This window comes from Halalkalicoccus tibetensis, from assembly GCF_037996645.1.
GTDB lineage: Archaea > Halobacteriota > Halobacteria > Halobacteriales > Halalkalicoccaceae > Halalkalicoccus > Halalkalicoccus tibetensis.
Genome location: NZ_JBBMXV010000005.1, coordinates 1 through 98126 on the forward strand (window position 1 = coordinate 1; position 98126 = coordinate 98126).

The window sequence follows — 98126 nt, forward strand, 5'->3', positions numbered from 1 at the left end:
ATGTCAGCACATACTGTGTTTCCACAGTTTATTAAGAATCCTTCTTTTAACGGAGGTATGTCCGCAATCGAGCTTACAGCGAGTCAGAAGAGTATCCTCACTGCACTTGTCGACCTCCACCGTGATCGAGAGAATGCAGTGAAAGGTGATGAGATAGCCGGAGAAGTCGACCGCAATCCAGGAACGATCCGCAATCAGATGCAGAGTCTGAAAGCCCTGCAGTTGGTCGAAGGAGTCCCCGGCCCAAAAGGCGGATACAAGCCGACAGTAACGGCGTTTGAAGTACTGGATGTGGATCAATTGGACGAACCAGCAGCGGTTTCGCTGACTCACAACGGGGAGGCCGTCGAAGATGCCAATATCCGCGAAATCGATCTTTCGAGCGTTCAGCATCCTGAGCAGTGTCGTGCGGAAATTCACATTCAAGGATCAGTTCAGGACTACCAGGACGGTGATTCAGTTACGGTTGGCCCAACGCCACTCTCAAAGCTTGTGGTCAAAGGGACGCTCGACGGCATCGATACGACCAATAGGATTCTCGTGGTGCAGGTCGATCGACTCGAAGCGCCTGTTGGTGAACCGGATCACTAACAGTAGATATCGTCTCGCCCTCAGGAGATCCATAGCTCCGTAGTGTAGTCGGAACGCGACGATTCTCTCCGGGGCAGGGTGATCCCAGCCCCGACAGGCAGCAGGATTGCAATGGGCCACATCAGATCCCGTGCCCGTGTGAGCCATCGACGCTCTCTGCGAAAAAGCTACGGACTTGTTCGGCTAAACGAGAGATTGTCATCTTGACGAAGCAGAATCGGCTAAGCTGCGAATGTTGGTGAGAGGCGGGGGCTGGTATGGAATCCAGCCCACCACGGATACGGGGTACGGAGCCGCAATGTCTGAACGGCCAGTACCCGTGTCGTATACTGACACCTAGTGATTAAAAGCTACGGATGTATTCGATGATTGATAGAGGGTCGCTTCTCTACTGCACTGTTCAGTCACCGGATAGCTATCCATCGTATTAGATGCCATCTCCGTACGGACGGATAGCTGATGCATTACCCTCTATGCGAGACGCTATCTCGTAATCATAGCGTGTGTTTCCATCGAAAGCCTATCCGAAGTGGATAGGCGAAATGCCAGCACTAACCAGTAGCGATCGGTGGGGATGGATCGCCAGACAGTGCTGTCGTTCCATACGACTTAATTCCTCTGCAGGATCGGGCCTCCTAGCTCGTAATAGGAGTTGGAATTCGGTATCATCACTCCTCACAGAGGGTAAACGTCTGTTGTGCGATCATCCGAGACATCCTTGGTAACAGTGCGTCCCCCACCAACCCTCATCAAAACGCGATACGACATCGCAGGTGTATTAGAACCGGTCATGAGACAGAGCGCTCAAGAGACCTGCTCTATAAGCAACGAGCAGTGAGCCAAGGTTTGTAATCACAACAACAGAAGCATGTCACTCCTCAGCCTGAATTGAGTTCATCGTGCCGCACGCGAGCAGCCCATCGAGCAAGTAGTGGCTGATCAAGACAGCGTATGAGTTCGTGACGGGGATCACAACCAACGATGCCAACGTCACTGAGGACCGGGAGATGCCACTGATAGAGGTCCGCTGCGATATCCTGGTAAAGTTCTCGGGTGAGGAGCTGTCGGAGCACGGCAGCTTCAAGAGTTGCGACATCCTCGATTAACGTCTCGAACTCGATGGGATTCTCTGAGGAGTCAAGCAACGAATACAGCGCAAAACGGCGTCGCTTGTTGGCTAATAGTTCGAATACTGTATCGAATGAGGGAGATGGGTGTTGGCTGCTCGATCCATATGTCATTAGCAGGTCTACTATAATTCACAGATATAACTCTGCTGCATTATAGTGAGACGTGGGTATGAATCAGTATTGTTACTCCTTGAAGAGGTCGACCATCTGTTCTATGAACATCTGATAGATTTCTTCGGCCTGTATGGGATCTAAGGCAGCCCATTTATAAGAGTGATGATAGGTAGATGAAGTGCTATCCTCGGAAGGATATCAAGGCCACAGACCGCGAGCACTATGTGCTTTCGCAATCCGCGAAAGCGCTACGATATATGCGGCATCTCGCCACGAAATATCTTGGTTCTCGAATTCCGAGCGGACTGCTTCCCATGCAGCCACCATTTCCGTCTCGAGCTCATCATTGACTCGCTGGAGCGACCATGATCGTCGGTTGATGTCTTGTAACCATTCGAAATAACTGACAGTTACTCCACCAGCATTCGCCAAGATATCGGGAATTACCGGAATCTCGCGCTCGCTGAGGATCGTATCTGCAGCAGATGTAATTGGACCATTTGCCCCCTCGATGATAATATCGGCTTGGATCGAGTTCGCATTGGTCTCTGTGATGACGTTTCCTAATGCTGCCGGAATAAGAACATCAACGTCGAGCTCGAGGAGCTCGTCGTTCGAGATCACGTCAGTAGCGTATTGTGTAACTGCTTCTGGCTCTTCGTCGTGTGATGGGACAGTTCGTGTGTCAATTCCTGCAGCATCGTACATTGCCCCGTTCACGTCGCTGATCGCGACAACGGTTGCACCCCAATCATCAAGCAGCCGTGCAGCGTTCGCTCCGACGCTTCCATACCCTTGTAATGCGACTGTCGTCTCCGAAAGCGGCCGTTCATAGTGCTCACAGGCTGCTCGTGTGATAATAGCAACGCTTCGTCCGGGAGCCTCCTCACGGCCTTCACTCCCGCCAATGACTGGCGGTTTCCCCGTTACGACACCAGGGGTTGTCTCTCCTTCCTGCATCGAGTACGCATCCATGAGCCACGCCATCGTTTGCGGATCTGTCCCCATATCAGGTGCCGGGATATCCTGGGTCGGACCGATTACATCCCGCATCTCCTGTGCAAATCGACGTGTCAGTCGCTCTTTCTCGGCTGTACTCAGGTCTTTGGGGTTGACTGCGATCCCACCCTTCGCACCACCAAACGGCAGCCCCATCACGGCACATTTCCACGTCATCCACATCCCGAGACCGACACATTCGTCCCGTGTTACCTCGGGATGATATCGAAGACCTCCTTTGTACGGTCCTTTGACGCTGTCGTGTTGAGCACGATAGCCCGTAAACACCTCGACAGAGCCATCATCTCGTTTGATTGGGACCGTGACTTCATGAACTTGTTTTGGATATTTGAGCCGCTCGACGATGCTTGAATCAATATTGAGATGATTCGACGCGTGGTGGAGCTGCCGGCGTGCCGTCTCAAGGGCCGATTCTGGTTTTTCTGACTCTGGCGCTTCGCGTTCTGAATCCGTCCGTTCGTTGCTTGTTGAAGTCATAGCTATTCGAGGGGTATTAGCCGGTTTCGCATCTGACCGCCACAGTTGGGGCAAGATGTTGCTTTCTCTTTAACACAGATTGTGCCACAGTTGAAGCACTCATATGGACGTTTCCCATCAGGTTCTGAGTAGCTGTCTTTCATGGTTTGGTGTAGCGCACCGATTCAAGCACGGTGCTCTATAAATCAATAATAATTATAGATAGTAGTGCTCTTTGGTTGAATATAGAGCTACTGTCGAATAGAGAGCCTCATTATTCAACTCTCCACTCTCAAAGCAGCTGCAGTAACTCCCGCACTATCAAACAGGGTAGTAAACAGTTTATATTGAACAATCCGCGCATGCTGATAGAACGCTGCCGGTGAGATCCCGAGTGTAGCCGCGACCTCTTCACCGGTACTTTCACGGGGCGATTCGAAAAAGCCACTGTAGTACGCTGTCTGAATCACTTCAAGCTGGCGATCGGTGAGCTGCTCGAGGATCTGTGATCTGAGATCAGTTTGGGAAGGATGATCGACCGTTTGCTTTGATCGGAGCTTGACGTCGGCAAACGTTTCGCGTAGGAAATGATCGATCTGCCGCAGATGGCCACTGTCAGGGATATCCATCACAAGCGTCGCCATGTTTGGCTCTACTGTTGCGCTTTGGAGAATAGCTCCATGATTGGCTAATTCAAGCGCAAGAAATGGTTGGGTGAGTTGCAGTCGTAAGACCCCGCCAGTAGCATCGGTGTTGATTCGCTGGGTTGTCTCGATGGCAACGGATTCAGCAGCTACCTGTTCAACTGTATCTATCGATCCGTTTTCAATAGTGAGGAATACATAACATCCATCGTCTATTTGCTGAACACCTCCTCGATAGGAGATCGTACAGTCCGCTTTTCGAGCGAGCCAGGAGAGAATAAACACTGGATCGTTGATTGAAAACTCAGCTTGAGTCACAGATGTAGTGAGTAGCGCGTTTTTCTGTTCGATAGTGCTGATCGCAGAGGCGATTGTCTTCCCGAGTTCGACAAGTACGTCACGGGATAACTCATCGAAAGCGTCCCGTTGCCCCGCATACACGGCCAAAACACCATACGATAGGCCATCATATTCAAGTGGAATACTCAAGATGGAGAGATAATCCCGCGAGAGAGCGCTTTTTCGCCAGTCCTCTTCCCGGAGTCCATCCGCAACGTTAGTAATCATCGTCATTTCGCGTGTTGCAGCAGTTCGTCCTGTCGGGTCTCCCTGTGAGGCTTCGACTGAAAATGCAAGGCTATCTAGATACCCTTGTTCGGTCCCAGCCCATGCGCGAGGTTGTACTGTTTCTGTCGGTGAATCTATCGTGCCGATCCAAGCGAAATCAAACCGGTCATCAGCAGTGAGTAGTTCACAAACGGTATGCTCAATTCCTTCCCGTGTTTCTGCTTGGACGAGAGCTTGATCGATCTCCCGGATCGTCTCATTGATACGGTTGAGTGTTGTGAGTTGATCGTTTTGTTGTTGTAGCTCCCGCTCCTGTTTCCGAAGGCGACTTTCGCGTGTAACACGATCAAGTGCAGCCTCGGCGGTTGCAGCGAGTAGATCAACAAGCTCCCGTGTTATCTCGTCGAATGCACCGACAGTCGCTGAACCGACGAAGAACACGCCATGACTTCCAAGTGGAATGTAGGCAGCACTCCGAATATCCGTCGCCTGGTTCTTCAAGCGCGTTCCGGTATGGACGTCGCTGAAGAAGAGTGGTTCATCCTGAACGAAGCTATAGCTTATCAACCCATCACCGTTTGCGTGGATTGTCGGTAGTGGGCCATTCAAACGCTCCATTGCGGTCGAATACGCAGACGGGATGAGTTCATTGTGATTGTCATCGAAGAGATAGACACCACTCGCATCGAGATTCAGAACGCCGGGTGTATCGTCAACGGTGTGTTGTGCGATTTCTTGGTGTGTTCCGGCATAGAGGAAATCACGTGCTGTCTCTTGGAGGGTTGCTAATGCCTCTTCGCGCTGCTTTCGCTTCGTAACATCTCGACAGCTATACAGCAGGGTGCCGTCTTGAATCGAGACTTCCCGAACGTTAACGAGCAGGGTGTGTTCGTAACCAGCCTTATCCGTCGCCGTACATTCAATGTTTTTCAGTACACCCTCGCTTGCGAGTTCCTTGCGATCGAAGAGGTTCTCTCCAAGAAGATCGTCAATTGACCCTAGGTCTCGGATCTCATCGGAGGTATATCCGAAAATAAAGTGAACGTTTGGACATACATAGGTGTACTCTCCCTCCTCATCTGTAATAAGAATTGTATCGGTCATATTATTAAGTGTTACACGATGCAATTCCTCGGATCGGCGAAGATCTCGCTCGAGGGTAACTCGATCCGTAATATCGACGCCTTCGACGACGATCGAGACGATCTCTTCGCGTTCATTCCGAACTGGGCGAGCAGAGAGATCGAGTATCCGTGACTTTCCGTGGTCGGGAGAACATGTGATCACTGCGTCTCCCAGCTGACCGTTGACTGCTGTAGTGATAATCTGGTGGATATCTGCTTGGAGTCCATCCGACTGTGCCCACCAGGGTAGAGTCCAGAATGATTCTCCGATGAGTGTCTTGACGGGTTCATCGAACATCTCCTGGGCAGTCTGATTGATTCGCACTATCGAGCCAGTTGAATCGAGTATCCAGGTGGCTGTTTGCGTGTCGTGGAAAATCGCATCGAACTGTCGTGCCCGGTCCTGTTGTGTCTTCGTTCGTCGCGTAGAGCGGAGATTCTGTTCAATACGCGTGAATAGATCCGCCACATCGACTTCGTCCGGTAATTTAATGTAATCGGTTGCACCAGCACCGATCGCCTCACTTGCAATTTCTTCGCTTCCTGAATCAGTACAGAGAATGATAGGAAGGCTCGACGTGTCCTCTCGAAGTGAACGAAGGAGATGAATGCCTGTTGATTCCTCGAGTTCATATGCGCTGATAACACAATCAATCGGCGCAGTATGAACGATCTCAAGAGCGTCTGAGATCGTTTTCGTAGTTCGAATGGTTGTCGACGTGTGGCGATCAAACAACTCTGTGATCCGCTGAAGCCAATCAGATGAACCAGCTAGGAGAACATGAGATGAGTTTATCAGTCTGGTTGATGATGACATCCGTTGATCCTAGCTGCTAGGATCGATTTAAGCTATCGGCTCGTTGGCGATCGAGGGATGTCTCTACTGTACCCAGCAACCTCCAGATTGTCGTGTTCTCTCGCTACTGACTAAGTATGTGAATGGTTTCTGTAATTCAGCAGGATTCAACAGATTCAATATGAAAACGCCCTGCTGTGACCGAATGTTCTCAGTATAACTGACTTGGCTGTTACTCCGCATCCAGATACGGGTCAAGTATAGTATTCTCATCTACGATATCCGTCGTGTGTTGCTATCCTTGGCGAACACGGAGACTGTTTCCGATCGCCAGCAGTTCGGATCCTTCGTGAGCGACCACAGCAGCAGCGATTCCAAGTATTCCTATTAGTGCACCGGGAATAAGCACCGCCAATACCAGCACCGAAAAGACGATGTTCTGACGGCTGATTCCCTGTGCTCGCTTGCCGAGTGCGATCGCCTCTTGTACCTTCGTCAGATCGTCGACCATTAACGCGACGTCGACCGCCTCAATCGCTGCATCCGTCCCTACAGTACCCTCCGTCGTCTACGCCGGAGAGGTGTCACCGCCTAACAATTAGATAGCCTGCTAAGAGAAGTCCAGTCGTTGGAAAGACGGCAAGAACGACGAAAAGCAGCTGAATCCCTCCATATGTAAGCGCAACACCTGCAATCGAGGCACCACCAGCACCAATACCAAAGACACCAAGGTACGTATATCCGAACGAGAGTCCGTGGATATCTGCGGCTGTGTATTTGCCGATTAGTGCCTGATGGATCGGTGCTTCCATGAACACGAAAAATCCGAGCGCAGCACAAATAATGATCGTCGCGATAAGTCCTGCTCCAACAAAGAATGGAAACGACAAAGACACGAGTATTAATGCAGTGAACGCTCCGATTATTGCCCACTCTGGAGAACGGTAATCACTCAATTTACCTCCGACATACTGACCTCCGCCCCCGAGTAACAGGAGCCCTGCGTAGACGTACTGGCTTGATTCAATTGTTTCTCCAGCAATTTCGACTGATCCGAATACAGGGAGGTCAGCGAGAATTTCGGGAAGGAACGTGAATACACCACGATAATATGTTCCAGCTAGCATTGCAATCACGAACACGACAACGAACCCACCAACGAACAGTCTCTTTGTTTGTGCAAGAAACTTTGCTGCTCCTTGCAGTTGGTCTGCGATCACGTTACCCTCCTCAAGCTGAGTACCTCCTCTTTCGTCAAACTCCAAACGATACGCCACAAATACTCCTATGAGTGCTGGGAAGATGAGGAGGATTGCGACAAGTCGCCACTCGAGAACAGTGAGTAACAGTACTGTCACAAGTGGTCCGATTGCGGTTCCGATATTTCCGGCAACACCATGGTAGGCAAGGGCCGTTCCTTGTTGCTTGGTGCCTCGAGTGATTAGTGAGAGTCCAGCTGGATGATAGAGACTAGCTGCTGCCCCCCAAATAACAAGAGCGATACCAAGAAGCCAGACCGTCGGTGCCAGACTGATGAGAACGAACCCACCTGCCATACCGACCATCGAAAGAACGACAAGTCGTTTCGAACCATATCTGTCAGCCAGCGCTCCACTCGGAAGAGCTCCAACGCCGATCAATCCGTACCCTATTGCGACAACTGTCCCTAGGACTGCTGCTGAGACATCGAAAATATCGAGCCAGATCACGACGAACAGTGGAATCACCATCTCATAGATATGAAACATCCCATGACCGATCATTGTAAAATATGTGATAGTCTTATCGTTCTTGTCCATAGACGTCATGAGCCAAACGATAGGTAAAACAACTGGTCCCTCCCATGGGAGGTAGCGGTATCGTCAGCGAATTACGACCTGTGTCACTATGTAGACTCAGAACGAATCGATCCCGGTCAGGAGTTTGGCCTCGGCTTTTCGGAGATGTTCTAAGAGCGTCGTTTTCGAAATACCGAGTTCGGCAGCAAGTTCACGAGCAGTTGTTTCGCGTGGATATTCGTAGTAGCCCCATGAACGAGCGAGGAGAAACGCTTCCCGTTGTCTTACTGTGAGATGACCACCGCCCTTGATGGTTGTTTGATCGTTGTTTGATGGTGGTGTGTTATAAGCACTTGATGCAGCAGCAAGCTTGAGGAGAGTAATATCTGCGCTATATTCGTCTTCTATCTCCGCAAGTTGTTGCTGCAAAGTTCGACGGTCCGTCCGAACAATCAGTGACCGCTGTTCGCGTCCCTGTTCGTGTCTGGTTGGCCCATAGTGGATAAACCCACGTGAGGTGAACGCTTGTTTGATGCTTAGACTTGATTCAAATTCGACTAAAACGGGCTGTGTTGTTGATCCCTGTAGTGATTCTGGGTTGATCGGCGGTCGGGACAGAACGGTAACCGATTCGGTTAATGCTGATTTTCGAACGCTCCCTATGAGGGCGTTGAGTGCCTCCTGTGTGTCCGTAGAATGTGTACAGACCACTGCTATTGTGTTTCGATGGTATCGTTGTATGGGCGTAGAGTCCAGCGTCCACTTCACGTGTTGTTTCGAGGGTCCAGCAAGATGGATGCCAGATATCGACTGTGACATGAAGCAATTCGCTCTTAGTCGTACTCATGGCTGTGGGTTACTGTGACACTGCATATGTGTTCCGTCGATTCAGTGGCAGATACTGGAGGATGAGAAGAGTAGGATAGTTTCAGATTGGGCTCTTCCTGACTGTCGAGAATACTCTCATATGTCGGTAGTATTGACAGAGACTGATACACTAATTGTAAATCATAACTATTGCCCATGGTGGAAATGGTTATAGTTTGACCGGTGGCATTAATTACCACGCCATTCATCATCGGCGTTCATCACTCAGTCGACGAACTTTTCCCGCCATCCGTCTACGCGACCACTTCAGCCGTCTCCTGAGGAAGGCAACTCAGCGTACGAGCGCGGTCTCGAAAGAACAGACGGTTCGGGAATTCAGTTCGATCACCGGCTACGGTGCTCAAGCACAGCTCGTCGAAGAGATGTTGTATGTCGGCAAACCAGGACTATTCGAACGATTCGATCTCGATAGTAAGGAGATCACAGCGGTTGATGAACTGCGAGCGGAGGGCAAGACTGTCGGACTCGTTGGGACCGAAGGCGGATCACGGGTGTGATTGCTCTTCGGGATGAGCCACGACTAGAAGCAGCGGACGAGATCGAGCGGGCTGACGCTGCCCTGGCTGCGCTCGCGGCCCAACACTTCAGTACAGGCACAGCAACTGTGGTCTACATCTATACAACCGATACTGCCACTGGTGAAGGAGCTGAAACCGTTCTGGCCAGTGAGGGATATGGTGATTCGGTCACGTGCGTGAACGGCTTCCGGTTTATTAAGGATTTGCTTGCAGACGGTCTGTAACCGGACCAGTCCACTGACAGCCGTTGTCGGGAGTGGGACCTCTCAAGTAGGTCCGTGGCTAGAGCCGTCACCAGCCGTTCACGGGACGTACCTACTAGTACGCGTACCGTATGAGTAACCGCTTGCGTGGGTGGTAGGTTGGATCATATTAAATAATCAACCAATCCACTGCTGGGGAACACTAGGACCACGAACCTGAGCCACTGTTGGAGCATTCCGCTGTAGAGAAGGACAGGATCGAGAGCAATGTCGAGACGGAAAAGTGACCATCCACCGACCCCTTCGGAAAACCGATTCCATCAAATGGGGTGGTCCAGTCCCATTCATGTAGTAGATCCTCCTCAGGAACTATCAGCGATTAGCAGACATGGAAGGCAACCGACTACACTCTGATTGGGCCGAGGTGATGAGTAGTCGAACCTACTGAAAACCGATATGCTATAGTGTCGATACTATGACTGGATTTTATCGACGATCTCCTTCGCTTGTTCTTTCGCTTTCTCCTCACCAACGTTCTTTTTGATGAGTACGCTTTGCACTTCCCAATCATCATTATCTTCTGTCTGGCCAGTGCGCACCTCTGCCCCCTCTGAAACGGATTCAGCGGGTTCATTCGCCCAATCCGGTGTACGGATCGTCTCATAGTTGTCGGGGTCACGAAACCGCACGTGAATATATTCATCCTCGGTTTCGACGGATTGAATCTCAGTCATCAACTTGGAGCACGGCACGCAGACGCTAAATAGTGAGGGTGATTCGGTATCTTGATGAACGAACTGAGGAGATGTATATCCCTGTTTCTGGATTATTCTGCTTCGAAAACTCGTCCCTATAGTTACTGAGCAGAACCGTTACAGGGTTGTGACAGCTGAAGTAGCCCTATTTCTTGAATTCCCACACGCAACATGATAGAACGCAGATGGACTCGCTAGTACGGTATTGAGTACTGACTAACTGCTTCGACCATTTCCCATACCAAAAATACGTAGGGATGAGAGATGGATAGCCGTCGAACTATCGTTCATCCGGAGCGTAGCCAGGTGATTGGGCCTCGATTACTTTGGCAGCCTCCTCGAGCTGTTCAGCGTTCGTTGCGATCACATCATCGAGCGAAACGATGCCTTCGAGCTGCCCTTCATCATCGACAACTGGGAGTCGCCGAACCTTTGTCTCACCAAACTGAACTGCGAGATCGTAGGCCTCTGTGTCGGCTGACACCGTCTCGGGGTCCTCACTCATTAGCTCCTCAGCGGTCAAGCTCGTTGGATCGTCTTCTTGACCCACGGCGAGTCCGAGAGTACGATCAGTAACGATCCCGACCGGTTTGGAGTCCTCGGTGACGACAACCGCACCAACCCGCTCATCATTCATCGTTTGAGCGATCTCTGTCGCTCCAGTATTCGGTTCAACTGTTACGACGTCCTCTCTTGCAAGATCTTGAGCAGGCATTACACTCTTCGGTACAATGCCTCTGTCAGTAAGTAGCTTGGTTGCAGACGCTACCATTTTACGAGCCGACTGCTCTTTATCGATCTCATCCGCTTCAACTGCTATGTGGCGGCTGATATAGACATAGACCTCAAGCCGCTACCAGGAAATATATCGATCAGTACAATTTCACAATGCCGAAAGCCGATTCACTCTTCCGTTTCGTCACTGCCGGTGATTAACGTCGACTCAACGAGTTCGCTCATTCCCCGTCGGAGCCGTTCAGAGAGCGCTTGATGTGATAACCCGAGTTGCTCAGCAAGTTCTGTCTGTGTTACCGATCGTGGGACAGTGAAATAGCCGGCTTCAAATGCTGCGACGATCGTCTCACGTTGCGTTTCAATCAGACCGTGCTGGATATGGCCGTCGTCTGTGGCTTCATATATCGCTCCAACCGTCAGCGAAAAGCCCGCTTCTTGGAGATAATCATGAGCCTCAGAGAGTGCTTCTCGATCTGGAAACAGAACGCGAAGGCTCCAGCTATCAACCGAACCAGTTGCGTGAGTAATTGTTCCCTCATGGTCGGTCAGAAGTGGAACGATTCGATCGATCGTCCCTGCCCACGTCATTTGGTACGAGCGTTCGTCATCCATCTCCGAGAGCCTGGTTAGGTCCTCGACGGTTGGATCGTCGTCGAGGGTGGCTTCGAGTGCTGCAAAGTCGTCGGCGCGCGCCCATACGTACGGAGTGATTCGGTCTGGATCATTCGCAACGACTCGTTCGATTTCGATGATTGCCTCCGGGCATTCTATCAGCGTTTCTTCAAGCGCGAATTCGTCGGTTGGAATCTCGAATTCGAAGATCGTCGCCATGCATATGTATTGTCATTTTCCGGGATAAGTGTGTACTGAGTTATGGTCTTGTCTCTGAAGTCTACTCTGGGCAATAATAGAAGCGTATTCTGTTGGCGTATAATGTGGGCCAGAAAGGGTATTCGGAGTCTTCCAACTACCTCATATAACGTGTTCAGCGAGTTCCGGATCTCTATAGGATCACTGATGGCTTTATCCGTAGACAACCGTTGTCGAGAAGAGAACGTTCTACCAGGGTCCCTGGTTAGAGCCGTCACCAGTCGTTCACGGGACGTATCCATCACTAATTGTACCGTACAGCCATTTGCGTCACTATCAATCATCGCTCATGCAAAAAGTAGTCTCAATGGTTTCCGAGGGTCACTCGGAGGATTTTCGTATCGCGAGCGTACTGCTCACGGAGGATGGCTTAGAGTGCATAGAAATCCTTATCAATTGAATAATTAATTAACAATAGGAAATACTCATGAACGGACTAGATGGGAATACGGCTGTCGTAACGGGAGCCGCATCAGGAATTGGACGCGAATCGGCACGTCGCTTCGCTGAGGAAGGAGCAAACGTCGTCGTCGCGGACATCGATGTAACGGCTGATCGTGAGACAGTCGATCTGATTGAGGATGCCGGCGGCAACGCGACGTTTGCCGAGGTCGATGTTTCCGATTCCAAGTCGGTCGAGCGAATGGTTGACGTTGCGGTCGACACCTATGGAAGCCTCGATTTCGCGCACAACAACGCGGGGATCCTCACAGGCTTTTCGGGGGTCACCGACATCACAGACGAACAGTGGGAACGGATCATTGCTATCAACCTGAAAGGCATCTGGACCTGCATGAAGGCCGAGCTCCCCGTCATGGAGAGACAGGGCGGTGGCGCGATCGTCAACACGGCCTCCGAGGCTGGCTTAGTGGGGATGGGCGGACTCTCCAGCTATTCAGCCAGCAAACACGGCGTTGTCGGCCTGACGAAATCAGCTGCCCTCGAGTACGCCAGTCGTGACATCCGAATCAACGCGATCGCTCCAGGTCCCACGAAGACGAACATCCAGTCGGGGCTGTTGAGTGGAACGGGCGAGTCGTCGATACCGCTGTTGAATCGGATCGGGATGGCAGTCGACCTAGTCCGAATGGCGATCCGGACGATCCGGGCCGACTATGATACGTCGGCGATGCGGGACGTGCCAATGGACCGCATCGCTGAGCCTGAAGAGATGGCCGGTGCGGTTGCATTCCTCTGTTCGTCCGATGCATCGTATATCACAGGCCATACACTGCCCGTTGACGGCGGTCAGGCGGTTGATTGAATATAGACTACACGAGGCTTCTCAAGGAGTCAGTTCTCGGTGTGCATCTCCGCGAGATCCACACCGACCGCCCTGATCGCTTCGCGAGTCTGGTCGATGTCGCGAAACGTCATGAACCCGTGAACCATGTCGTCGTAGTTCCTGTATCGAGTGGAAACACCGTCGCGGACGAGCTGTTCGGCATACGCTTTCCCACCGTCACGCAGCGGGTCGAATCCCGCTGTGACGATCGTGGCGGGCGCGACGTTGGAGAGGTCGCAGGCGTTTGCCGGGTCCGCATACGGGTTCCGCCGGTGAATATCGTTCACGTAGTAACAGCGGTTGAACCGCTCCATATCGTCCTCGCTGAGGACGATCCCTGTATTCTTCTGGACGGATTCCTGATCTTCTTCGATGCCGACAGCGGGATAGAGAAGGACCTGGGAGGAGATCTCGGGACCACCGCGCTCGGCGGCCATAAGCGCCCTAGCCACGGTATGTGATATCGATAAAAGGTATGCTGTGTGTTGGTGCCGCCAGTTGATGGCAGGCTGATGCACGTATTAGGCGCGAACGACATTGGTCGCTCAACCAACGAAACGTTCTCGCCCAGCGAATCGAATCCCCTATGCGTCCCGTCGGCGGATCGGGGGATAGAGTGTCTATTCTGGACCAGTCTGATGACGATCCGGGCCCGGGTGATACGATGCAGGAGCGAGCAAGCGACGCTCGTCTCAAGAGATGGATCCTCCTTGATGCGAATCGCTGGAGCATCGTCGGCATCCTGACAATCAGCTTCTTCGCCATGCTCGTCGCGTTCATCGCCGCCAGTCCGGCTCCGGTCACGATCCTTCAAACCGAGTCATCGGTGAACTTCGTGTTCTCGTCGCTTGTTACCGGTGTCATCACCGCCGTCACGCTGATCCTAGGGATCAATCAGCTCGTGATTGCTCAGGAACTTGGTCCGCTTGGGAAGCAGCGCAATCGGATGCAGGGTGCAATGGACTTTCGCCAGAACGTTGAGGATGTCGCAGGACTGACCGTGAGCCCTACCGAACCAGCCACGTTCTTCCGGGCGCTCGTCGAAGCAAGCCAGAAGCAGGCAGACACGGTTCGGAATGCGATGGGCGACGATACTACAGGGGACGTCCGTGAAGAGATCGAGAAGTATATCGACGATATCACCGACAACGCATCGGACGTTAGCGATCAACTGAAGGGAACGGAGTTCGGGACGTTTCAGGTTCTCAATGCGGCGTTGGACTACGACTATTCGCGGAAGATACACACCGGACGTCGCCTACAGAATGAATACCGATCCTCCCTTTCTGAGGAAGTGTTGAACGAGTTCGACGATCTTCTGGATATCCTACGGTTTCTGGGCCCAGCTCGGGAACACTTCAAGACGTTCTACTTTCAATGGGAGCTAATTAACCTCTCGCATGCAATCCTCTATACGGCGGTCCCGGCGCTCATCACTGCTTTCACGATGATTCTGTTCTTCGATCCGAGGTTCGTTTCTGGGACGGTACTTGGCATGAATACCACCCTGCTGGTGGTGTGTGCTACGGTAACAATCGGGACCATCCCGTTCATCGTACTGTTAGCGTATATCCTCCGCATCGCTACTGTAGCGAAGCGGACACTAGCAGTGGGACCGTTCACACTTCGGGAATCGGGTGAATCGGAGGACATTCACTGGGAGGAGTAAATTCGAATTTGTCCAATAGGCGAGGACTCACGGCTATACGCTTTCACCTGCGTTCTACCGCCGCTTTACTCGTCAATTTGACGTCGACAATCCGCGTAGCTCCATCGTTTCGTTTGATGAGCCATTGGAATTGGTGCTCGCCACTTGTACGTGCTTTATTAATCTGACTGAGACCTCCTCTTGGCTGTATGCAGGATGGTCTGCGCTGAAATCCGAGATATGCATATTGGTGAGCTCGTTACTCGAATAGCCATAAAGATGCTCTGCAGCTTGGTTTGCGTCGAGAATCGCTCCTGTTTCTGCATCATGAACGAGAATTCCATCTTCGACAGAATGGAAGATTTCCTCGTAGGTCAGGGACTCTGATTTGTTGTGGTCAGATCTCGTCATACGTTATTACAATTTTAATCCTACATATAGATTTATCAACACCAAAAATCTACTCAGTCGGAATATCGATATTACATCGACAATATCTGGTCTCAGTGGATAGCAGATCGGCTGGATCTATGCTATAATTGCTCTCTTATTAGAGAAAAAGCACAGGTCGCTAACGAAACCCAGAACCCTGAGTAATACAACGTTGCACAAGGTATTGTCTGACTGATCATACCGTGGTGTGATCTGCTCGCAAAGATAGAACCGGCGAACTCGTTTCTCCTCCCTACACTATTATTCACAGACAAACGATATTGACTACATTATAATCGATTCACGAGAAAGGGCAGGAGTGAAACAACTCCTTAGTAGAAGCGTTGCCGGAAATGTTGTTCAGAAACTATATAATGGTCATGGAATGATAAATTATACATTATATATAGTGTTCGAATTTATGAGCTGCAGATGCACCTGCTATCATGATAGTTACACTGGCTACAGTGGATAGGATGATTTCTGGGCCTAGTTCAGATGTAATATTCACCGCGGCGACGATGAGTATAAACAGAGCAAAAGCAATAGCGATATACGCGGTAATTTTACGCCACTGAATCCATACAAATATAACTGTAACTGCTGCACTTGATAGAACGACTAACGCATCTCCATCATCGTATACCCAAACAGTGAGGTCTAACGGCTGTACCCATGGAAAAAACCCTCCTAGTATCACACCAAGGGCTGCCACAAGCATTACCTGACGTTCTGTCCGAGCCGTTTTCTCTACCATTTCTCTATCTATCCGGCTTCCATGGCTTGAACCCACATTATATCGTGTGTCTCTCAGATGCGGACATAATGCTGTCTATCTGACGTCACATATTATTACTATTCATTCAACCTATAAAATGGCAAACTCCAGCTCATACCAGTAGCTATATCGACTTTAGTCACGACGTGTTCGTATCGGTATCGTCGTTCGACTGGACGCTTGGATGTGGTTCGGTCGGTGCACATGCTTTCCAGTCGGCGTTCTCTTCTGCTCCGAGTTGCTCGTTAAACAATCGAGTTGCACGCGCCGAATGCTGCAACCGATCTGTGTCGCTCGTTAGTGCCCAGTAGGCAGACTTGTGTTCGACCAACTCTTGGGATTTAAGCCCGGGTCAGCGCTGTTCTTACTGTGTCCGGTTCGAGATCGAGCTGTCTGGCGATCTCTGTGATCTCTATAATGGTATCGTTCCGGGACCTCGGTCTATCGAGCTACGAGGAAAAGTCTATAGAACACTGCTCAAGGTGAGAATGGCTTCCGCCGAGGAACTTTCCGAGGAAAGCGGTGTTCCGATGGGTCGAATTTACGATGTGTTGAACGGACTCGAATCACTCGATCTTGCTCACTGTAATCCGGAAAGCCATCCACGAGTCTATTCGCCAGTCGATTCCGAGACGACGATCGATCGCCTGTTACGTAACCGGAAACGAGACCTTGAAGTCGAACATACTCGTTACGAGAACGTCGCAGCGGAGCTTCGTTCACAGCTCGGAGGTCAGCCACCGATTGATGGACGGTTCTGGGTGACCAGAACACGTGATGCTGAAACCGAGTTCGTCCACGCTCAGATTGAGCGATTTTCTGATGCCACTGATGAGGTATTGATAGTTGCGGACTCGGTATTATTACATCAATTTCCAAACGTTACAGATGCCGTCCAGAACTGGTTGGAACCATTACAAGAAGACTCGATTCACGTTCGAATTCTCTTATCCGATGGGAATAGAATCTCCGTGCCCAAGCTCAGAGAACAGTGACCGATTCGAGTCATAGCGAAGAAGTTCAGTCCTAATCCCCTCCTGTTCCGGTGGGTTCCACAGATGCGGTTGTTCAGCTGGGAGTTTCTCTCGATAATCCTCTTCTAAAAACGTCGTGACAGTTCGGGATGCTATCTGACGAAGGTGGCTGAAATCGGTATAGCGGGCTCTATTCGCCTTCATCGTAGCGAGAACCAGGTCATTCGTATCGAACCGTGTTGCATCGAGTATCTGTGCGGATATTCATCGTCATCATTGACAGGACGAGAATCTTCGGGCTCAAATCCAAGGTACTTGGCTGTCGGGTAGAGCACCTTTTCATGGAGAACGTAGAGGAGGACAACGGAGCCCATGATAATCCCGATGTTGATCGGACCCGTAAGAAGGCCAAGCACAACGATCAGCGTCGTGGCGCAGGCCGCCGGGTGGTTGGTCTCACCCTTATGCCCGTTCCGGACGGAGAACGGCATGATCCGTCGGAACCGTGGACGTTTCGCCCGCAGCCTCGCTGTTCGTTTTGAATACTTACAGCTTCTAAAGAATCTGGAATTGAACGTATGGAATATTGCAGGGCTTGGAATAATTCAATTCATAACCACTAAGAATCGCGAACGGTAAGGAGTCGTCGATGGGAGACAACGACGACCCGCGAAACGAGTACGGGATCACTGGAAACCCCAGGCGTGGGCTGGCGATGGCGACGCTCTCCTTTTTCGCCGGCCTCACCACGATCGCCTTCTACGGCGTCGCGGGGCCGACGTTCCAGGAGGCGCTCGGCATCTCGGGCGCGCTGTTGGGGCTGTTGCTCTCCTCGCCCCACATCAGCAAGGTGTTCCTCAGGGTGCCGTTCGGCGCCTGGGTCGACGACATCGGTGCCCGAACGCCGATACTCATCCTGCTCGCGATGACGATCGTCGGGGTCGCGGGGTTGGTCGGGACCCTCGTCCTCTTCTATCCCGACGACTTCGGGTCGCATCTCTACGTCCCGCTGCTCGTCTTCGGGATCCTGGCCGGGGCCGGCAGCGCGACGTTCTCGGTCGGGATCGCCCAGACCTCCTACTGGTTTCCGGAGGACAGACAGGGGTTCGCGATGGGCGCGTTCGCCGGCGCGGGCAACATCGGCCCCGGGGTGTTCAACTCCCTCATTCCCGTCCTGATCGGGATCGGGGGGCTGGCGTTCGCGTACGGGAGTTGGCTCGCCTTCATGGTCGTCGTAACCGTTCTCTACTTCGCCTACGGCGCGAACCCTTACTACTTCCAGCTCCTCGATAGGGGGCTGGACGCCGAGAAGGCGAAGGGGGTCGCGGAGGAGATGGGCCAGGAGGTCTTCCCGGCGGGCGGCACGTGGGACTCGCTGCGGGAGTCCTCGCTGAACCACTGGACCTGGGTGCTCGTCTTCCTCTATACCGTCTCCTACGGGGGTGGGTTCACCGCGCTGACGACCTGGTATCCGACCTACTGGAACCTGTTTCACGACATGAGCCTGACGATGGCCGGCCTGTTCGCGGGCGTGTTCGTCGTCTACGGCTCGCTGATCAGGATCCCGGGGGGCAGCCTCAGCGATCGCTTCGGCGGCGAGGACGTCGCCACGGTCAGCTTCGCCGTGATGGTCCTCGGCGCGGGGATCGCCACGTTCGCCACGGGGGTCGTCGCCTCGTTCGTCGGCATGATGGTGCTCGGTACGGGGATGGGGGTCGCGAACGCGGCAGTCTTCGAACTCGTCCCGAAGTACGTCCCGGACGCCGTCGGCGGAGCCTCGGGCTGGATCGGGGGGATCGGCGGCGCGGGGACGCTCCTCGTGTTACCCCTCCTGGGCGTGTTCGTCGACGTCTTCGGCGAGATAGGCTACGCGCGCGGGTTCTCCGTCATCGCCGGGCTGAGCGCAGTCTGCGTCGCGACCTCGGTCGCGCTGAAGTTCGTCGGCCCGGACGAGTCGGCGGCTGCCGACGAGTCAGCGATGCACTGAGGCCGACCCGCGACGGGGCTGTTTCCGATCCGTTCCGGATCGACGAAAAGAGACGGATTAGCGGGCGATCGTCACCGTCAGCGGCGAGTTCCGGACGACCGTTTCTGCGACGCTCCCGACGACGATCCGCGAAAGCCCCGAGCGGCCGTGGCTCCCCATGATGATGTGGTCGATGTCGTTTTCGTTCGCGTATTCGACGATGGCCTCGCCCGGCTCGCCGACCTCGAGGGCAGTTTGGAGGGTCGCACCGTGGTCGGTGGCGTGGTCCTCGGCCCGTTCGAGCAGCTCCTCGGCCTCCTCGCGCTGGGCGTCGGTCAGGCTCTCGGCCGCGCTGTCTTGAACGCCACCGTAGGCCAGCTCCGCCGAGTCGAGGACGTTGAGGGCCGTGATCTCGGCGTTAGGGTTCTCCTCGAGTGCTCGTTCGAGTGCCGTCTCCGATGCGTCCGATCCGTCGAACGGCACGAGGATCCGTTGGTCCATGTCCCAACCCTGTCGCTCGAACGTCAAGAGTCTGGGGGCGGCAGCGGGGCGATCTATCGGACGATCGTCACGGGCACCGGTGAGTTGTGAACGACGACCTCCGCGATATGGCCGACGAACACGCGGGACATCTTCGATCGGTCGTGACTACCCATAATGATATGGTCGATGTCGTTGTTCGCCGCGTACTCGACGATCACGTCGCCGGCATCGCCTTCCTCGACGACGGTCTCGACCGTCCGATCATGTTCTTCGGCGTGTCGCTCCGCCTCGGCGATCATTCGCTGGGAGACCTGTTCGCGCGCCTGCTGGACGCTTCCGGTGAGACCGCCCTCGATCGCGTACGTCGACTGCCTAGAATCGATGACGTGGATCACTGTGACCGCGGCGTCCGGATGCTCATCGAAGGCACGTTCGAGAGCGAGCCGTCCCAGCTCCGAGTTGTCGAAGGGGACGAGGATTCGTTGATCCATACGCAGGCATTGTGTTTCGAGGTCACAATAGGCTTGGGTCGCTCGATGAGCGACCATCGGGCCGGTATTGGACAGGGTTTTACCGGCGGTTGATTGAGCACAGGTATGGTACGACGGCGGGTTGGAACGAGTCTGTACGCAGGATTTCTGTTCACCGTGCTGGGGCTCGTCGCCTGGGCAAGCGGCCAGCCGTTCGTCTTCCCGAGTCTCGGACCCTCGGCGTTCATCCTCGCATTCGATCGACGAGGCGAACGCACGCGGACCTACCGCATTGTTGGAAGCCACCTCATCGGTGGCGTAGTTGGACTGGCCAGTTATAGCATCCTCGCCGCCGGCATATCGATCACGACGACGACCGGTGCGTTTTCACCGGATGGTCTTCGACTCGCCGCAAGCGGCATCCTCTCAATCGTTGTGACGAGCTGGGCAATGATTGCGACCGACACGAACCACGCGCCGGCGTGCGCGACGACACTAATCGTTTCGCTAGGACTGCTCTCGACGCCATTGCAAGTTGCGATCATTGTCGTAAGCGTTGTTGTGCTTATCGAGGTTCACTCCGTCGTACTGTATGTATTCGAGCAATTGGTTGGCGACACCCACCCGGTATTCCGAAATAAATCATAAAACAATGATTTGCCTTAGAGTGAGTGAATACATGGTCGTATTAATCCGTAAACGAACCGGGCTGGGAGTGGTGTATCCTGTTCAGGAAGGAGTGTAATGCCACCAGAGAGTGAGTCACTGGTGAGTAACGCGGTCTCGTTCGCTTCGAGAGCTAATTCCGAAAACTAGTTCTCTAAAAAGATTACAAAAACCACATACACAATTATCGACATCACGGAGTCAGTCACGCCTCGTCGGTATCATCTGGGACGAACGTAAATTCAAGCGTCCGAAAGTCGTCGGGGTCGAACGTGAAGACGTGGCCGATATCGTATTCTCGAGCAAGAGAGCCCCCAAGGTGGTCAAAGAACGCGATCTCTTGATCACTGTACTGAGCGAACTGGTCGTATGCCGCGTCAAACGTCTGTTCGGTGACCGGGAGAATATTGATCGTCTCGGACGACCGTATCTCGTTGATCGTTGAAACGGCCCGTCGGTGGCTCTTACGGTAGAGAATTACGGTTGCGAGTTCGGCAAGAACATACCGACTTGTGAAAATTGGCCCGTACCGTTCGCCAGCTTGAATGGCTTTGAATACGGCTGCTGCCCGGTCGTGGTTGGTGTCATCCTCAACATAGGCCGCGTAGAATCCGCCTGTATCGATCAACAACGGGACTGGCGTCTCCCGATTCATACAGCTCCGGACGTCCCGTCACCATAGAGAACCTCGTCGATCTTTTCAGAGGTGTCGTCCGGCTCTCCCGCTTGGAAGGTATCGCGGTCGAATATGGGGTCGTCTGGATTCACGTCATGGGGCTTGCCGGTCGGTTCATCGTTATCTGAAATCCACCAAACAACGGCACGGCCGCCGACTTTTGACTTTTTAAGTGCACCCTCATCAGCGAGCTGTTGCAGTCGGCGGTATGCTTGCGATCTGTCTACATCAAACTGTTCTGCAACCGACTGTGCTGTTTGAAAGGGCCGCCCAGCCTGTGAGAAGTGGGCAAGGATGTCCTCGTCTGTTGTTCTGGTAGTGTACTCGCCCTGGTCATTTCGGCTCATACTTGCACTACGTAGTGTATCGCTATAAACGTATGCACTTCAAAGTGTACCGATAGGGTTAGCGCAGCACACCACGGAGAGTGTGGAAGAGACAGACTCGCTCTTCGGAGCGACTTGGAATAGAAATGCGGCGTATCGCCCGCTAGAACAGGCGAGCGGGGTTGTCGCGGGCGAGAGAACCCATGGATACCAACAACACGAAAGAAGATATCGACAAGCGAACGATCCGCGGGCCGTCGAGCGCCATCCTTGAGAACGCCCGCGCGGTCGACGTATACCGCCCCGGACCGCTACCGGCACATCCGCCGTCGCGCGGCTCAGAAATCCACGGAGAGGAGCAAGCAGATACGACCCACCCTCGGCACCGTGGTAAACGAGTCGTTTATCCCTATAGTAGAAGCTCGTCTTTCTGCATCGTCAGCGGCGAAACAGCGTTAGGTACGTATGCAAACTGACCGAGTGTTTCACATCAAATCGTCCCCGGCAAACAGGTTGCCGAAAGAGTCACAGATTTGGCCATGGATGAGATAGACTATGCAGGCTACATTCACTTGTCACGATTGTGATTGCTCGTTTACCGTCGGTGTTGATAACGAATGGGACACATACGAGTTCGTCCGGTGTCCCGCCTGCGGGAGCGCCAAAACGACACTTGCTGCAACGGTTGCTGAAGATTGAATCGAGACGAATCAACGGATTGGGAGAAATAGAGACTGTACTACGGTGTATCTCTTAACCAAGCGCCAGAAGGAATTCCCCGATGGCCGACATTTCTGGAATCGATACACTCGTTCTATCTGGGAATGACATGGATACTCCAGGTGGTCCCGTTCACTTTCGGTGTATGACAGGATAGAGGGAGTGAATCATTCCGAAGAGGCTGGGTCGATTTCTGTCGTAGTCTCGAAGAACAGCGTTACCTGCTCGTTCGGGTTGAGGTCATCGATCAGGAGGCCGAATTCATCCTTGCCGGCAAACAAGCGGATGCTGGGTTCGAGGGCTTTTGAGGCCGCCCGCTCACAGACGAGTTCGAGCGATCCTGTTGCATCGGCGTGTAAGGTGAGGTGATCAATCCGTGCCATTGAGACCCATATGCTCGCCGGTTAGATAATCCATTGTTTTGGTATGTCATTGCCACTTTGCTCCCAATACGTATCAGATAGAAAGTGTTCACAGTCAACATATCTCATGATGTATGTTCTCATATGACAAAAGAAGTAACGCTCAGTGATTGTGCATCCGTTTTCGATGAGCTCGCGGCAAGAGATCGTGTTACGCAAGGTTCCATAGTGAAGATTCCCAGTTGAGACAACCAATCTAATCACACCGTAGTGTGATATGCGTCCGAAGCCAGAACCAGCAAAATCGTTTCTACTCTCTCTACTACTACATCAGAAAGAGGATGTTCGGAGTTGTCACTAGGAGAGGAGCGCTTGCCCGGAGTGGATGTCGGAGGCTCGGTTTGTATTTGGTGGAGTCCTCGCTGCTGTGGCCGGAGTAACTGTCGGAGCGACTGACGCTGGGACAACCGTAACGCTTGCTGGCGGAACCCAGATGGCGGCCGCCGCCGCGCTCGTTCGTCATGCAGGCACAGCTGCTCCGCTCTCGCTTGCAACCACCTCTTTTATCGCTGCCGACGAAACCGCGAACAGTCGCGAGCTGGCGGACGACTTCGAGGTAGAACTAACGGTCACCGATCCCGGGTTCGATACTGTAAGTCACCCAGCAATGGATGCCTACGTAGCTGGTGAAGCCAAGGAGGGAGTGGGTATGGGTGGAGCGTTGGCGTTGGCTGACGCTGCCGACATTCCGATGGCAGCTGTCCACGAGAAAATTAGCACTGTCTACGACAGGCTCGTAGATAAGGAGGTTACTGCACCGTCATGAACGGTGTCGTCATCGGAGGAACCCATTCGGGTGTTGGAAAGACCGCGGCCACGCTCGCTATTATTCGGGCTCTCCAAGAACAGAGACATACGGTTCAGCCTGCTAAGGTTGGCCCTGATTTTATCGACCCCAGTCACCACGAGCACGTGGCCGGTCGGCCGTCACGAACTCTTGATCGTTGGCTCCAGGGCGAAGATGGGCTTCGGCGAAATTACTATCGAGGCCATGGTGATATCTGTATGGTGGAAGGAGTAATAGGAGTGTACGATGGCGACGGATCTAGTACCGCCATGGTCACCAAATCACTCGATCTCCCTATGGAGAATTCAATTCGACCAATCCAGCCGTACCGATTGCCTCGCAACGAAGTTATACTGCTACACCATAATATACTGACATGAATAAAGAGGCGGTCAAGCGGATGCGTGAACTCCGCAGAGAGAAGTCCGATCTCTATAAAAAGATGGGGGAGATCGGATCCGGAAGCGATACCGACGAATAGGTCCGCCCACGTTTTTTAGTCAGTTCTCTGTAGAAGTCAACTCGGTGAGTGTTTCGCGTGCACTCTGGTAGTTCAGCGAACCTCTGCCAGATCCATAGCGCGTATTTACCAAATACAGGCCATCCTTACAAATCGATTGTCATGCGATCAGGAGCTGGCATTTCACGAAGATCTGGATTCACGAGTACATAGAGGGCCAGCGAGAATGCTGCGACTCCAAGGGCAGTCATCGCCACTTGTGGGCTGAGCCAACCAGCAACGATACCACCAGCTAGCGACCCGATCGGAACCATAGATGCCGAGGCAGAACCGTGAACGCTACTTACCCGGCCAACCATCTCTGCTGGAGGTGCAGATTGGACGACGGCGGCTACTTGGACAGCAAGAGCTCCAATAGGGATGTACGCCAGTACGAAAAGCAAGGCCGTCAACGGGAGCCAATTAGCGAGGAGGCCACTGCTCCAGAGTATCCCTGCAAGGGTGTACCCAACGACCATGCTCCGTCCCAATCGGCGATCAGCGACGATATTTGTAGCTATCGCTCCAACAAAGCCCCCAGCTGCGATCGATGCCATGAGGATCCCATAAGCCCCGGCTGCACCGATCAGGTTCAGTGCCTCAGGAACGGTAAGAGAATCAGCGTACGGGGGCGTCGCTGCCAGTATCATACCGACGGAAAAGTTGGCGATTACTGCGCCGGCTAATAGCGGCACAAGGAATGTTCCACGAATAACTGCCACTCCTTCACGCATACGTGCGACGTAGGAGTTGGTATCCTCTGATTCTATGCAGTCACCGTCGCCGTCCGTGACAAGGGCGGTAGAATCGTTCGCGACTCGGCTATCGTCGCCAGCCAATGGACGTGTTGAAGCATCCGCTAATTTGTCGGCACCCGTCAACTCGTCCGCCGGTCGTTTGTCGTCTGTCACCGTATTCGTGGGCGGAATCGAGACGGTCGCAAACACGACTGCAGCGATCCCGAACGTGACGGCGTCGAGTGCGAATAATGCGACCGCGCCGAACAAACCGATAAGCACGCCTCCGATTCCGTTTGCTACCATATCGAACCCTTGATAGGCAACCGAGAACGCCGAATTGGCTGCGACCAGCTCCTCGTCGTCAAGAATACGTGGAAGTGCGGTGGTCTGGGCGGGGTACACCAGCTGATTGAGTGCAGAAAGAATTGACATTACAACGAGCACCAGCTCGACGGTGAGAAAGCCGAAGATATGAGCGATCGGGATCAGAGAGACAACGGCGGCTTGAATAAGCTGCGTGCCGACGAGAATTCGCCGAATTGACCACTGATCGACCAGCGGGCCTGCGAGGAACTGAAACGCCTGCGGAACCATTGTCATGAATCCGGCGACTCCCGTGTAGAGGGGGTCGCTGGTCAGGCTGTAGACGAGCCACATCGCGCCAACTGATCCCGTCCTCGCCAGCGAGGTACAGCTCGAAGGGCCCGAGGGGAGTACTGAGGAGGAAGGAAAGGAGGGTGTCGACGGCGGCGAGGACGAGGTCCGCTTCGCGCTCACGTCGGAGGCGGGGCTCAACGACGGCTTCGCGTTTCCCTTTACGAATCTGGCGATCCTGATGGCGCTCGTTGGGGCTGCTCCCGGCAACTGGGTTGGCGAGTGGCTGTTGATCGACGTGCTATTCCGAGTCGGCGTCTCGATTGTCGGTGCGATCGGCCTCGGCTGGCTGCTCGCCAGACTTGTCTTCGCACTGCCGATCGAGGCACCCATGGCGAAATCAATGCTTGGGCTTGAGTCACTGGCGGCCATGTTCATCGTCTATGGTGCCATTGAGTTCGTCGGTGGCTATGGATTCATTGGGGTGTTCATCGCCGCGGTAACGCTCCGGGACTACGAACGTCGCCACGAGTTCTACGAGCCGCTCCACGACATCGCGGAACAAAGCGAACAGCTGCTGATGGCGGCGATTATGATCCTCTTCGGGGGACTAATCGCGAGTGGCCTGTTTGCGCCCCTTACGTGGCAGGCCATCGTCGTCGCCATCGCGATCGTGTTCGTCATCAGGCCGGTCGCCGGACTAGTCGCGCTGCTCGGATTCGAGCGCAAGTGGACCGACCGATTGGCGATCTCCTTCTTCGGTGTTCGAGGGATCGGCACGTTCTACTACCTTGCACATGGACTGAACTCAGCGCCCTTCGATGAGCCGTATCTCATTTGGGCAATCGCCGGCTTAGCCATCCTTGTCTCAGTCGTGGTTCACGGGTTGAGCGCAACCCCGATCGTCGAACATCAATTAGGTAACGAGAGTCCTAGTTAGGACCCTTCACTGTTTTAATATTTGACTGATATGCGAATCATCACTGTGCCAGCTCGACGAAATCCGATTAGTGCTGAGGCCGGAGTAAGACTCCTAGAAGGGCCGCAGATTGGTCAAATCATGAGCTTTGATAGATAATTAGATCTACCAAACAGGTCACTCAACAGGGCCGCGAATCACTCTAAATCGACTATCAGGCGGGTATGCCGTATGCGGAGGACGTTTCAAAAACCCGGGACTTGTGTACCATATCTTATCAAGAAGACCTCAACGTTCCACAAAACAATGTCTGACTGATCACACCGTGGTGTGATATGCTTCCGAAGACAGAACCAGAGAAATCGTTTCTACCCCCTCTACTACTACTAAATCAGGGTAGGGCTGCTCGGAGTTGTCACTAGGAGAGGAGGGCTTGCCCGGGGTGGTTGTTGGAAGCTATGCGCCTTCCTCTTGGCCCGTTGTTAGGACATTACGCTCTCTTTGGGGCTTGCTCGTTCAGCCGATCACAACGGTCGTGATATCGGTCGGCCGCTTCCTCCTCAACCACCACGAGCTTCTTGCCCCGACGTTTCGTCTGGTCAACGTCGTCTTTCCCCAGTTTCTCAAGGAAATCCATAACGCGGGCCACAGTTTGCGTGTGAGGCTTCGTTCCCTCGGCAGCGGTGATGACCTTCGCAATCGTCTGGCTATCGAGCACGAGCCCAGCAGGTGCCTTCTCGGCGTAGTCCTGCACGTCCCGAGCGATGAAGCGCGCTCGCTTCTGGTTCGTTGTGAGCTCGCGATCGGCGACATACTCGGGGAGTGTACAGATCCGTTCTAACGGTGTCTCCGTGGTCGCGGTCTGGGAGCCGCTCTCCTCGGCATTGGTGTTGGTGGTCTCTGTGGGCGTCTCCTAGAGCGTTGTCTCCAGCTCTTCGACCTGGTCTTCGACGTCGGTGATCCGCCCGCGCACGTCGGCGAACTCCAGTGACCTCAGTGTCGGGGAAGTTCTCGAACGCGTAGTCGAGAGCAGTCGCCGCCAACGTGGAGTCGTCGATCGGCACGAGGATCCGGTCGGTCATGTAGATGCTGCACTCGGGACGAAGGTAAAGCTCCTCGTCGAATGCCGCCGGTTCGTAGTGGGTGCGTTCGAGGTGGACCGGTCGCCACTACCACGCCTTGATCGCGGGCTACTACCTCCGGCTGGCGAAGTCAACCCCGAGAGCTGCGGCCCGATCGTCGTCGAGGAGCTGCTGCTGGCCGCGCTCGTCCAGGCGATTTACGACACCATCGTCACGTACGTCGGGGTTGTGGGTCCAACGCTCGTCGTCTTTGTCGTCTGGTACGGCCTCTTCCTGTCTTCTTCTACCGAAGGATCACTTGGTACCGCGACCTGTACGAACGAGCGGTCGAAACACGGACCGCGCACGTCGAGGATTGAACTCGAAAACTCGAGAACGCAATCTCCCGCATCGGACCCGAGCTGGTCGAAGTTCGCGAGTCCTCGAACCGATCCGGATTACCCTGAACCGCTTTACGCCGAGCCGGTATGGATCACGTATGAATCGTCTCTTGGTCGTTGGACTCGTGTGTACGACGGTCGGATTACTCGGATACGCGGTTGGTATCGGCGTCGCATATCCGGGCCGGTCACTTTCGGTATCTCTTTCCATGATCGGCGTGACACTTCTCGCTATCGGGGTGCATGCTAGATGATGGACGCCGTTGTCAGAGGACCCGACGGGGCAGTCCAGACAACGGCCATCGAGAGCGCCGCGGATTTGGCGATGGTCCGTGACTCAGACGGCGTGACTTGGATCGATGCGACCGGAGGCGACGAGAGCGCCCTCGCACTCGTTTCTGAGGCGTTCGACCTCCACGACCTCTCGGCCGACGATGTCCGTGCAGGCGGACGAGCCAAGGTCGAGGAGTTCGACGAATACACGCTGTTACGGGTGAACAGCGTCAAGCGACGGACAGATTCGTGGACGGTAACCGATCCGATCCGCGACGTCTCCGTCGGCCTCTTTGTCGGTTCCGATTGGTTGGTATCGTATTCGATGGAACCCCTCGCGGCTATCGATGACGTCCGCGACGCTCTCGTTCGAGGTCGTGGTCGGATACGTGAACGTGGACCGGACTTCCTCGCGTATCTCGTCGTGACCACGCTCGTCGAGGAGTACTTCCGCGTCCTCGACGATCTCGAGGCTCGACTTGAAGGGATCGAGGACGCGGTGATCGACGGTCCGTCCTCGGTGACGCTCGAAGAGATCAACGACGTTCGTCGTGACCTGCTGGCGTTTCGGCGATTGGTGTGGCCGACCCGCGAGGCGATCGCGACGCTCGCGCTGGGTGACGTGACTAATATTGACGAACTTACACGGCGGTACTACCGCGACGCCTACGAGGAACTCGTCGAGCTAGTTGAACTCACAGAAACGTATCGCGATCTCGCATCCGGCTCCCGCGATATCTACCTGAACACGGTAGCGATGTCAACTAACGAGGTAATGAAGAAGCTGACCGTTGTGGCGACCATCGTCCTCCCATTGACGTTCGTTGCAGGGGTCTACGGCATGAACTTCGAGGGGAGCCCCTACAACATGCCCGAACTGGCGTGGACGTTCGGCTATCCGGCGACGATGCTCGGCATGCTCGCCGTGGCAGTGATCCTGCTCGTGTACTTCCGGCGCGAGGGGTGGCTCTAACGGAACAGGGACGACGCGTTCGATTGACACGGGTGCGGTGCAATCGAAGAGTCGCTCGCCAACTACCGCGAGGACTTTCTCGCACGGGTTCAGTAGGACGAAGGCAGCGGTAATAGTTACGCTGGCTCTAGGAGGACGAGTACGGCGATACCGAGCGGCGTGAGCACCATGGGGGGCGAGTGTGATCAGCGTAGTCTCTAGCCACGCCTGGAACTTCCCGTACTTGATACCCGACACTCTCCAGTCGAGCAGCGTCGTGATGTGAATCTGCACGCCATCGTAGCCCGAGGGGCCAGCAGCAAGCATGTGTAGCAGCTCGTATGTGACGTTTTCTATGACACTCTCGATACGTCTCGACTGAGTCCGCGTCCGTCTCGTCGTCTAGACCGGCCATGTAGGGAGTGAGGGAGTTCCATTCTCCCAGTTAATCGAATCTATTGCCGACGAGAGTTGCTGCAGTCGATCATCGAGGACGGCGAGTGGATGCGCATCGAGAAACGTCGCACCATGCCGATCAACGGGCGTGTCATTATGATTGAGCTGGATGTGGCAGGACCCAAGGTCCGGATGGTCGGCGTCCTGATGAAAGCCGAGCATCAGGCTCCGATCTGGTTCGACCCAGTTGATACGGTAGTACTCGTAGTCGACACCGGCCGGGTACCAGAAGCGAATTTCCAGTCGTGCGTTCTCCACGTCGTAGGGGTTACTCAGGAACGTTGTTGGATCGACATCCGCGATGACGTACCGAGGTCGTTGCCGAGACGGGCGATAATGCACGCCTTCACAACTAGCCTGATCCGTCAATCGGTCGTGAACGTCTCGGAGGAGAGTCCGCTGTGTATATCGGTCGCGACCAGCGAGAAAAATCATCGTGCGAATCAGAAATTAGCTCGTGGCACGGTCTGCCACAGCAGTCATCTGTTCGCGAGCTGATTCAACATCCGAGTAGAGTTCTAGTGCGTGCTTGATGAGTCGACGATCTTCCTCGTTTTCGCGCCAGAACGCGATGACGTCCCGGCGTTCACGAAGCTCATCACTTGTGAGAGTACCGTCAGCAAGCGACTGTTCGAGATCCTCCCATGTTTCGACGTCGTAGGTCGCCTGCCACCCCTCGATCTCCTTGGTGATCGCGGCCAATTCGCTCCGAAGCTCCTCACGCGAACTTTCCTCGATGAGCGTGCGAATTTCCTCGAAGAGCAATTGCGTGTAGTCCGGCTGGTAGAGCGTGGTCTCGCCGGCCTCGACGCGACGCAGCTGGCCCTGCTCAAGAAGGGCCTGGAGTTCCTCGTTCGTTGTACTCCAAGCGGCGTCGGCCTGCTCGCTGATCCAGTTGACCGAACGGGGTTCGCGAAGCGTCTCGGCGACCGACCGAATGCGTTCGCGCGCGCTCATCGACTCAGTCCACGACTGGACCCCATCTTGCGAGAACTCGGACATACTGGGCACCTCATCAACACTGTTCGCGCTTTGCTCGTATATATGTTTGTACCCTCTCGTATAATCACGAAGGAACTGTGACCGTGGACAACAGGACTCCAAGATGGAGATGTTATCGCGCTGTTCAGCGGCGATATGAGAGAGTCAGTAGATTCCCAGCTCACTGGAGAGGAGACCTTGTGCAACTATATTTTATTGAGAAGGGCGCGACGTTGCACAAGGAGCCGATCTAACCAAAAAGAGACAGTAGAGTTAAACTACGTGACTGGATAGCACGGTTGTCGACGGAGTGCCTGCCGTCGACAGAGATTGCTATCGGCCCTCGCCCCAACGGGCCGATTTCCACGCGTACTCCCACTCGATTACTGCCCACGTTCGACTACCAACCCAGACCCTCCGAGAGTGTATACCAGAAGACGGACCCACCAGAGGATATGCCCACCGGAACCCCCGACGAATGGCTGTTCGAAGACTGGCAGCTGATCGCTCGCGCACTCACGAATGCAGAACACGAGGACTGCGGTGCTACGACTGTGATACGATCGATGCCCTGCTCGGCGACATCGCTCACTACTGGGACCTCGACGAGAACGAACTGGTTCAACTACTGCACTGACAGCGAACCCCAGGAAGCTGTCAAAGGCATTCCCCCAATCAGATCTATCTCTAACCCAGCGATAGACTGATACTCCACATCGAACCAACCCCATAGTAGTGGAAGACATCCCCCAGCCAGCCCCGGACCCCTACACTCCGGGCGACGAGGTCCAAATCTACCTGGATCCAGCTGACCCGGATGCCCACACCCACAGCACGGTCTGCGAAGTCGTTGACGTACTGACCGACGATCTCGATATTCAAACGGATCGGCCGACGGATGCCTACTCCTACATGCTACGAGAGTTCGAGACCGGCGGAACACTCCCGCTCGCATTCCTATCAAGACTTCGTGCCCGCCGAAAACACCCACTAGATCCCACTGCTAACCCACGTAGAATCATCCAGAACCGAGTCTGCCTTGTGCAACAATCACCGTTCCTATCGATGTTGCACAAGGTAGTGACTCGGTCGGCGAATCTCCCGTACTCCTCTCCTTCGACCTCAAGCACCACTAGCTGAACAGTCTTGGTCGCGAACTCACTTCCGAATCTACCACGCCACGATTATCAATGCGATTCTTGGCACCATCTCATCATTCGCGTTCAAGTATAATGACACCAATCAGGATGAGAATACCACCGATAACCGTTCCCGTCGTGACTGGTTCGGCGAATAGTACCGCACCGAGAGCAACTGTGACAGGGGGTTCAGCAGTGCTTATGATCCCAGCTCGACTGGCGCCGATCTGTTTGAGCCCGGCGAAGAACGCAACGACTGGAATCGCGGTCGCGAAAATCCCGAGACACAGGAGAATCGTCCATGCAGATAGTGTCTGTGGAATCGTGAGGTCTCCGCCTGCCGCGCCAATGACGAGAAACGATGTGCCAGCAGCCGGTAGCACGTACGCAGTCAGAACCAGCGGATCAATTGTCACGAGCATCGATCGGGAGAGAGTAATGTAAGCGGCGTACGCAAGTGCAGCGCCAAGAACGACGAGTACGCCTACAAGCGATGCACCCGCGGAGTTTGCTCCAGTGACGAGTGCGATACCGCCGAGAGCGAAGCAGAGTGCTATTAGCATCGATCGGCTCACCCGTTCCCCAATGAGGGCAACCGCCAGAACGACGACAAAGACAGGATATGTATAGAGAACGATGGCGACCATTCCTGCGGTCATAAATTCCAATCCGACGAAGTAGAGCCCGCTTTGAGTCGCGTAGCCGAACGCTCCGAGTCCGAGTGCAATCAGCAATGCTCGCCCGTGAAGAAGTGCTAATCGGCCTCTCCACGCAAGGAGTGCCCACACGAATATCGTTGCGAATAGGAACCGAAAGACGAGCACGGTCGGAATCGAGAGATCTGCACGTTGAGCGTAGATGCCAAAGATACCGAGCGTACCGAAGCCGACAGCTGAAAGGAATACCAACAGGAGTCCTATCCGTTCAGAATCAAGATGACGCCAGTTGCTGTAGCCACTCATGCACACTAGTTTCTCATCGTCACCCTACCAATGAGTATCGTTACATACCAGCTAGTATCTTCTTATCCACAGACCACATACACAGTACCACAATGGAGTTTGACGAGTTCAAGCGCGCCCTCAAGGAGGACACAGAGGAACGCTCGGAACTCAGAAAGGGCGCATACGAGACCGGACGTCGATTGGCCCATCTCTCCGACTAACGAGCTGCTCAAAGCCGATCAGCAAACGCCCGTTTTCCGTCATCCGTTCGCTCACCTCGCTGAGACACTCTTATTTGTTCAAGCACTGTCGATACGACAACATCTCGCGTGAAATCGAGATAGAACTACTTAGGGCGGGGAGACGTTCGTGTTTCAGAGGATTCGTTGGCAGCTTTCATACCAACGGTCACACCATCTGCGATTACCTTATAGAGGATTCCCATCATTCCGGCATAAAACGCAAGAAAACTCGCAAGAGCGAGGAGTGCACCAATTAGTGAGAAAACAATGTTATCGACACCACCAATGGCAATCCCGATAAGGAGGCCAAGTCCAGTCGCAAGACCAATGACGAAGATATAGACAATCAAATCGAGACCATACCGTACCCCATCGATGACATTGACTGTTGCCATAGCAGTAGTGTAGTTTGTTACCATCTCAATAGATTCTTTGGTTTTGTCAAACAAGATCTTGAGATCGCTTTAAGGATGCGAGCACTCAATGAGAATGAGAGTATCGAAAGATCCACAGAAAGACTCTCAGGAGAACTCCCGCTTGAGTGCTTCCTCTGCGATCTCGAGGTCCAATAGATCGGACCCATAGAACACAGACAACGGCAGTTCACGATTCTCAGCCGCATACTTCTCCCACCAAAGTTCTGCCAACCGAACGAAGTCAGCCGCTTTCACCAACCGAATATCGATCCCACCGACCTGCATCTCGAGCTTGTTCGCGTTCGTCCGGGCCGTCTCAGTAAAGTCAGGTGCAATAATCAGGAACCATTCAACGGTATGCTGCTGACTTTTCGTATCGATGTAGTTCTTGATCTTGCTCTGGGTGTTACTCCCCAATTTAAACTGTTGTCGCCGGCGCTTGTTATCCCACAGCAGCCATTTGTCGTCTTGTTCGATCTCGCCATCAGCGACGATCCCGTTCGCGTGCTGACCGAGTAGCGACGTCCCGGACAGATTGAACACCTCCGTAAAGATCTCAGCCGTGGCCTCCTCAAAGAGCATCTCTAATCGTGCGGTCGGACCGTCCGCGTTGACGATCGACTGGATCTGCGGTGGGATCAGTTGAATGTTCCCATCGGCAATGTCCTCGAAGCACTTCAGATACAGATCGACGTCCGCTTCACCGTCATCGACGTACTTCTGTGATTGTTCGAAGTACGCGATCGTCTGCTCGATCATCTTATCGGTCTTTTGATTGTGGGCATCCAGTCCGTACTCGTCGACAATTGCTTTCAGTTGCTCTTTGGTAAGTGCCTCTCGAAGAAGCTCACTTGGATAGACGCCAGCTGCAACAAGACTCTCCCGGCGTTTTTGATTGAGTCCCTGGGTCTTCGTCTCGATACCGAACCGATTGCGAGCATCGATCAGCGTGGCTTGCTTGTCAAACGGCTCTAGCTGATCGAGCATCGTCTGTAAGTTCTCGTCGGACATTTCATAGTAGAGCCAGTCGCGAATATAGTCGATGTAGTCTTCGGGAATACCGACGAGATCCCCCTTCTCATCGTCGAAAATCTCGTAGACGATCGCTTGCTCTTGTAACGACCAGAGTCCCTTCTCAATGATATCCAGCGCGTGCTCAGGACGTTCAGACCGCGAGACTTTCGGGAACCGATCAATCGCTGAAAGCCGTTTGAAGGGCCTAGTTGAAATCCTTCACCACTGACATTCCAAAGAGGTGTTCTACGAACCGTTATTGACCAAAGCGGCGAAAACTACGCCCTCTATGAAACCGCAAGACGTGAAGAGGGTTTCAACAGAGCCGTTTGAAGGAATCGAGCCACGTGTAGTACTCGTCTTTTCGGTCATGCGCTCGGTTGTGAAGCTCGAAATAGCTGTAGACCATGTGTAGTTCCGAATCATCGACGTCCGAACCATAGTCGACACCGGCTTTTGCGAGATGGAGTAGATCGTCATCATGGCTGAAATCATCCTCAGAATAGTTGTCAATAAGCTCCTGTTGCCAGGTTTGCATCGCATCGAGGAGGGGCTCTTTCTCTATGCAGTAATCCAGTTGCTGGATCAGTATACGGAGGATCCCATATCGAATGACGAGTGCCTGATAGGGAGAATCATTGATCGAACTCACTCGAGGCGGGGTGAAGTTGTTGAGCTCCGCTTCGAGACGTTCAGAGTCAGCTAATGCAGGCACATACGTCTCGAGATACGCATTGCGATCGTTGAACCCATCGTGTTTGAACTGTTCGGGGTCAAAATCGTCTGTTTTCGACTTCGTAGCGTCTTTGGTGAATCGTTTCCGCTCGTAGCTCTTCCATCGTTGATCGATGAGATCCCCCAGTTCCATAGTACCGAAGTATCGTCTAACCACATCACGATATATGTTAGCATTAGTCAGTATTAAAATATTGATTGGAAACTACTGGATTCGTATTCGGAAAGGCAATTGAAACCTAACGCGTTCAGTAACACACTCAATACTGCTATTCGATACAAACAGGGGAGTCCCAGCCAGTGAAAATCCTTCTTGCACTCCGTGAACGGAATCCAGGTGAGTTTGAGCTCCGGACTGTCAAGAAGGCGTACTATCAGCAGTATCGTGATACGTACGATGTCGGCCGGTGGTGAGGAGCATATCCGTTGACTAGAACCAATAGAGGGTAGTCGCTCCGCAAAGAGAGTCTACCTTGTGCAACATCTCGACCCAAGAGCGTTTTGTTGCACAAGGTTGACTACGTCAAGAGATGGTAGTCTGTGCGCACGGCTGCAGATGTTACAATCAGTAGCTCTGTTGCAATCCTCAGAATGTGATATAAATGAGGTGCTGCATAGAGAGGATGTATGCAGCAGAACCTCTCTGCTCGGTACACAGTTCAAAGAGGTGACTCTCAGATCACTTATTGGGAAGACCCATACGAATTGACTCACAGAGGGCAAGTTCTAACTCGCTATCCCGATAGCCTGCGGCGAGATTGACGTCGATGGCCCAGAACCGGCCCTCGTCGTCTTTGACGAGATCGACTCCGACACCTCGGAGACCAAGTCGGTTGACGAGGCGACGCAGACGCCGCGTAAGCGTCGGGCTGGGGCGTACCTGACTCAGGAATCGTTTGGGCCCATAGAGCTTCGAGGTAACGCACTTGGCCGCTATCTGGACTCGCGTTCCATCATTGACAGCGTAGTACTTGTAGTCGACAGGTTCCGTCGAGATCAGTTCTTGATAGAACCCTCCCTCACCGTTCAGTTCGGGGTCGCCGTACCAGATGGAGGAGGGCTTTGCAACGTACTCAAACTCGGGTTTCTCGAAGGTTATTCGAGGAGTACGAAACCCGACCGTTTCAAGAACTCGGAGCCCGATTAGCCGTGAACTCAATACAACCGTTGCGATGAGGTTGTTCCACAAGGGTGTCCCCGTTCGTTGTGCATATCTGAGAGCGGGGAGATTGAGTGGGAACACCTGCTTATTGACGAGCAGAGCGAGATCGTCTGTGGATCGGTATCAGGAACGATGACCACGTAGCCTCGCTCAACTCGTGCGATCCCGTCGCCCTGCTCGCCGATCGTCTCGATCTCGACGGTTCGGTGATTGCCCTCAGTAACGGGCGGAGTGGACTCAGTAGCCGCTTGCGTCGATTCCTCAGTAGCGTCAGTATCCGAGTCGGGCTGAGTCCAGGTCTGCGGAACGATAGCGATGCGAACGGTCCGGCTCGAGGTCTCCAAGTTCGACCTCGTGTTCGGGAATCTCGATTGTGTAGGACCCATCCCGGTGATCGATCTCACTACTAAACAAACACAGAAGGTTATCTAATCCATATGAATGTTCAGTTAATGAGACAGTCTTCAATGGGCATGAGAGTACTGGTAGCAGTTGCTATACCCATGATCTTCTCACCACCTAGTTGATGAGCACAAACGCATACCCATCAAATATATAATAGATGAGTCTCAACTAACAACGGGTTGTAAATGAAGGAGTGTGAGCAGTGTGGGAAAGTGTTCCTAACGGATCGAGCAGCGAACGGGCATCAGGCAGTCTGTCCGGAGAATCCAGATCGTGTCGTTCCTGACGACTGGGCGCCCGAAACGCACGGTCGCTGGGGAAACGATGCGAAATAGCTTCCAGTGGACAATTTCAACCTAGCAATTAGAGATAACCGAGTCAGCTCATATCACTGGCGGATGCTTTGCCGAGATACTCTCGCCGCACGGTATCACCGTCCGATACGCACGGTATTTGTATGGCCCATGCTCCGCACCACCGCTCATACACGAGCAGCTCTCATCACCGCAGGTGCGATATTCGAGATACACAGCACCGTCTGATTCGTTCTCGAGAACCTGGGCATCCTCGGGGAGTTCGTCTTCGGTGACTGGCTCGCTTCGACGCTGTTCGCGAGCGGCAAGCAACTCGTCGACGTAGTCTTGGACTTCCTGCAGGGTCTCGTCGTCCTGTTTGGGAAGCCCGTCGGCGAGGTAATTCGGGAGCGATGGGGGTGCAGTCGGGGGCATTCTACCTTGTGCAACTATCTCGCTACTCTATTAATATTGTTGCACAAGGTCGGCCAAAGGGAGTGACAAAAACATGAGCAAGAGTAGGCTACGGTAGGCTCCCAGCGACACACCACTATTACAAGTGAAGCAGTGAAACACACCACCGTTGCAAGTGAACTAGACTAGGTCATCCACACCACCGATACAAGTGAAACTACTAACTCATACTCGCCATCTATTTCACTTGTAACGGTGGTGTGTCCCGTCTACGAAATGCCGTTGACCGACGCGATCTCTCGAATCATCTCGATTTCACTGTCGATTCGAAGAACATCAGACATTGCTTCGATTGCACTGGTGAACGGAACATCCAATTCATAACTGTAGTAGTTACCACGTGATCCACTACGATTCTCGAATGCTGACAGTATCCCAAGCATTCGGAGGTCTGAGAGATGATTATGTACCGAACGCTGGGCGAGCGAGTCGGTTCCAGAAGAGCTACAGAGAGTAAGATATTCCTCATATATATCACGGGTACGACACGGTGTTTCCTCCTTCGCAGCCTTCGAGATCACTGCCAGGAGTGCCAGTCGGCCGTGGGTCGTGAGTTCTCGCATTCCCTCTTCAACACGTTCTTGTTCGAGTCGTGCTCGGGCTGCTTCGACGTGATCACGTTTAATAAGGTCGGCATTACTGTTTTCAGCGATCTCTCCAGCAAGTCGAAGTAAGTCGAGTGCCTGTCGAGCACTGCCACTATCACGTGCAGCAAGGGCAGCACAGAAATTTAACACACCTTGCTCAAGCCCGTCTTCGGTGATTGCGACGTCAGCTCGAGAATCGAGAATATTTTCGAGCTCAGGTGCATCGTACGGTGGGAAATGTAGTTCTCGTTCACAAAGCGTATCTTGAACGCGAGGATCCAGTTGGTCACGGAACTTGAAATCGTTGCTAATTCCGATAACACCGACTTTCGCTCTATCGAGATTGTTGTTCGCTCGAGCTCGAGGTAGTTCGTATAAGAGTTCATCACGTGCTCCAATCGAATCGATCTCGTCAAGTACTAAAAGAATAGTTCCACCGATCGCTTCGAATTCTTCGTACAGTTTTTTGAAAACGGTTTGTTGTGGATAGCCGGTCGAACTAATCTCTCCACCGGCTGGTCGAAGTTTGTTGACGAGTTCAACAGCTACCTGGTACGATGAATTCAACGTTTTACAGTTGAGCGAGATGACTGAAAGATCAATATCCTCGTACTCCGAGACATCATTCTGCAGTCTCTCGAGAAGGTAGTCGGTAACAGCCGTTTTCCCAACGCCAGTATTTCCGTAGAGAAAGATATTGTTCGGTTCCCAGCCGTCGACGACTGGTTGAAGAGCATCCATATACTCATCGATCTCCTCGTCGCGTTCCTCAATTTGATCGGGCTGATAGGATTCTCCGAGGGCGTCTTTATTGCGGAAGATGTTTTGCTTCCGCTCGAACCGACGCATGTGAGACTCTTCCCATGCTTCCTATATAAAACCACCTCTGCATCTGTTTCAAGTGAAGACCACAGACACACACCACTGTTACAAGTGAAACACTAGACTAGAGAGACTAGCTAGAAGAACAGTCCATGATTACAACTAAAGCACTGACATGTAGCTGGTCCTTCTTTTCTCTGTTGGGTTCTGAGCGCTTCTTTCAAATAGTTGGAGTGAATATCATATTTTTGATTAATCCCACTATTTGATCCCCTCCCCCCTCTTATTTCTCAGCTTCACTTGCAAGAGTGGTGTCTCTCTGGATTCTCACGATCTGTCTGAGAATCATCCCGTAACCACCTTGTGCAATATAGGCTCTACCAAAACAATGTTGCACAAGGTACTGAAACACGAGAATGAATACCCCCAGAAGACCAAGTCTCTACGATCAATCTCACTCTCTCTACAAATAAACTAGGACGTTTCTCCGTTACTCTCTTCTTGCACCGGAGGAAGGATTCCTTTCTGCTCAAGGATAGCGACATCTGTCACGAACTCATGGAGTTCCTTTCGTAACTGCTCTTTAGAACTGTACTCCACGATCGGTACGCTATATTCGTCTTCTGTGGCGTAGATCGTCGTACTCGTGATTCCGGCTTCGGCGAAAATTCGAAATCGACGTGGATCCTTCACTGGGGGACCTGGATCACTATTTTCTAGATCCATTGCCTCAAGTACCGCTCCTATTTCAGCACTTACTCCGTCTCGGAGGCCAGCGATCGGGAGAACGAACGCGATAGCATTACTAGCTTCAGCATATGCTTTTGATTGTGCAATAGCGTTCATCACCGGCTCTTTGGCGTCTTTGTTTTCAGGAAGGGGAATCTCGGGATCGGTAGCGATGAACGCATTCACACCTGGGTCGTCTCGAAGGAACAAACAGAGGTTCTCGAGCTCAGTAATGAATTCCTGATCAGCAGTGCTAAAGGCACCAAGATCGGCCTCGACATTCTCGGGGTCCGTCTCTTCTGAGAGAACGTATTCCAACTCGAACTTGGTGTATGGACCCATCATATAGACGAGAAAGTTTGGATAGGGGGCAACAGGAAGTCGCCCAAGGAGAACGTCTCGCATCGGCTTCCCATCATACTCGCGCATAGAAGATTCTACAGCTCATATGGATAAAAATTCATTTGTTCTCATTGCACCCTCTCGGCATCAGAGATGGAGTATTCAGACAAAGGTAACAGTCGATACCTTCTTATCTACTAAGCTCTTATCAATCTGTATGGCAAGCACAGGGGCGGATACCGATGTGGAGGGAAATGCCGATACACAGCTCATTGCTGACGTTACAGCAGAGTTGCTCGAAGAGTCGAATCCACAGGAGCTGTCCGATTTCACCGATCGATTCAAGGCAGTAGCTCATCCGCTGCGGTTCGCTATTTTGTATCGGCTTCGGGATGCCGATGGCATGAGTGCAAAGGAACTCTCCAATATGACTGGCCGAAGCGGAAACGCTCTCCACTCACATCTCAGCAAGCTCGTCGAAGCTAATCTCGTTACACAGTGGAAACAAACGGATCCTGAGAAACATCAGCCCTACTCCTACTATGCGATTAGTGGCATTGGAGCACGAACTATCGACTTCGCAGTGGAATTGGTAGCGCACGAAGGGGACGCTTTCGAGGAGTACCAATAAGAAAATCAGATTGCAGTACCTAACTTGGGACTGAATCCGTCTCCCCCCTGCCGATTTGAAAATAGCTTACTGGCATGTGACCTCCAATAGTTCGACTGGGGATTGCTCTATTTGATGCAACATCATGGATTGACGATATAATCTACATAGCCACAAAATCCACATAATCCACAAAATCTACGCTATTCACATCATCCGGGAGTGGTGTCTGCTGACCACACGCAAAACATGGTGCTGTCTCTTGTGTATTCTCTGAAGATGGGTCCGGATTTGGTCGCTTCATAGCGGAAATTGTTCTCTAACTACGAGGGGCTCACAGTAAACTCCTCGGTGTTCTATGAGCGATCGTTTAAGTCCGTCTATTAGTCTGATCGGCACTGAGAATCATATAAGTGGGAATGAACAATGACTAACGCGGACAGTACCTATCGAAAACCTCCAGTAGATTCGGCTCCTTATCCACGTAGAACAATCCAGAATCAGAGTTTGCCTTGTGCAACATACTCCATTATCCAGCCAATTCGTTGCACAAGGTAGAAACTCGGCTACCACGACCGACCACTGTTACTCCTCACGAACGAGAATTGGATGATGGATTGACACGCTCTATGTACTTCATCATTAGTTTGCATAATCAGGCAGGATACTAAAACCTTCTGATCATCACTATCAGTGTATAAGTAACGATTTCGACGAGTTCAATCAGAAGATCGAAACAGAACCAGGGACAGAAGAAAAATCACAGTCACAGGCGGACCAAGGAGACGATTCTCATGAAACAGAGGTGAGTGATGTTGCTGTTGTAGGTGATGAGAACGATCGTCTCAAAATTAGCGCTGAAACAAGAGAAGGAACACAAGTCGAAGAAGAGTTGAGCGTGGCAGAAGTCGGCCGCGCGATGAGCCAACTAGGGATCACTGATGCTCGTGATCTTGAAGGGCAACCGGCTCTCGCTTGGGAGGAGGACGACGGATCTACTCATCTTGAATTTGAAAGTAGACTCGAGTAACCATACTATCGATCGAACGTTAGTCTAGTCTTGAAATCGCCAACAAGAATCTATTCATCACAACAATAGAATTATATTATAGAGTTCGCGCCGGGGGCGAATACGTTCCCACGGGTTACTAACGCTGATGTGCCCCTGCGTTCACTTGGAAATATGGACATCGGCCGTGTGATATTTCTCACAACTGCAGTGCTTACGCACGGCATCGTCGGCTATACGCTTGTCCAAGTCGTCACGAACGTGAACCCTACGATCGGGTACATCCTCGGGATTGTCCTTGACGTCGATTTCTCTTTCCAGCTATGTGGAGAGCACATTCATCCATCGCGGGATAATACATACGGCTCTCTTCCTCATCGCGATCATTACCGTAGCTGGCCTATGGGGATCCCCAAAGCAATTCAAACTGGCGAGCGGATTGGCTGTCAGTTCACATCTGGTGATCGATTCATTGTCGCTGATGGGGGTGCTATGGCTGTTTCCGCTCGAGATCGGTGTAAGCGGAGATCTGTCGCTTCATGGGTCAACAGCAACGCTCGTTCTGTGGGCCCTCTCGGCCAGATTGCTCGTATGGCGAAGGCAACGACCGTCACTGGATTCTGACTGAGACTAGTTATAACCGCTCAAGCGGGGTCGATAGCTGCCGCGTCCGCAGATCAGCGGGATGGACATCGGGTTACGGCCAGAGCCCTCGTGCTTCGTGCGCCTCCGCAATGCGGGACAGTGCGACGATGTAGGCCGCGTCACGCCATGTGACGTCCCGCTGCTCGAACTCCGATCGAACTGCATCCCAAGCAGCCTGCATCTCGACTTCGAGTTCGTCGTTTACTCGTTTGAGCGACCACGCTCGCCGATTGATGTCCTGAAGCCACTCAAAGTAGCTCACCGTAACCCCGCCAGCGTTGGCGAGAATATCTGGAATTACTGTAACGTCTCGCTCTGTGAGGATCGAATCAGCTGTCGAGGTGATCGGCCCGTTCGCACCTTCGACGACGAAGTCTGCAGCTATTGCCTCCGCATTCTCTTTGGTGATTACGTTTCCTAAGGCAGCGGGAATAAGCACGTTGACGTCGAGCGTGAGCAACTCGTCGTTCGAAATAACAGTGTCAGCATGCTTCGTGACTGCTTCCGGCTCCTCGTCGTGTGTCGGGACAGATGCAGTATCGATCCCTGCTGGTTCGTACATTGCGCCATTCACATCGCTGATCGCGACGACTGTCGCACCCCAATCGTCGAGGAGACGGGCCGCATTTGCCCCAACGCTTCCGTAGCCTTGGACTGCCACGGTGGTATCCTCAAGTTGTCGGTCATAGTACTCGCAGACCAACTGCGTGATGATTGCGACACTTCGTCCGGGGGCTTCTTCACGACCCTCGCTGCCACCGACCACGGGCGGTTTACCGGTGACGACACCCGGTATTGTCTCACCTTCTTGCATCGAGTACGCGTCCATTAACCACGCCATCGTTTTCGGGTCCGTTCCCATATCGGGTGCTGGAATATCTTGGTTCGGGCCAATCACGTCGCGAAGCTCCTGTGCGAATCGGCGAGTAAGGCGCTCTTTTTCCGCCGAACTCAGCTCCTTCGGGTTGACTGCGATACCACCCTTGGCACCACCGAACGGAAGGTCCATCACGGCACATTTCCAGGTCATCCACATGCCGAGGCCGACACACTCGTCTCTGGTTACCTCGGGGTGGTATCGGAGTCCACCCTTAAACGGGCCTCTGACGCTATCGTGTTGTGCTCGATAGCCCGTGAACACTTCGACTGTTCCGTCGTCACGTTTAATGGGGACTGTTACCTCGTGAACCTTGTTTGGATGCTTGAGTCGCTCGACGATGTTAGGATCGATATCGAGCTGATTCGCAGCATGATCCAGCTGCCGACGAGCCGTTTCGAGCGCCGATTCCGATTCAGTTAATTCGATTGTCGCTTCATCCGATTCGTCGCCGGTAGCGTTAGTTTGAGGTGCCATAGTTATTCAAGCGGTATGAGCCGATTTCGCATCGGCCCGCCACAATCGGGACACTGGCCGGGGTTATTTTCTACGACGATGATGTTACCACACTCAAAGCACTCGTATGGGGTTTCTTCGTTGGATTCGAGGTCGATATCTCTCATTGTGAGTTCACGAGTGTCGCCATGTAAATTGGCGCACTCTAGGAAGGAATAAGAAGTGTATAAGGAAATAATCGATTGTTTACTATCAAACAGGCTACTGACTAACGGGTTTGTTATTCAACCCCCTCAGCTGGGATAGCGACGGGGAGATTGGTCTCTTCGAAGAGCGTCGCAAACAGTTTGCGCTGGACGGTCCGGGTGTGCTGATAGAACGCAGCCGGGGAGCTACGACTCATCAAGTACCCAAGTGCGGCCGTTCAATGTCGTCACACATAGATATCGACTAGCAAGATAGAATACGAGAAGTATAGCTAGGCCACGCACGGGAATATCGGTGGCATCATCCAAACCTCACAATACACGGAATCATTTCCATTCCTCTCCTTCTGCTTCAACACCCGGCGACAGCAGATCCTCATCGTCTTGAGCGAGAACCCACAATACGGCCTCGCGATCAAAGGCGAACTCGAGGACTACTATGGAAACGAGGTCAATCACGGTCGGCTCTACCCCAACCTTGACGAGCTGGTCGAGCGCGATCTGATCGCAAAAAGCGAACTCGACAAATGTACTAACCAGTACGAACTCAGTAACGACGGCTATGACCTCCTGCTCGGCGAGCTCAACTGGAGGCTATCAAAGGTCGTGACGGGCGAGGAGCGCACAGAGGATATTACTCAGCTGCTCGACAATGCCACGTAGGCGGTCGATCGCTGTATAATCAACTCTCCCACAGATATTCATAAAGCTCGATTGAATGACTAGCAGTTCCTGAAGTCAGTCACCAACAAGGAATCCTGGCACTCAGTACACCTGTATTGGTGCGGGTCTCGAGATGGAAAGGTCCACAAGAGTTCGACAGGAACAATTGGATGTCTCACCGTCCGCAGTGCTGGCTATGGCCTCACAGTTCCCGTTTTGACTCGCTTTGTGGTAGATCGTAGCTTCGTCGCTAATCGGTATTACTCGATTCGCCCCGGAGAAACGACGCCGCAAGCAGTCAAGGCTGTTTAAGTACTTCTCGCGACAACGGATGATGTAAGCGGGATTCTGCGGATGGTCTCTACTCTTCAGCAACATCCTTCTAGCTACCGCTACGATGAGAGAGCCCCTATTCGTTGTACTCGTAGCGTTCGACGACTTCGCCGAAGGCACGGTTTTCGCTACGCTGGTAATTTCGATCTCAACGTGTTCGTGGGGATCCGTATCGGGGACGATAACCACATACCCTCGTTCGACTCGTGCGATCCCATCGCCTTGATCGCCGATGGTTTCGATCTCAACGGTCCGGTGATCACCCTCTGTAACGGGCGGGGAGGACTCAGTGTTCTCTCGACTCGACTCTTCGTCGACGCCAGTACCGGAGTCGGTCTGTTTCCGAGGTTGCGGAACAACAGCGATGCGATACGAAACGTCTGGCTCGAGTTCTCCGAGATCTACCTCGCGTTTGGGAATCTCGATTGTACAGGACCTATCACCGTGGTCGATCTCACTGCTAAACAAACACAGAAGGTCATTTGATAGTTGCATATGGAATGCTCAATTAAGTAAACAGTCTTGAGGGGGGCATGAGAGTACTGGTAGCAGCTGATATCAGGTTACTCTTCAAACCAGGCACTTATTTCAAAAGGGAATTCATTTAAACTCTCGTCATTTGACGTCGGAAGTATATATTGTTTCCATTCCCGTGTAGTGGGATCACTATAATCTCCAATGTCAGGGTGGGGAGCAATATCATCATAGTCCTTTAACCGATCCCTGATGATCGAACGAGCGTGTTGACCTTCTATCGTATTTCCACTAATATCGTCAAGTATCCCACGTGGCTGGACCGTTATTTCTAGCCCATATGGTGTATACCTGCTCTTTCGATCCGTATAGAATGGAGCGCGCCCAACGATGAACATCGGTTCTCCAGAGAAGCAGAATTCCCACTCTGGATCATCTGGATCCGTAGGAATGTCGCTAGGCCATGGTTCCGGATCCCGCTTGTGCAGGAATTCGAGAACTCTCCAGAATTGATCTCGGTATTCTTGTTCGCTCTGATCCTTGTTAGGTGGCTTGAAAAATATCACCAAGGTCGTTCGCTCAGCTATTGACTGATACCGCTCGAGATATTCTCGCAATCCATCTCTCACTTTGAGGAGTGCGTCACGATCACGAATATTCCCCGCGAAGAGGTAACGAGCGGTATCGTTATCTTCAGCGTTTGCTGCAAAATAACATGGATAACGAGTGCTCTGCATCGTCTCCCTGAACGCAATATATCTTTTTTTCTTCCAAGCGATCAGTTCTCCTGTTTCTATCGCGTCTTGCACTTCAGATTGGTCAAACAGTAGCCCTGTCCCATTCATGATTGAGATGTCGTTGGCGAATTAGTCCTCGAAGTGCTGTCCTGTGAGGAGTTCACTTTTCTCATACTCTTCACGCGTCTTGGTTCCGCTGATCTCTGCGACCTCCTCGGGAACTGAGACGACTGAGTACCCGACATCCCGTCCGATAGCGACGGTATCGACATCCGGAATGATCATTGTCTCAACGTTCGGATGATCCTCGTAGACGTCCTCAATCAGTTCTCGGCGCTCCTGTGCCGTGAGTGGATTCTTCTCGCTGAGTTCGGTATCGCGGATGGCAATAATAACGTCTTTTCCGTTGTCAGCGGCTGAATCAATGATTGTCCGATGGCCATCATGGAGTGGTTGCCAACGACCAATGAAGATGTGACTTGGATCGAACTTATGGTCCAGTTCCATGTTGATCTGCTCGATACTGTTTTCCTTCGAGTGCGTCGCAGTCCGAACTTCGAGTTCGATCTCCTCTGTCTCTGGCTCCTCAAATGGCGCGTCGATACCGGTAAATCCCTCGATCTCGCCCTTGCGAGCCTGCTCATACATTCCTTTTACGTCACGTTCCTCGCACACTTCGACAGGTGCATTGATATATATAAACGAAACATTCTCAATCTTCTCGGCAATCAGTTCTCGCTGAGAACGATACGGGGTGATGAACGATGCGATGACATCAAATCCCTGTTCGTTCAACGCTTGTGCGACTCCAGCAGCCCGTCTGAGATTCTCGGTTCGATCTTCTTTCGAAAACCCGAGATCGGAATTGAGGGTGTTCCGAAGATAATCACCGTCCAGATGGACCGTACTTGGACCAATTAACCCTTTGGCGAGCGTCGTCTTTCCGGAACAGGGCAGTCCGAAGAGCCATATGGTTTCTCCCGACATCAATTGATTCCCTCCATAAAGCAGGCGAGTTCACCTGCTTCTTTCCACATTTTATTGTCAGTAGTGGTTTCCACGGTATATGTCTCAGCCAGTTTCGATCCGGTATGTGGTATATTGTTGCACACGAGCATCATTTCGTCTGCCATGATCATGAAGTTCACCCTCATTGATCACGACGGTTGTGGCCTTGATGCCGACGATCAGCGCAAGTCACCCCGCCACTGCGCTATCCTTTGCTTTTGTTGCTTTGCTCAGATCCATTCCGATTCCTCTGTGTATTCCAGTTCTTCGGCCACCTTGGTATACGTCTCATTGGCTCGATTGAGTGCACTCTTGACAAGGTCCTCCCTGTCTCGCCAGCGAGCGTGTCTCGGTTCCTTCGTCGTCATCACCTTATTGGGGCTTTCGACGTTCTCAGAAAGCAGCGCCGACTCACCGAGATTCGTGAATTCGACGATCTCCTTGATGGTGGAACCGGTATCAGTGAGAACATCCTCGAACCGGACTCGAAGGACGTCCTCGAACGCGTCGCGACCATTGAGGATATGACGGTGAGCTTGGGTCCACTGCATCAAGCAGACATCGATGAGTTTCCCCTCGCTAATCCAGCCTGGCGGGAGATCGTAGCACCACAGCGAGCCTTCGTATCCTTCGAGATCGAGATCGCCCACGTTGTATGTCTGAAAGCCCCTGTTCAGCCGCCACCCGTCGTAAAGACCGTTGGTTGACGCTGCTGGGTTCCGTGTGAGGTGAACGACTTTGACATCGGTCTCGGGAAATAGCTGCTCACGAATCCACGGGAGTCGATATGCGTCGCCACTTGCTTTCAGAACGAGTGTCCGTTCAAAGTCGTCGACTGTGAGACCGCGCTTGTGGCTGTGCGAGGAGACGAACGGTCGGTCCTCAATCGTTTCGGTTTCGAACGGGCTGTTTGCGTCTTGCGTTGCATATTCATCGTACTGCAACGGTGAGATTCCGAACTCCTTGAGTATCTCATCGAACGGCACTCCCTTGAGTAACTTTTCGCGTATCTGCTTGTATGGGAGTTCTCGATCAGGGAACTGCAACGGAAGCCGGATGAGCGTGTTATCCACGCGATGCGTTCGGTCACCGGATCGTTCGGTTGCACCGACCTCGGCGAGGAGGCCCGTCAAGAGTTGTTCCCTATCGAATGACTCGAAACGAGCCGGAACGACATCGGAATCGAACGCCGGATAACAGATTCCGTTCAGGGTATACCATCGGTCGTGTTCGCCATCGAGACTACACGTTTCTTCATGGTGCCGAAGGATATCAAAAAGGAGACTACTGCCCCCTCTCGGAGCCGACGTGATAAGCAGTACGCTGTCAAAGTCATCAATTCGATAATTTGATAGAATCGCTTGTTTATCCTCTGTAATAACCTCATTCTTTATGTGTTCGTAATTCCGTTTAGCTTGATCTCGGAGATTACTTGACGGTTTTTCAAAACTCATTAGCTACCTTCTTTCGACGCGTTTACTGAATCAACCCATACTCGGAACCGTGCCATCGGGTCATTAATCGTAGCCGCGCTATCATGACTTTATTGTATATCAATTGTCACTCTCGCAGCGACTACAGCTTCCCTCTCAGAGATTTTATCACGATAAACGGATGCACACTCATGGTAAACAAAAGAATAGTGCTTTTATATGCGCGGTAGTAATAAAAATTCTACCAGAGGAAGATCCAATATCCGCCTATTAGATTAGTTTCCAACACCGTGAACGTTTGTAAGGAGTCTACAGTCAAGGGTTATGCGACAGCAACGGTACCTTGTTCCAAATGAAGAGCCTGAAACCACAATCCTAGTTTTCAAAATCGGACTTATTGGAATCTTTTTATCTCTAATATTCCGAAGAGGTTCTCTACGAGCCGTTTTTGATTAAAGCGGTAGAAACTTCATGCTATACGAAATTACAAGATATGAAGGAGATCTCAACAAAGGCAAAAAGCTGGGAATTAGAAAAATGTTTGGTTGCGTGTCGAACTGCCGTTATACCCATTTTACTGTCCACGATCTCATGGATCGAACAGAGCACTGCCCAGAAATAGCAAGGGATCTGATTTACTGATGGTGATGGGGTTTTAATACAGGTGTAGGAATTAACGAGCTATGGAAGGGTCAATCTATGCGGATCTGCACGTTCACACAACGAACTCGGACGGTGAACTTGTTCTCGATGAAATTCCAGCTGTAGCGACTGAAGCAGACATCGCCGCTGTTGCCGTCACCGACCACGATAGGATCCATCCCGAACTAGACGCACCACTTGTGCGAATTGATGGCATTGACGTTATCCACGGCATCGAACTTCGCGTTGAGGTTGGGACGCTTTCCGAACGGATCGACCTGCTCGGGTACGGTGTGACGGAATCACCCGCTCTCTGCGCCGAACTTGACCGCCTTCAGACGGATCGTAAGACCCGTGGCGCGCGCATTATCGAACTAGTTGAGCGTAAACTGGGTATTACGCTCAATATGGAGGTTCACGAAGGTATCGGTCGTCCACACATCGCATATGCAATTGATGCTCACTCCGAAACCGACCTCTCATATCAGGACGCGTTCGACGAACTCATTGGTGCCAACGGCCCTTGTTACGTTCCACGTGAGGTTCCGTCGTTCAAGAGAGGCGTTTCACTCCTTTCCGAAGCGTGCGGTGTAGTCAGCCTCGCACATCCCTACCGCTACAACGATCCTGAGGCCGTGCTCGAACTGGCTACTCAGCTCGACGCGATGGAATATTGCTACCCGTATTCGACCTCCAATACCGCCTGCTGCTCTGACCATGACCTACGAATGGTCGAACGGCACGGTCTCCTCATTACCGGTGGGAGCGACGCTCATAATAAGGACCTTGGACAGGCGGGTTTAACCAAGGCGGAGTATGAGCGGTTACTCGATAGAGGTGGATTTAGAGTATAAATTATCAGTATGCGACAAGTGAATTACCCTCATTATTGGATTTTTACAGCGGTATCCACAATTCCCGGATCATTACCGTTGACGTAGTCTCCTTCGAGCGCTAATCAATAGAGGGAGGAACTCACAAAGTAGGAAAAACAGCTCTGCATTTCGTCCTCCACTACTCGCTCATCGGAATTGGCCTGAACCGTACTCTATCACTGAGTTTGTGTATGGTCATGCGGATCGGAGAGGTCGTACGTGATCTGAGTGGCGACCAATGGGGATGAATCGCCAGAGAATGCTACAACCACTCATAACTTAGGTCATAGGGTGACCTGCCTCTCCTAGGAGACAGGCCCTAACAGATAGGCTCATTCACCACCCTCGTGAGACAGACGAGCTTGGGGAATCACGTGACTGCATGATTTCAATACAGAGATCCATGCTAATCACTATCTTCTTTCGGTAGGTTTACGGTGAGACAGCTCACAATCCGATTCTAATGCACTATTGTACGGAATGTGGTTGGCAAAGTAGTCCAGATCAGGGCTCGTCAAGAGAAGCACTTGATCATCACTCTACAACAGGTCACACTGTCTTGTCTGACGACTACGCACAGTCTACTGAATCGCTCACGTAGCGCCGTAGCTATTAGGCTACGACCTATCTGAATCATTAGTGAATAGACACATGAATCGAATGTAAAGGGGAGTTGCCTCTAGTCAAAAATATCTCTAGAGAACATAATTTTATATTGACTAGTAAATTTTCTTTTAAATGTATATTGGGAGCGGGATTGACAAACATGGAGAGACAAAAATCAGTATGGTATCAATTAGCAAGTTTCGAATTCCTGTTGAGGAATTCGCTCTGGCCGAAACAGCCGAGAAGGTGCCTGATCTTCACATCGAAATCAACCCGTTCGTTGCACAAAGTCTCGATGCAGCACTTCCAGTCGCCTGGATACGTACGGTCGATTTCGAGGCCTTTGAGCAGGAAATCGAAGAGGATTCGACTGTTGAAGAGTGCTCACGACTAACTGTGTCTGACGATGAGCGATTATATTGCCTAGAATGGGCTAGTGAGGTTGAGGGGAACCTCCAGATTCTGTTGAGCAAAGAGTGTGCAATCAAGACCGTGAATTTGGAGTCAACCACAGAGAGAGACGTCTGGGAATTAGAATTGATATGCCCTGAGCATGAGACGCTCACGGAAATCTACAAAGGGTGCGAGGAGAACGGGATTTCAGTCACTGTTGATGCCATTTACAGGCTCGATAGCGACGGTAGAACAACAGACGGACTTTCTGAACTCCAATATCAATCACTTCTGAAAGCCCATGAGATGGGCTATTACAATGTCCCACGCGAGGTCTCGCTGAGTGAGCTTGCAGATGAACTCAACGTCTCACACCAAGCACTCTCCGAGAGGCTCCGACGTGGGCATGGGAGGCTTGTCGAGAGCGCCTCGGGATCCACGGATCCGCTTAAATCAAAGAAGAACTTCCTCTGAATGCGAAGGACTCACTCAATGAATCAGCAACCAGTCTTCGGTATGCCATTCTGATGGTGGCAGTCTATGCGTCGATCTGTTGGGAAATAGCGAAACATAGCCCCCGCTAGCCCCGCCTTAGGTCTAGCTGCTGGCCTACTTTTGCTTTCGGGAATAATCATAAGTGAATTTACGGCCCTCCATGCCCTCTACTCATCCAATTCTATGCCAGACCTAACACCTCAGGATTCAGACACCGCTTCACGATCTCCTTCGCTCCAGAACGGGCTCACGGAGTTTCTCAAGGCAAAATCGAAAGGTGACGACTTCGGGAATTACCGACGTAATGCCAACTGTGTCATCAATCGATGGATCAACTGGCTGGAGGAACGAGACATCGAGAGCTTTGAGCAGCTTGACAAGACTATCCTTGCTCAGTATGCCGAGTACCTCCGTCGGCGTGTCGCTTGCGAAGCGGAAGGTGCAGGCCGGCCTGTAGACGAAAACGAAGTGGGCGCTTTTCGGGATGCCAGACGGCGAGAAGTCGGACGATTGATCACCAAAAACGGCCGGAAATAGAGCCCGATCAGTGAGGGCATCAAGAAGATCCGTTGAGGATGGGAAATCAGTTGTCGGCTTCTTCAAGAAAAGAATTGAAGCTACTAGGATCGGTTGTACTGTACCAGTCTTCAGCGCAATCGGAGCACAATTCATGGACGCTCCCTCTCGCAAGCCGGACGTCTGACGGAGCTACTTGTATACGGCGCGAACACAAGCGTCATGAAGGCGATTATAGTCCGGCTCGAGGAGACCATTCCTGAATTGCTCGACGACGAGGCGGACGAGCACGGACGTACACGGAGCAAGCACGTCCGCGAAGTGATGCGAACACGCCACGAGCACGACCGTATACGGGACGAATACGAGGCGAAGCTCGCGTCTCGTCCTGGAGCAGCGCGAGGAGCATACAGAGCTCGTGAGCACGGTCGAACGTCGACAGTCACTCGCCGAACGGAAGGCCAGCGCCGGTGTGCTCACCCGCACGAATGGTGGCTCGTCGGGATGGACGACGGCCGCGAGTGAAAGGGAGCGCGATGCGGCCGTCGGCAAGTGTGGGAGTCATGACCACACTCGCGATGGGCGAGCCGGTGGGAGTTCACCACGCTTCTTGTGGCGACCGGCTCCAGATCAATCTAACCGACGAAGGACACTAGAATTTTTGACTCTCTCGATGACAATTGAACGTCAGCAGGGGATCAATCCCCGGCGAGCGACTCAGGGACCGCGCCCGCCTCGCTGGGGTCGAACTCGCGATACAGATCGGGAAGGGGCATATGTCTAAAGGGGGGAGGTTCGCAGAATTCTGCAAACCTTCATTATGATTAGCGTCTCCTCGTCGCTACTGGTTGCCTTGTGCAATAATCGCCTTTATTGAAAAGAGAATGATGCACAAGGGTTACATCTCGGCGAATTCGTTCGGCATCGTGGGTAGTAGGCCAAGTGTGAAAACTATACCTATTGCTACCGAATTACCTCATCTGCCGCAACCATACGATATTAGCAGTGAGCGAGAACTGCAACGGGAGCTATCACGCCTTTTTCAATCCGCCTACAGGAATAACGTGCCAATCGGACCCACTTGGATCTGTGAGTACACGGACCGACCAGATCTGGAACTAATGGCGATCGAGCTTGCGAAGAACCGAGACCAGAAAGACGAGTCTTGAGATGGAGACTTCGGACACCTCTTTTCGACTCACATTACACACTGACAGACTGTAATCACCAGTTTGGAGAGTGGTCTTCAGCGGCAACACTACCACTAAGAGCACAGCCTTATCCTGGTCAATAACCCCGCATATGCATGGCGACGATCTTCGAATTCAAGGTTCCGACCAACGAATTCGCGCTTGAAGAAACGCTGATAGAATGCCCGGACGCGGTCATCGAAATCGAACGGGTTGTCGCGGATAATCCAAATCGGATCACCCCGTACGTATGGGCGCGCACTGACGACTTTGCGGCACTCGAAGCTGCCTTCGACGACGATCCAACCGTCGAGGACCTAACCAGACTCTCGGAGACGGGTAACGAACGCTCGTATCAAATGACGTGGGCGGGGACGATCGATCGGATCGTTCCGCTCCTGACTGAGCATGAGGGAACAATTACTCATGCAACTGGGTCGGCAGATGGGTGGAGCCTTCGCGTTCTGTTTCCGGATCGGGCAGTGCTCTCCGAGACTCATGACTATCTCCAAGAGGCGGGCTTTTCGCTGACGGTTGAAGCAATATACGAAGCCACAGCTGACGGCCATATCCAGTATGGATTGACTGAAACGCAGCGCGAGACGATTGTCGCAGCATTTGAAGCAGGCTATTTCGAGGTTCCAGGAGAGGTGACAATGACAGAGTTTGCTGAGCAACTGGGGTTATCACATCAGGCGGTCTCAGAACGGTTACGCCGAGCGACGGGCAATCTTGTCGAATCAACGCTGATTGTCGGAGATGATAAAGACGAAGAGTGAACCGGTTGCCACAACACTGCAATTTATATCATCTACTAGCAGTTCATAAGACGGGGTTGAGGACTTATGTCCATAGCAGACGTTCCGCAGCAGTTGGAACTTGATGAGAACGATGAACCACCTGTCAACGACGATGGGGAATTTATCTGCGGACGAGAATGCAGAGATGGAACTCGATGCATGGCAGACGTCACTCTCCCTTATATAGCGTGCTATCAACACGATAGGGGCGATCCAATCGTCGAACCGGGCGAATAGATCCCGACCGCCGGGAGGATCGGTATCCCTTCATCGTGTTGTCCGCTAAAACGAGACAGTACTTCCAGTCTCAACCCACACGCCGCAGGCCATGGGGGTAGTTTTGAGTGGATGGTAGTCTCTGTTGTCCTGTATGCGATCCTCACCTCCCCCCCCAAGATGGAAGTGTCGCCGCCAGCTCCGTAGGCAAATGCATCCCTATGAATCCGTTTCGCTTGCTTCGTAATTGGGGTCTGATCGGGGACATCCATTATAAGAGGCGGTGAAGAAAGATCATTCTGCAAGCGTTGTTTTCGCGCTTCCACAGTGGACACACCGTTTGAACTCATAGGTACGATACTTATCTGTAACCTCACTGGGGAACCGTTGCGTACAGTTATGGCAATAGTAGTCTGGCATCGAATCACCTACTTCACGTTTGGCCCGGCTCCATTTCTATGCCACTGATATATTTATCAGATCCACGACGTTGCGATAATCATCTTCAGGTAAATCCTTCTAGGTATACTGCAGTAGTAGACATGTATGGAACCCCGCCCACTGTTGATAATCAAAAGCGAGTTTACTACCCCCGATGCTGTCAGCTCATTCACCTTCATGCCAGATCCCTAACCCTAGGATTCATCCACCACAGCAGACCCTCCACCCCTCCACCAGGGTCTCACGCAGTTCCTCGAGACCAAAGCCAAAGGTGGGTGGATACGGAGTACATAACGGGCCGACCCCGGCAGACGTCGCGATCGAAGCCGCCGATGACTTTCTTGGCCCCGGAATAGAGAAACGCGAACCCGATGACGAGGCGTAACGCGAGCACGAACCATGCACTGAGGGGATGTGCACGCCCTTCAACAGTAACGCCGGCAAGTGTCGAACGAAACTCGTTCTGGTACAGATCAGTTTTGGCCATCTGAATCCTGTGATATATGATAGCAAAGGTCGAGATAAAACCCTCGATCACATTCTGCGGTCGCAACCCCATCTTGCTGAATAGGCGCCCTCTATTCAGCACGACGATATCAATAGGTCGGTAGTATATGATGTTGAAAATCAGTGCTAATCAGGCACTCGGCTGAAGCAATAGCACACGCACGACGTATCTCGAATTAGCGAGAGGTAATGACAGAGATATTGAACCGATCACTATCGGGTCTCGTCGGTGAATTCAATAGTTGCTATACTCGTCACTCAGTGTTCTATTTGATAGCATTTCCCCGCTCATCAAGGATTCATGAGCTCGCTGGCGTTCGCTCGGCGCTACTCTATCTCGTATTCGGCTTCAGTTTTCGATACCTCGCTGCCGTCGTCAGACTCGGCGTCGATGTCCCTGCCCTGCTTGATCGCGTCTGCCTCCTGTTCCATCGCCTCGAGATCCACTTCCGTCTCCTCGTCGATTTCGCCGATCAGTTCGGCGATGTTATCGAGCCCGAGCATCTCGCGGGTCTCCTGATCGAAATCGAGGCTATCGAGTTGATCCTCGGTGATCTTGGTGTCGCTGCCGGTGAGGTGCTTTCCGTAGCGGCCCACCAGCGAGGACAGCTCCTGGGGGAGGACAAATGTCGTCGATTCGCCCTCGCCAATCGACTCGAGCGTCTCCATGCCCTTCTCGATAATTGCACGTTCACCCATCGACTCGGCCGATTTAGCGCGCAACACGGTCGAGATGGCATCACCCTGCGCTTCGAGGATCTGGCTCTGCTTCTCACCCTGGGCGCGGATGATGTTCGACTGCTTGTCACCCTCGGCAGTCTCGACCGCCGAGCGGCGTTCACCCTGCGCTTCCAGAATCATCGCCCGCCGCCTGCGCTCTGCGGAGGTCTGCTGCTCCATGGCGCCCTTTACACCCTGGGACGGCGTGACCTCGCGGACCTCGACAGACTCAACGCGGATTCCCCACTCGTCGGTAGGTTCGTCGAGTTCCTCACGAATCCGCTCGTTGATATGTTCGCGCCGACTAAGCGTGTCATCGAGTTCCATGTCTCCGATGACGGCCCGCAGCGTCGTCTGGGCGAGGTTCGAGACCGCATGATGGTAGTCCTCGACCTCGAGGAACGCACGTTTAGCGTCCATCACGCGCATGTAGACCACCGCGTCCGCGGTCACCGGCGAGTTGTCGATTGTGATCGCCTCCTGGCTCGGCACGTCGAGCGTCTGGGTTCGCATGTCGAAGCGATGTGTCGCAGAGACGAACGGCGGGATGAAGTGGATCCCCGGCTCGAGCAGCTTGCGGTACTCGCCGAACACCGTCAGCGCGCGCTTCTCGGTCGCGTCGACGATCTCGACCATCTGCCAGACGGTGACGATCGCGAGAAACAATAGCAGCAACGCGACGACTGGTAGCGTGAGTGCTGCCTGCAGCGGTACGAGAGGTATCATATCCTACCGTTAGGAGGTCGCTGCCAAAAGGGTTCGTCCGGTCGCCAACTCGGGGTCTACCGCTCATACTTCGATTGACGGTCATGTTCGCGTTCGCCGTGGTCGTCGGTCCCGGTTCAGTTCCGTCGGAGCACGCGGTCGATCTCGTCCTCGCTCACACCAAGCGATTCGACCGTGACGATGTTGCCGCCGCCAGGGTCGACCACCATCACCTCCTCGCCCTCCTCGCTAGTACCGTCGATCGACCGTGCGGTGTAGTAGGGGCTAAAGCCGCCCCGTTCGAGCTTAATCTGCCCGCCATTGGGGGTGACGCGCTCGGTGACCCGGCCGGTACAGCCCTTGAGCGTGCTCGAATCGATCGTACGGCCCGCGCCCTTGCCGCCGTAGACATCGAGTTCGGGGTAGGCAAATAGCGAGAGTCCGCCCACGAACACCACGGTCACTGCCAGCGCGACCGCGAGGATACCACCCGAGACGAACGGGCCGAGTGCCAGTCCGACGAGGCCGGCGACGATCAGGGCGACCACGTGGGTCACGTGCCTCTGGAACGATACAATACCAATAGGATCACTGCAAGTCCCACGAGAATCAGCGTATAGGAACCGGCCGCCGTGAGCGCGGCAATCAAGCCAGGATAGTCACTCGTCCGGAACAAGATCGTCTTCCGAACCATGGCGATCACTCCTGCATATACTACTGTCGTTACGATCTCAATTCTGTCGGCTCCACCACTATACGCGATTATTGTCTGGTGGAGTTCCACGATAATGAGCAACAACAATACATGATCAAGCAGCATGATCACCGAGTCCGGCTGAAGGATCCGTCCAGTAAGAAATAACTGGATGATTCCTATACCAATATCAACGGCTCCCGCCGCGAACAGAATAACCAAGAGATAGGCGACGATGACCTCAATCCCTCGGATGAATCGCTCAGAAAGATCAATTGCATCACTCAGTGAGTTCAACGATGATCTCTCAAAACGGCTTATTCTGGGGGTGGGGAAGACGAAGAAACCACACTACTCATATATACCGATAATCGATAATTTCTCTCCTATTCAAGGGGAAGAGCCACGGCTCACCAACTGCGGCACACTGGAGGAAAGCGTGTGTTTTTCCGCGTTCAGGTACATACATCTGCATGGAGATTCGTCCGCTTGAGTCAGCAGATATCGAGTCGGTACGACGAATCGCTCGCGAATCGTTAGCGGCGTCATATTCCGTCCTTCGTGATGAGACAATCGAGACGGCTATTGAGGAGTGGTATGCGGCGGGTATATTCGATGAATACCTCGATAGTGACGAAATGGTGTTCCTTGTCGCAGCCGATGACGACGATGTCGTCGGGTTTTCCCAGAGCCACATTCTCGAAACGCTCGACAAAGGACGGATTCTGTGGCTGCACGTCGATCCCGAGCATCGGGGACAAGGCATCGCCACTGACCTCTTCAGTGCGACACGAGAACTGCTCACAGAGCGTGGCACCGAGCGTATTACAGGGTTGGTCTTGGCTGAGAACGAGGAGGGCAACCAGTTCTATACGACTCACGGATTCGAGAAGCTCTACGATCGGACGATAACTATCGCTGACAAAGCCCACGTCGAGAACGTATACGGTGAAGAAGGGACTGAACTCAGCGAATTAGAACCGCGGACCACGACCGATGACGAGCAGATATACGTCGACTTCGCCGAGAGTTCTCGGGGATCGGATGGGCCGTTCCACCCATCGTATGTAGAGCAAGACCGCAATCAGCTATACGGCTGGTTCTGTTCGAACTGTGAAACAACGAACAACGCCATGGATTCGATGGGTCATATCGAGTGCAACCAGTGTGGGAATCTCCGCAAGGCGACCCGCTGGGACGCTGCGTACCTGTAATCCATCACTGAGACAGATCAGTATCACATGGTGTTTCGCTCGGGCGTCGCATACTCTTGTGTCGGATACGTGATTAGTTTCGGGCGCTTTTTCAGGAGCTACAGCACCCCAACATGGTGTTTGTGGGTCTTATCTTGTTTTTGTATATGTTGGCCTTGTTTAGACGCTGGAGAGAAAGACTCACTCCGGCAAACTAACCACCACCAGAGCCGGAACCGAGTAGTGTGTCCTCTCGTCTCTCCCGTTTCACAGATCGTCTCGTAACGCTGGCACAACGCGCTGTCTCAGGTGATCCTGCGCCAGCAGTCAAGAAGGGTGACGGCGGCTACGCTGACTGGGTCATTATTGTGATCCACGGTCTCCGCGAATACCTCGACCTGCCATATCGACGACTCCTTGATGTCCTTCACGAGATGCCCGGTATCGTCGAGAAGATGAGTCTCAACGTCAGCCAACTGCCGGACTTTACGACCGTGTGCGTACGGAACCAGCAGCTCCAGATGACGATCTGGCGAACCCTGCTTCAGCTCTCTGCCGATCTTCACGATACCGGCGAGGTACAGGCTATCGACGCGACTGGCTTCGACCGGCACTCGGCCAGTCGTCACTACGCAAATCGGACAAACTACACCTTCAGATCGGTGAAGACGACTGCGTTAGTTGATTGTGAGACCGGTGCTGTGTTGGATGTCCATTGCTCAATGAAGCAACCGCACGACACGCAAGTCGGACGGCAAGTACTCACACGGAATCTCGACCAGCTTCAGACGGTCACTGCCGACAAAGGCTACGACTGGGACGCCCTTCGTCAGCGCCTACGGGAGGCAGATGTTCGCCCTGTGATCAAACATCGTGAGTTTGTGCCATTAGATGTAGCTCATAACGTTCGCCAAGATGACAATACCTATCATTACCGGTCTGCGGTCGAGGCGATCTTTTTCACTCTCAAACAACGGTATGGCGATACGCTCCGAGCACGAACGTGGTTCGGTCAGTTCCGCGAAATTGGGTTAAAATCCGTTGCTCGAAATATCGAGATTGTTATCTGATTCAGGACACGCTCCTCGCGTGTGATCCGTTTCTATCGGTCAATGTGGGTGACGAATATACTACACTAGCCGCTGGCCTACCAACCATTTACCAAGGGATTTGAATGTATCAAATGTCTTCAGATTGGAGAAGTTTATCGACAATAGTCTCGGACGATTCGATACGACCGATCAACGTAGGATTACCGTCGGAAACGTAGTGGTATTCGGGGATGGATTCCAAGTCTCTGTAGAGATCGATAAACGCGCTGAGGTCATTTGTCTCGAAATAGGTAATGTAGTCGTAATCGGTGAGACCGCTGGAATGGTAGAGCTGACGGCGGATACGATCGAGATAGGGAAGCGCCACTTCGATGTGATCTCGCATTTTCTCAATACGGTCAGAGTCGGGAAGATTCCACCACTCGGCGTTCTTATCTACTGGGATAATAATTGCGTAGTCTGGCGGTTCCGTTCCTTCGAAGGTGGCCGCCTTTTCGATCGCATCGAGATCAGGTGTTTGTGGGAGGTAGACGGCATCGCGGATAATCCCAATAAGCACATCGACGAGTTTCGAGTACCGTCCAAACGATGTGGCCTGAAACTCTCGGAGGACTTCCTGAGCAGTCGTCAAGTCGTGCGCATGGATACGGACAAGGTAGTCCACTCCGGGGGTAAGCCCACTCAGTAGATACGTATCAACAAGCACTTCTTCTGACCTGTTGCTATCTTCAAGGATGTTGCTAACTTCTTCAGTGAAGATCTCGACATCATCGTCGGCTGTTTGAGGCCGCTCAAGTGTATATGCTGCAAACAGTCCAACCACGCCATCCTCTTCAAGCATGTCCGACCCATGGCTAGTTATACCCATGTTTCGACAGGACGTAATCCGTCTTCATAAGGGTACATCCCTACTCCAGTGGCTATTGTCGTTCTGAGGCACCTATCGAAAGTGTCCATAATCTCAGCGATAGATTTACACGCCCACCTGACCGATTGTTCCATTCCGAATTTAATCTAAAGAGTGAGGGGAGCAGCCTCGTTCTACTGTATATCTACGTCTAAACAAGGCCGTATCAGTGTATAAAGAACGCTAAACCTTGTGCAACAATCGTTCCCTATGAAAGGCATTTGTTGCACAAGGTCGATCAGAGAAATTCATCCTAATCATACTTTTGCTAGTCACTATGTAGCCTTTTATCGCTATCAACCGGTGAGAATAACAGCTAACGAGACGACACGAATCCTTATTTGACCAGAGCAACAAATAAAAGGACGATGGGATTTTTCACGGAAATAGGCCGTCGAGTCAAGCGATTCAAACAAAAAACCGCGATAACAGCCGACGAGCAAGCTGATAACGGTGAGGAGATGAGCAAGGAGGCAACGGCCAAGAAAGGCCACCGAAGCGATGAATCACAACAGACATCAGATCTAGATACGGACGTGGACGATCCACGACGTACCACCAACAAAGGTCGTCTAGAAGCCGATACCTCCGAAGCAGCACTCGCCGATGAATCCGGCGAAGCAGTCGGTCCCGATCCCGAACAGGCCGAACCCGTCCAAACTGAGGGCACTGAACCCGAAGCCACCCCTGAAAAGGATACTTTGCATGGGGGAAGCGATTCCGTAAATACTGACAAAGCGGTCACAGACGACGGATCAGAAGGCTGAAACAGGTAAACCATTGTGTCCGTTGATGAAAACGATACACAAGCAAACAAGTAAAGGGAACGTCGAACAGCAAGGGCGGGAGGAAACACAAAATCAAAAGATAAACCAATCGTCGGATGATTCCACTCACAGAGAAGGACTAAACAGAGCGAGTAGCTGCTGATGACGCCGATCATAGTCCTCTTCGGTGGGCTGGTCGTGAGCGGTCTGTTCGCTCCCTGACGTGGCAGGCTATCGTCGTCACCGTCGCGATCGTGTTCGTCATCCGGCCGGTTGCTGGCCTGGTCGCGCTTTTCGGATTCGAATGGGAGTGGATTGATCGGCTAGCGATCTCCTTTTTGACGCTCGAGGGATCACCATGTTCTACTATCTCTACATTATTCTATCCCATACGAGAAGCTATCCAAATTTCGCAAAATAGTGATTAAAACTGTTGTCTTCACCCTTCACAGTACAGAGTAGATGATTACCCTTCAGCCACTTATACGAGTCCCCTGAACAATAATCCCGTTTGGGAGCTTGAACAAATACCTATACGTCTCACTACACTACACTCATCCAATGGCTCAATCGTCCTGCGTACGTGACGTTGAGGAACCGCCCGATCGGAAAGGAATGCTGTTTTGTCCATCCTGTGAACACGAAAGTCCCGTTGATGGTGATTGGGTTGTTCGAGAGCGTGTGACGAGCCTAGTGTATCGCTGTCCGAAATGTGAGAATCAAATCACCGAACGTGAGTGTCATCACCCAATTTACCCTGCCGTTCGGCTGTGGTCAAGATGGGTTCGCGCGGTGGCTACTACCGTCTCCCTTTACTGAATGAGTCAGGACAACGAACCCGTCGACAATGAGACCGAAGAATCAGTCCGTGAGGCGGTCGAACACTCGCGTAGCGGGGCGCCAGCTACCGGCGCGGCGATCCGCGATCGGTCTCTGCCGACGAGATCTACCAGCGCGTTATCGCGAGCGCAGCCGAGGAGGCCGACGTCACTCCCCGCGAGCTCGTGTTCAGCGGACTCGCCGCAGGTTTGCCATTGCGCTCACCTTCATGGTCCACGCCGTGTTCACGGCCCAGTACGGCAGCGAAGGGGGACTCGCAGACGAACTCCTTACCAGCTTTACACCGAGAACACGCTGCCACCCGTTGCGCTCGTCCTTGAACGGCTCGCAAGTGTTCCACGCCTGTTGCGCATCTGGATTGTCGTGTTCTTAGCTAACGCCGTGGGCGCGGGGATCGGCGCGTACGTGCTGGCGAACACGGGTGTCCTCTCGCTAGGAGCTGTTGAAGCCGCGTCCACCTTCGGTACCGAGGACCTTGAAACGTCGTGGTGGGACCTGTTCTATCAGGGCGTATTCGCCGCCTTCATCGTCGCCGGCGTCCTCGGTGGCGAGTGCTTTGTCACCCAATGAGAGGAGGGCCATTAGCTTCTCGCCTTTCTGAGGGCGCTCAGCATTTCCGCTTCGTTGTCAAAGTCGGCCGTGTCAACAGCATGAAGCTGCTCTATGATCTCGCGAAGGCTGAGGCCGTTCTTCCCGGCGTGCATTATGTCCCGCCCGGTCATGCACTTGCTCGCAAGCTGCTCGGTGTCGTCTTCACTTTCTGACCTAATAGGATGGCCCGTGGCGAGAAAATAGGTGACAGCCGCGTGACTCCGCTCTTCTCGCGTGTACTATTCCAGATTGGAATTTGAAGTGTCAGAAAAATAATCTCTGCCGTAATGAGCCCCGATATAACATACCCCTCATCAAAATAGCCTCATTCGGCGATTGCACCGAAGAGGACTGGACCAGTTGCGCCCAGGACGGAGGCTGTGGTTCAAATTGACCCCAAGCCTGATCCCTGTAACTCATCTGAGAATATATTTGCTAAATACGATTGGGTAACTGCTCCAGAGCCAAGCATCGAACTCACAAGCGCGGTGGCAACGATCAAGAGCCAGAGCCCATCAATAAAAGGCAAACACAGACCTCTGTTTAGACGATCAAATCCTCAGGGTATCCTGCTCGTTGACGCGCTGTCTGACGTTCGTCCTCGGTTAGCCGGTAGGGCCGTAGCTCCTCGTCTAGCGAACCGAGTGCAGCACGTCGTTCCTGATGTCCTTCAAGAAAATCGGCTATTTTCGTCGCTGCGATCTCTTTGAGCTCACCGCTCAACAGCGTGCCATCACGATACTCACGCGCAAGTTGCTCGACTCGCTCGTCGCTTTCCTCAAAGAAGTAGTACAGAAACTGATAGGAGGCGTCAATCTCTGGGTCCCCACCATGCTCTCGATGAGCTTCAACACTCGACTGGCCACCGGAGTACGCGTAGGTCCGGACCTTCTCAAAGATAGTCTCACGGCCATCCGAAAGCAGGATACTCGGTGCGTCACTCGAGGAACTCATTTTCCCTGGACCGTCGAGACTCGGCAGAAACTTCGAGAGCAATGCCCCCGGCTTTGTAACGTCGTAGCGTTGCTTGGCTGCAATGTCCCGACAGAGACGGACATGCGGGTCCTGATCGACTGCAATCGGAACTACCGTCGAATGTGCCCCCTCGACTAGTTGTGGTAAGAGAAGATGCGCTGCTTGTATCGCCGGATAGAACGAGAGTCCGATGTTCTCCGGGGTTCCATAGGTTGCATTCACTGTCGATTGGGTTACTTCGGTTGCAAACGCCGCCGCGAGTGGATAGACGACGTCCGCATCCGCCGTGTCGATAATGATGCGTGTCCGATCCGGATCGAACCCGACAGCTAGTATCTCACGGAGGTTCTCCCGAGTGTATGTGCTGATCTCAGCTATTGATTTGTCCTTCGCGAAGTACTTCTCGTCGTCGGACAGCGGGATATAGACGAGCGCCCCGGTCTGGTCTTGAAGATACTTTGCGAAGTAAAACGGGGCAATATGGCCGATATGCATCGGTCCCGAGGGACCACGCCCCGTCACGATAGAGTGTGTCTGGCCGGTGGTTGCGGCCTCAAGAAATGGATCTACATCCCGCTGTGCGTAGAACACCTTTCGACGGACAAGTGGGTGAACGGGCTTCGGGAACTGTACGATCTGCTCGTCGGTCAGTCGGTCAGCGCCGAACTGTTCGAGCAGGCGGTCATAATCGATCTCGCCTTTGACGGCGTACGGTGTTACGGTGAAGTCGTCTGGGTCTGCTGGCATTTGTAGTGGTGGGTGATGTTGTCACTCTGGAAGCGATGCAATCAGGAAAGCGAGTGAGCACCGACAGCGAATCCCCCGAGTGAAGCTCGGGTGACCCTATACTGCGATACTATCCACTTCCCGGAAGGCACGCCAGCGCCAGCAGATGGCTTGGGAAGTGGCCATTTCACTTGTTATGAGGAACGCACTCTATTAGACTGTTGTGCTGTCCAATGAGGACATGCAAGCAATACTAGCTAGGCGATGATCCTGAGCAGACATCTTTCTGGTCCAATACGTGTGGTATTTCATCGAACTGCTGTACGCTGGGGACGTCATCAGACGTTTCGTCTCCAAAAAGAATTCCATACCACCCACATTCGATTGCTGGACGGACATCGCGATCAAGATCGTCGGCTACAAACACGTACTCGTTTGCTGGAAGACGGCGCTCTGCAATGCGATAGATGTTTGTCTCCGGCTTTCGCACACCAACCTCACCGGACACAATAACCGAATCAAAGTAATCTGTTAGCTCAGTAGCGTGGAGCTTACCGCGCTGTGCACGGCTAACTCCGTTCGTAAGAACACCAAGCGAACACGTTCCCGAAAGAGACTCCAAGAGAGTGTGCGCCCCTGTCCTCGCGGATACATTCTCAATCTCCTTCGCAACAAGCATCTCGCTAAACGCAGTAGGGTCGACATCAACTGACGTCCGTGCGATCGCTGTCGCAAAGGGATCATCGACCGTCCCGAGAACATCAAAGAAAACCTCACCATATTCGCTTTCGCTGTGGGGTATGACACCGAGCTCGCGGAGTGTTGCATCGTAGATCTCCGTGAACGAGCTGTCGTACTCGATGAGCGTGCCATCAAGATCGAAATAAATTGTGGTCATCAGTTCCGTCCCTATCTACGGTTTGGTTTCAACTGTCACATATAGCTTCGGGCAAACATTGCCACTCACAATGATACCCCAACCATTCTAAAAGACGGGTCAGAAACTGATGTATGGACGACATTCCTGAAGCGAGAGAGATTTCCGAGTCAACCTTGGAGGAAATGCTTCAAACAGTCAATCTAGCCTGGAAACTTCAAAAAGCAACTCCAGCTGAGGACGGCTTTTGTTCAACCTACCAAGTTACCGTCAGTAGCAACGGCACGACTCGCAAACGATATGTGAAGGCCTCCCCCGATGGACAGCCATACTCGATTCCAACCGAAGCTCGCCTCCAAGCGACGCTCAACACCCAGACTACAATCCCCGTTCCGAACGTTCTCGGGATCACCGATGACCACGAAACCCTCCCGACACCGTACTTCATCATGGAAGCACTCACCGGTGAGGCCGTCGCCTACGAACGGATCGGTCAGCTCGAAGACGAAGCGCTTCGGCGACTCGCTCGAGAACTGGGAGAATACTTGGCCGAATTGCACTCCATCCCAGTCCTCGAGAACTTCGGCCACGTTCGCCACGACGGGCCTGCACTAACTGGCGACCGACCCAGTGGTGATCCAGAGATACTGACCGTCGACGATCCCTATACCGACTGGCCAACATGCCTGCAGGCATACGCGACGCGTGAGCTCGATCGACACGCTGAGTCGAGCTTCTCGGAACTTACACCCCAGTTGCGCCACTGGGTCGAAGCAAGCATCGAAGACCTACAGGGACCGTTCGAGCCTGTCTTGGGCCGCAACGACCACGGACTACACAATCTCCTGATTGACCCCGCGACGGGCGAGATCACTGCCATGCTTGATTGGGGATATACATTGGCTGTACCAGCGACGTTTGATTTCGAATTCGCGGTCTATCTCTTCAGCGGGACGTTCTTAGCGGGTCTTCCCGACGTCTCGGATCGACGCCCCCTAGTTCGAGAGGCGATGCTAGATGGATATCGAACAGTAGCGCCGGATCGTGCCAACGTACTCGTAACTCCAGAACCACTCTACGAGGCGTTGGCAATGACCCGTATTATGAACGACTTCCATCACTTGGACATTCCTGAGGAGTCTGAGCCAACCGTGATAGCCCGCATTAGCAATGATCTGCGAGCCCTTCTTGACTGAGACACTGTACTCGAGGGTGCTTGGTATCGAACTCACTGTACAAATGCCGTAGTAGTTCTTTCCAGGCAGCTCGATGCTACGATACCTATTGGTAAGTCTAATGTTCATTCAACTTGTTTGGCTAATGCCATCATGTCTCAAGGTAGTTTTATAGCCAATGACTATACAGTCATGAGCGGATACATGACCATGCTCGGACCATCCGCGGACTTCAATCGACGCTAGGTCCGGTCACGGTCGGGCACTCTCCCCGACGGCCGGATTCACGCGTTGATGTCATCAATGCACGCACCATCCGGCCGCGTTTTCGACGGTTCATCGCGCCACTCTCTCCTCTGTCCCGTATAGTGGGGAGCGTCTGGCGTGAACTCCAATGGCACAACGCAGTCACCACTGTAGAGACGGTGCTAACCTGCCGTCTGTGGCTGATCACGTCTGTCTGGGCGGTCGGTACCTGAACACAGCAAGCGCTCGGGACTCGGAGAGACATCTCTCCGTCGTACTCGAGCAGTACCAAAACTCAATGCAACGACCCCGGACGCAAGCCGAACTGGAACATGAACAACAACGCCAGCGCGAACGCATTGCGCGCCAGCCCTCAGTACTCACTGTAACAGTGGCTGTTGTCGGCGTAGCCACCGTGTTGTATGCCACCTTCGGTATTTTGGCCGTCGTAGTGGTAGCTAGTGTGGGTGCTGCTGGTGTTTACGCCGTCTTGTAGAGCATCCATCCGTGTTCTAACGTTTTGCACTGCATCCATTCAACGCAGGCGACTCCCACTCGTTTTTGACTATAGAATGTAAAATTAGTAATGTTGAGATCTAATATGTGATTATTACGAACAGGCGACTGTCTTGGTGTGATTTGTACACGGTATAAACTAGTACTGACTACGTGATTCGGTACCGGCGTTCATTATGGATTTATGATAATTAATACTGTGTCACAGAGCGTGACGAAACAAGATCCATTTGGTCGGGCAATCCGCGATCATTACCAAGGGAAGAGAGAAGAGCCATTGATTGACCGTGATGGCGATGAAACACGTGAACACTCCATCGAAGAGTGGTACTTCGGCGAACATGATCCAGAAGCATGGCGTGATTCATGGATAGAAGGACCGGTTTTGGATATGGGGGCAGGAGCAGGGAGAGATGCGCTCTACTACCAAGAGCAGTTCGAGACGACTGCCATCGAAGTCAGTACACATCTCGTGAAAACGATGCGCGACCGAGGGGTGCGTGACGCGCGATTAGTCAACATGTTCGAACTCCGTGATCATTTCTCTCGTGATCGATTCCAGTCAGCACACTCAATTGGGACGCAGATCGGACTGGCTGGATCAATGGCTGGTGTTCGCCAATTTCTCGGCGATCTTGCCGTTGTGACCACTCCTGACGCAACTGCTGTTCTCGATAACTATGCGCCAGAGAAAGAATTAACGAAGGATGTCTTTGCCATCCGTAATGACCCTACACCCGGATTTGCATACCGAGTCTACCACGAGGAATATAAAGAGCAAATAGGTGAAGCGCTGTTATTCCGTATCTTTAGCGTGAACCGGCTCCGGGAAGCCACAATCGGGACACCATGGGAGGTAACTACAGTCAAGTACAGTGATGTTCAGTGGAAGGCGATACTGGAAAAATCATGATGCCACCATCATATCTACCGATCTTCTGGAGATATAGTAACTAAAAGCACATCGATAAGTCAGTGGTTCGAATATTAAAGGTACGCTGGAAATAATTCTCGTCTAAGTGTAGTTATAGAAAATAGCTGTATTAGTCATCTCCCCCTGCTGGAGCTGGATATGACTGATCACGGGCAACGACCGTTTCCGGTTCAAACCTGATGAGTCGGTAATCTTCTGTATCGAATTCGATGAACATTTCGGGCCATTCGCCCCTATCGTCGCCTAGATATTTCTGGAATAGACGTCCCGCTCGATCCTCGTCGTATGGTTCGAGGACCGCGTTTCCGCGCATCCCAACGTGTTCAACGCGTCCTGTACTTGAATCGAAATCAACGATAGCGATCGCGCTTCGAGGATACTGATTTACGCGACCAGGGTACGACCGTTCACTCAATCGCGCGACGTTCCAGATCATCTCCTCCTCCCACAGGAACCACAGCGGCGAGAGACGAGGGCCATTCCCGGATTGTTGAGCGAAAAAGCAAAAGAGTGGCTGGTTGAGGAACGTCTCCAACTCGTCTCCAAGGGTATTCTCAACGAGCTCCATAGCCCGTATTTCTTTTCAGATTTAAAAATTTAGGTGACTCCCGTAGTATCCTGATGCAAGTCAACCAATCGAGAGATTACTGTTCGGTGAGTAGCTGGTCGGTTAGATCCAATGTAGGACAATGGAGCCATCATGTTGTAGTCATGCTCCCTATTCAGAAATCATGGCTTGTCGGAGTATATGAAAAGGGTTAGGCGTCACACAAATTATAGTACGTAGAGCCCATTACTCTAGCTACCATAGAGTACCCATGAACAACAAACGGCGTCTTTTTAGCTCAGTAGCGATCGCTGGTGTAACGACCGGTCTGGTCAACAGATACGAGACCGAAATTCGATCCATCGTCGCCAAATTGCGCTCGAACACAGAGAGCTACCAACAACATCCTGTAGATGATCTCCCCGGTGATATCGTCGTTGATTGGAACGAACGCCTCATCAACGCACTCCGCGAGGACGAAGCCGATGTAGAAACAGTCGTTCGCACCGGAGCCATCCTCAACCTAGCCATCTACGATGCAGTCAATGGTATCAATACGGCGAGGGCAACGACAGCCAGTGCCGATCACTATTACGTTGATCCAGCTACAGCCGACCCACCAACGAAGGCTTCACGCCTTGCAGCAGCGAGTGCTGTTGCTCATCGATCACTCTCCGAGCTCTTCGATCACACTACTAACTCGATCGATACATCGGTCGCAAAAGACCTCGCAAAGAGCGAAGACGACGGGTCTGTAAAGGCCGGAATCGAATGGGGGTGCTCTGTTGCAGACGACTATCTCGAGCTCCACACAAGTGGAACCGATCATTTCAAGTATGACTATGAACCCTCAGACGGACCGGGGAAGTTCGATACGGAATGGGGATCACCAGAGCTCGCTTTCATCGATCCATGGTCGCTGAAACGTCGACAGCAGTTTCGTCCATCTGGGCCACCCGGGCTTGAGAGTCCGCGCTATGCCGAGTCCTGGTATGAGATCTACAAGCTCGGCGAGGAGGCCGACGACCAACCACAGGCCAGTCTCGATATTGCGGAGTTCTGGCGTGGGTCAGCAAAAACAGCTCGTCCACCAGGACGATGGAACATGATTGCACAAACCGTTGCCCACGAACACGAGCTATCGCTGTCGGAGAACGCACGGTTATTCGCTCTCCTGAGTCTCGCGTTAGCGGACAGCGCCATTGCGACGTGGGAAGCCAAACTCCACTATGATACGTGGCGGCCCTACAGTGCGATCAAGAACGCAAACACCGAGGACAATGCCGATACATTTGCCAACGAGGACTGGAAACCGAATGCAAAAGGGGGCTCACCGGAGTACCCCTCTGGGTTAGCAGCAATGGGTGCTGCCGGAAAGACCATCCTTGAGGCGTTCTTCGGCGACGATCAATCCTTTGAGCTTGAGGTCAGGTCGGGTCTCACTGCTGATGAGTTAGAGGATCAAGAACACTCCTTCGAGAGCTTCGAGGACGCCCTACAAGAGTCGATAACGGGACGGATCTATCTCGGCAATCATTTTCGGTTCACGCTCAAGGATAGTGCCGAATTGGGGACTGAGATTGGTCACTGGGTACTTGATACAGAACTGCAACTGCCTGCAGATCAGCCGTGATTTGAGGCAATGTCCGATACTACAGACGAGATGATCGGCCGTGTCGTTCGCACGGTCGGATACAATACGGGCGATGGCGTCTCCAAGGCGATCAGTGCTACCAGGAAATCGAACAGCGCTTCGACCAGGGCGGGGGCGGAGCTTGAGGAGGACAACGTCAGCCGGACGTTCCAGTAGACCACTCGGATACTTTTCAACTAACCGTCGCCGCCCGAAACAGGGTCGTTGAGTGGCGATACGTCACGAGACTTGCTCCAAGAATGACGGCCGCGACAGCACAGACGAGGCCAGCCCTCGCTGCAAACGTTGGTGTCGATCCCGAGAGTGAACCGAGCACAGTCGGCGCATAGACGGCGACAAGACCGACGGCGCCGGCAGTACCGACTGCTCCCGCGTGGCCAACTATCGCTCCGAAACTCGGCGTGATCACCTCGTTTTTCGTCGTGGCGATCGGCTCGAATCGAGGGAGTGTAATTCCGACCATAGGGGCGACGGCTGCACTGAAGACACAGAGCGAAGCGACGAGGATCGCGAGAAGCATCGTCGTCCCCGGCTCAAACCGGCCGACGACACCCCCAAAGACGATGCTCATGAGCGCGACAGCCGCCCACGGCAGTCCGGCGAGAACCCGCGCGCGGACGAACCGCTCGCCGTCGGGTATCGAAAGCACTGCCGGGAGTGCTTTTCGCTCATCGCCTAGCGGGTTCAGCCCAAAAGTCGCGCCGGCAAAGAAGATCCCGAACACTGGTAGGACGACCGCGGCCAACGAGGGGATCCGAGAGGGATCGGAGATACTGTCGAATACAAGCCAGAACAACGGGAACGAGTAGTACAGCAGATGCGTAAAGCGCGATGGGGCGCGCAGTCCTCTGAGCCAATACCACCAAGCCAACCAGCCGGTCGACCCACGAGTGAGTCGAGCGGGCGGCGTGCGCGCACTGGTCCGTCCGATGACGCTTCCTTTCGACCCACCGAACCAGAGTGCTCGCGCGAGTCGGTGATCGAGGGTAAACAACAGCGGGATCGAACCGAAGACGATCGCGACGGCCACCGCCGTATCGAGTCCGAACGACGCTTCCAACGGCGTTCCCAGTGCGAACAGATCGACATAGGCGGCGATGGGGATGACTGTAAGCATGGAAGCAAGATCGAGCGAGAAGCCAAGCCTTTCACCTCCGCCGACTACCAAAATCGGTGCCAAGCCGACAAGTGCGCCGATAACTAGTCCTGCCAGCGTCTGAAGCCACCCGAATCCGCTGATCCGGCTGCTGAGGGTTTTCGCAGCGATGCCGGTGACGTGACCGAGCAGGACGACGAACACCAGAACGGGGAGCGAAACGAGGACGACGATGGGAACGAGTGTCGGCGCGCCGGCTCCAAGAGCGAAGCCGACAGAGACGACAAGAACGAACGATCCAAAGAAGAAGGTTTGACGAGCGAACTCCGTACATAGAAGCCCGAGCAGTACGGTTCGTGGCGTAACGGTCGTAAAGAGTAGCTCTTCGTTGTCGATCCGGACTCGGCTTTCGACAGCTTGAATCGCGATCAGTCCACTGAGAAATAACATCCAACCGACTAGTTGACCACCTATCGAATCGGTGAGCACGAACGTCTCATCCCCTGAAAAGGATCCGAGCAGGTAGCCAATTCCGCCGAGAAGCAGCGTCCAGCCGGCGAATAAACATAGTCCGAGCCCGACTCCGACGAGCGTCCAGCGATCGACTGCTGAGCGCCAACCCCGCCGGAGCTCGGTTCGGGCGATCCGGATGGCATGACGAAACTCCTGCCGGAGAGCCATGCTCCGCTATCGATAGGCGGGACTAATCAATTACACGATCAGTATGGAAGAAAACAATCCTTACTCCAGACGTTCTGCGGTCTCGCGCTCGACCAGCGCGCCGGCGTTGGCCTCTGGCAGCGTCACCACGTCGTCGGTCGCCAGCTCGTACTTGCGGTCGTCGACGCTGACGGTCTCGCCCGCGCGCTCTTTCCGAAGACGAGACGATAAAAATTTATTTGGCATCGTCGGCAGGCAATTATTTGCAGGAACCTACGCTATCTCTCCCGCGAGCTCGAGGAATGGAATGCCGTCCTCTCGGGACGGAAAGCTTGCAACCTTCGCGTCAGCAGCTCCAGTAAGCTCGTATCGAGAGAGTTCGCCTACTACAGCCTTTCCGCCAACATCTGTGTTCAACTGTGGGTAGAGAATATATTTCCAAGTCAGTAGATATATGTTTCAGCAGCGTGTGAACATGAGTATGTCCACTGATTCCGGCCATACTCACTCTTCGATGACGCGTGGAGAACGAGTACGTGCGGCCGCACGGACACTTCGAACGCCCCGCACTGCCAGTTGGGTCGCAAACGAGACAGACGCCTCGGTGAAAACAGCACAAAAATACCTCGAGCAGCTCGTCGAGGACAACGTTCTTCGGAAAATCGAGCAAGGTGACCAGACTCTCTACTGTGTCGATCAGCTCATGGCGACCTATCGCGAAGTCGCAACACTCCAGCGTGAACATGACCGCGAAGAACTCACCACTTCACTTGAATCAATGCGCACACAAATCACCGAGTGGAAGACCTCGTATAACGTCGAAACACCAGGCGAACTCCGAGCAAGCATCGCCGATCTTGATGACCCAGACGAGATCGAAACACGACGAGAAATAGCCAGTAAATGGGAGCATTTCGCCGACCGGATTCCAATCGTCCGGGCAGCACTCAACGAATATGACTGGGCCGCTGAACGCGACGCACTCCCCGTCTAGGATTCGATGGGTCTGCCAGGAACGACCGACAGTTCGGTCTACCAGGGATTGAAAGACGTCTTGCAACGATATCCTGTAGTCACAACAGTCACCTATAAGCCAGATAGCATTATCAGAGAATCCCTCCGTGCGCAGATCGACCCCAACCTGATTGTGCCACCAACCGGCCCACAATCCCCGACATTCGACATTGAATGGCGATTTGTCGAAAATGAACCGTATTACCGCATCCACTACGCCGATTCGAACACCGGATTTAATTGTGGCTGGCATCGCGACGACGACCATCCTGAATTAGGACCAGTCCATTTCCAGTATCACGACCCACTGAGAGATGAACAGCACTACGAATGTGCCCGGTTCAAAAAGACGGTTCCAACCGAGATCCTCTGGGCCGCTCTTGATCGACTCTTTGAACACCGGATCCCGACTCTCACAGGGGAACTCTAACGACGGTACTTGCCGTTTCCCTTAGAGCTGCTGTTCGAAGAATTCGGTCAGCTTGTCCACAGCTAAATTGACGTACTCGTCCTTGTCGTAGAGGTCACTGTACGTCGCGCCGTCGATCGTGAGAGCTTGGGGTTTTCACCGGCCACTTTGACCGTGTCCTGTGTCCTCACTATAGTAGAGCGTGACTGTCTCGGTGCCAGCGATTATCAGCAGGAGTCGTGGAGCGATCTTGTCGACGCCGATAGAGGAAGCGAGCTGCTCGAATATCGAATAGGTCGGCGCTGCGGGCCACTCAACCCAGCGACGACAGGGATCCTTTAGACCCCAACCTAGTAAACGATGCCAATCGAACTACACTCATGTCCGGTGATTCCGACGCGTTAGGCGAGCAGCTCTATCGAGCGTACCGAGATGCCGAGCCGATCGACTCGACAACACTCCCGTCAAAACTAACGATTGAGGAGGGATACGCGGCCCAAGAAGCGTTCCTAGAACGCCGGATCTCTAACGAGGGGGAGCCGATTGGGTACAAAATCGGCTTCACGAGCGAGGCTGTCCAAGCTGATGTAGGTGTCGATGCCCCGTCATTCGGACGTGTTCTTACCGATACTGTTCGAGAAGATCGGCGCTTCGACACAGAAGCACGAATCGAGCCGAGAATTGAGCCGGAAGTCGCCTTTCTGATGGGGGATGATTTGTCTCCACCGGTGAACCGCCTTGACGTGATTAGTGCAACCGAGTTACTCGTGCCAGTCATTGAGATAGTTGACAGCCGAATTCGTGATTGGGACGTTACAGGACCAACGGCTATCGCCGACAATTCACTCGCGGCCCAGCTCCTCATCGGCGATCGAACATCAGCCAGTGATGTAAATCTCGTCTGTGAAGGTGTGGAGGTGCTGATCGACGGTATCCGTCGGACAACGGGCACCGGCGCAGCGGTACTCGGCCATCCAGCTGACGCCGTCGCCTGGCTCGCAGAGACACTCCCCGACCATAACGAGACGCTCAGAGCGGGAGATATCGTCACAACGGGTTCGATCACCGAACCAATACCCATCGAAGCTGGTGAAACAGCTGTTGTTCGCTTCTCATCGCTCGGCTCCGTCGTCGCCCACGCCGAATAATCCGTAAATAGAAGCCGAGACAGAGCGAATCAGCCGCTGTAATCAGCATGCCTTCGGTTGAGATGGGTGTCTCATCGTTCACGATCCGATGAACTACGCAGTCGGTGATCGATACATGGTTGCAGCACTCTTTGGTGAGGATCGAGCACTGCGACTCTCTGACTACCCGCGACTCCTTACTGAGCTCCGTGACCGGAATCCAGGTGGGTTCGATCTCCGGACTGTCGAGAAAGCGTACTACCAGCAGTATTGAGATACATACGATGTCGGCCGCTGGTGAGGAGTGTCTCCGTTGACTAGGACTAACAGAGGGTAGCCGCTCCTCAAAGGAAGTCACCTTGTGCAACGATAATAAGATGAGATATAGATGGTGATAACTGTCTACTCTGTACTTGCCGAGATCTGCGCTGTAAGGCAACTACGACAACCCGAGAACGGAGAGGCCGGCCACCGAGCCAGCGACAAGCGCGACCGTCCAGGCGCCGAGTCCGACCGTCAGCCAGATGACGACGCGGTGTGGACGGCCATCGACCGTGATCGCGATCAGCGCCGCGAGGTGGATCCCCGCCAGTATCGGACCGATGAAGGAAAATCCGACGAGTCCGTACCGCTCCCACACGCGACGCGCGGCCGGCTCGGCCGCTTGAGTGTGTCCCGTCGTTTCCAGACCGCTGACGCCACCAGCCGACGAGCCGGTGCTGAAAGCCGATGATCAGCCCGACAGCGGTGACGCTGCCAGCGAATGCGGCGAATCCCGTCGCGACGGGATCCAGTCCGAGTCCGATCCCGACCGGGATCACGACGAATGGTTCGACCACCGGAACCATCGCGAGCAGGAAAACGAGGACGTACCGAAAGACGCCCCCCGTCTCCTCAAGTACGCCTACGACGTCGACGAACGCTATTACCTGTGACATAGTGATCCCCTCGAGCGCAATCGATCGACAGCGGACCGAAATCGCGGGCTTTGATACAGGCGGAATATACGCAACCGGGGAAGATGTCAATTCCGATTCGGATCTCGGCAGGTCGAGAACCCGCTGTCAACGGTCAAGCCATGGCTGCTGATCAACGGGCCGATTTCCAAGCGTACTACCACTCGATCACTGCCACGTCCGGCACTACCAAACCAGAGCCTCCGAGAGTTTATCCCAGAAGACGGGCCCACCCAAGCGTATGCCTGCCGGAACCCCCGACGAATGGCTGTTCGAAGACTGGCAACTGATCACCCGCGCACTCACCGCAGCAACACACGAGGACTGTCAGTGCTACGAGTGTGATACGATTGATGCCCTGCTCGGTGATATCGCTCACTACTGGGACTTCGATGAGAACGAACTGGCCCAACTACTGCACTGACATCGAACCGCCGGGAAGCTGTCGGAGGCACCTCCCCAATCAGGTCTATTGCCGCTCAGCAATAATCTGATACTCCACATCGAACCATCCCCTAATAATGGAGGACATCCCCTAGTCGGCTCCGAAGCTCTCTTCCCCCGGTAAGGAGGTCCAAATCTACCTGGATCCAGCTGACCCGGACGCTCACACCCATGGCACGGTCTGCAAAGTCGTTGACGTCTTAGCCAACGATCTCGACATTCAAACGGATCGTCCGATGGATGCCTACTCCTACAGAGTATCATTATCAGGAGAAACGGAACGATGCTAGCTGAATTCAATCACTACAGTGTTTTATGATCTCTTCGTTCGACGGACAAACCAGAACACGCGAAAGAGGCCAGTCCGATATCTCGCTAGATGCCCGACACTCGTCGTCGATTGGTTGTTCAGTCTGTGTCCAACAGCCAGTTCCGTTACCCTTATTGGCGCGCATGATCTACCTCGAATCATTGCCTGTAGAAAGAGGCGTAGTCCAGACAGATTACGCGATTGCCGTCCAAAATCCATCGGTACGTCCCAACAATGAGCATCGATATACTTCATCTCATAACCGTCAGTGGCGTCCCGATCTACACCGATCTAGTCGTCTTTTTTCTCATTGGTCTCCTAGGCGGCGCCCACTGTATCGGGATGTGTGGCCCACTCGTGACGACTTACTCGAAGGGGATGGCGAGCACGGAGGGCGTGCTCACCTCCCACGAGGTACGACAACACGGGCTGTTCAACGTCGGGCGGGCGGTAAGCTACGCGCTGATCGGGGGACTGTTCGGGCTGTTCGGGTCGGTCCTGTACGGGACGGTCTCGATCGTCGGCCTGCTACAGCCGCTCCAGGCGGTCCTCGGGGTCGTAATCGGAGCGCTGATCATCGCCGCCGGACTCACCCGCCTGTTCGGCTACCGGCAGGGATCGGTCGAACATGCGACCTCGAAGCTCGGCGTGAGTGCTCTGTTCGGACGAGTGTACGCTCTTCTCACGAGCCGGATCAATCAGTGGGTCAACACACCCGGAATCGTCGGGTTGGGGGCCCTCCACGGCCTGTTGCCCTGTATGTTACTCTATCCAGCATACCTGTACGTATTCGCACACGGAAGCGCAGTTTACGGAATTGTTGCTCTGGGCGCCCTCGGCATTGGGACGATTCCCTCAGTGTTCCTCTATGGCACTGTTATCGGTTCGATCGGCCTTGATGAGCGTCTAATCCTTAATCGGGCGCTCGGCATCGGGTTTGTGATTCTTGGATATATCCCGCTTGCACACGGGTTCGCACTGCTCGGCGTTCCCGCTCCGATGTTCGATCTCCCGTTCTACCAGCCGTTCAGCGAGTACCTCCCGGGCGGCCACAACCACCACTGATCAACCATGACCTGTACACTCTGTGAACTGCCGACGGGCGAACAGCCGATAACCGACAGTGACGTCGACGGCGAGTTCTGCTGTCGGGGCTGTCTCGAGGTCTATCGGACGCTCGGCGATATCGACGTTGAAGAGCTCGACGCGACGGATCTTGCGGGCGACCCCGCCGTCGACCCCGACCTCGGCGAGACCACCTACCTCTCGGTCGACGGGATGCACTGCAAAACCTGCGAGCTGTTCATCGACGAGATCGCGGCCGACATCGAGGGCGTCTACGACGCCCAGTCGAGCTACGCGACCGAGATGGTCCGCATCCAGTACGACCCCGAGACGCTGAGCGAGGACGATCTCGTCGACGAGGTCAGCGGGCTCGGTTACCGGGCCTCGCGCCCGACGGAGGAGGACGAGGGTGCACGGAGCCGCTTCGAGTTCGGAAAGTACCGCTCGGTGATCGCACTGCTGGTCATGATGCCGGTCATGGTGCCGTACATCCTGTTCATTTATCCGACCTATCTGGGGATCTATCCCGAGGAGTTCCTCTACAACTCAACGCTCGGGGCGATGGTGTACGCGCCGCTGTTCGTCTGGAGCACGCTCATCATCGCCGGCCTCGGCTATCCGATGCTCCGGGGCGCCTACGTGAGTCTCAAGGTAGGCCAGCCCAACATGGACGTGCTAATAGCCCTCGCGGTGCTCGCGGCCTACGGCTACTCGGCTGCGGCGTTTGCCATGGGCCAGCGTGACCTCTACTTCGACGTCGCGGTGATGATCCTCGTGGTCATCACCGTCGGCAACCACATCGAGTCGAGCGTTAAACGCAGCGCGCTGGGAAACCACTCGGATCTCACCAAGTCCCGGATCACGACCGCCCGCAAGCTCCTCGAGGACGGCTCAACCGAGTCGGTCGACGTCGGCAGCTGTACGACCGGCGATCGCGTGCTCGTCAGGCCAGGCGAGCGGATCCCGGTCGACGGATCGGTGGTCGACGGGACGGCCGCGGTCGACGAGGCGCTGATGACCGGCGAGTCAATTCCTCAGCCGAAATCGTCCGGTGACGACGTCCTCGGGGGATCGGTCGTCACCGACAGCGCGCTGGTCATCGAGGTCGGCGACGACGCTGAGAGCACGCTCGACCGGCTCGTTGAGCTGCTATGGAACGTCAAGAGCTCCGACTCGGGGATGCAGCGGCTTGCCGACCGGTTCGCGGTGATCTTCGTCCCGCTGGTCGTCACGATATCGCTGCTGACGGCTGCGCTTTGGATCTCGCTCGGGCTTCCGGTCGGCAGCGCGGTCCTGATCGGGGTGTCCGTGCTGGTGATTTCCTGTCCGTGCTCGCTGGGGATCGCAACGCCGCTCGCGCTTGCCGCGGGGACCAACGAGGCCTCCGAGCGCCAGATCCTGCTCCCGAACTCGAACGTCCTAGAGCGGGTCACCGACTCGGAGGTCGTCGTCTTCGACAAGACGGGAACGCTCACGACCGGCGAGATGAGCGTCGAACGGACGATCCCGGCCACCGGCGAGGACGTGACGGAGGTACTCTCGCGAGCGGCGGCGATCGAGGGCCGATCGAGTCACCCCGTCGGCGAGGCAATCGCCGCGGCGGGCGGGGCTACGGATGCGACCGTCGAAGGCTTTGAGCGCGAGGCCCGGGGCGTCTCCGCGACCGTCGACGGGACGCCCGTGACGGTCGGCCACCCGACAGTTTTCGAGACCGACTGGGAGATCCCCGAATCGGTCACGGAAGCCATCGAGGGTGCTTTTGAGGCCGATACTCACCCGACAGTCGTTGGTTGGGACGGTGTCGCCCGAGGCGTGATCACGATCCGAGACACCCCGCGGGAGGGCTGGGAGTCGGTCGTCTCCGAGCTCGCCTCTGAGGGCCGGGAGATCGTCGTCCTGACGGGCGATGATGAACGCATGGCCAGGCGTTTCTCCGACCACCCCGATGTTGATGATGTCTTCGCAGGCGTTCGCCCCGAGTCCAAGGAGGCAATCGTCGGTCGACTTAGGTCCGAGGGGACCACGACGATGATCGGTGATGGGACGAATGACGCACCCGCGCTCGCAAGCGCGGACCTCGGTATCGCGCTAGCGAGCGGGACGGAAGTCGCGATGGATGCCGCCGACGCGGTCGTAATGAACGACGACCTCTCGGCGATCCCCGAGATTTTCGAAATCGCCCGCTCGACACAGAAACGGATTCGACAGAACATCGCATGGGCGATCGGGTACAACCTGATCGCGGTCCCGCTGGCGGTGCTTGGCTACATCAATCCGCTGATCGCTGCCGTCATCATGGCGATCAGCAGCCTCATCGTGGTCGCGAACTCGGGGCGACGTTCACTGCCGTGGTTCGGATCAAACGCGGATACAGGCACTGAAACGTCATCAATGGGAAATACCATTAACGACGCCCCTTCGTAAGGTAGCGTCTCCTCTGTATACCTGTCTCTATACTCCCTGAATTGTGATAATAATTTCAGAATTCAGAAAATTGACTAACGGAACATCCGAGGTTTGATGGACTGCACTCATCTATGTGGACCGAGACCATAATTTATATGTCTCTACGGAGAACGACCCGCTTCGATCCGTTTTGACCACTGGACCACCGGTCTTGGCTCCTCTGGCGAATATATTAAATGAGTCTATAGTATTATATCTTCTATACAGGACATGACTGGGTTCCAGCGTGATCTGTTGTATACGATCGTCGGTCTTGATGGCCCGAACGGACAGCGAATAAAAAGAGCTCTCGAAGAGTAATCCTCTATAGGGTCGTCCTCGAAACCCAAGACCTCTCGATTAAGATGCACCCGTGGGATCTCCGTCCGCCAATTGAACCACTGCCACCCATCGAATCCGATCCGAAGAGAGAGGCAATGGAACGGTTAGGGTGATTGGGATCGACAGCTCGTCTCACGGACGGAGGTGACGCGGTAAAGAAGCGATTCAAGCTGAGACCGCTCAGTGGCCCACCAGTCTGTAGAATGGTGGTACTCTGCAAGAACAGTCTCTATCGCTCTGAATTCGGTATCAGTAAACGAAACTGCCCCAGAATAAAGTGTAGTGAAGGCCCGAAATACAGCAGCCGGTAGAGGCGCGCTAGTCGAATCGGAAAAACCTCGCTCAAGCCGATGAAACAATACGTGATGGAGCGTCCACTGCTCGGCTCGTCACAACGATAGGGATTGTTTCTTCTCGGATGAGGATGACATTCCTACACTACTAGCTATCTATCCGGAGTGCCATAATAAGACTCTTGGTAGCAGTACACATATCGATCCCCTCAAAATCCCGGGCAATTCACGAGAACAACAAATCAGTGCCAACAGAGTCACTATCTTTTGACTTTTGGACTAGCAGTCATCGCACAATGATAGAGATAGAGACAGCCTGATTCCTCAGACACTACAGTCGTGAGTTGATGTCTGCAGTCCCTGGTAGATCCCATCAAGTGCTGGTTTCCGATTCATTATCCACCGTCGGAGCCATCGGAAGCTCACCACCGACCTCGATCACCCACAGCTCAATTTCAGTAGCGATCAGTTCAACGGCAGCGGCATCAGTAGGATCAAGCGTATAACCTTCCGTATCGAGGATACTCGTCAGTATATGGTCCCCACAGAGCGTATTTTCGACCCATCGCGCAACGTCCGGATTCGTTGTGTAAAGATGTGCGATGACTGCCTGATCGAACTCGGATTCGGAATCGACCCTATCAGCTGGATTGGTACTCATGGATTCTGGAGTCTCCTGTGAGTTTTTTGCAAGGATAAAAGGCTGATTCTTACTATTGGCGTAATCTATCAGAGGGTCTGGGCAAGCCGGGCGATCGACAAGATGCAGAGAATTTGTAGATGGATCAACGTAATGCTCGTGAGTCGACCGCATGAACGAAACTGCTGACTGCAATAGAATTAACTCGTTTCACCCAGAACCGACCGTTCATCAGTTATGGATTCGTTTCGTCAATGATATCATTATCCTAAAAGCACGCAAATCCTAAGTAGTTATTGAGAGTGACCGACTCGGCCGAGATGAAATGTCAGAGACACAATCGACACCCGACGAAGAGGTGCGTACTGTACATGACTTAACCGCATTCCAGCAGACTATCCTCACTGTCCTCAGCGAGAACCCACAGTACGGCCTCGCGATCAAAAGCGAACTCGAGGACTACTACGAAAGCGAGGTCAATCACGGTCGGCTCTACCCCAACCTTAACGAGTTGGTTGAACGCAATCTGATTGCAAAAAGTGAACTCGACAAGCGCACTAACCAGTACGAACTCATTGATGAGGGCTATGACCTCCTACTCGGCGAACTCAACTGGAAGTTATCAAAGATCATGACTATCGAGGAGCGCGCAGACGATATCACTCAGCTGTTCGATAACGCCGCGTAAACAGTTGGCTGCTGTATAGTCAACTCTATTGTAGACGTTTGCGGAGCTCGACTGGATTCCCAGCTCCTGGACTCGATCATACGTACCATATGGTTGGTCTAGCTGTTGGCTTGACAATCGAGAAATGGATATTTCTTAGACGATAATAGAAATATAGGATTCAATTGTATATTTGAAATATTTGCCTTATTAAGTCCATTATTTACTGTATTTTTATAGATGTATGTAGATGTTCATAATATAATAGCAACTGATGACATGATCCAATCGACGGCGAATCACCAATGACGCTCGCGGGTTGTTTGATCGGAATGATCTCTTTGAGGAGGTCGCCTACAAGAACTTCATTGAGCAGACTGAGAAGACCGACGACATTAGAAAGGCTGAATCGGCTCCCCGTCCTGATTTCGACTAATCCAGTTTCCGCTTTGGGGCCGGTCTACTCCTATCTCTGTCTACGTAGGCACAGACACTGAAGCATCTACCAACAGATTACGACAGTTTCGTTCTTAGATATGGCAACGGTGATTCAGTTTAATTCTGTAAATGTCTTCCATTGAGATAGAAGACGAATCGAGACATACTCATACCTACCCAACGGCTGTTTCAGTGGAAGAAATGTCGGACCAATAGTATTTTATCAGAGGCAGATTTCTTAGGTTTTAATCTACGTCTAGTCTATTCATATTATCTGTAGTCCCCTACTGACTATTATACTGACATTTATACGTGCGTCTTCTGATCATTACGTGTGGGACGATCGTCACACTCTAGGAGAGGCTTCCTTCATATTGGAGCAATCGGAATCGGGGGAATAGCCGGTTGTATCGGCAATACAAATTCGGATACAGATCAATCACAGGACTACAACGACACCGACGGGGGTACATCTTCTGAGGGTAGTGAAAGCGAAGACGAATCCAAGGCAACTGGACCCCAAGAAATTCCAGACAATGGTGCAATCGTTTTCGTCTATGATGATGGACCAATAGAAGACTATACACAAGCGCTACCAGCTCATCAAGCGTTCGACGCACCGGCAACTACTGGGATCGTCACTGAATGGATTGGTCGGGAAGATTTCCAAGGAAATGATTGGATGGATATCAGCCATTTAGAGGAACTCGTCGATGCTGGCTGGGAGATTTGCTCTCATACCGTTGATCATACAGCTGTCGGAACGTTCGAAGTAGTTGAAGATGTGACTGCGGCCGACACTCGAGTTTATCCAGACGAGATCCGTCATGGATATTGGGAACCACGCCGTCTCGAAATTACTGACGGATCTCAGGCAGTCACACGAACTGTTCGTGGATGGGATGAAGATCACAAAGGACGGTATATTGATCTCGATGAACCACTTGGAAAGTCATTTGCTGCTGGTGAAACTGTAACGCGCTATCCTGAGGAGGAAATGTGGAAGGCGATAGTCGAATCGAAACAGAAACTCGAGAATCTCGGTTTCCAGATCGATACGTTCCTCGCGCCCTACGATAATTTCGATGAGTATTCCTTGGAATTCGCGAAAAAGCACTACGAGGGGGTCGCAAATGCCAATCATGGCTCACGCATCAATGAGCCTGACGAATTCGACCCCTTTCAGACAAAACGAGACTATTTTATCGAATTCACGACTCCAGAGGCTGTCAAAGAAGATCTCGACATAATCGCTGACAAAGGAGCGTTAGGAGTAATTGGCGCACATACATTCAAGGATGAAGTTACTGAAGAGAGGATCTACGAAACTCTAGAGTGGATTGAAGACCGCGAAATAGATGTCGTGACACTACGAGAGGCCTGTCAATATCAATGAGCAGCAGTCTACAATGATTAGTAAGGACGATCTACACTATCTAAATCCGCGTTCATCTCTATGCGAATAGCTTCTATCCTGTCGAAGCGGTCAACCAAGCAATCGCAGTAGTGCTCGAACGCAGCGATCTCGTTGAACAGGACAATGGGTACGCTCCTGCTAAGTCAGACACATTCACTATTCAATAGATATTCAAGCATCGTTATCTGCCTTGTACAACAACGAGCAACCCTATAGCGGCGGGTGGTGCACAAAGGATAATAAGAACACCGGTGTATCTAAGGACTACATTGCTGGTAAGTTGGCTTAGAGAAGTTGCGCCAAGTTATCACATGATTATTTTTGACAATAGAGAGTGGTAGAAATCATATCCGATTCGGAGCTTAAGAGAGCTTGAAGTGGTGGCTTTATCAATTCATTTGAATATTGATTCTGCTCGGAGGACGTGATGGCAGTTCGAAGACTGGCAATGACGGCAGTAAGAGGCCGTAGTATCAATATCTACAACGACGCGGGTAAAGCGGCCTCTGATGACGACTGTATCGACATCGTCTCGAGTTGTGATGACGTCTGTAGCGAGTCGTCTACCACTGTCGTCGAAATGGGATATCATACTCATAAGTGGTCAGCTTACAGTCGAGCACTCGATCCAAGAGTGCCGACAGGATGTCCGTAAGAGTTCATCGAGATGCATGCGCTTAATCTGTCTGCTTCCAGCAAGGTATGCGGCTTGAGTAGCACTACTCTTGCAGACTTCACTAAGCGGATGATTCACTCTCGACTACTCTATCACAGCTCATAGGACACCCGCTTGCTCATCAACACAATTCGACTAAGTGATGTGAACCCATGCCGTAATTGCCGGCGAGGCACCGATTACTAGATGAAACCACCGTCGGCCCACGTTTCATCAGGCCGCTTTTCGCGCTAACATCTTCGCTTAAAGTGACATTAGCGACAAGACTATCAATGTATTTCTTGATAATGAGACATCGTAGTCCACAGTTCCGATGATGAGCTTATGATACTCCTTGATCCCGTACAAAAGCGACTGCTTGCGTTGATGAGGTGTGTCGATAGCGAAGATTCACTGTATCATGAATGTCGTCACTGTGGAGCGACGTTTGATGGGAAACCAGATGAGTGTCCCCAATGCGATGCCGAATCGTTTGCTAGTTACCATCCATCAACATTTCACTAGTAACATAGCAGAACTAATTCTTGATCAAGTATTACTCCCAGTTGTCAGCGAAAACGATGCAGAGCAAACGCATCGTCGAACTAGAGGGGAGAATCTAACCCCATGAACGACGCCGGCGGCGAACAGACGATGCTAGCCGCCGCGGGCCAGGATTCCGACCCTGAGCCGGAACCTGAGCCTGAGCTTCCCGTGTGGGAACGCCAGCGGCGCGAACTCTTGGGGAAGTGACACGGCTACTTGAGATTCGTGAAATAGTCAAAAATAGATCGGTGATTCGTCCCGCGCGACAATTCCCGACCTCGCCGCTGTCTAGTGATTACACTCATAACAAATAGGACACATATTCAAATCTCCTATCGATTCGCGCCTCGAAAACCTATCCTAAGCGGATAGGTCGTACGTGATGCAACGGGCGACTTGTGGGGACAGATCGCCAATGGGCGTTACAAATTCACATGGCTTAGCTCATGGGGACATTGCCCGCTCACAAGGAGCAAGTCCCCATTTGCAGGACTCCACAACCACGCTTACGAGCGTGGTGACAGGTGCCGGGGCGCGGATGGGGTTCCGGCGATAATAACTCGATTTCTGGACATAATAAAATCTGGGGTTGTAGCAGAAGGGGCGACAGGACCGGTCTATTCGCCGACCTTGTACGAGTCCCTAAGACAGGACGCGCCTGTGGTGGGGGTCAGGCGACCGCGTCGCGACCAAATGCGGCCCTCTGGCGACAAGGCGCGGTTCTTTACTCGAGCGGTGCGGTGTCGGTGTTGATCAATTCGACGACGTGAGGCGGCACGAGGACCGCCTCGCCACTCTCGGCGTCGATGTATTGCAATCACCTATCTCGGAAGATATTCGGACACGAGCGCGTAGCCGTCGACGTCGGGGCGGGCTTCGTCGACGAAATAGATCGTGTGTTCGCGGTCGGCCCCGGTCGGCTCCGAGTAGCCGCCGGGCCCATAGGCGTCGGGATCCAGGGCGACATGGCGGATCGCGTGAGCCGGTTCAGTGTGCAAGCTCGCGTCACCACTCAGTCGGATCGTCATTCATCGGCCGCATTCGGTGAGATCGAGCGCATCGACGTTGACGAAGGCGTCCGGGTCGTCCTGACGGAAGTGAACCCGGTGAGTCATAGACCGACACCTCCGAGTGCGAGAGCGGTCGTGAGTGCGCCCACAAGCGCCGCGAGCACGAACCGGAGTAACACGGCGGATCGTCTCCAAGTGGCGCTGGCGGCGACGACGGCGCGCGTGTGCGTCGAGAGAGTCGGCGGACATCAGAGTCCACCCCAAGCCGAGCACTCCTCATTGTGGGCCTCGCTTCGGAGGTCGTGCTCGCGCATGGCCTCGCATCCGCATTCACACCGGAAGTACGTCGCGGACTCGCCGCGGATGAGCGCCTGCGATTCGGGTTCGACGTGGCGCATGATCGTGGGTTTATCGGTGGCCGATTCGACAGTCGTTTGGGTCGCGGATTCGTGGATCGACATGGGTTGTTGGGCTGAAACAACCCGGCCCGCGTGGTCCTAACACGCGGGCATTCCTTCCGATTCGGAACGCCCCGAGGGGCCGGCTTGTCTCGTTTAGGCCCACGAGGGACAAGGCCATAAAAGTGTCTAATACCCTATTCAGGTATGATTTTACAGGGGTTATGTCCTACATAGGTATAGTTATGTAGGTGGCCCACGTAGGTCAATTCATGAGCGAGGACACCGACGGGAAGCCCGGCCCGAAGCCGAAGGTCACGCCGCCCGACGTGCTCAAGTTGTTTGAGGAGCGGGAGGACCGCGCCGAGCCGCTGACGGCGAGCGAGGTAGCCGACGCGCTCAACTGCTCACGTCGAACAGTCGGGCGCAAGTTCGAGCAGCTGCTTGAGCAGGGCGACGTCGACTCGAAGAAGGTCGGCGGGCGCTCGCGCGTCTACTGGGTCCCTATCCGGCCGGGCGAGTAAGCGTCCGCGACCGCGCCTAAACGCGCGTCAGCCGTGAGCCAGACGCACGGCTGACATAACACTTTGTCACATCCGATCTTCAGGTCTGGCATGGGCCGGGATATGGAACGGATCACTGTCACACTCAGTGAGACACAAAAGACGCGTTTAGACGAGTTATGCGGAGAGGACGTTTCCGAGACGGTTCAGAGCTTGTCGAATCCCCTTTTCGGCGCGCTTGGCGATGAATTCACCCTCTGGTTTGCCAAGATCTCGATCACGATAGGCTAGGTGAGCGATCCCAATTGCGTCCGCTACACCAATTTCAAGTGCTAGGTCGCCTGGATCACCCCTATCACCTAGTTCGTGTATCTCCAGGGATTTTTCAATTTGCTCAGGGGGGATTCGCGCAGGAGCAATGAAAAGTCCATAATACGCGTATGAAAGGACCACAGAGTAGAGTGATCTTCAGGTACGTCACGAACGGAGTGAGGAGGGTGTCGAGGAGCTATCTGCAAACGAGGATAATAGGTGGTATCTTGGAATCGGACTCTTTGGGAAAGGGCCAGTCTTATTTGATAGTTCTCTCTATGGCTAATCCTCCAATCTCAAGAGCTCTCAACCGAGATGCACCTCTGGAATCTTCGTCCGCTAATCGAACCACTGCCACCTATCGACTTACACTCGCCAGAACCAACAGAGACGTTGTAAATAGATCAACGTAGCGCTCATGAATCCTCTGTGTAAATGAAACCGGTAAGGAGACAGAAGTTCCTCAACCCACCCAAAACTAGCCACTTATCAGTTATAAATATGTTCTACCGATAATTCCACCATCCGAAATGCGATCGATACCCGAACAATTATTGAGGATAATCATCTCGCTCAATGAGATGTCAGAGACACAATCGATATCCGACGGAGAGGGGCGTACCGCTTGTGATTTGACCGCATTTCAGCAGAGTATCCTCACTGTCCTGAGCGAGAACTCACGGTACGGCCTCGCAATCAAAAGCGAGCTTGAGGAGTACTACGGCAATGAGGTTAACCACGGCCGGCTCTACCCAAACCTCGATGAGCTCGTCGAGCGTGATCTGATCGCAAAAAGCAAACGCGACAAACGCACTAACGAGTACGAGCTCACTAACGATGGCTATGAGCTTCTGCTCGGCGAACTCAACTGGGAGTTTTCGAAGGTCGTGACTGGCGAGGAGCGCGCAGACGATATCATCCAGCTGCTCGACAACGCTACGTAGACAGTTGACTGCTGTACAACCAACTCTCTTATAGACGTTCGCAGAGCTTGATTGAACAAATAGTAGTTCTCGAAGCCAGTCGCCAACAAGGAAACGATCACTCAATCGAGATAAAAAGTCTACAAAGGTTCACCAAGAGCGATTAGATGCGGTCGCGCTGGCAGTCGTTAATCGTTTCAACCAGCGTGGTTGCGCCACTACCGTTGTTACCCAAACCCACTCAGTAGGAGAGATGGTGCGAGCAGCCGATCTCATTTAAGTGCTTCTCGCGATAAGGGATGAAGAAAGCGGGATTCTGTGGATACTTTCTAATCCGTTAGTGGCGCCACTCTGACCACCACGACGGTAGAAAGCTTCCTACTCGTGGTCCTCATAGCGTTCAATGACGTCAGCGAAGGCTACAGTGTCTGCGACACTCATGATCTCGATCTCGACGCGTTCGTGTGGATCGGTATCGGGGACGATAATTACGTAGCCTCGCTCGACTCGTGCGATCCCATCTCCTTGGTCACCGATCGTTTCGATCTCGACGGTCCGATGATCACCCTCAGCAACAGGTGGGTCGGATTCGACTGTTGCTTGCGTCGATTCTTCAGCGGCGTCAGGATTTGAGTCTGGCTGGGTTCGAGCCTGCGGAATCATAGCGATGCGATACGAACGGTCCGGCTCGAGGTCTCCAAGTTCGACCTCGCGTTCGGGAATCTCGATCGTATACGAGCCATCCCGGTGATCAATCTCACTACTAAACAAGCACAGAAGGTTATCTGAGAATTCCATCTGGGATACTCAGTTAATGAGACAGTCTTCAATGGGCATGAGAGTACTGGTACCAGTTGCTATACCCGTAATGTCCACACTATCTAGTCAATGAGCAGGGTAGCAGCAGGAACGTATGTCGTCAAATATACAGCAGATGAATTTCAACTAACAACGGATTTCAAATGAAGGAGTGTGAACGGTGTGGGAAAGCGTTCCTAACGGATCGAGCAGCGAACGGACACAAGGCGGTCTGTCCCAGGAATCCGGATCGTGTTGTTCCTGACGACTGGGCGCCTGACACGCACGGTCGCTGGGGGAACGATACCAAATAGATTCCTGTAGGTAATTTCAATCCATCAATTGGAGATAGCCGAGTCAGACCGTATCACTGCCAGATGCTTTGCCGAGATATTCTCGCCAAACCGGATCTTCGTCACGATAAGCCCGATATTTGTAGAGCCCAGGTTTCTCGCCGCTACTCATACATGAGCAACTCTCATTATCACAGGTATGGTACTTGAGATACACAGCGCCGCTTGATTCATTCTCAAGAACGCGGGCCTCCTCGGGCAGTTCGTCTTCGGTAACTGGCTCGCCTCGACGCTGTTCGCGAGCGGCAAGCAACTTATCAACGTATTCTTCGACCTCCCGAAGTGTCTCGTTATCTTGTTTAGGGAGTCCGTCAGCAAGGTAGTCCGGGAGCGATGAAGGTGCAGTTGGGGCCATTCTACCTTGTGCAAGGATCCACGTCTGACAATATAACAGTGTTGTACAAAGGAACTGGAATAGTCGCTATCTTCAGAGGGGATACCAAAATAAAAATCCGAAGTTCCAGCAAGCGAGGGCGAGCAGAACGGTGTACGTGCATAGCCTCTCGCCAATAAGGACCACACTGAGGACGCTTCTAATCGAGGTTACCTAGTAGTTTGAGTAAAGATGTCTCCTAGCAAAAAGGGCATTCAGCTGAATTCACCGGAGTACAGGTATCTGAAGGCTTATTGAAGACCGACCTCAAAAGAATGACTACACAATGCCTTCGCTTCAAAATATGACCGCTGACGTCAAGGTAGAGAATATCGGTGGTATCGATGCTACCTCAGTCGAGTTCACTCCTGGTGTTACGATCCTTGCGGGACGAAACGCGACCAATCGAACCTCGTTTCTTCGATCACTAATGGCTGCCCTTGGTAGTGACCGAGCATCGCTCAAAGGTGACGCCGACCACGGCTCGGTTTCGCTTGCGTTCGATGAGGAGACCTATACTCGCGAACTGACACGCACGAATAGTGGTGTCGCGTTCGCCGGTGACCCATACCTCGACGATTCACAGCTGGCCGAGCTATTCGCGTTCTTGCTTGAGTCCAATCCGGCTCGACGCGCCGTCGTCCGCAATGACGATCTCCGAGAGCTCATTCTCCGACCGGTTGATGTCGACGCAATCGAAGCCCGAATTAGCCAATTCCAAGCTGAAAAGCGCAGTATCGACAATCAGCTCTCGGAGCTGTCCGAAGCCGAGCGTGAACACCGTTCACTAGAAGAAGAGCACGCACGCGTCACAAAGCAGCTCGAGGACGCCGAAGCCGACCTCGAAAGCGCGCGTGAGACACTACAAACGGCCCAGCAACTCGATTCAGAGAGTTCGGACTCGGAGCAACTCAACGAGTTGCAGGAGACCCAGTCCCAGCTTGAGGACGTCACCTATGACCTTGAGACCGAGCGGGAAAGCGTTTCTTCGCTTGAAGACGAGCACGCCGAGATCGAAGCGGAGCTTGAGGACCTCCCGACGGTTGATGAGGGCGAACTCGACGATCTAGCCAGCGAGATCGAACAGATTCGGGGTCGGAAACGCGAACTCGATGAGATCATCTCCCAGCTCCAGACGGTTATTCAGTTCAACGAGCAGATTACCGACGATGGGGTCACTGATCTTCTCGGCGACGAAGCGGCGGCTCAAACGAAAGCAGATGGTAGCTCAGTGACTGATCAGTTGGTCGCAGATCAATCAAACGAGGTCACCTGCTGGACGTGTGGCTCGGAAGTCGACACTGATCAGATTGAATCGACGGTCTCGCGTCTCCAAGACCTTCGCCAAGAGAAAGTCCAGCGGCGCAACGAAATTAACCGAGAACTCGAAGAGATCAAAGCTCGGCGCAAGGACCACGCCGCAACGAGGGACGAACGGACCGAGCTTGAACGGGCGCTCGAAACAACCAAATCAGAACTGGCGGATCGAACCGATCGAATTGCCGAGCTCGAATCACAGCGGGAGGACCTTCTCGAAGAGATCGAGGACTTAGAGTCGGCCGTTGAAGCTGACGAGGACGACGAGGAGCTTCTGGCGGCCCAAAAAGAGGTAACTCAACTCGAACTCAAGCGAGACCGACTCGAACGTCAGCGCGACGCGCTTAAGGACGATATCAAGGAGCTTGAATCGCGGCTTGAGGAGCGCGAGCAACTCGAGGCTCGCCGTGAAGAGATCAACGAAGAGCTCGACGAGCTTCGAACACGCATCGAGCGTATCGAACGCGAGGCAATCGAGGCGTTCAACGAGCATATGGAGACCGTCGTTGAGCTCCTCGATTACGGGAACCTCGCGCGGATTTGGCTCGAATACCGACATGCGGAGGGCAAGGACGACGCGAGCTTTGAGCTCCATGTGACACGCCAGACGGACGATGGGACGACCTACGAGGATTCGGTCGAGCACCTCAGCGAGAGCGAGCGCGAAGTAACCGGACTGGTGCTCGCACTGGCAGGTTATCTCGTCCACGACGTCCACGAGGAGATGCCGTTCATCCTGCTGGATTCATTGGAAGCGATCGATTCTGAACGCATTGCACAGCTGGTCGAGTATCTCGAGGAGTATGCCTCCTATATCGTGGCTGCACTACTGCCTGAGGACGCGAACGCTCTTAACGACGACTATCAACGGATTACAGAGATCTAGCGACTACGGTGGGATGGAGAATGTATGATCAGCGGCATTCCCAGTCAACGCTCGCAGTGGTTGCAAGCTCCTCAACCAGGGTCTCGATAAGCGGGACTGAGTCGGTCGCCATGTCGAGATCAGGTGAGATGTCGAATACCTCCACAGTAACCGTTTGAGCGTCTTCTAACCGGCCATTGTCGACTTCGAAATCGAAGATCGTACGGCTGTAGATGACGATCGTCCGTTCTGCAGACACCTCCAAATGTTCGATCCCCACCCTATCGAACGCTGCGAGTACATCAACAGTATCACTAAATCGATAACGAACTGCTGGCTGCTCCTTCTCTCTCATTACGTTGAGTAATACAGCTCGCCACTATAGAGGATTGCGACCACAAGATATCACGGTCGATAACAGGCACCTATCGTTTGTCGCCGAATTTCGTCGTACACTATCTTGCGAACGACATCTTTCACGGGATGACGTGTACGCTCGATTGTCAGCCATCCCCCTGGTAGAAACTGCTACCTTTGAGTGGGAATCACTATCTATGGCCTCTAACAGCGGTTTTCCTGAGTTAATTGTCGATCCCGCGAACGTCGATGTCCAGCCATTCAAGATTGCGGTCAGCAAAAGCGTCCTCTACTTTATCTGGATCAACATCGTCGCTAAACTCATGTTCATTCCACTGACCACCACCAACGCCCTTGTTGTGGTCAATAGTATTCACAAACCCAAACATCACGAGTTTAGAAAGATGATTGAACATACCACGTTGGGTAAGAGGATCCTTGCCTGTAGTATCGTAAGTGTGGACGACTCGAGCATATGCAGTATGAATCGTGCGAGTACGAGCTGGTGTAAGGCCCGCCTGTTCGAGATGGGCGAGGGCCTTGAGGATATACAGCTTCTCATCATCTTGATCAACGATCGATTCGACGATATTGCCATATTCTAGGTCCTTGTCGCCCTGGCGAATGTGAGCTTCCTCAATCTGTTCGGATCCGTTCTCCTCGGCGATTTCCGCGGAGCGTCGAAGGAGGCGAATCGCTCGTCGAGCACTTCCCGAAGCTTCCTGGTACGCAAGTGCTGCACAAAGAGAGATCGTTTCATAGTTGTACGCCTCATCGTAGAGTGCCAACTCAGCACGAGCATGAAGAATGTCTAGAAGTTCCTGGGCGTTGTAGGCTGGGAACTTGATTTCGGTCTCACAAAGACTGTCCTTCACTTTAGGAGAGAGGTTCTTTCGGAATGTATAGTCGTTACTGATACCAATAACACCGACACGTACGTCATCGACATAGCCAATATCACGAGATCGGGGGAGCTCATAGAGAAGTGTGTCATCGTTTCCGATTTTATCAACTTCGTCTAAAATCACAAGAACAGTCCCTGTTAAGCTATCGAGCTCTTCATACATGATATCGTAGACGTCCTGAGGGGCGTAACCGGTGCCAGTAATCCGATTACCTTTGTCACGAAGTCGATTCACGATACCGACTGCAACTTGGTAGGAGGATGTTTTGTGATCGCCTGTGGTGAAGTTCTCACAGTTGATCCAGACAACATTGAGGGTGATCTGCTCATCTTCAGCAAGTTGTTCGTTCTTACGCTCAATATCTCGCTCAAGGTTTTCTCGGAGGTACTTTGTGGCAGCTGTTTTCCCGACTCCAGTGTCACCGTACAGGAATGCATTCTGTGGAGGGCGGCCCTTGTATATCGGCTTGAAAACGCTGGTGTACTGCTGGAGAACATCGTCTCGGCAAAGGATCTGTTCCGGTGTGTAATCCTCTTCCAGTACCTCGGCATTCTTGATGAGTTCCACATCATCAGCAAAGATCGAGTTAACGTCGTCCACGATGAGAAGAGGTGACGTACTCCACCACAATAGTCTTTCCTGAGTTTCATGGGTTTCCGGAGTTCCATAGAATCCCCCACCCTCACACAGCGGTTTTCCTGAGTTACGGCTCAATTCTCTCTGGTAGCGTGAACCAGCTTAGTATATAAGCAAGAGACAGAATGAGAACAGGTTATTCGGGAAACCTGCTGTCAGATACCGTGCTGTCTAGTGGTTTCTCTCTTCGCTGATACCAGCAACTACTACTACTACCACTAGAACTATAATAGCTAGTAGTAGTACCGTACACTCGAGATGAAATGAGAAGTTGTCTCTCGTAGTCAACTCAAGAAAACTGCTGTGTGAGGTGGTTCTCGCTCTCTCTTCACCTCCCCTTCGTGTGGATAACTCAGGAAAACCGCTGTGTGAGTGTTGGGATTCCTGGCTCCGTCGATTATCCATCCAGCGGACCTCTCTCGCTTTTTGGCCTCCGAGAATCGTTGTCCAATACACTCGAGCCTCCCCTTCACATTCTCTATGTCGTGAAAATCGGCTCACTGATCAATGTTCATTCGCTTCAATATGTCTGCAGGAAGCTCTCTCGAACTGATGATCCTCTAGTCTTGAGATACGCAAATAGGGTCAGTTACCGGTATAGGGGTGCTGCAACTGACGGAATGATTTCGACAAAGAGTTGATCGAGTACGTCCCATAGGATTCGAGGCGGCGTAGTAGCCTCAACAGTGGCCGCCTGGTACACTGGCTTATCGAGCCCCGGATGATCATACTGGAAATGCATCTCTCCATATTCTGGATGATCATCATCCTGATGCCAGCCACAGTGGAACTGGATATTTGGATCGGCGTAGTCAATCCGAAATTCATCCGGAGATGGGTGTTGTGTCCACTTGACCGTGATTGTCGGGTCCTCAGACCCGATCGGTGAATCAAGCCGGTCAGGACGTACGTAGGCCTCTAGATAGCGCTTGTCAGCACTCGAAGGGCGATAGTAAACTCGGTTACTGTCTATTTGAGGAACTCGTTGGAGTACATCTTTGAGAGATGAATAGATGTTCCCGTGATAGTTAGGACCTGGAGGCATATACTATAGCTATGCTACTACTTGTCGATCATCTGGAAATCGATCATAGAGCTTCAGAGCATCTTCAATGATATCGAGACGCGTTTCGACGTGGTCCCATTCGATTGCGATATCACGGCGCCGTTCAGCTTCTGCTTGATCAACAGTAGTGATCGTAGCACGGAGCGCATTTGGAGTTGAAACGTCGTACGCTGCCTCCCAGGACTCTATTTGGGTGCGAATTTCATTGAGAGACTGCGCTAACTCATCTACAGAGTGAGCCTCATAGACTTCTCGTACCTCTTCGAGATACTGTGTAACATGATCTGGCGAGTAGAGCGTCCGTTCTCCATTCTCAAGCCGTCTCAGTTGACGCTCATCAGCAAGCTTCTCGAGATATTTTCTGGCAGTTGCTGGTGAGACCTCCGCCTCGTCAGCGACCCAATGTGCGGTCTGGGGTTCGCTCAGCGATTCTGCGACCCACTGGACACGATCAGCAGCGGGTTGATCCGTCCAAGTCATTGTCTCTTACTACAGACTCTACCACCAAATAATTGGCGCACACTGGATACTATTGATTATCGCCTTGTGCAACAATGACCAGAGAAGATGACTCTAGTTGCACAAGGTTGTGATCTAGACATCCACAGCTGTGCACGAAAAGGCGGCTGTTGAATAGGTCGCGTAGAATTTGAAAGGGCTGCTACAACCATACGTTACAAACGCCTATTTCAAATGGCCATTGCAAACGCCATACCCGCTATAATTGTCTGTCTTAAGCCTTCTATCCTCCAAATAGCAAAGTAGAATGTTCGTGATTCCACGATATTACTACAAACGCTTGTTACAAACACTTGCTTCAAACGAATGGTGCAAACGTTACTATCACATGTTGGCTTGATTTGCATTGTCTGACGAAAGCTTATGGTTCAAGCGCTCTCTGATTTGCTCAATGCTCTCATATGCAGTATACAGCGAAGCCGGGGGCGTAGGGAAGACAACACTTAGCGCGAACCTAGCCGTCGCACACGCCCGAGCAGGATTAGACGTTCTCGTGATCCCCTTAGATCCACAAGATGGTGATTTGAGCTATCTATTCGACGTAGATCAGGACCGGGCAGATAGTGAGACTGATACACTGGTTCATCATCTCGTCAACCGTGAGAAGGGGGATTTCCTGGATTTGATACAGACCGTTGAGCACGGTGTCGATATCATTCCAGAACACAATCGACTCGAGGATCTTGGTGAGGCGCTCCGAAAAGAGCAGGAGGCACGAAGCGACTTCGGTGAATCATTCCCGATGTGGACACAGCTACAGCGAGTGCTACGGGAAGCAAACGTTCACCAGCAGTATGACGTCTTGATTGTTGATCCACCGGCGAGCTCGGGTCCACAACTATACAATGCCTTAGATGCCACTCGGAACCTAGTTCTCCCACTTGAGCCGTCTGGGAAGGGCCAAGCGTCGGTCAGTGGCTTGGACGACTTAGTTACGAACCTCGAAGAACAGTTAGAGATCAACATTGGCGTCCTCGCCGCAGTCCCGAATCGAGTGAAAGGGACTCGAGATCAAGATGCAATTATCGAGGAGATCCAGTCACAGGGCTTTGATGTCCCAGTGATCTTCCGTGATCGAACCTCCCTGTTAGAAGGGTGCTGGCGCAAGAAATGCAGCGCCTTTACCTATATCGATACCCATCGCGATCGCCAGCGTGACTATGAACTTGAGACATTGGCTCAGTTCGATCAACTCGCTCGTCATCTCGAAGCGCAAGGAAACGTCGATGCACCAAATCCTCCTGAACCAGGTCGTCTAGATCACGAACGTGGAACCAAGGAGGTCCAAGTATGACTGGCCTGAAATCGGGCTCGGGTGACGATCTATGGGGTGATGAACCAGCCGACGAGGACGAAAAGGAGACAACGACTTCCGAATCTGAGTCTGAGTCTGAACCCACGTCGGCTACTGAAGACCAGCTGAACGAAACGAGACCTCCGTCAGCTGAATCTCCTTCGCATGGTGAGGATAGAGATCTAGGACCGGTGGAACAGAAACAGCCCTACATCGTTCGGCGAGCAATTCAGGATAAGTCAGTGCAGTTTGAACGAGACGAGCGGCTGACTTTTTTTGTTCACGATGACGTGATCGAGGGCGAGCGCCAACTCCTTACGGACGTTGAAACTGCCTTCGGGCGGGATGTCCCCAAATTCGATGTTCGTGAAGCAGTATACCGGGCTGCACTACAGAACCAAGAGGACGTCCTCAACGAACTCATAGAAATGGGGTACTCACCTAGTACGGAGTAACGGGAGTTTTGTGAACTACCTCGGGGTTGACCCCAGGCATTGGCCTAATTCCTGTAGAGAACACAGCTACCAGGCGCTTTCGGCCGAGATAACTAGTCTTCACTCTGATCTAGCATCTCACTCGCGCGTTTGGCCCCCTCAGTCGCATTGATATGTGAATAGTGGTCTTTGGTTGTTTCGAGACTCTGATGGCGCATTAAGTCCTGCGTAGTCCCACGATCCATTCGATAGAACGTATCGTCAATCCCACGGCGAGCACCATGGAGTTGGAGATAGCCGGGACCCTCCGGTGGAGTCGGTATATTGAGCTCTGCGGCCTCACAGAGTCGTTTCATCACGCTTCGGGCACCCGTTGTCGTGATCGCGGGTGGCGTGATCTGGTATTCCCGCAGCACCTCCTCGATTGAATTCTCCTCGAGAATCGCTTCTATCGACTCTTCATCCTCATTCTCTACTTCGCGAAGACGGGTGCGAGCGCACTCGTAAAGTGATGGTGCGTGTCTCGTCGGAAAAACGGGTCAGTCATCCGATGGTGGATCGCTGATCGTCCGATAGCGTTCGACCGCGGGAATCGCCTGCTCGAGAAGCCACGCTGACTGGCGTTGCTGGTTCTTTCCAAGTACAGAGATCGTCTGCTCCTCGAGGTCGACGTCACGCCAGCGAATGCCCTGACGACCGGTGCGGTTGTCGTGTTCGGAACGGAATATCTCAGAGCCACGAACGCCGGTAAACGCCAGTACAGCGACGAGGGCTCGATCGCGTGCTTCTATCTCGGCGTCGAGACCTTTCTCGTCGATAGCATCATGAGCTCGTTTGTTGACGTAATTGAGAATCTGCTCTCGTTGATCTGGGGTCCAGAACTGCTGTTGGGACTGTTGTGTTGTGGATCGGTCAGGCATCGACTCCTGAGCGAGCCCGGATCGTGCGTAGTTCTCTTGGAGATAGCCCCATTTAGAAGCCCACCTGAGGAAGGCAGAGATCGTGTTATAATAGGTCCAGGCAGTTGAGCGAGCTATTCCTCCATCCGTTGCTTCGGCTTCGTTTGCGGCGACACGTCGACGAAGGTGTTCGGCGTAGTGAGCGAGAACGGTTTCATCGAGCTGTTCGAAGCTCTCGATGTCCCGTTGCTCAAGCCAGTTGATCCAGCGCGTTATCACGCGCTTCGCGTTGCGCCGGTAGTTGCCTGAGTCGTCGCCTTTGGCTTTGGCCTCGAGGAACTGTGTAAGCCCTTCCTGGAGTGTTGGAGGGTCTTCTGTGGTGGTTGA

The 98126-nt window shown here is 53.1% G+C and carries 97 protein-coding genes and 6 pseudogenes; 42 read left to right on the top strand and 61 right to left on the bottom strand.

From position 1 onward, the window contains the following. Positions 1-57 precede the first annotated feature (57 nt). Positions 58-591: an Rrf2 family transcriptional regulator gene (locus WOA58_RS15955; RefSeq protein WP_340605371.1), complete on the top strand. Its 534-nt coding sequence runs from the start codon at positions 58-60 to the stop codon at positions 589-591. A gap of 878 nt (positions 592-1469) precedes the next feature. Here the strand turns inward: WOA58_RS15955 and WOA58_RS19205 are convergent. The 7 genes from WOA58_RS19205 to WOA58_RS15990 form a co-directional block, all read right to left on the bottom strand. Further along, a complete protein-coding gene (locus WOA58_RS19205; RefSeq protein ID WP_461782295.1) occupies positions 1470-1832 on the bottom strand; it encodes a DUF7344 domain-containing protein in 363 nt (120 codons plus the stop codon). A gap of 201 nt (positions 1833-2033) precedes the next feature. Further along, positions 2034-3332: a glutamate dehydrogenase GdhB gene (gene gdhB / locus WOA58_RS15965; protein ID WP_340605280.1), complete on the bottom strand. Its 1299-nt coding sequence runs from the start codon at positions 3330-3332 to the stop codon at positions 2034-2036. 2 nt (positions 3333-3334) lie between these two features. Continuing rightward, a complete protein-coding gene (locus WOA58_RS15970) occupies positions 3335-3475 on the bottom strand; it encodes a rubrerythrin-like domain-containing protein (RefSeq protein WP_340605281.1) in 141 nt (46 codons plus the stop codon). A gap of 114 nt (positions 3476-3589) precedes the next feature. Continuing rightward, on the bottom strand, positions 3590-6463 hold the full coding sequence (locus WOA58_RS15975; RefSeq protein WP_340605282.1) for a bacterio-opsin activator domain-containing protein: 2874 nt from the start codon (positions 6461-6463) through the stop codon (positions 3590-3592). A gap of 274 nt (positions 6464-6737) precedes the next feature. Beyond that, a complete protein-coding gene (locus tag WOA58_RS15980; protein ID WP_340605283.1) occupies positions 6738-6953 on the bottom strand; it encodes a hypothetical protein in 216 nt (71 codons plus the stop codon). Positions 6954-7026: 73 nt separating this feature from the next. Beyond that, positions 7027-8241 (bottom strand): MFS transporter, encoded by a 1215-nt coding sequence (locus WOA58_RS15985; protein WP_340605284.1) that lies wholly within the window; start codon positions 8239-8241, stop codon positions 7027-7029. Between the two features lie 96 nt (positions 8242-8337). Further along, the gene (locus WOA58_RS15990; RefSeq protein WP_340605285.1) at positions 8338-8649 is read right to left on the bottom strand and encodes a helix-turn-helix domain-containing protein; all 312 of its coding nucleotides are present in this window, start codon (positions 8647-8649) and stop codon (positions 8338-8340) included. Positions 8650-9263: 614 nt separating this feature from the next. Between WOA58_RS15990 and WOA58_RS15995 the strand changes: the two genes are divergently transcribed. After that, the gene (locus WOA58_RS15995; RefSeq protein ID WP_340605286.1) at positions 9264-9605 is read left to right on the top strand and encodes a hypothetical protein; all 342 of its coding nucleotides are present in this window, start codon (positions 9264-9266) and stop codon (positions 9603-9605) included. A 32-nt stretch (positions 9606-9637) separates the two neighbouring features. Then, a pseudogene (locus WOA58_RS16000) lies at positions 9638-9850 on the top strand (hypothetical protein); the annotation flags it as partial. A 452-nt stretch (positions 9851-10302) separates the two neighbouring features. On the opposite strand, the gene WOA58_RS16005 reads toward WOA58_RS16000, so the two are convergent. From WOA58_RS16005 to WOA58_RS16015, 3 genes are all read right to left on the bottom strand, one after another. Further along, complete coding sequence (locus WOA58_RS16005) at positions 10303-10563, bottom strand: hypothetical protein (RefSeq protein WP_340605287.1); 261 nt, start codon at positions 10561-10563, stop codon at positions 10303-10305. Positions 10564-10864: 301 nt separating this feature from the next. Beyond that, a complete protein-coding gene (locus tag WOA58_RS16010) occupies positions 10865-11299 on the bottom strand; it encodes a CBS domain-containing protein (RefSeq protein WP_340605288.1) in 435 nt (144 codons plus the stop codon). 188 nt (positions 11300-11487) lie between these two features. Beyond that, entirely contained in the window at positions 11488-12150 is a 663-nt protein-coding gene (locus WOA58_RS16015) for a helix-turn-helix domain-containing protein (RefSeq protein ID WP_340605289.1), read from the bottom strand. A gap of 466 nt (positions 12151-12616) precedes the next feature. On the opposite strand from WOA58_RS16015, the gene WOA58_RS16020 reads away from it, so the two are divergent. Further along, positions 12617-13453, top strand: coding sequence for an SDR family NAD(P)-dependent oxidoreductase (locus tag WOA58_RS16020; RefSeq protein WP_340605290.1), 837 nt, complete (start codon positions 12617-12619; stop codon positions 13451-13453). 29 nt (positions 13454-13482) lie between these two features. Here the strand turns inward: WOA58_RS16020 and WOA58_RS16025 are convergent. Continuing rightward, positions 13483-13917: pseudogene (locus WOA58_RS16025) on the bottom strand (alpha/beta hydrolase fold domain-containing protein); the annotation flags it as partial. 221 nt (positions 13918-14138) lie between these two features. Here WOA58_RS16025 and WOA58_RS16030 point away from each other — a divergent pair. Further along, positions 14139-15143, top strand: a complete 1005-nt coding sequence (locus WOA58_RS16030; protein ID WP_340605292.1) for a hypothetical protein — start codon at positions 14139-14141, stop codon at positions 15141-15143. Between the two features lie 72 nt (positions 15144-15215). On the opposite strand, the gene WOA58_RS16035 is transcribed toward WOA58_RS16030, so the two are convergent. Further along, positions 15216-15533: a PAS domain-containing protein gene (locus WOA58_RS16035; protein WP_340605293.1), complete on the bottom strand. Its 318-nt coding sequence runs from the start codon at positions 15531-15533 to the stop codon at positions 15216-15218. Between the two features lie 421 nt (positions 15534-15954). Beyond that, the gene (locus WOA58_RS16040; protein ID WP_340605294.1) at positions 15955-16311 is read right to left on the bottom strand and encodes a hypothetical protein; all 357 of its coding nucleotides are present in this window, start codon (positions 16309-16311) and stop codon (positions 15955-15957) included. A 509-nt stretch (positions 16312-16820) separates the two neighbouring features. On the opposite strand from WOA58_RS16040, the gene WOA58_RS16045 reads away from it, so the two are divergent. Beyond that, positions 16821-17327 (top strand): TrmB family transcriptional regulator, encoded by a 507-nt coding sequence (locus WOA58_RS16045; RefSeq protein ID WP_390220965.1) that lies wholly within the window; start codon positions 16821-16823, stop codon positions 17325-17327. Between the two features lie 179 nt (positions 17328-17506). Here WOA58_RS16045 and WOA58_RS16050 read toward each other — a convergent pair whose 3' ends face one another. Continuing rightward, positions 17507-17797 carry a hypothetical protein gene (locus tag WOA58_RS16050; protein WP_340605296.1) on the bottom strand — a complete coding sequence of 97 codons (291 nt, stop codon included), beginning with the start codon at positions 17795-17797 and terminating at the stop codon, positions 17507-17509. 158 nt (positions 17798-17955) lie between these two features. On the opposite strand from WOA58_RS16050, the gene WOA58_RS16055 reads away from it, so the two are divergent. After that, positions 17956-19293 (top strand): MFS transporter, encoded by a 1338-nt coding sequence (locus WOA58_RS16055; RefSeq protein ID WP_340605297.1) that lies wholly within the window; start codon positions 17956-17958, stop codon positions 19291-19293. Between the two features lie 57 nt (positions 19294-19350). Here the strand turns inward: WOA58_RS16055 and WOA58_RS16060 are convergent, their stop codons facing one another. Then, positions 19351-19773 carry a universal stress protein gene (locus WOA58_RS16060; RefSeq protein WP_340605298.1) on the bottom strand — a complete coding sequence of 141 codons (423 nt, stop codon included), beginning with the start codon at positions 19771-19773 and terminating at the stop codon, positions 19351-19353. Between the two features lie 53 nt (positions 19774-19826). After that, on the bottom strand, positions 19827-20246 hold the full coding sequence (locus tag WOA58_RS16065) for a universal stress protein (RefSeq protein ID WP_340605299.1): 420 nt from the start codon (positions 20244-20246) through the stop codon (positions 19827-19829). Between the two features lie 105 nt (positions 20247-20351). Here WOA58_RS16065 and WOA58_RS16070 point away from each other — a divergent pair, with 105 nt between their 5' ends. Next, entirely contained in the window at positions 20352-20873 is a 522-nt protein-coding gene (locus WOA58_RS16070) for an HPP family protein (protein ID WP_340605300.1), read from the top strand. Positions 20874-21096: 223 nt separating this feature from the next. Here the strand turns inward: WOA58_RS16070 and WOA58_RS16075 are convergent, their stop codons facing one another. The 3 genes from WOA58_RS16075 to WOA58_RS16085 form a co-directional block, all read right to left on the bottom strand. Next, positions 21097-21546, bottom strand: a complete 450-nt coding sequence (locus WOA58_RS16075) for a type II toxin-antitoxin system VapC family toxin (RefSeq protein ID WP_340605301.1) — start codon at positions 21544-21546, stop codon at positions 21097-21099. Beyond that, complete coding sequence (locus WOA58_RS16080; RefSeq protein ID WP_340605302.1) at positions 21543-21914, bottom strand: helix-turn-helix domain-containing protein; 372 nt, start codon at positions 21912-21914, stop codon at positions 21543-21545. Before WOA58_RS16080 ends, WOA58_RS16075 begins: the two co-directional genes overlap by 4 nt. An 866-nt stretch (positions 21915-22780) precedes the next feature. Further along, a complete protein-coding gene (locus tag WOA58_RS16085) occupies positions 22781-22996 on the bottom strand; it encodes a hypothetical protein (RefSeq protein ID WP_340605303.1) in 216 nt (71 codons plus the stop codon). A gap of 472 nt (positions 22997-23468) precedes the next feature. Between WOA58_RS16085 and WOA58_RS16090 the strand changes: the two genes are divergently transcribed. Together WOA58_RS16090 and WOA58_RS16095 are read left to right on the top strand one after the other, a co-directional pair. Continuing rightward, complete coding sequence (locus WOA58_RS16090; RefSeq protein ID WP_390220966.1) at positions 23469-23801, top strand: nicotinate-nucleotide--dimethylbenzimidazole phosphoribosyltransferase family protein; 333 nt, start codon at positions 23469-23471, stop codon at positions 23799-23801. Next, positions 23798-24121 (top strand): annotated as a pseudogene (locus tag WOA58_RS16095) (nucleotide-binding protein); the annotation flags it as partial. The gene WOA58_RS16090 and the pseudogene WOA58_RS16095, both read left to right, overlap by 4 nt. Positions 24122-24428: 307 nt before the next feature. Here the strand turns inward: WOA58_RS16095 and WOA58_RS16100 are convergent. Further along, entirely contained in the window at positions 24429-25718 is a 1290-nt protein-coding gene (locus WOA58_RS16100) for an MFS transporter (RefSeq protein ID WP_340605304.1), read from the bottom strand. Between WOA58_RS16100 and WOA58_RS16105 the strand changes: the two genes are divergently transcribed. Then, complete coding sequence (locus WOA58_RS16105) at positions 25717-26595, top strand: cation:proton antiporter domain-containing protein (RefSeq protein ID WP_340605372.1); 879 nt, start codon at positions 25717-25719, stop codon at positions 26593-26595. The genes WOA58_RS16100 and WOA58_RS16105 overlap by 2 nt on opposite strands. A 469-nt stretch (positions 26596-27064) precedes the next feature. Here WOA58_RS16105 and WOA58_RS16110 read toward each other — a convergent pair whose 3' ends face one another. Further along, positions 27065-27328: a hypothetical protein gene (locus WOA58_RS16110; RefSeq protein ID WP_340605305.1), complete on the bottom strand. Its 264-nt coding sequence runs from the start codon at positions 27326-27328 to the stop codon at positions 27065-27067. Between the two features lie 958 nt (positions 27329-28286). On the opposite strand from WOA58_RS16110, the gene corA reads away from it, so the two are divergent. Beyond that, positions 28287-29282 (top strand): magnesium/cobalt transporter CorA, encoded by a 996-nt coding sequence (gene corA / locus WOA58_RS16115; RefSeq protein ID WP_390220967.1) that lies wholly within the window; start codon positions 28287-28289, stop codon positions 29280-29282. 381 nt (positions 29283-29663) lie between these two features. On the opposite strand, the gene WOA58_RS19095 is transcribed toward corA, so the two are convergent. Together WOA58_RS19095 and WOA58_RS16125 are read right to left on the bottom strand one after the other, a co-directional pair. Next, positions 29664-30152: a hypothetical protein gene (locus WOA58_RS19095; protein ID WP_390220968.1), complete on the bottom strand. Its 489-nt coding sequence runs from the start codon at positions 30150-30152 to the stop codon at positions 29664-29666. 15 nt (positions 30153-30167) lie between these two features. Next, positions 30168-30719 (bottom strand): DUF7342 family protein, encoded by a 552-nt coding sequence (locus WOA58_RS16125; RefSeq protein WP_340605308.1) that lies wholly within the window; start codon positions 30717-30719, stop codon positions 30168-30170. 714 nt (positions 30720-31433) lie between these two features. Between WOA58_RS16125 and WOA58_RS16130 the strand changes: the two genes are divergently transcribed. Continuing rightward, positions 31434-31838 (top strand): hypothetical protein, encoded by a 405-nt coding sequence (locus WOA58_RS16130; RefSeq protein WP_340605309.1) that lies wholly within the window; start codon positions 31434-31436, stop codon positions 31836-31838. A gap of 73 nt (positions 31839-31911) precedes the next feature. Here WOA58_RS16130 and WOA58_RS16135 read toward each other — a convergent pair whose 3' ends face one another. The 9 genes from WOA58_RS16135 to WOA58_RS16170 form a co-directional block, all read right to left on the bottom strand. After that, complete coding sequence (locus WOA58_RS16135) at positions 31912-32799, bottom strand: DMT family transporter (RefSeq protein WP_340605310.1); 888 nt, start codon at positions 32797-32799, stop codon at positions 31912-31914. 328 nt (positions 32800-33127) lie between these two features. Continuing rightward, on the bottom strand, positions 33128-33442 hold the full coding sequence (locus WOA58_RS16140) for a hypothetical protein (RefSeq protein ID WP_340605311.1): 315 nt from the start codon (positions 33440-33442) through the stop codon (positions 33128-33130). Positions 33443-33544: 102 nt separating this feature from the next. Next, entirely contained in the window at positions 33545-34450 is a 906-nt protein-coding gene (locus WOA58_RS16145) for a hypothetical protein (protein ID WP_340605312.1), read from the bottom strand. 319 nt (positions 34451-34769) lie between these two features. Continuing rightward, a complete protein-coding gene (locus tag WOA58_RS16150; protein ID WP_340605313.1) occupies positions 34770-35321 on the bottom strand; it encodes a hypothetical protein in 552 nt (183 codons plus the stop codon). A 546-nt stretch (positions 35322-35867) separates the two neighbouring features. After that, positions 35868-36377 carry a hypothetical protein gene (locus WOA58_RS16155; protein ID WP_340605314.1) on the bottom strand — a complete coding sequence of 170 codons (510 nt, stop codon included), beginning with the start codon at positions 36375-36377 and terminating at the stop codon, positions 35868-35870. Continuing rightward, positions 36344-36736, bottom strand: a complete 393-nt coding sequence (locus tag WOA58_RS19100; protein ID WP_390220970.1) for a TRAM domain-containing protein — start codon at positions 36734-36736, stop codon at positions 36344-36346. The genes WOA58_RS16155 and WOA58_RS19100 overlap by 34 nt, the downstream gene beginning before the upstream one ends. A gap of 402 nt (positions 36737-37138) precedes the next feature. Then, a complete protein-coding gene (locus tag WOA58_RS16160) occupies positions 37139-37483 on the bottom strand; it encodes a DUF6788 family protein (RefSeq protein WP_340605315.1) in 345 nt (114 codons plus the stop codon). A 248-nt stretch (positions 37484-37731) separates the two neighbouring features. Further along, a complete protein-coding gene (locus tag WOA58_RS16165; protein ID WP_340605316.1) occupies positions 37732-38958 on the bottom strand; it encodes an orc1/cdc6 family replication initiation protein in 1227 nt (408 codons plus the stop codon). Positions 38959-39405: 447 nt separating this feature from the next. Further along, positions 39406-40089: a DUF7509 family protein gene (locus WOA58_RS16170; RefSeq protein WP_340605317.1), complete on the bottom strand. Its 684-nt coding sequence runs from the start codon at positions 40087-40089 to the stop codon at positions 39406-39408. Between the two features lie 130 nt (positions 40090-40219). On the opposite strand from WOA58_RS16170, the gene WOA58_RS16175 reads away from it, so the two are divergent. Together WOA58_RS16175 and WOA58_RS19105 are read left to right on the top strand one after the other, a co-directional pair. Next, positions 40220-40633 carry an ArsR/SmtB family transcription factor gene (locus WOA58_RS16175; RefSeq protein ID WP_340605318.1) on the top strand — a complete coding sequence of 138 codons (414 nt, stop codon included), beginning with the start codon at positions 40220-40222 and terminating at the stop codon, positions 40631-40633. A gap of 1286 nt (positions 40634-41919) precedes the next feature. Further along, complete coding sequence (locus WOA58_RS19105) at positions 41920-42249, top strand: metal-dependent hydrolase (protein WP_390220969.1); 330 nt, start codon at positions 41920-41922, stop codon at positions 42247-42249. Positions 42250-42318: 69 nt separating this feature from the next. Here WOA58_RS19105 and gdhB (WOA58_RS16180) read toward each other — a convergent pair whose 3' ends face one another. Continuing rightward, positions 42319-43620, bottom strand: a complete 1302-nt coding sequence (gene gdhB, locus WOA58_RS16180) for a glutamate dehydrogenase GdhB (RefSeq protein WP_340605319.1) — start codon at positions 43618-43620, stop codon at positions 42319-42321. Between the two features lie 2 nt (positions 43621-43622). Next, positions 43623-43766 carry a rubrerythrin-like domain-containing protein gene (locus WOA58_RS16185; protein WP_340605320.1) on the bottom strand — a complete coding sequence of 48 codons (144 nt, stop codon included), beginning with the start codon at positions 43764-43766 and terminating at the stop codon, positions 43623-43625. Between the two features lie 342 nt (positions 43767-44108). Here WOA58_RS16185 and WOA58_RS16190 point away from each other — a divergent pair, with 342 nt between their 5' ends. Then, complete coding sequence (locus WOA58_RS16190; RefSeq protein ID WP_340605373.1) at positions 44109-44468, top strand: helix-turn-helix transcriptional regulator; 360 nt, start codon at positions 44109-44111, stop codon at positions 44466-44468. A gap of 102 nt (positions 44469-44570) precedes the next feature. On the opposite strand, the gene WOA58_RS16195 is transcribed toward WOA58_RS16190, so the two are convergent. Then, on the bottom strand, positions 44571-45044 hold the full coding sequence (locus WOA58_RS16195) for a TRAM domain-containing protein (RefSeq protein ID WP_340605374.1): 474 nt from the start codon (positions 45042-45044) through the stop codon (positions 44571-44573). On the opposite strand from WOA58_RS16195, the gene WOA58_RS16200 reads away from it, so the two are divergent. Further along, the gene (locus tag WOA58_RS16200; protein WP_340605375.1) at positions 44955-45287 is read left to right on the top strand and encodes a hypothetical protein; all 333 of its coding nucleotides are present in this window, start codon (positions 44955-44957) and stop codon (positions 45285-45287) included. The genes WOA58_RS16195 and WOA58_RS16200 overlap by 90 nt on opposite strands. A 77-nt stretch (positions 45288-45364) precedes the next feature. Here the strand turns inward: WOA58_RS16200 and WOA58_RS16205 are convergent, their stop codons facing one another. The 4 genes from WOA58_RS16205 to WOA58_RS16220 form a co-directional block, all read right to left on the bottom strand. Then, a complete protein-coding gene (locus WOA58_RS16205) occupies positions 45365-46120 on the bottom strand; it encodes a YqcI/YcgG family protein (RefSeq protein WP_340605321.1) in 756 nt (251 codons plus the stop codon). A gap of 21 nt (positions 46121-46141) precedes the next feature. Then, complete coding sequence (gene cysC / locus WOA58_RS16210; protein ID WP_340605322.1) at positions 46142-46999, bottom strand: adenylyl-sulfate kinase; 858 nt, start codon at positions 46997-46999, stop codon at positions 46142-46144. After that, positions 46999-47151 carry a hypothetical protein gene (locus WOA58_RS16215; RefSeq protein ID WP_340605323.1) on the bottom strand — a complete coding sequence of 51 codons (153 nt, stop codon included), beginning with the start codon at positions 47149-47151 and terminating at the stop codon, positions 46999-47001. The genes cysC and WOA58_RS16215 overlap by 1 nt, the downstream gene beginning before the upstream one ends. Before the next feature lie 99 nt (positions 47152-47250). Continuing rightward, the gene (locus WOA58_RS16220) at positions 47251-48153 is read right to left on the bottom strand and encodes a hypothetical protein (protein WP_340605324.1); all 903 of its coding nucleotides are present in this window, start codon (positions 48151-48153) and stop codon (positions 47251-47253) included. 983 nt (positions 48154-49136) lie between these two features. Here WOA58_RS16220 and WOA58_RS16225 point away from each other — a divergent pair. After that, on the top strand, positions 49137-49949 hold the full coding sequence (locus WOA58_RS16225; protein WP_340605325.1) for a PHP domain-containing protein: 813 nt from the start codon (positions 49137-49139) through the stop codon (positions 49947-49949). 759 nt (positions 49950-50708) lie between these two features. Next, positions 50709-51443, top strand: a complete 735-nt coding sequence (locus WOA58_RS16230; protein ID WP_340605326.1) for a helix-turn-helix domain-containing protein — start codon at positions 50709-50711, stop codon at positions 51441-51443. Positions 51444-51683: 240 nt separating this feature from the next. Here the strand turns inward: WOA58_RS16230 and WOA58_RS16235 are convergent, their stop codons facing one another. Further along, positions 51684-52136 carry a hypothetical protein gene (locus tag WOA58_RS16235; RefSeq protein ID WP_340605328.1) on the bottom strand — a complete coding sequence of 151 codons (453 nt, stop codon included), beginning with the start codon at positions 52134-52136 and terminating at the stop codon, positions 51684-51686. Positions 52137-53286: 1150 nt separating this feature from the next. On the opposite strand from WOA58_RS16235, the gene WOA58_RS16240 reads away from it, so the two are divergent. Then, on the top strand, positions 53287-53949 hold the full coding sequence (locus tag WOA58_RS16240; RefSeq protein ID WP_340605329.1) for a helix-turn-helix domain-containing protein: 663 nt from the start codon (positions 53287-53289) through the stop codon (positions 53947-53949). Positions 53950-55461: 1512 nt separating this feature from the next. On the opposite strand, the gene WOA58_RS16245 is transcribed toward WOA58_RS16240, so the two are convergent. From WOA58_RS16245 to WOA58_RS16255, 3 genes are all read right to left on the bottom strand, one after another. Continuing rightward, the gene (locus WOA58_RS16245) at positions 55462-56580 is read right to left on the bottom strand and encodes an SPFH domain-containing protein (protein ID WP_340605330.1); all 1119 of its coding nucleotides are present in this window, start codon (positions 56578-56580) and stop codon (positions 55462-55464) included. 116 nt (positions 56581-56696) lie between these two features. After that, positions 56697-57116 (bottom strand): NfeD family protein, encoded by a 420-nt coding sequence (locus WOA58_RS16250; protein WP_340605331.1) that lies wholly within the window; start codon positions 57114-57116, stop codon positions 56697-56699. Beyond that, positions 57113-57550, bottom strand: coding sequence for a phosphate-starvation-inducible PsiE family protein (locus WOA58_RS16255; RefSeq protein WP_340605332.1), 438 nt, complete (start codon positions 57548-57550; stop codon positions 57113-57115). The genes WOA58_RS16250 and WOA58_RS16255 overlap by 4 nt, the downstream gene beginning before the upstream one ends. A 176-nt stretch (positions 57551-57726) precedes the next feature. Between WOA58_RS16255 and WOA58_RS16260 the strand changes: the two genes are divergently transcribed. Both WOA58_RS16260 and WOA58_RS16265 read left to right on the top strand, forming a co-directional pair. After that, the gene (locus WOA58_RS16260) at positions 57727-58467 is read left to right on the top strand and encodes a GNAT family N-acetyltransferase (RefSeq protein WP_340605333.1); all 741 of its coding nucleotides are present in this window, start codon (positions 57727-57729) and stop codon (positions 58465-58467) included. Between the two features lie 224 nt (positions 58468-58691). Further along, positions 58692-59516 (top strand): IS5 family transposase, encoded by an 825-nt coding sequence (locus WOA58_RS16265; protein ID WP_340605334.1) that lies wholly within the window; start codon positions 58692-58694, stop codon positions 59514-59516. Between the two features lie 109 nt (positions 59517-59625). Here the strand turns inward: WOA58_RS16265 and WOA58_RS16270 are convergent, their stop codons facing one another. Beyond that, entirely contained in the window at positions 59626-60366 is a 741-nt protein-coding gene (locus tag WOA58_RS16270; protein WP_340605335.1) for a chlorite dismutase family protein, read from the bottom strand. A gap of 407 nt (positions 60367-60773) precedes the next feature. On the opposite strand from WOA58_RS16270, the gene WOA58_RS16275 reads away from it, so the two are divergent. Both WOA58_RS16275 and WOA58_RS16280 read left to right on the top strand, forming a co-directional pair. Further along, the gene (locus WOA58_RS16275; protein WP_340605336.1) at positions 60774-61172 is read left to right on the top strand and encodes a prolipoprotein diacylglyceryl transferase; all 399 of its coding nucleotides are present in this window, start codon (positions 60774-60776) and stop codon (positions 61170-61172) included. A gap of 819 nt (positions 61173-61991) precedes the next feature. Next, on the top strand, positions 61992-62582 hold the full coding sequence (locus WOA58_RS16280; RefSeq protein ID WP_340605337.1) for a formate/nitrite transporter family protein: 591 nt from the start codon (positions 61992-61994) through the stop codon (positions 62580-62582). Positions 62583-62593: 11 nt separating this feature from the next. Here WOA58_RS16280 and WOA58_RS16285 read toward each other — a convergent pair whose 3' ends face one another. The 3 genes from WOA58_RS16285 to WOA58_RS16295 all read right to left on the bottom strand — a co-directional run bounded on the left by WOA58_RS16285 (position 62594) and on the right by WOA58_RS16295 (position 65202). After that, complete coding sequence (locus tag WOA58_RS16285) at positions 62594-62734, bottom strand: hypothetical protein (protein WP_340605338.1); 141 nt, start codon at positions 62732-62734, stop codon at positions 62594-62596. 412 nt (positions 62735-63146) lie between these two features. Further along, positions 63147-64325, bottom strand: a complete 1179-nt coding sequence (locus WOA58_RS16290) for a tryptophan--tRNA ligase (RefSeq protein ID WP_340605339.1) — start codon at positions 64323-64325, stop codon at positions 63147-63149. A gap of 232 nt (positions 64326-64557) precedes the next feature. Next, the gene (locus WOA58_RS16295) at positions 64558-65202 is read right to left on the bottom strand and encodes an HAD family hydrolase (protein ID WP_340605340.1); all 645 of its coding nucleotides are present in this window, start codon (positions 65200-65202) and stop codon (positions 64558-64560) included. Between the two features lie 113 nt (positions 65203-65315). On the opposite strand from WOA58_RS16295, the gene WOA58_RS16300 reads away from it, so the two are divergent. Both WOA58_RS16300 and WOA58_RS16305 read left to right on the top strand, forming a co-directional pair. Continuing rightward, positions 65316-66377: a phosphotransferase family protein gene (locus tag WOA58_RS16300; RefSeq protein ID WP_340605341.1), complete on the top strand. Its 1062-nt coding sequence runs from the start codon at positions 65316-65318 to the stop codon at positions 66375-66377. Between the two features lie 952 nt (positions 66378-67329). Next, the gene (locus WOA58_RS16305) at positions 67330-68031 is read left to right on the top strand and encodes a class I SAM-dependent methyltransferase (protein WP_340605342.1); all 702 of its coding nucleotides are present in this window, start codon (positions 67330-67332) and stop codon (positions 68029-68031) included. A gap of 130 nt (positions 68032-68161) precedes the next feature. Here the strand turns inward: WOA58_RS16305 and WOA58_RS16310 are convergent, their stop codons facing one another. Further along, on the bottom strand, positions 68162-68620 hold the full coding sequence (locus WOA58_RS16310; protein ID WP_340605343.1) for a pyridoxamine 5'-phosphate oxidase family protein: 459 nt from the start codon (positions 68618-68620) through the stop codon (positions 68162-68164). 250 nt (positions 68621-68870) lie between these two features. Between WOA58_RS16310 and WOA58_RS16315 the strand changes: the two genes are divergently transcribed. Beyond that, entirely contained in the window at positions 68871-70232 is a 1362-nt protein-coding gene (locus WOA58_RS16315) for a vanadium-dependent haloperoxidase (RefSeq protein WP_340605344.1), read from the top strand. 193 nt (positions 70233-70425) lie between these two features. Here WOA58_RS16315 and WOA58_RS16320 read toward each other — a convergent pair whose 3' ends face one another. Beyond that, a complete protein-coding gene (locus WOA58_RS16320; protein WP_340605345.1) occupies positions 70426-72030 on the bottom strand; it encodes a hypothetical protein in 1605 nt (534 codons plus the stop codon). 60 nt (positions 72031-72090) lie between these two features. Next, the gene (locus WOA58_RS16325; protein ID WP_340605376.1) at positions 72091-72255 is read right to left on the bottom strand and encodes a hypothetical protein; all 165 of its coding nucleotides are present in this window, start codon (positions 72253-72255) and stop codon (positions 72091-72093) included. 235 nt (positions 72256-72490) lie between these two features. Between WOA58_RS16325 and WOA58_RS16330 the strand changes: the two genes are divergently transcribed. From WOA58_RS16330 to WOA58_RS16340, 3 genes are all read left to right on the top strand, one after another. Beyond that, a complete protein-coding gene (locus WOA58_RS16330; RefSeq protein ID WP_340605346.1) occupies positions 72491-73003 on the top strand; it encodes a DUF7342 family protein in 513 nt (170 codons plus the stop codon). Between the two features lie 6 nt (positions 73004-73009). Further along, positions 73010-73453 carry a hypothetical protein gene (locus WOA58_RS16335; RefSeq protein WP_340605347.1) on the top strand — a complete coding sequence of 148 codons (444 nt, stop codon included), beginning with the start codon at positions 73010-73012 and terminating at the stop codon, positions 73451-73453. 359 nt (positions 73454-73812) lie between these two features. Further along, a complete protein-coding gene (locus WOA58_RS16340) occupies positions 73813-74580 on the top strand; it encodes a 2-keto-4-pentenoate hydratase (RefSeq protein ID WP_340605348.1) in 768 nt (255 codons plus the stop codon). Between the two features lie 418 nt (positions 74581-74998). On the opposite strand, the pseudogene WOA58_RS19110 reads toward WOA58_RS16340, so the two are convergent. Next, positions 74999-75497: pseudogene (locus WOA58_RS19110) on the bottom strand (small multi-drug export protein). 259 nt (positions 75498-75756) lie between these two features. Between WOA58_RS19110 and WOA58_RS16355 the strand changes: the two are divergent. The 4 genes and pseudogenes from WOA58_RS16355 to WOA58_RS16370 form a co-directional block, all read left to right on the top strand. Beyond that, positions 75757-75939 (top strand): hypothetical protein, encoded by a 183-nt coding sequence (locus WOA58_RS16355; protein WP_340605351.1) that lies wholly within the window; start codon positions 75757-75759, stop codon positions 75937-75939. A gap of 564 nt (positions 75940-76503) precedes the next feature. After that, positions 76504-77334: a sulfite exporter TauE/SafE family protein gene (locus tag WOA58_RS16360; RefSeq protein ID WP_340605352.1), complete on the top strand. Its 831-nt coding sequence runs from the start codon at positions 76504-76506 to the stop codon at positions 77332-77334. A gap of 6 nt (positions 77335-77340) precedes the next feature. Next, on the top strand, positions 77341-79758 hold the full coding sequence (locus tag WOA58_RS16365; protein ID WP_340605353.1) for a heavy metal translocating P-type ATPase: 2418 nt from the start codon (positions 77341-77343) through the stop codon (positions 79756-79758). A gap of 243 nt (positions 79759-80001) precedes the next feature. Next, positions 80002-80097 (top strand): annotated as a pseudogene (locus WOA58_RS16370) (PadR family transcriptional regulator); the annotation flags it as partial. 128 nt (positions 80098-80225) lie between these two features. Here WOA58_RS16370 and WOA58_RS19210 read toward each other — a convergent pair. Together WOA58_RS19210 and WOA58_RS16375 are read right to left on the bottom strand one after the other, a co-directional pair. Continuing rightward, positions 80226-80498: pseudogene (locus WOA58_RS19210) on the bottom strand (hypothetical protein); the annotation flags it as partial. 289 nt (positions 80499-80787) lie between these two features. Further along, positions 80788-81228, bottom strand: coding sequence for a hypothetical protein (locus tag WOA58_RS16375; protein ID WP_340605354.1), 441 nt, complete (start codon positions 81226-81228; stop codon positions 80788-80790). A 151-nt stretch (positions 81229-81379) separates the two neighbouring features. Here WOA58_RS16375 and WOA58_RS16380 point away from each other — a divergent pair, with 151 nt between their 5' ends. The 3 genes from WOA58_RS16380 (at position 81380) to WOA58_RS16390 (ending at position 84984) form a co-directional block, all read left to right on the top strand. Next, positions 81380-81742 (top strand): helix-turn-helix transcriptional regulator, encoded by a 363-nt coding sequence (locus WOA58_RS16380; RefSeq protein WP_340605355.1) that lies wholly within the window; start codon positions 81380-81382, stop codon positions 81740-81742. Positions 81743-82493: 751 nt separating this feature from the next. Beyond that, positions 82494-83555 carry a polysaccharide deacetylase family protein gene (locus WOA58_RS16385; RefSeq protein WP_340605356.1) on the top strand — a complete coding sequence of 354 codons (1062 nt, stop codon included), beginning with the start codon at positions 82494-82496 and terminating at the stop codon, positions 83553-83555. 1303 nt (positions 83556-84858) lie between these two features. After that, positions 84859-84984, top strand: coding sequence for a hypothetical protein (locus tag WOA58_RS16390; RefSeq protein WP_340605357.1), 126 nt, complete (start codon positions 84859-84861; stop codon positions 84982-84984). A gap of 614 nt (positions 84985-85598) precedes the next feature. Here the strand turns inward: WOA58_RS16390 and WOA58_RS16395 are convergent. Next, positions 85599-85805, bottom strand: coding sequence for a hypothetical protein (locus WOA58_RS16395; RefSeq protein WP_340605358.1), 207 nt, complete (start codon positions 85803-85805; stop codon positions 85599-85601). 230 nt (positions 85806-86035) lie between these two features. Next, a complete protein-coding gene (locus WOA58_RS16400) occupies positions 86036-86248 on the bottom strand; it encodes a hypothetical protein (protein WP_340605359.1) in 213 nt (70 codons plus the stop codon). A gap of 209 nt (positions 86249-86457) precedes the next feature. On the opposite strand from WOA58_RS16400, the gene WOA58_RS16405 reads away from it, so the two are divergent. Further along, positions 86458-86709: a helix-turn-helix domain-containing protein gene (locus WOA58_RS16405; RefSeq protein ID WP_340605360.1), complete on the top strand. Its 252-nt coding sequence runs from the start codon at positions 86458-86460 to the stop codon at positions 86707-86709. An 872-nt stretch (positions 86710-87581) separates the two neighbouring features. Beyond that, positions 87582-87944: a PadR family transcriptional regulator gene (locus tag WOA58_RS16410; protein ID WP_340605361.1), complete on the top strand. Its 363-nt coding sequence runs from the start codon at positions 87582-87584 to the stop codon at positions 87942-87944. Positions 87945-88301: 357 nt separating this feature from the next. Here WOA58_RS16410 and WOA58_RS16415 read toward each other — a convergent pair whose 3' ends face one another. Together WOA58_RS16415 and WOA58_RS16420 are read right to left on the bottom strand one after the other, a co-directional pair. Continuing rightward, positions 88302-88721 (bottom strand): TRAM domain-containing protein, encoded by a 420-nt coding sequence (locus tag WOA58_RS16415; RefSeq protein WP_340605362.1) that lies wholly within the window; start codon positions 88719-88721, stop codon positions 88302-88304. Between the two features lie 357 nt (positions 88722-89078). Beyond that, positions 89079-89429: a hypothetical protein gene (locus tag WOA58_RS16420; protein ID WP_340605363.1), complete on the bottom strand. Its 351-nt coding sequence runs from the start codon at positions 89427-89429 to the stop codon at positions 89079-89081. Positions 89430-89733: 304 nt separating this feature from the next. Here WOA58_RS16420 and WOA58_RS16425 point away from each other — a divergent pair, with 304 nt between their 5' ends. After that, complete coding sequence (locus WOA58_RS16425; RefSeq protein WP_340605364.1) at positions 89734-91650, top strand: archaea-specific SMC-related protein; 1917 nt, start codon at positions 89734-89736, stop codon at positions 91648-91650. Between the two features lie 28 nt (positions 91651-91678). Here WOA58_RS16425 and WOA58_RS16430 read toward each other — a convergent pair whose 3' ends face one another. From WOA58_RS16430 to WOA58_RS16440, 3 genes are all read right to left on the bottom strand, one after another. Continuing rightward, the gene (locus WOA58_RS16430) at positions 91679-91984 is read right to left on the bottom strand and encodes a hypothetical protein (RefSeq protein WP_340605365.1); all 306 of its coding nucleotides are present in this window, start codon (positions 91982-91984) and stop codon (positions 91679-91681) included. Between the two features lie 226 nt (positions 91985-92210). Then, entirely contained in the window at positions 92211-93491 is a 1281-nt protein-coding gene (locus WOA58_RS16435) for a Cdc6/Cdc18 family protein (protein WP_340605366.1), read from the bottom strand. A gap of 1090 nt (positions 93492-94581) precedes the next feature. Continuing rightward, positions 94582-95073 (bottom strand): DUF7342 family protein, encoded by a 492-nt coding sequence (locus WOA58_RS16440; RefSeq protein WP_340605367.1) that lies wholly within the window; start codon positions 95071-95073, stop codon positions 94582-94584. A gap of 430 nt (positions 95074-95503) precedes the next feature. On the opposite strand from WOA58_RS16440, the gene WOA58_RS16445 reads away from it, so the two are divergent. Then, a complete protein-coding gene (locus WOA58_RS16445) occupies positions 95504-96406 on the top strand; it encodes a ParA family protein (RefSeq protein WP_340605368.1) in 903 nt (300 codons plus the stop codon). Next, on the top strand, positions 96403-96861 hold the full coding sequence (locus WOA58_RS16450) for a hypothetical protein (RefSeq protein WP_340605369.1): 459 nt from the start codon (positions 96403-96405) through the stop codon (positions 96859-96861). Before WOA58_RS16445 ends, WOA58_RS16450 begins: the two co-directional genes overlap by 4 nt. A 518-nt stretch (positions 96862-97379) precedes the next feature. Here the strand turns inward: WOA58_RS16450 and WOA58_RS16455 are convergent. After that, a partial coding sequence (locus tag WOA58_RS16455) for a tyrosine-type recombinase/integrase (protein WP_340605370.1) occupies positions 97380-98126 on the bottom strand: 747 nt, incomplete at its 5' end.

Coding starts and splice junctions, on each gene's coding strand:
- WOA58_RS15955 (WP_340605371.1), top strand. CDS start 58: ATGTCCGCAATCGAGCTTACAGCGAGTCAGAAGAGTATCCTCACTGCA.
- WOA58_RS19205 (WP_461782295.1), bottom strand. CDS start 1,832: ATGACATATGGATCGAGCAGCCAACACCCATCTCCCTCATTCGATACA.
- gdhB (WP_340605280.1), bottom strand. CDS start 3,332: ATGACTTCAACAAGCAACGAACGGACGGATTCAGAACGCGAAGCGCCA.
- WOA58_RS15970 (WP_340605281.1), bottom strand. CDS start 3,475: ATGAAAGACAGCTACTCAGAACCTGATGGGAAACGTCCATATGAGTGC.
- WOA58_RS15975 (WP_340605282.1), bottom strand. CDS start 6,463: ATGTCATCATCAACCAGACTGATAAACTCATCTCATGTTCTCCTAGCT.
- WOA58_RS15980 (WP_340605283.1), bottom strand. CDS start 6,953: ATGGTCGACGATCTGACGAAGGTACAAGAGGCGATCGCACTCGGCAAG.
- WOA58_RS15985 (WP_340605284.1), bottom strand. CDS start 8,241: ATGGACAAGAACGATAAGACTATCACATATTTTACAATGATCGGTCAT.
- WOA58_RS16005 (WP_340605287.1), bottom strand. CDS start 10,563: ATGACTGAGATTCAATCCGTCGAAACCGAGGATGAATATATTCACGTG.
- WOA58_RS16010 (WP_340605288.1), bottom strand. CDS start 11,299: ATGCCTGCTCAAGATCTTGCAAGAGAGGACGTCGTAACAGTTGAACCG.
- WOA58_RS16015 (WP_340605289.1), bottom strand. CDS start 12,150: ATGGCGACGATCTTCGAATTCGAGATTCCAACCGACGAATTCGCGCTT.
- WOA58_RS16020 (WP_340605290.1), top strand. CDS start 12,617: ATGAACGGACTAGATGGGAATACGGCTGTCGTAACGGGAGCCGCATCA.
- WOA58_RS16030 (WP_340605292.1), top strand. CDS start 14,139: ATGCAGGAGCGAGCAAGCGACGCTCGTCTCAAGAGATGGATCCTCCTT.
- WOA58_RS16035 (WP_340605293.1), bottom strand. CDS start 15,533: ATGACGAGATCTGACCACAACAAATCAGAGTCCCTGACCTACGAGGAA.
- WOA58_RS16040 (WP_340605294.1), bottom strand. CDS start 16,311: ATGGTAGAGAAAACGGCTCGGACAGAACGTCAGGTAATGCTTGTGGCA.
- WOA58_RS16045 (WP_390220965.1), top strand. CDS start 16,821: ATGGCTTCCGCCGAGGAACTTTCCGAGGAAAGCGGTGTTCCGATGGGT.
- WOA58_RS16050 (WP_340605296.1), bottom strand. CDS start 17,797: ATGCCGTTCTCCGTCCGGAACGGGCATAAGGGTGAGACCAACCACCCG.
- WOA58_RS16055 (WP_340605297.1), top strand. CDS start 17,956: ATGGGAGACAACGACGACCCGCGAAACGAGTACGGGATCACTGGAAAC.
- WOA58_RS16060 (WP_340605298.1), bottom strand. CDS start 19,773: ATGGACCAACGGATCCTCGTGCCGTTCGACGGATCGGACGCATCGGAG.
- WOA58_RS16065 (WP_340605299.1), bottom strand. CDS start 20,246: ATGGATCAACGAATCCTCGTCCCCTTCGACAACTCGGAGCTGGGACGG.
- WOA58_RS16070 (WP_340605300.1), top strand. CDS start 20,352: ATGGTACGACGGCGGGTTGGAACGAGTCTGTACGCAGGATTTCTGTTC.
- WOA58_RS16075 (WP_340605301.1), bottom strand. CDS start 21,546: ATGAATCGGGAGACGCCAGTCCCGTTGTTGATCGATACAGGCGGATTC.
- WOA58_RS16080 (WP_340605302.1), bottom strand. CDS start 21,914: ATGAGCCGAAATGACCAGGGCGAGTACACTACCAGAACAACAGACGAG.
- WOA58_RS16085 (WP_340605303.1), bottom strand. CDS start 22,996: ATGGCACGGATTGATCACCTCACCTTACACGCCGATGCAACAGGATCG.
- WOA58_RS16090 (WP_390220966.1), top strand. CDS start 23,469: ATGGCGGCCGCCGCCGCGCTCGTTCGTCATGCAGGCACAGCTGCTCCG.
- WOA58_RS16100 (WP_340605304.1), bottom strand. CDS start 25,718: ATGTGGCTCGTCTACAGCCTGACCAGCGACCCCCTCTACACGGGAGTC.
- corA (WP_390220967.1), top strand. CDS start 28,287: ATGATGGACGCCGTTGTCAGAGGACCCGACGGGGCAGTCCAGACAACG.
- WOA58_RS19095 (WP_390220968.1), bottom strand. CDS start 30,152: ATGATTTTTCTCGCTGGTCGCGACCGATATACACAGCGGACTCTCCTC.
- WOA58_RS16125 (WP_340605308.1), bottom strand. CDS start 30,719: ATGTCCGAGTTCTCGCAAGATGGGGTCCAGTCGTGGACTGAGTCGATG.
- WOA58_RS16135 (WP_340605310.1), bottom strand. CDS start 32,799: ATGAGTGGCTACAGCAACTGGCGTCATCTTGATTCTGAACGGATAGGA.
- WOA58_RS16140 (WP_340605311.1), bottom strand. CDS start 33,442: ATGGTAACAAACTACACTACTGCTATGGCAACAGTCAATGTCATCGAT.
- WOA58_RS16145 (WP_340605312.1), bottom strand. CDS start 34,450: ATGTCCGACGAGAACTTACAGACGATGCTCGATCAGCTAGAGCCGTTT.
- WOA58_RS16150 (WP_340605313.1), bottom strand. CDS start 35,321: ATGGAACTGGGGGATCTCATCGATCAACGATGGAAGAGCTACGAGCGG.
- WOA58_RS19100 (WP_390220970.1), bottom strand. CDS start 36,736: ATGGGTCCTACACAATCGAGATTCCCGAACACGAGGTCGAACTTGGAG.
- WOA58_RS16160 (WP_340605315.1), bottom strand. CDS start 37,483: ATGCCCCCGACTGCACCCCCATCGCTCCCGAATTACCTCGCCGACGGG.
- WOA58_RS16165 (WP_340605316.1), bottom strand. CDS start 38,958: ATGCGTCGGTTCGAGCGGAAGCAAAACATCTTCCGCAATAAAGACGCC.
- WOA58_RS16170 (WP_340605317.1), bottom strand. CDS start 40,089: ATGCGCGAGTATGATGGGAAGCCGATGCGAGACGTTCTCCTTGGGCGA.
- WOA58_RS16175 (WP_340605318.1), top strand. CDS start 40,220: ATGGCAAGCACAGGGGCGGATACCGATGTGGAGGGAAATGCCGATACA.
- gdhB (WP_340605319.1), bottom strand. CDS start 43,620: ATGGCACCTCAAACTAACGCTACCGGCGACGAATCGGATGAAGCGACA.
- WOA58_RS16185 (WP_340605320.1), bottom strand. CDS start 43,766: ATGAGAGATATCGACCTCGAATCCAACGAAGAAACCCCATACGAGTGC.
- WOA58_RS16205 (WP_340605321.1), bottom strand. CDS start 46,120: ATGAATGGGACAGGGCTACTGTTTGACCAATCTGAAGTGCAAGACGCG.
- cysC (WP_340605322.1), bottom strand. CDS start 46,999: ATGTCGGGAGAAACCATATGGCTCTTCGGACTGCCCTGTTCCGGAAAG.
- WOA58_RS16215 (WP_340605323.1), bottom strand. CDS start 47,151: ATGATCATGGCAGACGAAATGATGCTCGTGTGCAACAATATACCACAT.
- WOA58_RS16225 (WP_340605325.1), top strand. CDS start 49,137: ATGGAAGGGTCAATCTATGCGGATCTGCACGTTCACACAACGAACTCG.
- WOA58_RS16230 (WP_340605326.1), top strand. CDS start 50,709: ATGTATATTGGGAGCGGGATTGACAAACATGGAGAGACAAAAATCAGT.
- WOA58_RS16235 (WP_340605328.1), bottom strand. CDS start 52,136: ATGAATTGTGCTCCGATTGCGCTGAAGACTGGTACAGTACAACCGATC.
- WOA58_RS16240 (WP_340605329.1), top strand. CDS start 53,287: ATGGCGACGATCTTCGAATTCAAGGTTCCGACCAACGAATTCGCGCTT.
- WOA58_RS16245 (WP_340605330.1), bottom strand. CDS start 56,580: ATGATACCTCTCGTACCGCTGCAGGCAGCACTCACGCTACCAGTCGTC.
- WOA58_RS16260 (WP_340605333.1), top strand. CDS start 57,727: ATGGAGATTCGTCCGCTTGAGTCAGCAGATATCGAGTCGGTACGACGA.
- WOA58_RS16270 (WP_340605335.1), bottom strand. CDS start 60,366: ATGGGTATAACTAGCCATGGGTCGGACATGCTTGAAGAGGATGGCGTG.
- WOA58_RS16275 (WP_340605336.1), top strand. CDS start 60,774: ATGGGATTTTTCACGGAAATAGGCCGTCGAGTCAAGCGATTCAAACAA.
- WOA58_RS16280 (WP_340605337.1), top strand. CDS start 61,992: ATGAGTCAGGACAACGAACCCGTCGACAATGAGACCGAAGAATCAGTC.
- WOA58_RS16285 (WP_340605338.1), bottom strand. CDS start 62,734: ATGACCGGGCGGGACATAATGCACGCCGGGAAGAACGGCCTCAGCCTT.
- WOA58_RS16290 (WP_340605339.1), bottom strand. CDS start 64,325: ATGCCAGCAGACCCAGACGACTTCACCGTAACACCGTACGCCGTCAAA.
- WOA58_RS16295 (WP_340605340.1), bottom strand. CDS start 65,202: ATGACCACAATTTATTTCGATCTTGATGGCACGCTCATCGAGTACGAC.
- WOA58_RS16300 (WP_340605341.1), top strand. CDS start 65,316: ATGGACGACATTCCTGAAGCGAGAGAGATTTCCGAGTCAACCTTGGAG.
- WOA58_RS16310 (WP_340605343.1), bottom strand. CDS start 68,620: ATGGAGCTCGTTGAGAATACCCTTGGAGACGAGTTGGAGACGTTCCTC.
- WOA58_RS16315 (WP_340605344.1), top strand. CDS start 68,871: ATGAACAACAAACGGCGTCTTTTTAGCTCAGTAGCGATCGCTGGTGTA.
- WOA58_RS16320 (WP_340605345.1), bottom strand. CDS start 72,030: ATGGCTCTCCGGCAGGAGTTTCGTCATGCCATCCGGATCGCCCGAACC.
- WOA58_RS16325 (WP_340605376.1), bottom strand. CDS start 72,255: ATGCCAAATAAATTTTTATCGTCTCGTCTTCGGAAAGAGCGCGCGGGC.
- WOA58_RS16330 (WP_340605346.1), top strand. CDS start 72,491: ATGTCCACTGATTCCGGCCATACTCACTCTTCGATGACGCGTGGAGAA.
- WOA58_RS16335 (WP_340605347.1), top strand. CDS start 73,010: ATGGGTCTGCCAGGAACGACCGACAGTTCGGTCTACCAGGGATTGAAA.
- WOA58_RS16340 (WP_340605348.1), top strand. CDS start 73,813: ATGTCCGGTGATTCCGACGCGTTAGGCGAGCAGCTCTATCGAGCGTAC.
- WOA58_RS16355 (WP_340605351.1), top strand. CDS start 75,757: ATGCCTGCCGGAACCCCCGACGAATGGCTGTTCGAAGACTGGCAACTG.
- WOA58_RS16360 (WP_340605352.1), top strand. CDS start 76,504: ATGAGCATCGATATACTTCATCTCATAACCGTCAGTGGCGTCCCGATC.
- WOA58_RS16365 (WP_340605353.1), top strand. CDS start 77,341: ATGACCTGTACACTCTGTGAACTGCCGACGGGCGAACAGCCGATAACC.
- WOA58_RS16375 (WP_340605354.1), bottom strand. CDS start 81,228: ATGCGGTCGACTCACGAGCATTACGTTGATCCATCTACAAATTCTCTG.
- WOA58_RS16380 (WP_340605355.1), top strand. CDS start 81,380: ATGTCAGAGACACAATCGACACCCGACGAAGAGGTGCGTACTGTACAT.
- WOA58_RS16390 (WP_340605357.1), top strand. CDS start 84,859: ATGAACGACGCCGGCGGCGAACAGACGATGCTAGCCGCCGCGGGCCAG.
- WOA58_RS16395 (WP_340605358.1), bottom strand. CDS start 85,805: ATGACGATCCGACTGAGTGGTGACGCGAGCTTGCACACTGAACCGGCT.
- WOA58_RS16400 (WP_340605359.1), bottom strand. CDS start 86,248: ATGTCGATCCACGAATCCGCGACCCAAACGACTGTCGAATCGGCCACC.
- WOA58_RS16405 (WP_340605360.1), top strand. CDS start 86,458: ATGAGCGAGGACACCGACGGGAAGCCCGGCCCGAAGCCGAAGGTCACG.
- WOA58_RS16410 (WP_340605361.1), top strand. CDS start 87,582: ATGTCAGAGACACAATCGATATCCGACGGAGAGGGGCGTACCGCTTGT.
- WOA58_RS16415 (WP_340605362.1), bottom strand. CDS start 88,721: ATGGAATTCTCAGATAACCTTCTGTGCTTGTTTAGTAGTGAGATTGAT.
- WOA58_RS16420 (WP_340605363.1), bottom strand. CDS start 89,429: ATGGCCCCAACTGCACCTTCATCGCTCCCGGACTACCTTGCTGACGGA.
- WOA58_RS16425 (WP_340605364.1), top strand. CDS start 89,734: ATGCCTTCGCTTCAAAATATGACCGCTGACGTCAAGGTAGAGAATATC.
- WOA58_RS16430 (WP_340605365.1), bottom strand. CDS start 91,984: ATGAGAGAGAAGGAGCAGCCAGCAGTTCGTTATCGATTTAGTGATACT.
- WOA58_RS16440 (WP_340605367.1), bottom strand. CDS start 95,073: ATGACTTGGACGGATCAACCCGCTGCTGATCGTGTCCAGTGGGTCGCA.
- WOA58_RS16445 (WP_340605368.1), top strand. CDS start 95,504: ATGCTCTCATATGCAGTATACAGCGAAGCCGGGGGCGTAGGGAAGACA.
- WOA58_RS16450 (WP_340605369.1), top strand. CDS start 96,403: ATGACTGGCCTGAAATCGGGCTCGGGTGACGATCTATGGGGTGATGAA.